We start from the raw sequence: 113,727 nt of genomic DNA, 5'->3' as shown, positions 1-113,727 counted from the left end.
GGAGCTTGTCTTGCCGCGCCAGAACCTTCGCGCGCCCAAGCCATTCGGCGATCTTGGTCTCGTCGAAATGGATGAAGAGCCCCTCACCGAACTGTTCGATCGCTGGCAGCCAATCGGCACTCTGACTGATGGGAGCGCCACGCACTGCCAATTGGATGTCCTCGAAGTCGCCGTCCACGCTCGCAGGCGCGGCCTCGAACCGGGTGAATCCATACAGGCACGAGACCTCGCGTAGCCGATGCACGGAGACGAGGTTGGTGATCGGGGACAGGTCGACGCCGACATCCTCATCGCGCCACTGCTCTGGCGGCACGGTTTGCGCATAGAGCTTCGCGTCTGGCGCGTTGTGGCCGATTTCGCCCCGGCCGCTGGCGAAGACATCGAATTCGGCGACCTGTGGGGGGCGTCCAAGATCGGACTGTGCATTCTCCCGCAAGCGCACCAGGCGCTCCAGGATGTCGCCGTTTGAATAGGGGCCCAGCGTCGCCTCGACCTTTGAATTGAACATCTTCGCCGCGGCGATGTGCTCGACCGTCGCAGCCTTGGAGAGCTCGCCGGCGAGGTTCTCCACGAGACGCGAGAGTTCGTCCTCCTCTGTCGGCAACGAGATGACGGTGTAAACTTGCGGGAAGTAGGTGTTGGTCGCAGTGCGGGTGAGCAGTTTCAGGTTCTGATCGCAGCCGTCCGGATCCCGATCAACCAACCATGGACGCTGACCCTGGCACTTCCCTAGTCTTCCAGGCTGGAAGAGATCTTGCAACGAAAGCCGGCGACCGCACCCACACACGACGCTGGTGTCCGCAGGGTCCGCGCTCGTGCCCTTTTCCTCAATGTACATTGCCTCGGCGCAGGCGTCGGGACCATGCACCGCATAGCGCCAATTGATATCGTCCAGATGGCCGTTGTCACAGGCGCATACGAAGCGAATGGGCGTGACATGACTTTTCCGCCCATCGTCGAACTCGAACTTTCGCCGCCCCTTGCTGTCGAGATCGTTCCAGCGGACGAGCCGGCGACGGCGTGAGGCCTTGGCTCCCTCGCCACTTCCCACGTCCTCCACCGTTTCGCAGATGAACCACTTGGGGAACACCGGTGCATCGACACCGGCAGAGCCACCCCTTTGGACGTCAAGCTCCTTTGGAGGCGTGCGCAGAGTGAGGCTGATGCCTGCCCCGAGCCGCCCCTGATCCTGCAATAATTTCTCAAGGCGACTCGAAAGCCGAGGCTCTGAGATCACCGAGAAACTGCCCCCGCTCATGTCCCATCGCTCTAGGCCGCCAACCACGACGGAACGCGTGGGAAGGTCGATCATGGCTCCGGGACCGAAGGTAGAAACGAGCTGGCTGAGACGTTGAGCGTTCTTGGCCATTAGACGTCATCCGCGTTGGCTATGGGAGTACCGTAGGGATCTTTGACCTTCATGCGCACCGAGGGCTCGACATCGCGCATGGACCGGCCAGCGACGAAGCGAGCGTGTGCGGGCGTCAGGTTATCGATCTCCGGCTCGAGCGGCTGGTGTAGCAGCCGATGCGGGCTCTTCTTCCGGGCAAAAGCGAAAGTGCTCCCGCCCGCCGCCTGAACATGCGCCGTCGAGGTCCAATCGGCGAAGACTTGGTCGATCATCGCGCCCAAGGCGGCGCTGCCGCCGGCCACCGCCGATTGTGGCGCACGGCTCACGATGAAGTTACGAACAGCGGCCATGACATCCGGGTTCGCGGCCAAGTCGGCGACGGACGTCTCATAGGTGAGGCCGGCGTCGAGGTGCCGGGCCGCAGAGACGACCACGGCTGGCAGCGCCCGATCCAGCGCCCTGGCGGCCCAGGGCGTGACACTGGTCGCCTCGACCGCCCGGTAGAACGTACGGTGATACTGGCCGAAATGCTCGAAATGCATTCGGTCCCGTGGCTTATGGAGATTGAGCACCGCGACGACCAGCCCCGGCCGGTTGTGATCGCGTCCGACGCGGCTTGTCGCCTGGATGTACTCCGCAGCGGTCTTCGGCTGGCCTTGCACCACCATCAGGCCGAGGCGCGTGATGTCGAGGCCGACCGAGATCATGTTGGTGGCGAGAGCGACGTCAACCGTCTCGCCCTGACCCAAGAACTCGGCCTCCAGACGCTGCTTGGCGAGGGCGACCTGGTCGGTTGACACCCGCGACGTGAGTTCCAACGGCTCACGGACGGGCCGATCGCCAAACGGCTGATCGTGCGGCACGACCCGTCGGCGCTCGTCGCCATAGCGTCGCGCCCGGTCGCGGACCTCGTCCTCGACAATCCGGCGCGCACCGCCCAGCTCCCGCAGCGCGTTGAAGTAACAGAGCGCGGTCATGTACGGGTCGGCGGGGCTGGCCTTGCCGTCCTTCGGAGGATTCGCCTCATAGGCCGCTTGAGCCGCGGCGAGCAGGGTCGTCAGCGCCCGCAGGAAGACGAGCTTCGGACCCCGGCCCTGCGCGGCGATGCCCATGTAGAGACGTGCCGAATCCTTCGAGGACGGCACGGTAACGGCGAAGAAGCTGTCCGAGCGGTTGGGTCCAGGAGGCGGAAAGATACTGGTCGTCTGCCGGTCGAAGAGGGCGGCGATCTGGTCGGACGCGCGCCGCACCGTGGCGGTGGAAGCCACGATCTTCATCCGGATGCGCTTGCCGTCGCGGGCCCGCTCCGCGAGCTGATCGATAGCACACTCGTAGAGGCCCGCGACCGTTCCCAGAGGTCCGGCGATCAGGTGCAGTTCGTCCTGGATGATCAGATCGGGCGGATCGAGCTTCCAGCCGTTGTCGAGCGGTCGCCCGTGGTTGGGTTCGGCCGCGCCATAGAACCCCACATTCGGATCGAAGCGATCGACGTGGCCAAAAAAGGCGCCAGTTTCGCCAACCCAAGGCAAGGCCGCGAACTTATCGATGGTCGCGATCAGGAAGGCCGGCAGACGCCGGTAGATCGGCTCGTCGACTGTGAGGATCGGCAGAGGGCGGTTGCGGGTGAAGTCGCACCGGTCGTTGACGCAACGGATTTCCAGGTTGGTGGGCGCCGCATTGCTGGGCGTGCAGGAGAACGACTCCGGCGTGAACGCCGTACCGCACCAGGGACAGGCCTTGATCGGCGCCGGCGCCCGCTTGTCCTGACCGAGCCGATAGCGCCGCACGCGACCCACTGCCGTGGTCTGGTCGGCCTCGCCTGTGCGTCCAAGCTTGTTCGGAGAGGCGTCCGACCCGACCCACAGGCCAATCTCGATCGGCCAGTCGCCGAGGACCTTCTGTCCGCGTGCGTTCACATTCGCGGGGTCCGTGCGCATCAATTCGAGCGCGCAGACGACGCCGGCGGCGCGCGCCAGCTGGTCCAGCGTCAAGAGGCGCAGCGTATAGCGCATGATCACTGCGACGCCCGCGCCCAGGACGCCGGGCGCTTTGAGCCGCCGCATGGCGATGGTAAAGGCTGCGAGGCCCAGATAGGCTTCGGTCTTGCCACCCCCCGTCGGGAAGAAGAGCAGGTCCGCCGTCTCCCGGTCGGGGTGGCGACTGTCCGCCAATCCCGAAAGATTCAGCAGGATGAAGGCCAGCTGGAACGGCCGCCATGCGGGGGAGCGTTGCGCTGCCGGATCGCCCTGCGGCCCTGCATTGCGGCGACGGGCCGCGCGCGCCACGGCGAGGTTCATGAAGCCGAAGGCCTGGCGCGCAAGGGATTCGGTTGCCAGGACTTCCAGACCGGCGGCGATCCGAGCCTTCGCCGTCTCCATGTCCCGAATAAGATCGTCCGCGGTCTGGCGACGGCGGAGCGACGTCAACGAGGTGGCCCGTTGGGCAGTAATCCAGTCGCCATATAGCCTGGGCAGCGCCTCGAGCGCTGACCTAAGCGCTGACCCATCGCCGTTGGCCAACTCAGCCAGCGCCTCCATGCCGAACGTCACGGCGGACTTTAGCGGCTCACCTTCGTTCGGCGCCACGCGCTCCACTTCGGCCAGGGGCAAGGGGTCGGTCCAGACCCGCTTCACATCGCCTGCCGTTTCCTGGTCGCGCGGCCAAGCAGCGGCGGCGTTGCGCCCAACGGCCCATTCACAGACGTCGCGATAGTGTAGATCGGCGATCTGCAGGTCCGCGTCGTTCGACGTCATACCCGAGAGGTCGCGGCGCGGACGGAAACCCGCCTTGCTCTGCAGCTCCAGTCGAGCCTGGAAGGCGTAGCCGACGTCCGCATAGAAGCGGTGAGCACGCGAGCGGCGATTGACCAGGAATACGGTCAGCGCCCGCACCTGCTCGACCTGCCCATCGGGCGTCGGGTAGGTGAAGACTCGCGAGTGTGTTTCCAGGCACAGGCCGCCGCCGGGCAGCTGTTCCGCGGCGCTCTCCGGCACGACGAACGGTCCGGCGCGCCCGTCCTGCACGGCCAGCGTGAACCTGCGCTCCTTGGGCGCGCGGACCCACTCGACCTGAGGGCGACGGGGCTTCTTTTCGGCGTCCTGCTCACCCTCCGGATCGGGCAGCAGCAGCGCCTCGTCCATCGGCGGCTCGGTGCGGTAGTCCCCCCACGACACGACGGCTTCGATCTCGCGGATATCGGGATCGAGCAGGACCGTCAGACCGACCGAAGATGGCAGGAAACGCCGCCTGGCGTTGGGCGCCTCGGGCTCCTCGTTGTCGCCCGCCGAGCCGCCGGCGCCGTCCGTTTGGGCTTCGCCGCCCTCGATCTCCAGCTCTTCGGCCTCGGCGGTGGCATCGCCGTTTTCGGCACCGCCGAGCGCCAGTTCGTCGTCGGCTGGGGCAAGGAAGCCGGTGAGATACCAGCGCGAAGGATTTTCGTTCAGCCGCTCGCTGGCGAGGTCGAGATCTTCGAGCTCCGGACCGGGGCCGACCAGGTCACGGCGGAAGGCGCCGGCGATGCGGGTACGGACGTCAAGCGAGCTGGTCATGAGCGTCCGAGGCCTTCTGAAAAGAGGAGTTGTCCCACGGCGTTCTCGAGCCACTTGGCCGTATAGGCCTGTTTCAAGGCTTCCTTGGGCCGATGCCCGGCATCGACGAACAGCGATTCCAGGGCGATGAGGCGGTCCCGAAGGCCCAGCCGAACGCCGAAGCGCATGCTGGCCTTGTCCGGTCCGCAGAGAAGCCATGCGTCGTCTCGCGTCAGGGCGTTAGCCCAAAGGGAACGCTCACCAACGTCCAGGGCGATGTCCGGCGCGCGGATCGCCACGACCGCACGCTGCGCGTCGGTCACGGGATGCACCGCGTGCAAACCGCCCACGAGTTCAACGGGATCGATCAGCGCTTCCGGGCGCCGACGCTGAAATCCGGTCTGGGTCTCGGTCACGCAATCCTCAACCGTCTCGACCTGATAGCCGCCGGACAGCGCGCGCCATGACCCTACCCGGAAACACTCCAGGATGATGTTGGTATCGATCAGGAGGGGACCCTTGTGGCGCGGCATCGATCATCAAAGCTCAATCGGGGATGGAGCCCCGTAGACTTCGAAGAGGTCGCCCAGATCATCGACCGTCAGGTCCAGCAACCCACTGGCCCGCCGGGCAGACACGTGGCCGGCCTCGATCGCCAGGCCAATCACCTCGACGAACGGCTTGGAAAACGGCGGCGGCGGGACAGCCGCCGCCTCGCCGCGTCCATTGTTGCGCAAGGCCGCGTCGGGGATCGCCCGCGCCGCGGCCAGCTTCAGCCTGTTCAGGGCGACAAGCCGCCACTTGAGGGCAGACGCCGTCACCTTTAGCTGATCGGCGACGCCATTGAGATGCTTGATCAGCGCCCCGTCGTCCAGTGCCGCCCAATCCACTAGACCATCGAGAACCTTCGCAGGCATCAGCACGGCCGAGGCGAAGTTGTTGGCGAGTTGCTCGACCCGATTGCCGCCCGTTTCTATCGCCGCTTCGGAGTGTTCCGGCGGCATGGTGTCCCAAGTGAGGATGTGGAACAGCTCATGCGACAGGTCGAAGTTGCGGCGGCCCTCCACCTCATTGCGGTTGATGAGCACTACGTCGAGTTCAGGCAGACGGCAGGCCGCGCCGGAAATCCCGTCGAAGGCGTCCACGCGCAGCACCAGGATCCCGAGCGCCCGCTCCATCACCTCGGCCAGGCGGCCCGCCGGAACATCACCGAGCTCAAACTCCACGACGAAGCGCTCGCCCGCCTCCATGGCGTCCTCGAAGCTGTGGCGCGGCGTCAGACCCAGGGACCTGCGCAGAAGGGGCGCCGCGCGCCCGACCTGGGGCGACAGGGCGCGATAGGCAGCGATCCATCGGCCCGCGCTGCGCTCATAGCCATTGAGAGCCTGCGCGCCGACATTGGTCTGGCGCCACGAGAACCGTCCCTCGCCGACCAGCAAGAAGGGGTTGGTGAAATAGTCAAGGGAAGCGCCGAGTTTCTCGACGGCGATGACCAGCTCCTCGGCACTGACCTTCCGCTCACCGGTCTCGATCGCCGAGACGGTCTGACGATCCTTGAAGCCGAACACGCGCGCAAGGTCGTCCTGCGAGAGTTTTCGCTCCTCGCGCAACGCCTTGATTCTCGCTCCGATGAAGTTCGCCATAACCGCCTCCCGGGATCATGTAATCTTGCATATCGAAGAATGCAAGATTTTCTTGCGTCATGACGTGGGCTTCAATTCGGTGATCGGCGCAGCTCCGGCTTGCTCTTCGAAGTATAGGTCGCCGCCACTGAGGGACTGGCAGAACTGGTCCGCCAGAATGGCGCCCAGACGCTTCATGTCCCGGTGATGGAGTTCGAGCCTGAGCTCTCGGTCAGCTCCACGGTGTTCGGCGAAGTTGATTGCAAAGCCGGCTAGCAGTGTCCGGTTGCCCTGCGCCGACGGCTTGTGAACGGGCCGGATCGTGCGGCCATCTCCGTGGGCAAGCGCATCGCGGAGCCACTTGAAGAAGTCTTCCGCGCTCATCTCCGCAAAGTCGAAGTTGATCGGATGCGGTCCCGCACCTAGCTCATCAACCGCAACGATCCGCGGGGAAACCCGCGATAGGCTCCAAGGCGCATCACAGATGCGCGCGTGCCTCAACGCCTCCCGCGCGTCTCGCGCCGCATGATCCGCCGCGCTGAACCACGCCGGGCGATCCTCACCGTTGCCGCCCACCCACGTGCGGTTCTTGGTCCACAGGAGAATGGCGGTGAAGAGCGCGAAGGACTGGGTGACGTTGAAGGTCGTCTTGGGCGGCTCTTCGAGCATTGCCTTTAAGCGGCTGACGACGGCCCACTCCACATGCTCATCATGAATGCCGCCCATCGGCCCCTCCCTCAGTCGGCGTCGTCACCCTCGTCTACGTCCTCGTCGTCGTCCTCCGCGACTGCCGTCAGTCCTGCGGCACGCTCGTCGGCAGCGCGGGCGGCGTTGAGGGCGAGGAGGCGGGCCAGGACTTCGTCCTTGAACTCGGCCGGCCAGTCGAAGCGGGTTTTCGGCGTCTTACCTTCGTCTGCATTCTGCTCGATGAACTCGGGCGCGGCGCGCTCGGCCAAGTCGTTCCAGCCGTAAGCGCGCAACACTGCGACATCCATTTCGTGATGGAGCGCGCGCAGGCGAGCGACATCGGCGCCCTTCTCGCCACGCGCATGGAAGCGGTTGTAGGTCTTGGTCAGGCCCGCCGTGCGATCAACCATCACCTGCGCACGATATGAGTGATAGCGCTCGCCAGCGGCTTCAATGGATTGGAGGGTTTCAAACCCATGAGGGAACGGAAACGTTCGAAAGCAATCTGAGGGAGAATATCGAAGGTCATCCTTCATCGATGACGAAAAGAAGCGTGCCCAAAGTTCATGGACACGAGACTGCAGAATCGAGAAGCCATGAAAGGTCGAGAACGCGAATACGACCAGGCTGTCCGCCGGCACTATGCCTGTCGGAACTCGCGCGACCGAAAGCATTGGAGACACCCGAGAGACCGCGAGCATGTGTGGCAGCGGGCGAACTGCCGCATAGAGGGAGTTCTTCCTGTACGCGAATTGCCACCAGCGATCGCGAAGATCCTCACGCTTTTGAGACGCTCTCTCGTCCTTGGCCAACGTCTCAAGAATGAAGATTAAGTCAGGCCAGCGGGTCCTTGCCTCAGCTTCTGCCTTGTCTTCAAAATCTATAACGAACCTATGATGAAGCTGCCCAGGATCATTGTTAAGTTCCTCTCCGCCCAAGTAAGGAAATATTATTTCAGCATTCGTCCTGTCGGATTCAATAAGCTCTTCCATCCGCTGTAGGGACGAGGCGATGCCTTTGGCAGCCGCCTGATCGTCAAACGTGAACCCCATCCCCAGTACGTAGGAACCTACGAAAGCCTTCCTTGAATTTTCCGAAAGGGGAGAAGGCGAGAGATCGAAATCGCCTTCAACCAAGTAGGCCGAGATACGAGCTACTGGTCTGTCATCTAGGCACGGTTTTGCTACGAGCCCTTTCACCACATTGACGACTGACACTACGACAGCGGCTTCGCCTGGCCACCGTATGCGCTTCTGGGCCCGAGCGATAACTCCGCCGTCGGCAAGCACGAGGGCCAAAGAGCCTTCTCGCGTGTCACCTTGCGCGACGGTATTTGTACAGATCAGGCCGAACGCACCATCCTTTCTTAAGAGGCCAAACGCCCTCAGGAAGAAGTGCCCTACCAGATCGACGTTCTGGTTGCTCCGCTCATGCAGCGCCGCGAGCCAGTCGCGGTACCTTCTTCCATATTGCTCCGAAATTCGCTTTCCACCGAGAAATGGCGGGTTGCCAACGATCGCGTCGAACCCGCCATTCTCACGCGCGAATACCTCCGGAAACTCCAGCTGCCAGTGGAACGGGGGAATCCCGTGCTCGCCCGACCGAAGCCGGTTCGCCGCCGCCTCCAGCTGATCCCATCGCGGCGGCAATCCGGATATCTGGCTCTCGACCTCCGCCAGCGCCTTTTCCCGCGCCTTCGCCTTGTCTGCGGCGAAGAAGGCTGAGAGCACCGCATCGCCCATCGCGCGGATCGGCGACAACCGGGTTTCCAGATGACGATGCCGCTGTTCCTGGATTAAGCGGGCGGTATCGTCAGGCGCGGACTGAATTTCCGCCCGCGCCGTTTCCGCCTCGGTGACTCGCTCGCGAACCAACTGACGGAAGAGCGGCAGGCCGGGCCTGGCCTCGTCCCAGGTGGCGGCGGCGATTTGGGCCGGCGTGAGGCCTACAAGGCTGTCGCCGCTCTTCAACGCATGGTCCAGGAAGCTGAATTCGTGGTCCCGCGCCAGTGTCGCAAGCCAGAGTGACAACCGCGCCAGGTCGACCGCTCGTGGGTTCTTGTCGACGCCGTAGAGGCAACGCTGGGCGACGAGCCGCCGGGCATGCAGCTCCTCGTCCTCATCGGCCGGGATTGTCGGCCGGCTCTCCGGCCAGCGGGCCCACGCCTGAATCAAGCGCTCGCCAAGCGCCCGGCAGGCCTCGACCAAGAAGGCTCCCGACCCCATGGCTGGATCGCAGATCTTGAGGTCCAGAACCTGATCCGCCGTGGCGTCCGGCCCCAGGCGGGCAAAGGCCGGTTCCAGTGCATGCATGACAATGGGTGCGGTGAGCGACCGGGGAGTGTAGTGACTGCCCGTCTTGCGCCGTTCGTCGGTCGGTTGCAGGATCGGCGTGCTCGGCGCCGCCATCGTCTTCTTTGGCGAGCCCCGCTCATCGACCAGGCTATCTAGAGCGATGACCAGATTTTCAACGCTATTGGCGTCCTCAATCGGCTTGGCTTGCGCAGTCGTGAGCGCTCGGCCGGCGTCTTGCTTCAGCGATTTGATTCGCGCCTTGCCCTTGAGTGCCGCCAGCGCGTCGAGGTCCACGAAGACCGGCGTCTTATTGTTCTTGCCCGCTTTGATGGCCAGCGAGCGGCCGGACGTCAGGCCAGCCTCAAAGCCCATCACCGTCTCGTAGACCGAGCCGATCTGTTCGACGTCCAACGCGCGATAGGAAAGCCGTTCGCGCGTTCCGCCCCGGAGCTTCAGCGTCATCAGGCCTTCGAGGATGCGAAGCAGGCAACCGTCCGAGACGCCCGGCACGCGCGGCGCGTCCGCTGGAAGTGCACGTCCCTCCAGAAAAGGGAATGCCTCCGGGTCGAACAGCTTCCCGCCGCGCGCTTGTACGAAATGAGTGCGATGACCCCCGTAGATCAGCCGAAACAGCGCCAGTAGCTGGCCCCAGCCGCCCTGGCGCTCGTCCATCGTGTCCGGGTGGAGGGCTGCGTCCTCGCTCAGCCGTGCATAGAGGCCGCGCACGGCGTAGCTGGTTTCATAGACACGCCTGGCGTCGGCGTCGGTCCGCGACGGCAGAAGGTCCCGATCCTCTGCATAGAGCACGAAGACCAGCCGCATCAGCACCGTCAACAGCCCCTCATAGAGGTGGCCGGGCTGGGTATTTGCGAGATGGCGGATGAGGTCGGGTTCGGCCGCGTCGAAGCCGCGCAGGAGTTCGTGCAAGGCGCCGAGAACCTGACCCGCGAGGGCGGTGGAGACGGCGGCCTGGGCGTCCCGGCTTTTGGCCAGCAGGGCAGGTAAGCGACGGTCGTTGCCCTCGATGAATAGGCGGACGGAGCCCAGCAGCAGCTTTAAGCCGCCGAGCATCGGCCGGCCGGCGACGGTCGCCAGCGGACGGATCGGGAAGGTCAGATGCCCGGAGGTCTCGCCGCGCGGGGCGTAGGTCAGTCGCAGGACGTTATCAGTGATCATCAGGCCGGCAAAGATGCCCGTCTCGCGCAGTAGGCGCTCGAACCGCTGCTGCGGCGTCGCCTCCCACCCGTCGAGGCTCGCCCGCTGATCCGGGTCGATGCCGGCGTCCTCGACGCGAACGAGCAGTTGCCACTCGCCGGCGCCATCGCTCAGCTCGCGCACTGCCCAGGTCGGCTGCAGCGACGTGTTATGCTCGGGAAGCGGCACGACGAGTGACGCTGGGATTTCCGATCCCTCCGGCGCGCCTGCGACGTGCCGCGCTTCCCAACCGAGGATGGCCTGCGCGAAGGCCCACGGATCGCGCAACGCAGGGCCTGAACCCTCGACATCGATCTGCTCGGCGGCCTCTCCAGTGTCCACGGCCGTCTGGCGGGTGGGGGCGAGGCCGAGTTCCTTGATCAGGCTGGCGGCGATGACGAGGCCGACGGGCCGCACATGGTCGAGCCATTCGATGTCGGGATCGCGATTGATGTCTTCGCTCATGGCCTCACCCCGACGTTGGCCAGAGATAGACAATCCCGACCGGCTCCAAGCGGTGGGCACGAACCTCGTAGGCGTCCCTCAGCCGCTGCGGCTCGGTTTGAAGCTCGCTTTCCAAGCGGTCGAGCCGGGTCTGCCAATGGCGCCTGTCTGCTTCACGCTCGCGGCGCTCCTCGGGCACTAGGTCGAGGCTCAGCTGGTTCGGGTTGAAGTCCTTGGACGCGGCGAGGATGCGATTGCGTTGTTGCTCCAACAGGGTCGTCAGTGACCGCGCCTCTTCCTCACCCCGCTTCGCCAACTGGACCTTTACGGCTGCCAAGCGCTCGTTGGCGATGGCGGCCAAGCCGGGTGTCAGGTCGGTGATGTCCTTCGTCAACAGCGGCTGGATGCGCGCGGTGACTGACGCGGATGCCTGGTGGCCGTCGCGCAGGGCCTCCTCGAGCTGGTTCAAGGTCTTCTCTTCGCCGCTTTCGCCGAGTGGCCGCAGCGACTTTGTGGCGCGTTCCGCTTCCGTCCAGATCGCCGTGATGGGGATGATTTCTTCATGCAGCCTGGCCGCGTTAGGACCGTACACTGCTAGGCGCCCCATCATGACGATGCGCGGCTGCGCGCCGGGCCCCAGGATCACGGACAGTCGCGAGAGGCGCGACTGGAACCCTTGGCTGAGGAACCGTGAGAGGAGCCGGCGGACCAGCCTGTGCTCGAGATGGACCTGCACGACGTCATCGGCGTTGCGCCCATCCGCCAGCACGGGCGGCTCGAAGGAAATCTTGCGGACAGGCGCGTCACGCCGCCAGTCTCCGATCCGTTCACCGCGCTTCCGCGGGCGGGTGCGTAGGTCGTCGAAGGCGTCGTCCCAACCCGCGTCCTTCGCGAAGCCGGGGCTGGCCGGATCGAGCTGGAAGGTCGCGACCCTACCGACGTGCTCGGCTTCGGCCTCGTTCAGCGACACGCCGGCTCGGGCCATGGCCGTCGCCGCGACACGTTGAAGGTCATTTGCATCGACGCCCACCCGCTCGCGGGAGCGCTCCAGCGCCCGGCGAAGGTCGTCCTGTTCCTTGAGCAGAACCTCGTGCCGGGCGGCCTCCTCGCCGTCCATCTCGGCCTGGGCGCGAGCGCGGGCCTCCTTGTCATCCTCTTCGGCCACTTGACGGGCGATGGCCGAAGCCTGACCCTTGCCGATCCCGGCCTCGGCCAGCTTGGCGGTGACCCGATCTTCAATGACGCGGCCGGCGGAGCCGAGCTCCTCGCGGATGGTCTCGGTCTTACGAACCAGGGCTTCGAGGACGATGTCCGCCTCGCGCTGCTCATAGCGGAAGTAGCGGCAGTGGATGCGCTTGGCCGGCTGCAGCTTGCGATCGATGCGGCCGTTGCGCTGTTCGAGCCGCGCCGGGTTCCAGGGCAGGTCGAAGTGGATGAGATCGGCGCAGCGGGTCTGCAGATTGATCCCTTCGCGTGCCGCGTCGGTGCAGATGAGGATGCGCAGGGGCTCGACCGCGGGATCGGCGTTGAAGGCCCGCTTCACCGCCTCCCGGCGATCCGAATTGGTCGCGCCGGAGAAGACGCCGATCCGCTCGTCCTCGCGATCCGTGTCTGAGAACGCCTCCCGCAACCGGCGCTCCAGCCAGCGGCGGGTGTCCTCGTACTCGGTGAAGAGGATCAGGCGGCGCTTGTTCCAGACGCCCTCGGTGAAGAGGTTGGCCTTGATCCAATCGACCAGGTGACGGACGCGGGCGTCGGGGCGGGTGGCGGCGTGCTCGGCGATGGCCAGCATCTCGTCGACCGCGGCGAGCTCAGCCAAGAGGTCGCCCTTTTCAGCGCCGACCGAGCCGATGACCGTCGCCGCATCGGCGAGGCTGTCTTCCTCGGCGTCGGCCGTCGCCTCAGCCTCGGCGTCTTCCAGATCGAGTTCCGCGATGTCGTCTCCGGCGCGCGCCGCGACAAACCCCTGCGCGGCTCCCGCCGATTGCAATGGGGTCTCCCCGTCGATGATCCGCTGCAGCCCCTTGCGATGCACATTCAGGGTGCGCGCGAACGCGGCGATAGAGGAGAGCAGCCGTTGCTGAAGCCCCACGAACGCCAGCTTGGCTAGGGCGGCCTTCTGGGCCGGCAACGTCGCGATGCGCAGCATGCGCAGGTCGCCATAGGCGGCGAGCCGGCGTGCGAGGTCCAACTCCGGGGCGTTGTCAGCTAGGCCGTCGATGACGATGGGCTCGATGATCCGTTCGGGGAAATCTTCGCCCAAACGGCGCAAGTCGGACTTCAGCCGTCGAACCATGACTGGCTCGAGGTCCTTCGGCCGCACGATGACGCCGCGGGTGAACCGCTGCGGGTCCAACATCTCCAGCAGCGCCGAGAAGCTATTCGAGTGTCCGTTGTGCGGGGTGGCCGACAGGAACAGCCGGTGCTCGAAGCGATCCGCGAGTTCCCGCACAGCCCGGGTGAGCTGGCTGGACACTGCGTAACGCATGCCCGCCGAGGGGGCGGCATGGTGGGCCTCGTCGAGGATGAAAAGGGCGCGGGCGCGGAACTCGCCAAGCACGTCCCGCAGCCCACCGGCGTAGGTCTCGTCTGTCAGGAGCCGGTGGGAAATGATGAAGCGCGAGCCGGTATTCCAGGGGTTCACGGCGAACCCGCGCTGGCGCCGCAGGTCGGAAACCCGCTCCCGGTCGATGATGTCGAACGACAGGCCGAACTTGGCTTCGAGTTCGTCCTTCCACTGGATCGTCATCGAAGGCGGGGCCGCGATGACGATAAAGTCGACCCGCTTGCGCAGCAGCAGCTCTCGCGTGACGAGGCCGGCCTCGATGGTCTTGCCCAGGCCCACGTCGTCAGCGATGAGAAGGTTCACGCGCGGAAGGCGGAGCGCCTTTCGAAGTGGCAGCAACTGATAGGCATCCAGACGGATGCCGGCGCGAAACGGGGCTTGCAGCAATTCACGGTCAGCAGCCGTGGCGGACTTCCAACGTAAGGCCCTAACATGCGCGGCCAGAACCTCGGGGCTGTCTGGTCCGCCTAGTCCGACTGATTGCCAGCCCGTGTCATCGATCACCGACGCCCCGACTTCGGCATCCCATATCACTTCCAGCGCTTCCCCGCTGGCGTCGTCGGCGATGCATGAGAGCGAGAGGGTGTGGAGGCCTTCGCCAGCCTCTATTACACCGTCAACGAGCCATGAACGCCCCCGGACATTAACAAATTCGCCTTCGCTCGGTGGCGTCAAGCCGCCTCTACCGAGCATGCCGCCATCCCTTCCTGGTCTCGATATCGACGCGGTTGAGCAAATTCAGCATCGGCAAATATAAGATCCACAAATATAAGATCCATATGCGGTTGACAGGAGCGCTTATCGCTCGCGGTCATAACCAGCGCTCGCTGACGACGCTAGCCGAATGAACGAGCGTTTTGGAGCTGAGAAGCGGTGGAAGGCGCGCCGAATGTCGCTTTGTCGATCACCAGCCAGCTAATGAATGGCGCTTTTGACCCTAGTCCTTGAAAGCCGCCACACCGCTATCGGCCCAGTTTCTGTATGTTTGGAATACCGACGGGCGAACGTTTCAATGTCGGCTTCTGGCATGAGCTACCGTTCGACACATCGCAAGCGAACGTCCAGACTATCTCAAAAGCAGTCAATCGCTCTCGCCTGATGGACAAGTTGAACGAACGACGGCTTTTGGGCAAGACAATTTCGACCTTGAACGGCTTGGGATAGCGCGTGTTGGCCGAAATCTTTGCGGCCCGGCGCGGCTGCGGGGGCGTAACAAGCACGCCCGTCAGGCTTACATCTCTCTGTCCGCTTCACATTCGACATGTTGAATATCGTGGCGATCCGTCCGCAATTTTACATCGGTACGAGTTCCGCGAACCACGTTCGCTGCAGCGATCACGGCAGTTCCTCGCAGTGCGGGATGATCGATCAGCTTTGTCGCAGGCTCTCCGATCAGCGCGGAGACGACCGTTTCCGGGATCGCCTGATCCAGCACCAATTCGGTTCCATAAAGGCGGCCGACACTTGGCATACTGACCGAGGCGAGAATCCGGCCATCTCGCAGGCACACTGCCGCACCGTCGGCCTGCCCGCTTCCGAGAGTGACGAAGCCACCCTGACCCGTATCCTCGTCGCAGTTTGCGACCAACGCCACGGCCACCTCGTTCACATCGCGCTGGGCCGTCACGATGGCTCCTTTCGCGATACCATCGATTTCGAGCACGGCACCACGTTCCCGAAGGCGTTCCAGTGCCCGAAGCCGGCGCTTCTGCTCCGGTACGTAGCCGTTGATCTGGCCCTGGAATTTGCGGCCGCTCCATGCGTGGAGACGTCGTGTGTATGGACGCAGCGCGTCGTCCAGCATGATGATGTCGGCTTCCATTTCCGCGTCGGCATCGATCAGGGAATCGTTCACGCGCTTCGACATCGGCCACAGCCCGCGAACCTCCATGCCCAGACCGTCGCGGGCGACCTTGGCCTCCAATACTTCCCTGGTCGCCGCGAACCTGCGCGCCCAGCGATCCTTCATCCGGGCCAGTTCGGCCGCACGCTGCACGATTTCGTCGGCCGCGGCGTCCAACTCGGCATCTTGGCAGTTCCTGAACCGCGATCCGCCAACGGCAAGGGGGAGCACGAAATCGCCCACGTCGATGGAAACGATGAGGCCGGGCGCGCGGTTGAAGCGATCTCGTTCAACACAGAAGGAGGATGTGTTCGGCACCTTGATATCCGGGTGCCCGATGGCCCGAATCCCGTCGGCAACACGGTCTATCATTCGCTGCATCTGGGCAGCCGTGAGCAACTCGCTCGTATTCGTCATCCGCTGATCCCTTTGGACTCAAGGCTTTTTCCGCCCACTGCGTCAGCCTGCTTCCCCTTCCTCAAGACGAGGTTGCTTGCTGCATGGATGTGGCGAAGTCGGGATGAGCCGCCGACGGCGACGACCAGGATCGTGGCCCAGTCTGTCAGGTTCAGCGGCGGCGATATCGTTGCCGCTTTGTACAGACAGAAATGGAAATCATGTCTGTATAGCCCCCCATGCGGGCACCGAGCCTGCATAGCCTTCGAGGGCGTAAGCGTTCAGGAACTGGCGTCCGCGCATCAGATCGCGGTCAACGACCGACTGGCTGCCTTCCGCACATACGGCGTCGTAGCGTGCCGTGATCACCTGAATCTGGTGATCGACGATCGCATTCGCGCTCTGCGCATCGAGCAGGAATATCGGCGCCGCCGCGATGCAAACGGCAATGCGGCTGTCCCGACTCTCCCCGCGGATCAGCATCGCCTGGCTCGCCTCGCCGCCGGCGCGCGCCTGGGGGCAGATGTCATAGGCCGGCGTGAGCGTAAGCGACCGGCCATCCCAGAAGGCGGCGTGGTTGCGCGCATGATCGTCCGTGTTGCCGCACAGGATGTTGAACACCAGCCGGCCGAACAGCTCCCGCAACATCGCCTTCGGCTCGGCGAAGCGATGGCGGATGATCTCGGCCAGCGTCTCATAGCTGGCATAGCGCGCCATCATCTCGTCGAGTTCGAGCATGGTCAGCGCGGAGATCATCGCCCGGCGCGCCCAGCCTCCCGGAATCGCCTCCCGATCGAAGCGCTCGACGAGCAGTACGTCTTTGCCGTGCGCCCGCACGAGGGTCACGGGAGCGACGTCGAGCCCGACTTCCGCCGCAAGTCGCATGGCGACGAACTCCGCCTTCACGACATTCTGGACGTCGCCGGAGGCCGGGAATTTGGCGACATATTTCCTGGCGCCATCGGTGATCAGCGCCTTGGGACGCGCGCCGCCCAGCGAGCTCCCGTGATGGAGCGCGCGGTCGAGCTCAGGTGTCAGCGGCACACCCGCCTCGACCCGCTCGGCGGACTGGATCAGCTCATCCAGCGTGGCTCCGTCGGCGGCGCGGGCCACATAGTCGGTGGCGGACGCCTGGAAATCGAGGGCGCCGGTGCGATCCGAACCCGATTCCAGCAGATAGGTGATCTCGTCGATGCGATCGACGTCGCCATCGCGCGCCTGCCGTCCGAGGAGACGGTTGAGAATGACCCGCCGCCCCCACGCATCGGGAGCAGCGTCGCGCAGCGCACTGGGGATCGAAAGACCCGGCAGTGGCGCGATCGCTCCCGCTTCCAGCGGCAATTCCGGCAGATAGAGCGCGATCGCGTCGGGGCGCTCCAGATAGCTGCGGCCATAGTTGAAGGACAGGCGGGGACCGTCCCGAAAGACGCGGCCCGCCACCACCGGCCCAGCCTGACCCGGCAGCCAGACCCAGACGTAGGCCTGATCCGCCATCAGAAATCGTCGTCCACGGGCGTCCGGCGCTGGCGCACCGCCGACGGCAACAGCGCAAGCCGATCCGCGACCCGATCAGCCTCGCGCGCGAGATCGCGCTCCTCAAGACCGAACAGCGGAATCCGAAGGATCGCCGCTACCTCGAATACGGATCCTATCGCACAGCCCGGATCGCCGCGCTCGATCCTGGCGAGTAGCGAGCGGGATATGCCGGCTCGCTCGGCAAGGTCGATCTGCGCGATACGCTGCTCGGTACGAGCACTACGGATCGTGTCGGCCATGAGGCGGAGCGCATCGGCAGCGTATCGTGACGGTTGTGCCATAGGTAGCCGTATAGCATCAAATATCGATCATTAAAATCTATATGCCTTATATTTGATGCACAAAACGCAATTACCGGCGCCGGAGGTTTGGTGCGAGCAGCCGTCCTAGATAGAGCTGGAGGTGGACCGCGACGTCGGGCAATTCCATCAGTACGGCCACGGTGCCCGAGATGGCGCTCGTGAACACGCTCTGTCTTCTTCGCGAGCATGAGAGTGACAGGTTCTAACGTCCACGCGTGCGGATGTCCTTTCACCGAAGAAAGGGAGTTCGGACTTGAGCTACTGGGACATCGGAATGCGCCACATCGTCGACATCGACGGACAGCCTCTCGCGATCGACGTGGAGGTGATTGAAACGACGGCACTGCTGGCCAGGGAAAATCGGCCGCTAGATCGTCGGCTGTGGCAAATTCGTGCCGGAGAATACCATCCGGTGTTGCCGAACCAGCTTATCCGCCTGGAGGAGGATCAGGTCACGTTTTTCGAGACCACGCCTTTGCCGATCGTCAATGCTGACCAAAGATTGGCCGCGTAGCCGATGCGGTCGATACGTTCGCGACCGACCGATCCGTGAGGGGCGGCGGCGCGGGGTGGTGAACGCGGACGGCGGCCTGGCTGTTCGTCGATCCGTATGATCCCGCACGAACTCGGATCGGACTTCGACGCTACGTCCGCGACAGCACAATTGTGCTTGCGATTGTGCTGTCCGCTGTGTCATCGCCCCTAATGCAGCCGTGGCAAGCGCGGCGCAGGCTCAGATTTCTGCCGTTTTTGGCGGATGGTGTTGGTGGTCTCGGGAATTGGTTGCGAATCCTCTCTCCCCGACCATACGCTGCTAAGTGTCTGATTTCACGTCACCACCGACGCGGTCGGGAACGGTTGTACCCACGACTGTTCCCATCGCTGTGCAACGGGGCGGCGAATGGGGTCACGGAACCTTAAGCTTAGAGGCGGCACTTACTACTGGCGCAGGAAGATCACGGTCGCACGGACAGTCGTGCCCATGTCCTTCCCGCTGGCGACTGGAAGCTACAGCCGGGCTCGCAGCATCGCCGATCGCTTGGGTGCGGCTGCCGAGACGTTACGCATGAGCTACGGTGAACGGACCGGTATGTCGCCGGACAAGCTCAAACAGGTCTTCAGCGACGCGATGCGGTGGCAGCTGGGCCGTATCCTTGAGGATCAAGTGGGCAGCGCCGCGCCATCATCCGATCACGCGACCACCAACTCCCTCCATGCCGTAGCCTGGGAATTCCTGGCGAGTAACGGCCCCGACGCGCGCTGGACACCCGATGACCATGAACGACTCGTCGAGCTGGGATGGTCACCCGACAAGGCGATGTCCGTCGCGCAATTCCTCTTCGACAACCAGAACGGCAGCCATGTGTCGCGCAAGCAGATCGACACCTACCTGCAGGCGTTCGGGATCGCCGATACGCATGACAACGTGGCACGCATCAAGCGCACCGTCTTCGAGGCGCGGGCTGCCGCCTGTCGCGAGGCGACAAAACGCCTCCCGCTCGACAACAGGGAAGAAATCGCTCGATGGGTCGAAGAGGCCACGATCGACAATACGCCCTTCGCCTTCGAACAAATCGAGCCACAGCGTGCGAGCACGAAGTCAGAGCCGATGGTCGAGGCTGCATCGGCACCCATGCCAACACCGACTGCGCCGCCCGAGCACGAGCTACCACAACAGGCCGTGCCGGCTGCGACCAAGAAGCTGCTTCTCGATGCCTGCGAGGAATGCGTTGTCGCCTACGAACAGGCAGGCGCCTGGTCGGCCGAATCGATCAAGCAGACCAGGACGGCGCTCATGCTCTTCGATTATGCATGCGGTGAAAAAGCCTTCATCGAAGACCTCGTGCAGGATCACGTGACGAGCTTCGTCACGCTTTGCCGGAAACTACCCAATCGCTGGGGACGCACGACGGAGGAGCAAGCGGGCGGCATCGCCGCCAGCCTGAGGCGGGCAGAAACCATGCCTGTCGGCGATGTCGGGATTTCGCAGCAGACGATCAACAAGCACCTCACTTGGATCAGCGCCGTGCTCAAGCACGCTGCCGGGGAGGAAGGAGCTACGAACGGACATCGACCAGCGAGGCAACTCTTGTTCGATCGGGCTCGCGCGGGCCTTGGGAAGAAGGCCGCACGCGAGCGCAAGCGAGATCGCGACAAACGAGCCAACTGGAACAAGCAGGAGGTCGCGCACCTTCTCTCCGCCCCGATCTGGTCGGGGGCAGCGGGCATCGACGAACGCCTGTCAGCTGGAAACTTCCTCGTCCACGATGCCTGGTATTGGATGACGCTGATGCTACCGCTCTATGGCGGTCGCAGCGCGGAACTGGCCGGGCTGCCCCTGTCTGATGTGCATGAAGAACATGACATACCGTATTTCCTGATCGACTATACCGAGGATCGGGCGCTCAAAAACGTCCAATCGATCAGGAAACTGCCGTTCCATCCGGAACTCGTGCGGCTCGGCTTCCTCGATTACGTCGCACAGCTTCGCGCGGCGGGTTGCACGATGCTGTTCCCCGAATTGGATTCGCCGAAGGCGGGGAGCTTCGCCAGCACGTTCTACAAAACGGTCTTCAGGAAATGGAGAGACTGGGCCTTTCCGCAGGGCACTTCGTGGCGACATCGCGTCGGTGGCGCCTGGAAGGACAAGGACACGCACAGCTTCCGTGGCTTCGCCACCTCGATGCTGAAAGGAAAGGTGACCGACAGCGTCCGCTGCGACCTGTTCGGGCATGAAGGCGAAACCGAAACCGAGCGCACCTATGACGAGGAAGCCGATCTGTCGGTCAAGCTCGACGCGCTGCGGCTACTTTCCCCGGTGACCGAGCACATCCTTCCCACGTTCCCCGTTACCATCCGCCCGCCCGAACGGCTGCGGCATGGAACTCCCCGTGGCCGACGCAGGTGAAACCCACCTCCACCGATCGATCTCATCCCGAATGCTCGCTCTCGCCAAACGGCCATTCATAGATTGCCTGTCCCGCGACCGGCCACAAATCCAGAGCCTGCCAAGCGGCGGCGGTCCCGTCTCGCCCGAGAGACGTACACACCGACCACATCAATAGGATACTGAGAGTCCGGAAGGCGGCCTCTCAGGCGCAACAGCGCTAATGTGCAAGCCCATTAGCCGGTGCGGCCCTTCTCCCCTCTTCGGGGAACGCGGGCGGTCCTTCGGCTGACGCCTGCGGAAGCGATATTTTTCCCCCTCCTTGCCTGCTCATGGTTCGTGCCGGACAATCGTCGCATGGCCGAGAGCGAAACCCACCGGCAGCCGGAATACGCGCACCAGTGGCGCGCCCTGCTCGCTCGGGTGGCGCAGGAGGATCGCGACTTCCTCGGCCGAGTCGTCCGCATCAGGGCCCTCGAACACCAAGGCAGCGCGCCTCCGCAGGCAGGTCGTCGGGGTCGTCGTGGAAGCGGTGGTCCTCGGCAGATCGGTTACGACCGATCGCTGCTACCTCGAGGCTTCGACCTATCGCGCCCCAGTCCGCTGTCGGCAAGGCCCAGACAGACCGGCGACGTGCGCTTGCCGCACTTCGACATGGTGCGGGTAACCCGCGCCGTCGTCCCGCGATCACGGGACGGCGCCACCCACCCCCGCTATCCGGATCGCCGTCGTGCCGGCGCGCATTCGGTTTATGCCATGGACGGTGCCGCAGTTTCGATGGCGGCGCACGTCGACTATCTCGTCCGCTCAGACGCATTGGGCACGTGCGACCTCATCGACGCTGAGGCCGAGCGGCAGGAGGAGAACGCAACCGCCATCTACACGAACATCGAGGGCGGCCGCGACCGCATCCGCTCGCTGTTCGAGGCTGCCGAAGATCATGAGCGCGTGCCGCGCGAGAATTGGCTAATCACCTCGTCGAGAGATGCGGACGAATGGGCGACGCTCGCAGCACAGCCCGATGCGCTCGCCTGGGTCGTCGAAGCGAACCTCCGCCTCCAGACCGAGATCGCGCGCGTCGCGGACGAAGCGAAAAGGAGGGGAAAGGCCGAGGTCCGCCCCTTCGATGTCCGCGTCGCGACAGTCGATTGCGAACAGGCGTTCGATCGGCTTGCCGAGTGGGATGCCAAGGGCCTGCCGCCCAATCAGCTTCGGTTCGAGCTGGGCCGAACGGGCCGCGTCCAGACCCGATTCGTTGCCGAGTTGCCTGCGGATATTACGCCACACCAGCGACGCCAGGTTCTTGAACGCTTCTGCAAGCATTACGAAGAGCTTGGCTGCATGGTCCTTGGCGCGATCCACCGTCCCGATCCGCACAACCAGAACCGCAACTGGCATATGCATGCCGACGTCTATGACCGCCCCGCCAGATGGCTGGAAGAGCATGGATGCTGGGACTTCGCCTATGCCACCAAGGACCGTTGGGGTCGAACGCACTTCCCGTTGCGGCAGAACAAGGTCGCGTTGTTGACCCGCAGCGCAGATGGCCAGCACCATCGCGGCTATGGCAAGGCGCTGATGAAGGCCGAACGTGCTCGGCTCGTCGCCATCCTCAATGAAGTAAGCGCTCCGGAATCTCCGCGCTACGTAGTCGGCACCTATAAGGAAAATGGCATCGCGCTGACACCGACGAAAAAACTCGGCACCCGAGCGTCTGCGCTCGAGGAGAAGGGCATCGTCACCGCAGCTGGCATCGCCAATGCCCATACTGTCTTCTACGACCTGTTCAGGGCAGTCGAGAAGCGGCGGCGCGACGACGACAGGGCGCTCGATCGTCGGTTAAAGAAGCTCGCCCTCGAATCCTTATCGGATCGACCGCTCGACCTCGACGCCATCAGGGTTGCAATCGACGGCCTAAAGATCCTTCACCGCCGCCGCCAGGAACTGGAGGAGTTCGAAATCGGCGTCCTCATGGCTCGGTCTCGCGCAGATACCGTGCTGCGTTCGCTGGATGCGAAAGGGTATCAGGCCCGGATTACGAAGAGGGCTTCGGCTGAGCGCATCGCCATGCGCCAAGCCGCCGAAGATCGCCTCGCCGACATCGCAAGAGCGATCCCCTCGCCCGTTGAGCGCAAGCGCCGCACTGTGGCGCTCGAACGAGCGATCCGCGTTTGTGAGACCGAGATCGAACGGCTGATCGATCGCCCTTCAGTGCGTGCCGCTCATCGCTATCGCATGAGCGACCCCACCCGCTCGGCAGGAATGTCGCATTCAGCGGTCGATGCGAGCAAATGGACACCTGTGCGCGAAGCGCGCCTACGCGCCTGGCTCGACTTACACGGCGCCGACCCCAACATGTTCGTCTTTGGGCACGACGGTATTGTGCTCGGCAACGCCGTGCCACGAGCCGTGCGAACGCTGTTTCAGGATCTGATTCATCGACCTCTTGTTCAGGAACGTCTAGCCGAATGTCACCGGGCCCAGACCCGCCCGACGGGCGCGGTCGATCGATCGGTCGCCAACATAATCACGCCCCCACCCTCCCATGGCGCACAATCGTTCGATCGCAAGATAGAGGAAACATTCAGGCCGAATCCCAAGCGTTCCGGCACGAACGCCGAAGCAGCAGCGCGCAAAGGATTGGCCTCGCATCCCGACTTGGCCGAAGTGGACGCCCAACCCAACCTTACCGGCACGCAGGCGGCTGACGCCAGCGGCGAAGCCAGCCCGACCACTCGAAAAGAAAATCTACGGGATCGCAGCGTGTCGAATGACGCAACCATGCCATCGCCGCCTCGCAAAGCGGATCGTCACCGTGGACCCGGAATCCGTGGGCAAGCGCAAAACCTGCCACCAACTGCCGACAGGCAGATGCCGAAGGGATCCAAGGCAACATCGGAGCCCAGCCACCGTCCGACAGGACGAGGGCGGTAGCCATAGCTACCCTTCGGAACACCGTTGCACACGGCGACGATCGCATACCTACGCCTACCTTAGGCCCATTCGGTCTAGCTTCTTAAGCAGACCCACGCGCGACAGACCCAATTCGCGCGCGGCATGAGTGTGATTGTGGCCGGTTCTCGCAAGAGCCTGTTCGATCCTCAAGCGTTCAAGTGCGGACAATTCCTGTTCGAGGGTCATCAGGCCCGGTGCGTCCTTATCCGCCATCGCCGGGATCTCGCTCGGGTCCCCGATCGCGAAGGCGAGATCCGGCTGGTCAACGACCAAGCCGGTTGCGCCTCGCGTGGCGAGCGCCGCAGCGGATTCCACGACCGAGCGCAGTTCGCGGACATTGCCCGGCCAATCCCTGGCGACAAGCCAGCGAAGCCCTTCGGGCGAGAAGCGCGCGTTCGCATCGGCCGCCCGGCGCAGGAATAGGGCGGCGAGTGGGGCGACATCGCTCGGCCGCTCGTCGAGTGACGGCGTCCGCAGGACGATACCCTTAAGGCGATAATAGAGGTCCTCGCGGAAACTGCCGTCAGCCACTTTCGCCGCAAGATCGCGATGGGTCGCGGCAACGATGCGAACATCGGCTTGCTTCGGCGCGCGGGCACCGATTGGCTGGTAGCTACCGTCGTTCAGGAAGCGCAGCAGCTTCACCTGCATCGCGGCCGGCATCTCTCCGATCTCGTCAAGGAACAAGGTTCCGCCCGATGCGACCTCGACCAAGCCAGGCCGATCCACGCCAGCGCCGGTGAAGCTGCCCTTCAGATGGCCGAACAGCTCGCTTTCCAGAAGATCGGCCGGGATCGCGCCGCAATGCACTGGCACCATGGCCTTGCCGGCGCGCGGCGACAAATCGTGTAGAGCGCGGGCGACAAGCTCCTTGCCGGTGCCGCTCGGCCCCAGCACCAGCACCGTCAGGCGGGTGGGCGCAACCTTGCGGATCAGGTCTCGCAGCGCCGCCATTGGGACTGAGGCGCCAGCTAGCCCCATGTCCTCCGACGCACCGCCCTGTGCCCGTGCCGCGGCCAGTTCGCGAGCCAGCCGCGCCCGCTCCATCGCGCGCGCCACCACGACCCGCAGTAGGTCCGGATCGACCGGCTTGGCGAGGAAATCCCAGGCGCCCGCTTCGATCGCCTTGAGGGCGAGGGCGTGGTCGGCATGACCCGTCATTACCACGACCGGCGCCGGGGCAAATGCAGGGATCAGCGCAAGCCCGGCCTCGGGATCGTGATGCGGCGGCATGGCGAGATCAAGCAGCACACAGTCCGCCGGTGCTTCGGCGAAGGCTGCGCGCGCGGCATTGCCGTCGCCGACGAGGCGCACTTCATGGCCCAACCCGCGCAGCCACGCACCCGTCAGCCGCTGGAAGGCCGGCTCATCGTCGGCCAGCAGGATGCCGCTCATGACGCGTCTCCAAAGGTGAGGCGGAAACAGGTGGGCCAGCCTTCACGTCTCGCCAGAGCGACCGATCCGCCGTGCGCCTCCATGATCCGCTGGACGATAGCGAGACCGAGGCCGGTGCCGCCAGGCCGGCGCGACACGAAGGGGCGGAACAGGCTGTCGGCGATCTCGGCCGGCACGCCGGGACCGTCGTCGCAGATGTCGAGCGTCGGGCGCGCGCCCGGCGTGCCGATGACGGCGACACGCGAGCCCATGGCGCGAGCATTTTCGATCAGGTTGGCCAGCACGCGCGCGATTGCGCGGCGATCGGCAATGATGATCATGTCCTCCGGCACTTCCACTTCGACCCCCGCTTGCGCGGCAAGTTCGACCGGGCGCATGGGCTCCGGTTTCACCGCCCAGGCGCGCGAATAATCGAGGATGTCGGTGACGAGATGGTCCATCCGCGCGACCTGTTCGCCGATCTCGGCGCGGACCTCGGGCGGCGCGCCGGTTGCGGCCATCTTCACGATGCCGAGCGGGTTGCGTAGATCATGCGCTACTGTGGCGGCGAGTTGGCCGAGCTCGGCGAGGCGGGCCTGTTGCTGGCGTTCGCGCTCGGCTTCGACCAGCCGGGCGGCGGCGGCGAGGCGGCGCGCGGCCTCCACTACCAGCGCCGCGAAGCGATCGGCGAGGTGGCGCGTCGCTGGCGGGGCATCTTCCCAACCGACCAGCAGGGCGGTGTCGCCCGAGACGGCGATCGACGGCCGCTCGTCACCGTCGGGTATAGCGAGGCGGCTTGCGAGGAGGTCGTTGGCGATCTTCTCCAGCATCGGCAGGTCGGTGGCCTCGGCGAGCCTGTCTCGCCAGGTGGCAACGTCCTCGTCGCTTATCCGGCTGCCCGGGAAGACGGCGCGATCGGCAAGTCGCTTGAGCGGCGCCAGCACAAGAATGCCGATCGCCAGCGCCGCAGCCATCGCAATCCAAGTGCCGAGCAATCCGGCGGGGCGCCCAGCCAGTGCCAGCGGCAATGCAGCGATTGCTGCGCTCGCGCCTCCGGCCAGCGCCACTAGCATAAGCCATACCAGCCCGCGCCGCGCCCAGAGGTTCACCGCCATGAAGCGATGCCTCAGAATGCCATAGACTAAGGCCACCGAATAGAAGGGCAACAGCAGGACCGGCCAAGGATAGGCATCGATACCGATCGCCGGGAAGGCGAAGCCGGTCAGCGCGACGAGGCCGATGAAGCTGGAGACGAACACCGCACCCGCCTGCCGCTGGTGCTGGCCCTGCTGCTCGCGCCATGTCTGGGCAAGGCGCAGGTGACCGACCACCGAAAGCAGGCCCGCGGTCCCCAGCACGCCCCAGCCGACCGCCGATGGCACGAAGAAGCCGGGAAAGCCGTGCCACGGCACCACCGCGCCGACGCCGAAGATCAGCCCGGTCAGCGTCGCGAAGGCCGCCACCGCATAGCTCGCCGCTGCCACCTGCCGCAGCGTGCCGCACAGCGCGAAGGCGAAGACGAGATGGACGAACGCCGCCGCCGGCAGCGGCGAGAGCGCGATCAGGGTAGCGCTAAACGATGTCGCCGCCGGCCCGATAAGCGCGGGGACGGCCTGCGACACGCTCCACGCCGCGACGCCGACGAGGAATACGGCCAGCAGCGTGCCGCCCGGCAGGCCCCGTGCCCGCGTCGCTACGAACAGGCCGAGCAGCAGGCTCGCAAGCGCCGTGATCCCGAGCGCGCCGATATAGGCTTCCACGCCGATCGCTATATCCATCGTTGACATTATCTCCGGCGTTCCTGTTCACGACGTTAACAGCAAGCCCTTGCGAAATCCTAGCGAAAGCCCGCGTTTTCCAGGTTTCCCGCAATTGGCATGCCATTCGCAATGCTCCCGGCAGACCGCCACGACCCGGCGGCCACCGAAGGAGATTTGCCATGCTGACCCCGATAGCAGCCCTGCTGCTAACCTATGCGCTGACCGCGTTGCTCGCGACGCTGGCGGCAGTTTCGCTCTGGCGGCCCTTGTCCCTGCTGCTCGGCGAGATCTGCGGAACCGAGCAGCGCTCTCGCTTCTGGACGGTCTGGTCGACGGTCATGATGGTCGTCGCGCCGATGCTGATCGTGTCGATGGGCAACATCGCCACCGATCCGACCTGGCTGGTCAAGAGCACCGTCGCGGGCGCGCTCACCGGCATCCTATTCGCGTTGATCGGCATGGGTTTCGCGGTGTGGAGCCGCAGCCCCCGCCGCGCCGACGCTTGAGGTGGCAGGTGATGCACGTCCTCATCGTGGGCGCGAGCGGGTTCGTCGGCCGGCACCTCGCCGGCCGGCTGGCGACAGACGGAACCCGCGTCACCGTTGCCGGGCGCGATACCGGCAAGCTCGCTCGGCTCCTCCCGGGCCTTGCTGCGATCGGCTGCGACTTGGCGCGGGACACTATGGCGGACTGGCTCCCTCGGCTGACGGGCGTGGACGTCGTGGTCAATTGCGCCGGGCTGATCCGCGACGCCGGCGGGCGCTATGCGCTGGTCCACGATGCCGGCGCGCGCATCCTGTTCGACGCCTGCCTCGCCGCGGGCGTGACGCGCGTCGTTCAGGTTTCGGCGCTAGGTGCCGATGATCAGGCGACGACGCGCTACCATCTCTCCAAGCGCGCCGCCGACGATCATCTCGCCGCACTCGATCCAACGGGAGAGCGGATGGACTGGGTGGTGCTGCGCCCCTCGCTGATCGTCGGCCGGGGCGGCCAGAGCACCGCGCTGTTCACCTGCCTCGCCGCCGCGCCTCTTCCGATTCGGCTCGGCCCGGGCAACTGGCTGCTCCAGCCGATCCATGTCGACGATCTGGTAAAGGCGATCGTGCGGTTGCTGCATTGTGCCGGCCCGATCGCCGCGCGGATCGACGCGGCCGGGCCGGAGGCGATGACGACCGATGAGATCACGCTCGGTTTCCGCCGCTGGTTGGGGCTCGCACCGGCTCGGTTCCTGATCGTTCCCCGGGGGCTAGTCGCCGCTTCGGCGTGGATCGGTCAGCGCCTCGGCCTCGGCGCCGCGACGCCGGAGAGCCTCGCGATGCTCGAAGCCGGCAACACGGGAGACCCCGTGCCGTTCGAGGCGGCGTGCGGTTTCCGCGCTGCCCCGCTGGACGCGGCGCTGGCCCGCACCCCGGCCACGCCGATGGATTTGGCCGAAGCCCGGATCGCGCCACTTAGGTCGGTGCTGAGGATCGCGCTTGCTTTGATCTGGCTGGCGGGCGGGATCGTCCCACTTACCCTGACCCCGCGCGCCGCCAGCATGGCGCTGCTCGCCCGCACCGGAATCACCGGCGGTTTTGCCCCGATTGCGTTGTTTGGGGCATCCGCGATCGACTTCGCGATTGGCATGGCGCTGCTGTTCGGCTTCCGGGTGCGCTCCGTCTCCGCGGCCTCGATCGGGATGATGGCAGCCTACAGCGCGATCCTCGCCGCCTGCTTCCCTGCGCTCTGGGCCGATCCATTCGGCCCGCTCGTCAAGAATATCGCCGTGCTGGGCCTCGCCCTCGCGGTGCGCGCTCTGGAGACCGATCGTGGCTGACTATCTGCTGCTCAAGACCGTGCATGTGCTGAGCTCTACCCTGCTGTTCGGCACCGGACTCGGCACCGCCTTCCACGGATGGATGGCCAATCGATCGGGCGATCTCGCCGCGCGTCGGGTGGTCAACCGCAACGTCGTCCTAGCGGACTGGCTTTTCACCACACCCGCCGTGATCGTCCAGCCGGTGACGGGCGTGTGGCTCGCGCGGATCGCCGGCATCCCGTTCGAAACGAGCTGGCTACTCGCCGCAATCCTGCTCTACTTCTTCGTCGGCGCCTGCTGGCTGCCAGTGGTCTGGATCCAAATCCGGATGCGCCGGATGGTGGAGGCCGCGCAGAACGAGGCAGCGCTGCCAGCCGCCTACTTCCGCCTATCGCGAATCTGGTTCTGGCTCGGCTGGCCGGCCTTCATTGGCGTGATCGTCATTTATTGGCTGATGATCACCAAGCCGGAGCTGTGGTGATGGCGCCGCTGTTCCGCCGCCTGCTCGAATCGGAGATGGACGCGTTGCCGCCCGTCGTTCGCGCCGTGCACGACACCGACAGCGACGTGCTGCTCGCCGGCACGGCGGATATCGTGGGGAGCCGCAATCCGCTCGCCCGCCTGCTTTGCCGATCGATGGGTTTGCCGGCGCCGGGGACGGATGTGCCCGCGACGGTGCATTTCGTCCGGCAGGGCGCGCGGGAGACATGGCGACGCAGCTTCGGCCGCCGCCGCTATGCCAGCCGGCTATATGCGAGGGACGGTCTGCTGATCGAGCGTATGGGGCTCGTCACCAACATCTTCAGCATCGTCGCTACGCAGGACGCGCTGCACCTCGACCTCGTCGGCTTTCGCATCCTCGGCCTGCCCATGCCGCGCGCGCTCCGGCCGCAATGCGCAGCGCAGGAGAGCGAGGCCGATGGCGCCTTCACCTTCGACATTCCGATCAGCCTGCCCTGGCTCGGCCCGGTCCTGCGTTATTCCGGCCGACTGGTGCCCGTCGAAAGGCCTCTCTCATGAGTTACGACCGCACCGATCTCGTCGCAGCGCTACGGGCGGAGGCGACCCGCCTGGCCGGTCGTCCGAGCGACCTCGTCCAGCGCGCTAGCGTCTATCATCATCTCTTCCAGCATTCGGGCGGCAACCACGCCTTCCCGCTGCTGGCTGCACATGGCGCTCTGTGGGCGAGCGGATATTTCCGTTCTGGCATTCGCCTCGGCATCTGGCTGGCGCGAGCGGAAGGGTTGGTCCGAGATGGAATGGACGATCGCATCGCGATGCTGCACCGGCTCGCCGAGGCCTTTCGCGAGATCAACCGGCAGGTCTGCGTGGAAACATCGGTCATCTATCATTTGACCGGGCGAAATACCTTTGCCCAGAAGGCGGAGCAGATAGTGCCCCCCGCCTTGCTCGATGCGATGGCGCGTTGTCACCACGCGCGCCGCGCCGGGCGCAGTCTGGACGATCGCGACCGAAAGCGATTGTTCCATGCCTTCTTCTTGTGGGAGCAGGCGCAGATCGTCGGCCCGGCCGTGGATCGGGCCTTCGCGGCCTTCGGCTGGCGCATCGTCAAGGCCGCGGCGCTGCGGCCGCGGATCGACTTCGCCTATTTTGGACTTTCCGGGCCGCTACGCTTCCGCGATTTCTCCGACACTAACGAGCGTATCGACAAGGGGCTGGCGGCGTTCGACCGGGGAGCCTCCACCGGCTGGGGCGAGGTCGCCCGCTCGCTGGGCGATTATGGTATCATGCCCGCCGGCATCCTCGCCGATCCGGCGCGCCACGTTCGCTCGATCGCGCGCGGGGCCAGCGCCGTGGCGATGATGGCGTAACGCGATGTCAGCCTTTCAGAGCGAAGGAAGTGGCATGGAACATCCCGTCATCCTGTTCGACGCCCAGTGCGTGCTGTGCTCGGCCAATGCGCAGTTCGTGCTGCGTCACGACAAGGCGCGGCGGTTCCGATTGGCCGCGATGCAGGGCGAGGTGGGCGCGGCACTGTTTCGCCGGCACGGGATCGATCCGGACAATCCGGACACGATCATAGTAGTCGAGGGCGTAACCGCGCTACGAGACAGCGATGCGGTGCTCGCCATCTATACCGGTCTCGGCTGGCCTTGGCGGATTGCCGGCGCACTGCGCCTGATCCCGCGCTGGCTCCGCGACCCGCCCTATCGTTGGATTGCGCGCAATCGCTACCGACTGTTTGGCCGGCGCGATATCTGCTGGATGCCGACGGCCGATTTCGCCGATCGCCTACTCTAAGGGGTCTATCAATCCGCGCGTTAGAAATGGCCGATAGCGCAACTTTTATCGGTCGAAGGGGAGTTTCTATTGGGTTCCGCTCCACGGGCTTCCCTTGATGACGAAGAGACACACTGTGATCGAGACGCCACCGAGAGCAAGCAGATAAGGTCCGGCCCACTTGTGCGTCAGCGTTAGCGCCCAGGTCAATCTTCCAACTCTCCGAACTGCGTCGCGGGAGCGATCCAATCGAGACGGAGATACATCGTTCTTCTCCGTTTGATTCACGCTTTGAAATAGTCGCGGCTCTCGAGCTCTCAGTAACAGATAGTCAACATGATCATGATTGATGGGGCAGTCATCAAGCGCTTTGAGATACTGGCGGCGCAGATCGTCGACCCGCGATATCAAGTTAGATTCAGCGCCTAGGTCGATCTGTCGTGCCTCAAGATAGACTTTCTCAACCACGCGTGCGCATTCCCGAAGAAGTTCGGCCTGATGGATGAAATTCTGCGCCCCATCAATAATACTAGTAAAAATAATAAATACGGATAGGACAATAGAGCATGAGAGGAGGATTTGATTCTGATATCCATGAAGAGAAAGTATGTTTGGCAAAAGTGATAATGCTATCACAAATAAAGACAGGCAAGAAATGCCGTAGGTTGACCCCTGTTGGCGAGTGGTGAGACGGAGAGCCGCCTGAAATCTAATGTCCGAGGTTATCTTAGTTCGCCGTATCAAGTCATGCAATGACGAGTCAACCGGTCCGTTATGACTATTTTCCATCGACACCCCCATTTATGAAAGATACTATCTTCGATTATCTAAGAGAGATAGCGGTGTTGTGAGTGTCTAATGACACGCGCACATCAAGCTAAATCTCAATCCGTTATTCTGCTTTCCGCTAGGCCTTGACGCTCCGCACCATAAGACGGCCTCGGCAGTTCCATGAACTATATTAGCAGGTTCTGGATGAGCCGGTAGTCGGACAGCTCGGAAGCAGGATCACAGGTCGATATATATCTATGACTTAGCAGCAGCTTTTATGGCTTTAACCGTTGCCCTCTGCTCTTTCACCGTTCTTCTCCGATCCTTCTTTGCGATAGAGATTGCCGCTTTTTCGCGTAAATTATCGATTTCTTTTTCGAATTTATCGACGGCACCATCCAATAACTCATGACAATACATCCATCTTTCTTTTGGCTTCCTCTTCGCCATAATTTTATACTCTATTGTGAAATCAGGAAATCTTTTGTGAATATATTCTAAAGAATACCGAGCATTCTTCGTATAGTAATTGAATGTCCATTCGCGTGAACTTTTGTCTTGAGAATATGCAATTGCGTTGTCTTCAACTATACGCTCTAAAAAACTGACGCCGTGCGCGAAAACTTGCTCGCGTTTCCCAGTCTTATCCGCGAGGAAGGCGGCCCTCCAAAGGGAGAAAGCGACCGAAATTAGTTCCTGCGCCGCAGCCGATCGATCCTGCGTGCGCCAGAATACAGGGTTGTCCTGCAATAAGCGCAAAAGTCTAAGGCAGCATTGTAGGTTTTTGAACCGCGCTTGGATTGCCCATTCCAAATGCCGGTGTTTTTCCGCATTATTTTTCGGTTCCATCTTCCACCCTTCGGTAAACGTGATTTTGGCGCTGCTCCGTCGCGACTGGGCGGTTCCATACACCATGCGTCAGGCAGTAGGACTGCAAAAGCCGTCCGCCCGAGCGAGTCTGAGTTGTCAACAAGCCGAAGTTTAAGGTCGTTCTCACGAATGGCAGCCAAGACAGGCAGTTTGTGGACCAGCATCTAACAATCTACGAGGCGACGGTAGGAGCATTGTAAAAGGGTGAATGCGCGGCCGGTGAAGCCGGCAGCGAGATGAAAGTCACGCACGGCCTGACCCGGGCAATCGCCCGGCGATCCTCATGGCCGAAGGCTCCCTCCATGCCCGAATACGCAATCGAGCTCGTCTCGCCGACGTCGCTCGTCCTGCTCCGACCGCTGCTCGCGGCGCTCGGCGCGACCGACACCGCCCTCCTCAAACCGACTTGGTCGCTGCCCGCTCCTTGCTTCGCCATGCCCGGCATTCGGACGCTAGTCTGCGCGACGCCGATCAATACGCTGCCCGTGTTCAGGGCCGCCATGATCTCGGTCGCGACGATCGAGAAGATGGATGTCGTCATCATCCGACATGGTTTCGCCCCGGAACTGCTCGACGAGGTGACAATCGACGTCGTGGCTGGGCGCACGCGCTCGGTGCGGATGCTCTGGTCGCTGTGCGGCTACCGCCATGGGGACGGCAGCCTCTGGCTGGTGCCGCCTGCGGATGGCGCAGGGCCGTCCGTGTTGCTAGACGCCTGCGGGCTGACGATCACGCCAGAATCGCCTTACCTTGATGAGGACGATCGCAGCGACGGCGTCACGCGTGCCGCCCGTGAAACGATCCGGGCGATGCGCCGCCTGCGGGGCGGACGATGACCGTGCCGCACGCTCCACTCGGCGAGCCGCCATGCGGCTGCTCGCGAGGAACGGCCTCTCCTTCGACATGTTGGAGCAGATCGTTGGCCTCTCGCCGGAGACCGTCGCTGGCTTGGAAGCCGGGCAGGCCGCGTCGCTGGATGCCTTACCGCTCGACGATGCCAAGCGGGAGCGGCTCGCCCTATTCTGCGCAACCCTCCTCCGGTTCGAGATTCGGCTCGGGCACGAGCCCGCGCCGTCCGCGAGATGATCGAGACGCCTCAGGTCGCGCTTAATGGCCGGAAGCCGGGCACGGTCATGGTCGACGGGCTTGATGGCGCATCGTCCACCGCCTCGCACGTGGGATGGTGCTGCCGGAAACACGCTGATGCCGCGTCGGCCACAACCGCTGACGGCCGCAGAACAGAAGGAACAGAGGGGAAGGGCGGAAACGGGGTCGGCTTCGCCGGGACGATGAAAATCGAAGGGGAGCCTGACTCCAGCAAGGACCAACCACTTATGACCACCAACACCAGGATCAATTCCGATACCGCGCGCGTCGTGCTCGCGCGCATGATCACGGCCGCCAACGGCGGCACTATGCCCGACGGATTCGACATCGCCGTCACGGACATTGGCGAAGCGCCGCCGTCATCCGGTGACTATGCCGATATCGAACGGCGCAGCACGCTCTTCATCGAAATCGAGGCGGACGGCCGCCTGACGGTCGACGTCGGCATCGCCACCTCGTGGATGATGCTGCCGCACCCCGGCTTCCGCTTCGCGCGCACGCCCGGCGGTGAGCTCGTGCTGTTCGGCCGCTATCGTGGCAAGCCCATGTGGTTCTGGATCGAGGATGGCATGCTGTGGTGCGACCTCGGCTCGCCCCTGCTCTCCGCGTATCAGGAGAATGAGGCGCTCGCGGCCTTCGATGCCGAGTTCGCCATGCTCGTGGCGGAGGCGCTGTGATGGCCAAGCGCAAGACCGTGCCGGCAGCCACTGCCGCATTGCCCGCGCTCCCGGATAGGGCCGTGCTGCTGAACGCGACGCTGAAGCCCGATCCGACCAATCCGCACAGCCAGCTCCCGCTGATCGGCGATCCGCCCGGCGCCGTCGGCCTCCGTGTGATGTGGGGCGTGTTGCGCTCCCGCTATCGCGAATACGACAACAGCGCCTCGGCCTTCGTCGCCGCCAAGCTGCGGCCGTCCTGGAGCCCCGACCTCCAGGCCGTCACGGCAGCCTGGGCCGAGACGCTGGCACCCGTCGGTGTGGACGACAGCTTCGCCGATGCGGTGCTGCTCGCCGCGCGCATCGATCGCGAGATCGCGCGGGACGCGGCGGGTGCCACGCCGCTGCTGGGCTATGCGACGATCACCGATCCGGATGCCAGCCGCCTCCATGTCTTCCGCGAGGAATTGCGCGGCGTCGCGCGCGAACTGGTCGAGGCGCATGGCGGCGCGGTGGTCGCGGTCGTCCATGCGCCGGCACGGGCCGGGAGTGGCAATCCTCTGCACGGCCATCTCTGCCTCAGCACGCTTGCGATCGACGGGCGGCTCGGCTTCTCGACGCGGATCACACCCTTCTGCAGCGATCGTGGCCGCGAGGTGATCCGCACGGCGTGGCAGCGGCGCAGGCGCCTCGTCTGATCGAAACAGGCTCAAGGGCGGGACGGTGCGGCTGTCCCGCTCATCGCTGCGGCAGAGCCGGACACAGGAAGGAGGATGGTGGTGAAGGGCTCGGTCGAGGACCGGGAGCCGGAGGAAAAGGCCTTTGGCGGTCTGAACGGAGACGACGAGATGGACTTCGACATCAACCCCACCCAGGCGAGCATGCGCGCATTGATCATATTGTTGGAAGGCCGCAAAGAGGCGATGACCAACCCCGCTATCTACCATAGCTTCATCGGCTTCGATCCAGCGCCGGTGCAGGCATGCTGTCAGGCGACCGCCGCACTCGGCCGCGACGCGGTGGTAGCGGTGTTCGATCCTGCTGATGTCGAGAGCGGCCCCAAGCGGATCGGAATCTCGATGGACCTCGGTCACCTGATCCGGCTCCAGTTCGGGCAACTCTGGATGGCCAAGGGCGACGAGCGCGCTGTGATCGTGCCGCGGGGCGTCGGCCGACGCCACGGTCACTATGCCTGCGAAAGCGGGCGCTTCGTCCGGCGTGCCGGCTGGCCCAGCGACAACCTCGCCCGCGGCACCGAGCGCGCCGAGGCGAGGCTCGCCGAACTCACCATCGAGTTTGCGTTGTCGGATGCGTGATCTCGTGCGCGGCAACCTTGTATTGTGATGTCGATTTCACCATCAACAGTCCGTCACGTAACGACCTTGCGTCGTTACGTGACGCCCCAATAGAGCGAGGCAGCGATATGGTCAGTTCGGGAGCTGAGCGGCAAGCGCGCTTCCGCGAAAAGGCCAGTAAGGCACGCGCCGATATGGAGCGGCGATTGGCCATCGCCGACCGTTCGGCAATGCAGAGCGAGCCGATCCTGCTGCTCGAAGGTATTCTCGATGGACTTCTCGAGATCGCATGGCGGGCGAACCAGCGCCTAAATGCGTCAGATGATTGTGCCGATAGGACCGCCTTCCGCTCAAAATTGTTGGCAGCGCGCAACCTTCCGGATGTCATCGAGGCGTTCCGGCCGCATATCGAGCCTGACAAGCAGGCTGATTTCGATCGAGCAGTCGTATGTATTCGGCTGGTCTATAATACCTCCAGAGCCTGCACTTCCTTCGAGAGCGAGTAGCTCCATGTGGGTGGCGCCGTCAGCAGGGATCCTCGACCAAGAGAAGGGCCTATGACCAGAGCTGCATGATCGCGTCGATCGTGCTGGCCTTCCATCGCCCGGACGCATCAGGCGCCGGAGCGAGAGGTTTCCTGGGTGTTCGGCGGAAGTCCCAGATCAGATAGAAGGGTTTCGAGGCGATCACCTCGCGCCTCGCATTCCCAGATCGTGATGACCTTCCAGCCAGCCTTCTCCAGCAAGGCTTCGTTGCGCGCGTCGCGTTCCTTGTTGGTGGCGAATTTCGTTCGCCAGAACTCCGATCGAGACGCGGGAACCTTCGCAACGCGGCATCCCTCGTGATGATGCCAGAAACAGCCGTGCACGAAGATCGCGATCCGATGCCGGGGCAGGATGATATCTGGCGTCCCGGGAAGATCTCGGCGATGCAACCTGAAACGATAGCCTGATCGATTAAGGAGCTGGCGGACGAGGATTTCCGGTCGAGTGTTCTTGCCCTTGAACCGAGCCATCAGGCTCCGCTTCGCTTCCGGCTCCATGCTCGACTCGCGCATCGCGACTGCTACTATCGGGCCATGGAGAACAAGGCGGGACCGCAACACTTTCGAATCAGCTCGTCACTGAAGGATATCATCGGACGCGACCTCATCACCAACGACTTCGTTGCGGTCTTTGAGCTCGTCAAGAACTCCTTCGACGCGCATGCGAAACGGGTAGATATCGTATTCGACGACGGAGGGCTTTGGATCGTTGACGACGGAAAGGGAATGTCCAGGAACGACATCCTTTCCAAGTGGCTGTTCGTAGCCTTTTCCGCAAAGCGCACTGGTGAAGAGGACGACGATCTTCCGGAGGGGTTTAGGGACCGGATCTCGCTGAGGCGTGGCTATGCCGGCAACAAGGGGATCGGCCGCTTCTCCTGCGATCGGCTAGGCAGCGCACTCGACCTCTTCTCGCGCCAGTCGGGCACCAAGGTGGTCCACAAGCTCGAAATTGACTGGAGCGACTTCGAGATCGATCCGAAGCAGGAGTTCGCGGAGATCGGCATCCGGATGACCGCTCCTCGATCGCTCCCGGACGTCCCTCACATCCGCGCGTTGTCGGATGGAGGCACGATACTGGCGATAGGCGACCTACGCGAACATTGGTCGCGCAAGAAGCTGCTCCAGCTTCGCGACTATCTGGCCAAGCTGGTCGATCCGTTTGCGCCACCGGAGGACATGGAGATCCATCTCCATGCGCGAAGCGAGGAGGCGGCCGACGAGGTCGATCGCGCCAAGGGCAATCCAACCGTCAATGGTATCATCTCGAATTCAATCATGGAGGTGTTGGAAGGGAAGACGACACGCCTGACCGTGGACTTGGTCAACGGCAAGATCGCTACGACCCTGCACGATCGAGACAGGCTCATCTACAAGATCGAGGAGGATAATCCCTACGAACTGCTCGATGACGCCCATATCTCGGCGGACCTCTTCTATCTCAATCGCAGCGCGAAGAGCACCTTCACCAGACGGATGGGAATCGAGCCGGTGAAGTTCGGATCGGTATTCCTTTTCCTCAACGGTTTCCGGGTTTTTCCGATTGGCGAGGAGGAGAACGACGAGTTCGGAATCGATCGGCGGAAGCAGCAGGGCTACGCCCGCTATCTCGGGACGCGCGATTTACTTGGTAGGATAGACATCGTGGCGCCTGTCGCGGTCTTCAGGGAGGCGTCGAGCCGGGACACGGGACTGGTCGAGAGTCCACGAACCAAGGAGCTCGACGAGTTCGTCCTTCGCCACCTCCTTACACGGCTCGAGAAATACGTGGTGGACGTGACCTGGGCGGACACCTTGGATGCCGATCGCTCAGACACCAGCGGCCTTTCGTCCGAACAAGCGCGTTCACGGATCATCGAGGTCGTTCGGCTCCTGGCAGGCAGGAAGGGCGTGCGCCTCCTCGATTACGATCGAGAGTTGATCGATACCATTAGCGACAGAGCCTCGGAGTTCGAGAGGGCGATGGAAGGGCTTGCCGTCGTCGCGGAACAGACCGGGGATCAGGGTCTATTAGAAAGAATCGAGCGGTCGCGCCGACGCTTCGAACAATTGCGAGAGGCGGCCGCCGAAGCGGAGAAGAAGGCTGAGGCCGAGAGCCGGAAACGGACTGCCGCCGAGGCAGCCGCTCGCGCGGCCGTCCAGCGCGCGGAGGTCTTCGAACGGAAATACGAGCAGGAACGGGAACGTGCCCTCCTACTGACGAGCCTTGAAGCACGGGACAGCGAGACGCTCACGCTCCTCCATCATCAAGTAATCATCTACGCCACTGCAATACAGGATGCCGTCGCGAATAATTTGCGCGCAATTGCCGATGGCGATCCTATCGATCCCGTCGATTTGGCTGCGGATCTGGAGCAGATCAGTTTCCAGAACAGCCGGATCCTCGCCGTGACGAGGTTCGCGACCCAAGCCAACTTCAAGATGGATGCCGACTGGATCGAGGCGGACCTGATCCAGTTCATGGACGAATACGTATCGAACGTGGCATCGTTGTTCGAGGGTGGCCAGTTTGCGACGTTCGACCGGGGCGAGAGCAAGCTCGTCACGCGATTCAAGCCAATCGACGTCTCGATCGTGCTCGACAATCTCTTGAGCAACGCGCGCAAGGCGCAGGCCACGCATATCTCGTTCACGGTGCGACGCGTCAAGCAAGCCCTCGGCCTGGAGATGCTAGTCGAGGACAATGGCAGAGGCGTCGATGCCGCAAAGGTCGACCGTGCACGGATATTCGAGAAGGGTTACAGTGGAACTGCTTCGGGATCCGGGCTCGGGCTATACCATGCCACTCAGGTCATAACCGCGATGGGGGGATCGATTGGACTCGATCCCACCTACGAGGCTGGAGGGGCGCGTTTCCTAATCCGCCTGCCTCGTCCGTCGAAGGCGAAGGGGGCAGAGGTTGAGGCTTGAATTCAGGGTCCTCTGGTTCGAGAACCAGATGGCAGACGTGCGTGCGGGCATCACCGCAATGGAGCGCGAGCTCGCGAAACACGGCTTAGGGCTCGTTGTAGACGAGGAGGCGGACGCCTCGCGTCTCGATCATCTGGCAGATCAACAGGAGAAATTCCACGAGTATGACCTTGTGGTCGTGGACTACGACCTCGGCGAGGGCCAACCGAAGGGAGACGAAGTCGCCCGGCGAGTGCGGAACAGCTTCGGCTTCACGGATATCATATTCTACAGCGGCACGCCGACCGATGTCCTTCGGGAAAGGGTCAAGCAGCAGGCTATCGACGGCGTATACTGCGCCGGCCGGCGGGAGTTACGCGGCAAGCTGATCGAACATGTAGGATTTGTGGTGGAGCGTCTTTCGAGGCTCGAAGCCATGCGCGGTCTTGCGGTCGTTTCGGCTGGGCGCGGCGACGATCACATGCGTGACGTCATCCGACATGCCTATGCACTTATGAGTCAAGAGGAGCAGGTCGCACTACTCAAGGCGATCGACGATCAGGTGTATGGCTTCGCCAGTTCGTCGCGGAAGCGATATGAGAAGCTGACCGATCTCGAGGGAAGGCTGTCGAGCCGGTCCGTGACGAGCATGGTTCTATATGGCGCCGCCAGCGACGCCGTCAGCAATCTACTCGCCACCCATCCCCATTGCGAACCGGAGCTATTGATCCTCCGCAACTATTTGAAGGAGGTCATCGAGCCTCGCAACAGCCTCGGCCACAACGTCGAGCAGCGCGAAGATGCAGGCTGGGTTATCCGCTCGAAGGGGGGTGTGGAAATCAACAAGGCGGCGCTCGTGAAGATCAGAAAGGATTTAGCAAACCACCTTGGGAATTTCGTCGCGCTGATCGAAAAGCTCAGACCGACGATCGATCAGGCCCCGTAGCATTTCACCGATCGCCTCGCCGAGCAGCGGCGGCACCGCATTTCCGACCTGCGTGTATCTAGGGCATGCGGAAGCCCGGCCAAGGCCACCCGTCGTGTAGGGTCCACGAAACTCAAAGGTGTCAGGAAAGGATTGCAACCGCGCGCACTCGCGAACGGTGAGGATGCGGGGTTCCGAATAGTGCAGCATGTCGTCGGGTAGGGTTGTAACCGTGCACGACGGCTGATCGGCCGCGAGCGGGGTAAACGAGCGTTTCAGCATGCCGAGACGCTCGCGGTCACCAACATCGAGTGGTCGTCCAGGCTTGCATGTCGCGAGGACCGTCTGGAAACGCGCTTGCGTAGATTCGGAATGCCGAGGAAGTCGAAGACCATTCGGAGGTCCGTCGGCAGTGGCACGCATGAGCGCCTGATAGGCCGTCGGCCTTGCCGAAGGCTCGTAGGCAATCTGCTGGAATCCGCCCACGCCTCCGTCATCGCAAGCAACCAGTCGTTTTCCCGCGGTTACTAGATCTCCAATGGCCTCCTCGGTCGTCACTTCCCTGTCTACGGGCAGCCCCCGGGTCTCAAGAAACGTTCGGCGGGCCACTCTTAGTCGAAGGAAGGGGTCAATGCCACGTAGCCTCGGGCCCCGGGCTGCAATGACGAAATAGCGGGGACGACGTTGGGGCACGCCCCATTCGGAGGCCATAAGCAGTTCGGACCACACGCGGTAGCCGAGGCTTTCCAACTCGGCCCTAACGAACTGCGCGTAGCTTCCGCCCGTCTCATGCGTCATAGTCGTGAAGCCGCGGACGTTCTCGAGAAGGACGAGTTCCGGTTCAACTAGTTTCAAGAAGTCTAGGTAATGCCGGACCATCGCGTTGCGCGGATCGTTGGCGCGGCGCCTCCCTGCCGTAGAGAAGCCTTGGCATGGCGGGCCGCCTGTCACGAGGGAAACCGAGCCGGCGAGTCCTCGCAGTTCTCGGCGATGATCCGAGATCAGGTTCTCGATCCTACTTGGCGCGATCGGGAGCCAAGCAGGCCATTCTTCAGGCGATCGGAGATGATTTTCCTTGTAGGTCTCGAATGCGTGGGCATGCGCCTCGACAGCGAAGAGTGAAGTCCAGCCTGCCTTGCGCAGGCCTAGGGACAATCCTCCACAGCCGCTGAAGAGATCGATGTAGTATCGCTTTTCCACTCCGCCCTCCGCTAGGGTCGGGAAATTGCGATTCTGCTCGTTCGCGTCCAGGACAAATTGATCCTGAGAGATTATGTCGAGCGCATGTGTCCGTTTTGCCACATTTTCGACGTCACGGTTTTGAGCGCGCGAACTTTTTCGTGCTCAGGGATCTCCTCCTTAATTTGAACTTGGAGTCGCCTGACACATCGGAGGGCGGCTGTCAGTTTGACTGGAGCCACGAGGAAATCGAGATCGTCGACAAGCTGATGCGGGTGTCAGCGCCCTGTCGAGGCGCATGTCTCAAACAGGCGCAAGATCACTTGCGTCGTGAGTCCCACGCTTGTACCCATTGTTGGTCCCATGCCTATGCAGTATTGGGATTTCTGATGTAAAATCAGATACTTAATGAGTGCGCGAGTAAGGTCGGGTATCCTCTCTCCCCGACCACACTCACCAAGCCGGTGAAAACACGTCCATTCCCCTAAGGGGTGCACTTTGCACCCATGAGTGAACGCCTCGTTGTACGCGGTCGTGCGAGCGATGAAGTATCCCAATCTTTCCCAGACGGGCACCTGTTCTGATGGCACCGAAAGATCACTCTCCGGGACATTGCGATCCCCTCGACCTCCCTCTTCGCAAAGCAGATTTTACGAGGGCCCTGCCATGGCCGGTCACCTGAGCGCAGCTTTGGGAAGCTCGAAAACGACCTGCAGCGCGAGGGACAGTGCAATCGGCGGCGCCGCCCTGATTGGCGCGATGCGCGCGCGGTCAGCATCCTGCTCATGCGCCGTTCTCCGACCACCCTGCCCGGCACCATGAGCATCGAGCATCGCGCCGGTCGTCCTGCGGTGGCCAAAACAGCGCGGCGTCGTAACCATCCCGAAGTCGTTCGCAAGGAGCGCCGATCTTCGATTTCGAACTTGATCACAACGATCTCGCCTCGATCGCGAAGCGATCAGAAGATCAGCAATTCCTTCACCACCGCGACCTCGAGAAGGTTAGGTGGCTGGGGACGAGAAAGCTACAATGGGCTTCTGTCTGTTGACGGCTCGGCGGCTTGCGACGACCTTCGTTCGCTCGAATCAAGTCCGGCCACCGTCCGCTCATGCCAAAAGCGACCTATCGGCGCGTCGAAGCGAATGATCGACGAGGCGCCAAGGCCGGTTTGGGATCACGTTCCGAACCCTTCCCATTTGCCAACCGTAAGCTTCCGCGCTCCCCGGCGTCGCAAAACAGCCTCAGTTCCCACTGAATGCCGGAGGGCGCCTCTGGATGAATGCAGATACTGCCTCCTCATGATCTGCGGTTGCATGGGCGAGCGCCTGCATCGCGGCGGATAGCTCGAGCAAGCCGTTGAGGGACGCGGTTTGCCCTTCCCGCAGCAGCCGCTTCGTCATCTGAACGGCGTGCGGCGGATTGACTGCGATGCGTCGGGCGAGCGCGTCTGCGGCCGCCAACAATTCGCCATCCCGCACGACCTTCGAGACGAGCCCGCAATTCAACGCCTCACGGGCGTCGATGACATCGCCCGTCAGCGCCATTTCGGTCGCCTTGGAGATGCCGACGATGCGCGGCAGCAGCCAGGCACCGCCGTCACCGGCGATCAATCCCACCTTGACGAAGCTTTCGGCGAACGTCGCGCTTTCGCCGGCGATCCGCAAATCACACATGCAGGCGAGATCGCAGCCCGCTCCTATCGCCGGGCCGTTGACCGCCGCGATCACCGGTACGTCCAGCGATTGGAAGAGGATCGGCAGCCGCTGAATGCCTTCGCGATAGTTGGCTCGAGTTCGCACCGGAAGCGCGTCGCGCAAGCCACCGCCCGGTGCCATCTTCGTGATGTCGCCGCCGGACGAGAAGGCGCTGCCCGCCCCGGTGATCACCACCGCGCGGACCGAGGGATCGACGTCGGCCGCCGTCACCGCCGCCACCAGCGCATCGATCATCGGCCGATCCGAGATCGGGTTGCGGCGCTCGGGCGCGTTGAGCGTCAACGTGCGAACCGCATCTTGCTGCTCGACGAGAATGAGATCGGACATGACTTGCCTTTCCGTAGTGATCAGGCCGTGGGCGGAATGGCGCGAGCGAACGCGGCGCTGGAGGAAGCGTCGTGCGCCAGCCGAATGTCTCCCAACTGGCGCTGCCAATAACCTTCGGACCCGTTCGCGACCCGCCATTCCTGGAGCCTGCGGGTGTAAAGTTGCAGATCATGCTCCTCGCTGATGCCGATCGCCCCATGGACGGCATGGGCGATCGCGGCGACATCCACGGCCGCGGCGCTCGTCACGCTCTTGGCCGTCGCCGCAGCGGCGAGACTCGGCCATTCGGCGCAACCGGTTCCGATCCGGGCAGCCATGCGCATCATCACCGTCTTTTCGGCCATGATGGCAAGTTGTTGCTGGATCGCCTGCTGCTTGCCGATCGGCTTGCCGAACTGGACGCGTTCGTTGGCATAAGCCACCGTCATCTCGAGCAGCCGGGCGGCGACGCCGGCCATCTTGGCTGCATCCAGCACGGCCTGCATCGCGCGCAGTCCCTGCAACGGTCTCGGCAACGTGAGGATTGGATCAGCCAAGCGAATATCGGCGGCAAGACCGCCGTGAACGCTCGGACGAGGGAGGGCATCGCGATCGATCTCCTGAAGAACGATGGCGGATCCCGTATCGATCAGGGCGTGACGGGCGACCAGCGCGAGCGGAACGTTCCGGGCGACATCGCCGGACATCGCGGCAAGCAGGATTGCGCCGTCCGGCATGGCCATCCCTTCCTGTGCGAGGAGTGCGCGCGCGACCATCGTTTCCGCGACAGGAAAAGGCGTGAGATACCGGCCCAGCGCTTCGACGAGCAAGCCGACATCGCGCAGCGCGAGCCCCGCACCGCCGCTCGCTTCGGGCATCAGCGCGTCGAGAAATCCACTTTCGGCAATGCCGGACCACAGCGCATGGCCATCTTCGCCAGCCTCGATCGCGCGCACCTGCCGCGGCGATGACAGATCTTTCAGCAGGCGTTCGAACGGTTCGAGAAAGGTGATATCGTCCATGTCAGCGAAGCCCCAGGCCACGGGCGATGATGCCCCTCAAAATCTCGCGCGTGCCACCCCGCAGCGAATAGCTCGGTGCGATTTGCGTCACGAATGCGAGCGTGCGGGCCAGTTCAGGCGAAACCGTCTCGTCGGGGTGGCTCCCCAGATCGTCGGCGATCAGGGCCGGGATCGACTGTTCGAAGCCAGTGCCGAGATCCTTTACCAGCGACGCCTCGATCACCGGGGATTCGCCTTCGACCAATTGTGCGGTGACCGCCAGTGACATGGCACGCAGCGTCGCGAGCTCCGCGCAGAGCCGGCCGATCAGGGCGGTGGCCGCCACATCCTTCGCACGGACTTCGCGGACATGGGCGATCCACGTGTCCAGCAGCACGATGCTGGAGAAGATGCGCTCCGGGCCGCTGCGCTCGAACGCCAACTCGGCGGTCACCTGCGCCCAGCCAGCGCCTTCCTGGCCGATCAGCGCTTCGGCCGGAAGCGCCACGTCCTCGAAGAAGACTTCGGCGAAATGCGCATCGCCGGTCAGATCGACGATCGGCCGGACAGTGACGCCGGGCGCCTTGAGGTCGATGATGAACTGGGACAAGCCCTGCTGCCGGTCGGCGGCGCCGCCCGAGGTGCGGACCAGCGCGATCATGTAATCGTCGTGCTGTGCGAAGGTGGTCCAGATCTTCTGCCCGTTCAGCCGCCAGCCGTCGCCCGAGCGTTCTGCACGTGTGCGCACGCTCGCCAGGTCCGATCCCGAGCCCGGCTCGCTCATCCCGATGCAGAAATATATCTCGCCGCGGCAGATGCCCGGAAGATAGGCCTCCCGTTGCGCCTCGGTGCCGAAATGGAGGATGAGCTGAGCGGATTGGCGGTCGGCAATCCAGTGGGCGGCTACGGGTGCACCGACGCTCAGCAGCTCCTCTGCGACGACGAAGCGAGCATAAGCGCTTTTTTCCTGGCCGCCATAGCGGCGCGGCAGCGTCAGCCCGAGATAGCCGGCGCGGCCCAGCGCCAGGCTGAGGTCCCGATCGAAGCCGAGCCACGATCGGGCTCGCCGATCCGCCGGTAAATTCGCGATGCGCGCCGCGATCAGCGCCCGCAGCGGCCCGCGCATGGCTTCATCCTCGTCGGGCAAAGCCCGCAGCGTGAACTTGTCAAACATTCCCGGCTCCCTGTGCCGCCCGTCTTTCTCCGTCCCACGCTTCCGCGAGCATCTCGCGATGGGCGGGTGCGGCGATCGCGATCAGCGCACGGGCACGCTCGTCCATCGAAGCGAGACGCAGATCGGCGACGCCGAATTCGGTGATCACCACATCGACATCGAGGCGTCCGAGCGAGACCGGGGTCGTCAGCCGTGGGCGGATGCGCGAATAGGCACCCCCGCGGGCCGTTGCCTGAAGCACCAGGATGGATCGCCCTCCCTCGCTCGCCATGGCGGCGCGCGCGAAATCGGGGGAGCCGCCCACGCCGCTGACCTGGCGGCCGTTCAGCCATTCGAGGTTCGCCTGGCCGAAGAGATCGATCTCCAGCGCCGAATTGATCGCGACGAAGCGGTCGAGTGCGGCCAGCCTCGCCGTGTCGTGCGTGATGCGGACATCGGCGAACGCGACGAGATCCGACTCCGCCAGCGTTGCGGCGAAATCGCCGTCTCCAACCAAGATGCCGGCGACATGCCCGGTCTCCGCCATGGCTCCCCGACGATGGAGATCGAGAAAGTCCGGAGTCACCATGCCGGACCGGAGCGTGAGGCCGCGATGTCCCCCGAGCGCCTGCCAGACCGCCGCCGGGGCCGAGCCGATCCCGGTCTGAATATGAGCGCGATCGGGGATGAGCTCCGCGGCCAGTTTCCCGATCTTCGCGAGTTCGGACGCGACGGTGCCGGCTTCCGGGGGGGCGAGCGGTTCGTGAATCTCCACGACGGCATCGAACATGTCGGCGGAAAGTCGATGGCTGCGCGGCGGGCAGGGGATTGCGGTATTGACGACACCGATCACCTGCTTCGCACCCGAGACGGCCAACGCCCCGAAATCGGCGCAGGCGCCCAATGAGAAGCCGCCTCCGGGGGCGCGCGCCACCGATACGATCGCCAGATCGAACGGAGTCGAGCCGATGTGCCGGCCAACCTGGCTGTAGGAAAGCGGCAGGAGATCGGTGCGGCCCTCGGCGATCGAGCGTTGCAGATGCGGAGCCGACATGAAGCACTCGACGCGCGTTTCGGGGTGGATCGCGCTATAATCGAAATTGTTCATTCCCGGGACGAGGCCGCTGACCAGGCGAACCCCGGCCAACCGGTCAGGGGACATCGAAAAGGCGGCCTGCAGACCTCGGATTTCGCCGGTGGCTCCCTGAAGATAGACGCGGTGCCCGCGCTGCATCCGGCGCGATACGTCATCCAGCGCCATGAGGGTCGGTCGCATCTCAATCTGTCGCGGCCATGATCACAAGCGGCGGCGCGAGGCGGTGCGGAGAGCCTCCCCCCGGCTGGAAGATCCTTCCGGCGGTGCCGACGCGTGGCGATCGGCACGCCGGAAGGAGACGGTCATTCGTTTGATCCTCATGCTCGGGGTCAGAATTTGTAACCCAGTTCCATACCGAAGGTCCGGGGCTCGCCGGGAAGCGCGACGTTCAGGCCAAGCGCCGCGCCGAGCGGCGTGCCGCCGATGTAATAGGGCTTGTTGAACGCGTTCTTGACGAAGCCGGCCAGGCTCAGGCCCGTTCCACCGATGTTGTGGATGTCGGCCCGGAAATCGACGAGCTTGTAGTGCGGCAACTTGGCATCGGGGTTGGTAGTGTCGGCGAAGTTGGAGAAATACTGCCCATCTTGCGCATAGACGCTGCCCCGCAGGGTGAAGTCGCCGAGATTGTTGGGCAACGGCGCACTGAACTGCCCATAGAGGCTTCCCGAAACCTTCGGCGTATCGGCGTAGGTTCCGGCGGTAAACGTCTGGCCGAACAGGGCGACGCTGGGCGAAGTATATCTCGCATCCGTCACGGCGAGCGTGACGCCCACCTGGAACCACCGGGCGAGATTCGTCTCGGCATCCATTTCGATGCCGCGCACCTCCGCCTCGGGAATGTTCGTGGTGATGGCCGAGAGGCCGCTCGGCAGGACCAGATAGATCGAGCGCTGAACATTGCTGATCCACTGGTTGTAGAGCGCGAGCGTCACGCGGCTCTGGAGGCCGAGGAGACGGCCGTTGAACTTCGCGCCGACCTCGACGTCGTGGGTCTTTTCCGAAAGGAAAAGATTGCCGCCGCTGGCAGCGGTGACCGGCACCGGCGGGGAGGATCCATTGAACCCGCCGGCGCGCCAGCTTCCCCGGCTCTCGACGTAGAGCAGCAGATTGGGATTGGCCTGATATTCGAGGCCGACCTGCCAGCTCGGCGCGGCGAAATGCGCTCCCTCCGGTGCACCCGACGCATAGCGGGACAGCGGGAAGGGTCTGATATGCTCCTGATCCCAGCTGTAGCGGAAGCCGCCGGTGAAGCTCAGCCCCTGCACCCCGGTCAGCGAAGCGAGATTGTAGGTGCCCTGCGCGTAGATCGCCTGGGTCCAGGAACCGGTCCGGTAGTCGGTATCGCCTACCGCCGGCGCGGGCCGTACCGGGACCAGATCGAACGATTCCGAGTCCTGATAATTGTCGTCCCTTTCGTAGCCGTAATAGGCTCCGATCACGAAATCCAATTTGCGATCGAACGCCTTGCCCAGCAACTGCAACTCGTCCGAAAGCTGATCGGTGAAGATCTTGTTGCCGATCGATCCGCGGCCGTTGCTCTGCTCCTGGATTCCGTAGGGAGATCCGTCCTTATCCTGCGCGTCGTGGCTATGGGACTTTGCCGCACCAAAAATGTTCTTGATCTGCAGGTCACCGGTCAGATCGTAGCTCGTCGTATTCGTGACGAAATAGGAGCTGCCGATGTGGAAGTTCGGCGCGTCGATGCTGATGTGCCAGGGATCGTGCGAGCGCTGCTGCTCGATGAAGGCGATGAGACCGCCCGCCGGCGCATTGGGATGGGTCGCCAGATAGCGATCCCAGGCGCCGGGCTGCTTGATGGTGGCATCGAGGCTCGGGCCGAAGAAGCATGCCGCCGACGTCTTGAGCACTACGCCGTTGCGGGGCGGCGAACCGCACGCATAAGCCGACCAGGCGATCGGGTTGACGTTGGTGCCCCGACTGCGGTCATATTCAAAGACAGTCAGGTTCTTGAGGCCGTCGACCGGCTGGAGCGTCAGACTCACCCGTCCGGACTGGCGACGTTGCGACCCATAGTCGAGGCCATCCACGCTGTTGTGCTGGAAGCCGTCACGAGAAACGATATCGCCGGCCACGCGCAGCAGGACCTTGTCCTGCACGATTGGGACATTGACCGACCCCAGAAACTCGCGAAGGCTGTAATCTCCCAGCTTGAAGGTCAGCGATCCACCGAAATCGTTGGTTGGCTTCGCCGTATTGTAGAGCACGGCGCCGCCGGTGACGTTGCGGCCGAACAGCGTGCCCTGCGGTCCCTTCAGCACCTGCACGGATTCCAAGTCGTACAACGAGCTGGCGGTCTGGTCCGTGATCTGGACGTCGTTCGTATAGGTCAGCACCGCGGCATGCGAGCCGGAAAAGGCATCGATGCTTTGCGCGCGCAACGAATAGCTCAGCTGGTTGGCGTTCTGGGTACCGCGCAGAACCAGGCCGGGAACGGCCTTCTGAAGGTCCTGTTGCTGCGTCACGCCGCGCACCGCCAGCTCCGACGAGCCGAAGGCCGATACCGATACCGGCACGCGTTCGAGGCGCTCGCTCTTGCGGCGGGCCGTCACGACGATGCTGTCACCATTGCCTGCGGTTCCGGCCGATGGCGCCGCTTGATCGGCAGCAGGCGGAGCCGCCGCGGCATCGACGCTCTGGGCATGCGCAGGCTGGCCTAGGGCCAACAATGCGAGGCCTGCAGCCCCGCTCTCCAGCGTGATCCGCCTCTGCCGCCGAACGACATCAAGCATCCGAACCGTCTTCATTCGCGCCTCCCCATCAACATCGTTATATTTATTATTATAGATATACTGATTCTGTCGGCTCTGTCCATATGATTTGAAGCCCTCGCTTCGGAAACCTTCACCGATCGAGAAATGTGCGCGGTTATGGCGCGTTCGCGGAAACCGAATGGCGAACTACGATGGCCAGGGGCAGTGCATCATTGTCCGAGCGGAACGATCCGGCGCCTCGCTATGCGCCAGCGATCCTGCTCGAATACGAACACGTCGTCATATCGCCCGTATTTAGTGACAGCCATCGACTGCCCGGGGCGATGAACGCCGAATGAGAAATAGGACGTCGCCAGCAGTTCGCCCGACTGCTGCTCCCTCCGCACGAAAATGTTGGTGATGATATGCCAGGGTGTCTCCTCGCGGGGACGATAGCCCGATCGGCGTCGGCACAGTTCCGCCAGCACCGCGTCCCGGCCGGTTAGCTGTCCCGTCGAGAACCAGACCTCGGCATTCTCGGCAAAGCAGGCTTCGAGCAAATGAAGCTGGTCCATGTCGTAGGCGAAAGCATAGCGCGCGAGGGCGTCGTGGACCGCGATCTGGATCTCCGCGCCGACCGGGGCCGGATCAGCTGGCTCGCTCATCGATCGAACTCGATGTGCAATTCCTTGGGCACGCGCTTCTGGAAATTGTCGATATTTTCCCGGTCGGCTTCATGTCCGGATGCGAAACGCGGATTCTTCAACCGGTCCAGCAGCACCGAAAGCGCGATCCGCCCTTCGGCGAGCGCGATCGGGAAGCCGAGACAGCGATGGATACCGCCGCCGAAGGCCATGAGATCCGGCCCGCGCTTCCGATCGACCCTGAACACGTCCGGATCACCCCAGCTCTCGTCGCGATTCGCCGAACCGAAGAGCATGAGCACATAGGATCCCTTGGGGATCGGCATGCCATCGATCTCGGTATCCTCCAAAGCCAACCGCGAGGTCCATTGCGTCGGGGATTCGAAACGAAGCGCCTCGTCCACGGCCCCCGGAATCAGCGCGCGGTCCGCCAGCAGCAGAGCAAGCTGATCCGGATGCTCGATGAGAAGCCGCATGACATTCGCGATCAGGCGCGACGTCGTCTCGTTGCCGGCGGTGAGGATGAGCCCGATCTCGGCGGTCAGATAGGGCAGATTGAGCGCGCCGTCGCGCGCCACCTGCGCATGGACGACTTCGGTGAGGAAGTCGTCCCTCGGATTGTCCAGCCGATCCTTGATGATCGCCTCGCAATAGGCGTCGCGGGCGGGAATATCCTTGTCCTGAGCCTGCAATTGCTCCTCGGTGAGGAAGCGTCGGCCGTGACCGGTGCCGATCCGATTCCAACTCAGGAACGTCGCCCGATCCTCGGGCGGGAAGCCCGCCAGTTCGCAGATCGTCAGCAGGGCCAGGGGATCGGCAAACTCCTTGCGCAGTTCGACCTCTCCGCGATCGATGAACACATCGATCAGTTCGTTGGCGATGCGCTCCAGCGTTTCCTCGCAGTTCCGAACATAGCGGGGATTCACCAGGCTCCGCAGCGCCCGGCGCTTGATGCCATGTTCCGGGGGGTCGGACATGGTAAGGCTGAACACGGTCTGGATCGCATCGCCGGGAATGGGCGGCGGCGTATCGAGATAGCGCCGGCTCTCGCCGGCCATCCGCGGATCGGCCAGGTAGTTCCGGTTCGAGAATATCTCGGGATTCTTCAGGACGAAATCGATGTCCTTGCGGCGGGAGACCAGAAAGTCTCCCGTTTCCGGGTTGCGGAAGACCGGACTTTGGGATCGCAACGCCTTGTAGAAGGGGAAGGGATCCTTCGTCACCTCGGGAGACGGGAAGGAAAAATCTTCGACCCTAAACGGGCATTCGCCGGACTGGGATTCCATCTGGGAGACCTTTCTTTCAGTGCGCTTGGGCCGTTTTAGCGCTGCATTGCGGGAATATGGACGCGCAAACCGCCCCGCGTGTCCGCGATGCGGATCTGGCAGCACGGCCTGCCGCTGGGCGTTGATTCTTCCGACATGTCGTCTTCGTCCGGCGTCTCGGCAGGCAGGAGCTCGATCCACGCGTCATCAGCATGAGCATGGCAAGCCACGCACGAGAGGTCCCGGAACGTTCGCGATGATATCGGGAACCAGATTCCCGAACGCGGCCGGGAGGACGGTCTCCGAGAAGCATATCCTGACCATTACCTCACTCACATATTTGATATTTCAGATCATTCATCGCCAGCAGGCCGATGGGCGGCGCCGCGTCGATGATCGACCGACCTCGGTTGACAACCTCATATTCAGTATTATGGTTATAACGAAATAGGGGGGTGCGCAAGGGTCGATCGGGAGCCCCGCACTGCTCGAGAAAACGATGGTATGAGGAGTGAGCAGGGTGATAGCGCCGCTGGATGGAGTAAGGATTCTCGATTTCACCCGCCACATGTCCGGGCCCTACGCGACGGTCTTCATGGCGGATTACGGCGCCGACGTGATCAAGATCGAAGGGCTTCCGGATGGCGATGCGAGCAGGACGACCGGGGAATTGGTCCAGGGCAAGGTCAGCGCGCCGTATCTGATGTGGAATCGCGGCAAGCGCAGCCTGGCGATCGACATGCGCAGCCCGCGCGGTATCGAGATCATCCGCAAGCTGGTCGAAACCGCCGATGTGCTCGTCGAGAACTACAAGCCCGGCGTCGCCGACAAGATCGGCATCGGCTACGAAGCCATGAGACAGATCAACCCCGGCTTGATCTACGTATCGATCTCCGCGTTCGGGCGCGGGCCGCTGGAGCCATTCCCCGGTACCGATCCGGTGGTGCAGGCGATGTCCGGCATCATGTCGGTGACGGGCGAAGAGGATGGCGGACCCGTGCTCGTCGGCGTTCCGATGGCGGATTTCACGGCCGCCATGATCGGGGTGCAGGCGGTCACGCTCGGCCTGCTCGCGCGCGCCAAGACGGGAGAGGGCCAGCTCATCGAGATATCGATGCTGCACGCGATGCTCACCTCGCTGACCACCCGCCTCGCGACCCATTGGGCGACGGGACAGGAGCCCCGGCGCAACGGCGGCGCGCACTCGGTGGTGATGCCCTACCAGGTGTGGCGGACATCGGACGGCTTCGTCGTCGCCGGCGTGTGGAACGGCGGCAACGTCATGTGGCCGCGCTTCTGCGAGGCGGTCGAGATGCCGGAGCTCGGCGAACGGCCGGAATTCGCCACCAATTCCGATCGGCTTGAGGCGCATCGCGAACTGTCGGAAATCCTGCAGGCCCGTTTCATCCAGCATCCCACCGCTTATTGGGAGCGGCGTTTCCGCGAGAGGCAGGTGCTGTTCAGCCCCGTCTATACGTTCAGCGAGATCCTCGATCACCCGCATATCCAGCAGGCCGGCGTGATCCAGCAGCTCGACCATCCCTTGCTGGGTGCGACCCCCCAGATCACCCCCCCCGCCGTACTGCACGGGACGCCGGGTCGGCTCGATCGGCATGCGCCCCTGCTCGGCGAGCATAGCAGGGAAATCCTGACGGAGGCGGCGTTCGGCAACGACGAGATCGATCGGCTGCTGTCCGATTCCGTCATACTCCAGGCGGAGGTCGCCCGATGAACGCGGGCGCCCTCGCCGGGCTGAAGGTTGTCGATATCTCGACAATCGTGGCGGGCGGTATGGCCAGTTCGATGCTGGCCGATCACGGGGCCGATGTGCTCAAGATCGAGGATCCTCGCGCCGGAGATCCTGCGCGCACGCTCAATCCCCTGAAGGACGGGATCTCGCTCTGGCATCGGGTGTCTGGGCGCAACAAGACGGCCCTCTCGCTCAACCTCGGCAAACCGGAAGGAGCGGAGATCCTGCTGCGTCTGGTGAAAGACGCCGATATCCTGATCGAGAATTTCCGGCCCGGCACTTTGGAGAAATGGGGACTGGGCTGGGACAAGCTGAAAGCCGCCAACCCCAAGCTGGTTCTCCTGCGGATCAGCGGCTTCGGCCAGGACGGCCCGTATTCCAACAGGCCCGGCTTCGGCACGGTCGCGGAGGGCTTGTCGGGCCTGGCGATGCGCACCGGCCCCGCCAATGGTGCGCCGGCGCTCGCCTCGTTGCCGCTGGCGGACAACATCACCGGCCTGTTCGGAGCCTTCGCGGTGATGTTCGCGATCTACAATCGCGATCACGGGAACGGCCGGGGGCAGATGATCGACATCAGCCTGTACGAGCCGCTGTTCCGCATTCTGGAGGATCAGGTTCTCAGCTTCGATCAGTTGGGCCGCATTCCCCAACGCATGGGCAACCGCCTGCCGGGCGCCGCGCCGCGCGGAGCGTTCGAGACCAGCGACGGACGATGGATCGCCATCGCCGTCTCCTCGGAAAAAACGGCGCAGCGGCTTCTCATCGCGGTCGGGGGCGAGGGGCTTGCCAACGATCCTCGCTTCAACACGAATGCGGAGCGTTTCCGCAATGCCGACGCGCTGGAAGCGATCATCGCGGATTGGATCGGCGCGCGCGAGGCGGACGACGTACTGGGCATCTTCGAGCGGGGCGACGTCGTTGCCATCGAGCTGTTCGATATCGCCCAGATCTTCCAGGATCCGCACGTCCTCGCGCGCGGCAACATCATCGATGTGGAGGATCCGACGCTGGGCAACGCTCGCGTGCCGGGCGTGGTACCCAAATTCTCCGAGACGCCGGGTGAAGTGCGTCATCTGAGCCGTCCGCTCGGATCGGACAATGACGAAGTCTATCGTGCGACACTCGGCTTCACCGCCGAACAGATTTCCGCGCTCAGGGCCAATGGCGTCATCTAATCCATCGGCCGGTTCAAACATCCGTCTTTGAGGAACGTCCATGGATTTCGAATTCAATGAATCGCAACTCGCCGTGCGCGACGCGGTGCAGCGCATCTGCGATCGGTTTCCTGACGAATATTGGCTCGAGAAGGATAACAAGCACGAATTCCCACACGATTTCGCGCGCGCCTTCGCCGATGCGGGATTCCTGGGCATCGTGGTGCCCGAGGAATATGGCGGCTCCGGCCTTGGCATGACCGAAGCGGCGATCATGATGCAGACCATCGCGGAATCGGGCGCCTGCCTCGCCGGCTGCACCTCCATCCACGTCAACGTCTTCGTGCCCGGCTCGATCCTCAAATACGGTACGCCCGAACAGCGGCAGCGCTGGATTCCCCGGCTGATGACGCTCGAGGACCGGTCGGCCTTCGGCGTGACCGAGCCCGATGCGGGGGTGGACACCACGCACAACAAGGTGCGCGCGGAATGGGACCCGCAGCGCGGCAAATATATCGTTTCCGGCCAGAAGATCTGGATGTCGACGGCGCAGATCGCGAACAAGGTGATGCTGCTCGTCCGCACCACCCCGATCGAGCAGTGCAAGCGCCCCATCGACGGGCTGAGCCTGTTCTACACCGACCTGAACCGTGACTTCGCGGAGATCCGGCCCATCGCGAAGATGGGCCGCCATGCGGTCGATTCAAACTCGGTCTTTTTTGACGGCATGCCCGTTCCCAAGGAAGACCTGATCGGCGAGGAGGGCAAGGGTCTCTATCATCTCTTCGACAGCCTCAATCCAGAGCGGCTGCTGGTCGCGGTCGAATGCGTGGGAATGGGTCGCGCCGCCCTGCGCCGGGCTTCCGCCTATGCCCAGGAGCGAATCGTCTTCAATCGGCCGATCGGCATGAACCAGGCGGTGCAACACCCGCTCGCCGCCAACTGGTGCAAGCTCGAGGCGGCCAATCTGATGGCCTACAAGGCCGCATCGCTCTACGATTCGGGCAAGCCCGCGGGCATCGAGGCCAACGCTGCCAAATGGCTGGCTGCGGAAGCCGGTTTCGAGGCGTGCGAGCAGGCGATCCTCACCCATGGCGGCATGGGTTACGCCCAGGAATATCACGTCGAGCGCTATTTGCGCGAGGTCCAGGTCCTGCGGATCACGCCGATCACGGGCCCACTTATCCTTTCGCACATTGCAGAGCGGGTGCTGGGGCTCCCCAAGTCCTATTAGGCCACGGGCAACGGAGATTGCGATATGGCAGGGCTGTATTTCGAGGATTTCGAGGAGGGCGCGGTCTATCCGCACGAGGCCGAGCGGACGGTGACGCTCGCGGATTCGATCCAATATGCCTGCATGTGCATGGATACCGAACCGCGCTATCTGAGCGAGGCCTGGGCGGCGAAGAATTCCCCTCACGGCCGTGTGCAGATACACCCGCTCTACGTATTGTCGCTGATCATGGGAGTGCAGGTCACCGAATTGACGCTCGGCACGACGCTGGGCAATCTCAGCATGGGAGGCGTGTCCTTTCCCCATCCCGTGTTCCCCGGCGACACGCTGCGCGGCGTCACGACGATCCTCGGCAAGCGGGCCAGCTCGACCAAACCGGATCGCGGCATCGTCGATTTCCTGCACGATGGCCTCAACCAGCGCGACGAGATCGTGGCGCGATGCACCCGGCGGGGCATGATGGTGACCCGCGCCTACAAGTCGGTGAAGGCCTGAACGATGCCGCGAACCGCTAGAGCATATCGGGAGGACAGACGATGCCGGGCTTGATGTTCGAGGATTTCGAGGTCGGCAGGCGTTACGACCATGACGGCGGGCGCTCCGTCACCCAATTCGACAATATCTGGTATTCGTGCATGACGCTGAACACGCAGCCGTTGCACAGCAATATCGATTTCGCGGAGCGCAATGGCCTCTATGGAAAGCCGCTGTTCAACAGCATGTACACGCTGAGCATCGTGATCGGCCAGTCCAGCGCCGCCCTGACCCACGGCACGCTGCTCGACGTGCTGGGATTGGACGAGATCGACTTTCCGAAGCCGACCTTCGCCCAGGACACGCTCTATTCGAGAACGACGGTGAACGCCGCCCGCCCCCGCCCTCAAGACGAGAGCGTGGGCGAGATTGAATTCTTTCACGAAGGCATCAATCAGCGCGGAGAAACGATCGCGTCGGCCCGCCGTACGGTGCTGGTCCGCAGGCGGTCATCCTTGGGGCGATCGGAATGAAAAGCGTAGCGATCATCGGTCTGGGCGAAATCGGTTCCGGCGTTGCGGGCGCGCTTGGACGCCATGGGGGCTTCGCCCTGGCGGGGTTCGACGTGAACGGGGAAGCGCTGCGAGCGGTGGAAGGCGTGGTGCAGGGCCGGCCGTCACCCGCGCAGGCTGCGGACGGCGTGGACGTCGCCCTGATCGCGGTGATGAACGATGGCCAGACGCGTGACGTGCTGACCGGGCCGGGAGGCGTGCTGACCAGTGCGAACCCGCCCAAGGCGATCGCGATCCTGAGCACGGTTTCGGTGGAAACGATCCTCTGGGCGGCCGACGCGGCGGCGGCGAAGGGGACCGCCCTGGTCGATTGCGGTGTCAGCGGGGGACGGCAGGCACTTCGCGAAGCGTCGATCACATCCATGGTCGGCGGCTCGGACGAGGCTTTCGAGCGCGTGCGCGACGTGATCGCGGGCTTTTCGGACCCCGTGGTCCATTGCGGCGGCCTCGGCAACGGGATGCGGGCGAAGCTCGCACGCAATCTGATCATCTACACCGACTGGATGGTCGCCTGGGAAGGCACCCGGCTCGCGCTCGCCGCCGGAGTGCCGCTCGACAAGTTCGTCCAGGTGGTGACGGCCAGTGATCGATGGGTGCGCCCTCATATGGCTCTGGTTGAAAAGGGCACGGGGTTGACCGACGGAGACGCCGGGCGCGATGCGCGCACCGCCGCCTATGCCGACAAGGATCTTCAGGCGGCGCTCGCCCTGGGCGCCGAACTCGGGATGGCGTTGCCGGCGGCCGAATTGGCGCGAAAACGCTTCGGAAGCGTGGCGGGATGCGAATGATGCCGAAGGAAAACGCGTTGGAGCACGAGCCCGTTACATCTCCGGCCGCAGCAATGCCGGAATCCAGCCCGTGGCGGGTCCGCTACACCGTGCTGATGCTGATGCTGGTCGCGTTCATCAGCTACGTCGACCGGCAGGTCCTCGCCATCCTCGTCGTGCCGATCGAGAAGGATCTGCGGATCAGCGACACCCAGATGGGCATCCTGACCGGAATCTTCTTTTCCGGTTTCTACGCCTTGGCGGGCATCCCTCTTGCCCGGCTTTCCGACAACGGCAACCGGCGCAACATGATCGGCGCCTGCATCGCCTTTTGGAGCCTGGCGACCGCGCTCTGCGGCTTCGTGCAGTCGTTCGCCCAATTGGCTGTCGCGCGCGCGCTCGTGTCGGTCGGCGAGTCCGGGAGCGCGCCGGCATCCTCCTCTATCGTGGCGGATATCATCTCGCCTCGCCGCCGCACGCGAGTCTACGGACTGATCAGCGCCGGCAACGCGGCCGGGCTCGCCTTCGGCGTCTTCCTCGGCGGCATCCTGACGCGAGCGCTTGGCTGGCGCCAGGTGTTTCTGGTCGTGAGCCTGCCCGGCCTGCTCATCTCGCTGCTGATCCTCCTGACCATCCGCGAGCCTCTGCGCACCGGCGGCGTGGCCCGTGAGGCGGGTCACGGGCTGCTGCGGACGTTCAAGGCCTTGTGGGCGTTGCCGAGCTATCGTGCCCTGCTCGCGTTGACGGTACTCGCCTCCATCGGCGTATTCTCGGTGCTCGGCTGGATGCCGACCTTCCTGATCCGCGTCCACCAGATGTCCCATGCCGAGGTGGGGCTGAAAATGGGCGTGGCGATCATGGCCGGGCTGCTGTGCGGCAACATCAGTTCGGGCTTCGTGACCGACTGGCTCAGCGCGCGCGATGTCCGGTGGCTGAGCTGGGTCTCCGCGCTGGGCCTCCTCGCGGCCTTTCCGTTCGGCATGGCGAGCCTCTTCTGGGGCACCGCTTCCGGTTCCGTCCTGTTCTTGGGCTTCTTCATGTTCTTCCAGGGCTTTTGGGCACCGCCGACGGTGACGCTGGTGGTGGGACTCGTCGACAGCCGCGCGCGCGCGCTCGCAGCCTCGACGCTGACCCTCGTCCAAGCCGTTGGCGGGGCGGTCGGACCGTTCCTCGTGGGCGTCCTCAATGACCGCCTGAGCGCAGGCTACGGTTCACAGGCGATCCGCTATTCGCTAGCCGTGGCGCTGCTCGGCTGCCTGCTCGGCTCGGCGTCCGCCTTTGTCGGCGCGACCTTCGTCCGGCGCGATTACCGGGCCGGCTAGGAATGGATCCGGCGTCAGGTCGGATCGGGTTGCCTGGCCCAGAAGCGCATCGCCTGGTTGCAGAATTCCTCGGGCCATTCCCGCGGAATGTAATGGCCGCACTCCAACGGCACGTCTTCGAGCGACGGCATATATGCCCGATATTTGGCGATCAGCTCGTCGTTGAGGAAGCCCGCCGGTTTCGACCATAGCAGCTTCACGGGCGCCTTGATCTGCCCGCTCAGCGCCCAGAGCATCGCATTGTCGCGACGGCCCGCCGACCGTGTGATCCAGGCGAGCTCCGGGTCCGCACGCTCGACCAGCTTGCCCACCCAATTTGGCCGGAGCTGATGGCGGACATGCAGGGCCCGGAATATCGGCCGCCATTCGGGGTGCATGTCCTCGTAGAGCGCAAGGGCCTCGCCGGGGTCATTGAAGCCCGTCCGCTCGGCACGTTCCCTTGCCAGCCTGACGCTCTGCGCGACCCCGCCGTTCGCGAGCTCCGGGCCGCCGTCCGAGAGCAGTAAGCTGCGCGCCAGATCAGGCCGGAGCCCGGCCAGCGCGATCGCGACCCGGACGCCCAGCGAGTGACCCACGATATGGCACTCCCGAATGCCCTCCGCCTGGAGAATGCCGGCGCAATCGGTGGCGAACTGCGCGCTCCAATAGCCATCGCGACTCCAGCCGCTCCGCCCGTGACCTCTGAGATCGGGGCAGATGACCCGCATCGTGCGCGACAACGCGGATGCGACCGGATCCCACGTGTGCGATTGGACGTTGAAGCCGTGGAGCAGGATCGCAACGTTGGCGGCGCCCGGATTCCAGTCCGTATAATAGAGATCGATCCCGCTCACCGAACAACGCTTCGCGGTGTAGGCACCGTCGAAACAGGCGTCGTCGGCCCACGCCGGATCGTCCTTCGCAAACTCGGCCATCTCGTTCTGCGCTCCTGATGTTTCGCCCGTCGCTTGTTCAGCCCGGCAATCCAATTTCGCGAAGAAACTCGGCAGTGTGCTCTCCCAGCCGTGGAGCTGCCCCGATCTCGTCCCGGCCCCGTGGATCCTGCCCGGCCAGATCGCCGATATGGATCGGAACGTTGGGCACGCTGATCGTGCGATCGCCCAGACGCATCCGTGCCATCACCGACAGCATCCCGGCCTGCGGCGTTCGCGCCGCCTCCTCCACCGCGTAGAGCGGCGAGAAGGGAATACCGGCGCCGTCGAACGCGGCGATCCATTCCGACATCGGCTTGCTGCGCATGCGTTCGGCGATGAGCCGCCGTTCGTCGATGCGGCCCTTGCCCCAGTCCATGCCGCTCGCGCTCCAGTCGCCCGCCACCTTCCAGTCCGTCGGCAGGTCCAGCAGATCGCAGAAGGGCTCCCAGAATTTCCGTTCGATCGGACAGACGAGGATGACCCGATCGTCCGCCGTCTGGTACATCGCATAGCGCGAGCCGAGATCGGCATAAGCGGGCGCCGAGACGCCGTCGTTCAGGCGCGTCGTCACGTCCCGCCACTGCCAGAACATCGAGGATTCCCAAACGGAAGCGGATACGCGCTGCGCACCGCCGCCCTGGTCCCTCCGGCGCACCGCCTCGAGAATGCCCAGTGCGGCATGGAGGCCGGCAAGGCTGGTGCCGACGGATCGGTAGGTCTCGGCAGCCTGGGGCAAGCCATCGGCGATCGCGACATCGACCAGGCCGGCGGCGGCGTCGCCGTTCAATCCGTGGAGAGGATAATCCGCCCACGGCCCAAGCTCGCCATATCCCGATATGTTGCAGTAAACGATACGGGGATTCAGTGCAGCGATCGCCTCGAAGTCGAGCGACCGTCTCTTCGCGATGCCGGGCTGCGACCCCACGATGAAGATATCGGCCCATTCCACCGCGCGCCGCAGCACATCATCCCATTGATCGGATCGGCGATCGATCGCGACGCTGCGCTTCCCCGCATTGAGAACGAGGTGCGACATGCCTTCGTTCGCGATCAACGGCGCCAGCGCGCGGTTGCCGTCGCCTATCTTCGGATTTTCCAGTTTCACCACATCCGCACCCAGATGCGCGAGATGCCGGCTTGCCATCGACCCCGACCAGTGGGTGGAAACGTCCAGCACCTTCAACTGGGTGGGCGCACCTTTTGCAGACTGCGGTCGATCGGACATGAACCCCTCAAGCAAGACGGCACGCGGATGTTCGTGCCGCCCGTCCGACTATATATATATGATGATGATTGCAAGGAATTGCCGGCGGTGGGTTCGCGTCTACGGATCAGTTCCAGTTGATCTGCATGTCCAGGGTGTCGACGTTCACATCGCCGGTCCGTTTGCCAAAATAGGACATGTGCTCGCTCATGAGCCGGCCCGCCTCCGCTCCGTCGCCCCGGAATATTGCGTCCGCAATCTCGCGATGCACTTTCAGAACGTTCGCCCGCATTTTCCGCGGCGTGATCGTCCTCGTCGCCCAGTCGCGATAGAGGAGCTTCAAAGAGGCGCCGAGCAGATTGAGCAGCGTGTTGCCGGACATGCTGGCGACTGCATGGTGAAACTGATCCGATGTCGTGAACCACTCCTGTTCGTTGTCCAAATCGGAATCTTCACACGCCTTGATCACCGCGCGCAAATTCTCGATCCCGACCGGATCCTGGGCCTCCGCGGCCAGCCGCGCCATCATCGGTTCGATTGCCAATCGGGCTTCAAGGATTTCGCGATAGGTCGTGTTGCGGACGCACAGGTGAAACTTAAGCATATTCGCAAAATCGGCCGGCTCCATTTCGGCTATCATCGGCCCCCCTTTCGGGCCGGGCTTCACTTCGATCAGTCCCTGGGCTTCCAGAAGGCGCAACGCTTCGCGCAGAGTGCCACGGCTCACGTCATATTGTGCAAGCATCTCCGATTCCGCCGGAAGCATCGCACCGGGGGGCAGGCTACGCGACATGATGTCATTCACAATATGACGGGCAAGGCGCTCCGCCATCTTGTCATTTCGTCGTCTGGGAGACCAGGTCGCGGTCGTTGCCGTGGAGTCGTTCGTCACGCTGCTGGTCCCCTATACGATGTTCGATTACTGATAGCAGTGGCAGTCGGCCAATCGCTACGAAAAAGCCATCCGGTCAATCCCCGCAGCGTTGGCCCGAACGCCCTATGCGCAGGCAGCCTCTTGATCTCACAAGGTTCAGCACGGCATGCGCCGTTCTCGCTGATGCTGCCGGCCCTAGGCGCGACCGCCGAGCAGAAATTCCGATCGGCTTCGGTCGATCCGCATACCCTCTCGTGAGTTCCGGTCCAGCCGGCCAGATCAGATTTTCCGGAGCGGAGCGCGTAGCAATCAGCCCGCAATATGGCGTCGCGACCCAGATGGAAGGACGCGATCAACGCCGATCAAGCTGTTGGCACACGAAGCGATCTTGAGGGTCAACCTTTCCCGGTCAATTTAACAGCCGGTTGCCGCGCAGGCGCGCGACGGCGAGATCGAAGGCCCGGACATTGGCAGGCGCGCGGCTTCCTTCCGGATGGAGCATGGGGATCGGCAGCGCCTCCTCCTCATAATCGCCCAGCGCGATCTGGGGAGCGCCTGACGGCAGCGCCAGACCGATCTGATAATGCAGCACCCTCGTCAGGCCCCGGCCAGCGATCGCGGCTTCGATCACGGCCTCGTTGGTGTTGGCCTGGAGCGCGGGATGGATCGTCACGCGCTGATCCTGCCCAAAGCGCCAATCGGACGACGCCCAGGCTCCGGTCGAGCCGGCGATACGGTGGTCCTTGAGCTCCGCCGGCGTAGTCGGCACGTCATGCTTCGCGAAATGGAACGGCGCGCCGCACATCACCCGCCGCACCGAACCGATCTTGATCGCGGTGAGACCGGAATCGGGCTGATGGCCGATGCGCACGGCGACGTCGATGCCCTCGTCGATCATGTTTACCGGCCGATCGATGAAGAACGTCCGCGCCGACATCGCAGGATAGGCATCGAGAGATCACCTGATCCTCCTCGATACGAATCCGGAGATTCAGAAGCCGAAATGACTCAGCCCCGGATGATCGTCCGGACGCCGACCGAGCGGCCAGTGGAACCGGCGATCCTCCTGCCGGATCGGATGCTCGTTGATGCTGCTGTGGCGCACGCGCATCAGCCCGCCGTCGTCAAACTCCCAATTCTCGTTGCCGTAGGCGCGGAACCACTGGCCGCTGTCGTCGTGATATTCGTAGGCGTAGCGCACCGCGATGCGATTGCCGGCGAACGCCCACAGTTCCTTGATCAGCCGGTAGTCGATTTCCCGGTTCCACTTGCGGGTCAGGAAGGCTTCGATCTGATCGCGGCCGGTGAAGAACTCCACCCGATTCCGCCAGCGGCTGTCGGGGCTGTAAGCCATAGCGACCCCGGCGGGATCGCGGCTGTTCCAGCCGTCTTCGGCAAGGCGCACCTTCTCCATGGCCGATTCATGCGTGAAGGGCGGCAGGGCGGGCGGGTCATCGTCATTCTCCTTTTCGCGCGTGCCGATCAATGCCGCCCCTGTTTCCGGTCGAGGAAGTCGTGGATCTAGGGCTCCATTACGTCGAACTGTTCTTCCAGAGCGAAATGGCCGGTGATCCAGCGCGTCCGCCGGCCCGGCCTCGCGATAGGACATATTCACGCCGTCGATCGTCGTCATGCGATAGTGGACGGTCGGCGGGACGGGTACGCCGATGACGCGCTGCGCGGGAGCGACGTTCAACTGCGCAGGACGGACAATGCCCGCGGTGGCCGGCAGGAGCGGGAGGATCAGTCGCTTCATATCGTGTCTCGATCCGATCGAGGAACGGAGGAGTGCCTCGGGGATGAATGCAGTGATCACGTAAAGCTGACCAATCGCCGCATGTGGACGGCATATTTCTCCATGCGAAATAATCGAGCAGGCGTGACGAGGCTCAGTTGCCCCTCACCCGCGCCAGCAGCCGATCGATCGCGCCAACCGCTTCCGGTTCCTCAAGTGACGGCGCGTGGCCGACCTCCGGCACGATGGTCAGTTCCAGGCTGGTCAGGCGGTGCGCCATTTCATCGGCCGCCGCCTGACTGAGCAGGTCGCTGCGGCTCCCTCGGAGCAGCGCGATCGGGCGGCCGCGCAGCGCCGAGAAGGCCGGCCAGAGATCGGGCGCGGGCGCATCCTCGGGCGCCTCGCGGATCGGCTCGCCGATGCGCATGTCGTAGTCGAACACGACACGCCCCGCCGAGGTCAGCCGGCAACGGCGCTTCGCGACCCGCAGCCAGTCCTCGATCTGGTAGCGGGGGAAGACGTCCCGCTCCGCCTCGGCGATCCCGCGCGCGGCGTGGAGCCAGGTCGGCCAGCTCGCGCTCTTGCCGACATAGCCCTTGATGCGCGCCAGCCCATCTGCCGCAATCACCGGGCCGATATCGTTGAGCAGCACGCCGGCCAGCCGCTCGGGCGTTGTCAGCGCCATCGCCATCGCGATCAGCCCACCGAGCGAGGTGCCGAGCAGCACCGTCCTGGAAAGGCCCAGCGCGACATAGAGTGCACCGATGTCCAACACATAAGCGGGCGGCGAATAGCTCGCCGAGTCGGGCGATTGCGGGCTCTCGCCACGCCCGCGCAGATCGACGCAGATCACCCGCCATTCGGGTGACAGCCGCTCGGCCACGCCCTCGAAATCGCGCGCGTTGCGGGTGAGGCCGGGGATACAGAGGATCGGCGGGCGGCCATCGGCACCGCCCGTATAGTCGCGATAATGCAGCTTCAGGCCGTCGGTGGTCAGCCACCAGCCGTCTTCGTAGCGCTGTATCGACACCTTAGCTTGTCTCCCGGCGGTAGCGCGCCCCATATCGCGGCATGGACTTCTCCCCGCAAGCGCGCATCCTCACTCTCGGCGACGGCTTCTACGATCGCGTGACGCCCGCCGACTTCCCGCAGACGGTCATCCGCTTCCGCAACGATCGCGCTGCGACCGAGGTAGGGCTGGAGGGGTTGACCGACGCGGAATGGAGCGAGCGCTTCGGCCGTTTCCGTCCCTTCGACAGATCGCTCCCCGAGCCGCTGGCGCTACGCTATCACGGCCATCAGTTCCGCGTGTACAATCCGGATATCGGCGACGGGCGCGGCTTCACCTACGCGCAGCTGCGAGATACGCGCGGCCGGCTGATGGACCTCGGCACCAAGGGATCGGGCCAGACACCGTGGAGCCGCTTCGGCGACGGCCGCCTGACGCTCAAGGGCGGCGTGCGCGAGGTGCTGGCGACCGAGATGCTGGAAGCGCTGGGCGCCGACACCTCGCGCAGCTTCTCGCTGATCGAGACGGGCGAGAGCCTTCATCGCGGCGACGAGCCCTCTCCAACCCGCTCCTCGGTGCTGGTGCGCCTCTCGCACGGCCACATCCGCATCGGCAGCTTCCAGCGCCTCGCCACGCTGCAGGACGATGCCGGGCTTGAGGCGCTGGCTCGCTATGCGTTGACCGAATTGTACGGCGAGGAACCCGCCGCGAACCCGGCGCTCCAGCTCTTCGGCCGCGTCGTCGAACGCACGGCGAAGCTGGCCGCCTCCTATATGGTCGCGGGCTTCGTCCACGGCGTGCTCAACAGCGACAACATCAACGTCACGGGCGAGAGCTTCGATTACGGGCCATGGCGCTTCACGCCGATGTGGGACAACGCTTTCACCGCTGCCTATTTCGACCAACAGGGCCTCTACGCCTTCGGCCGGCAGGCACAGGCGATCCACTGGGACGTGGCGCAGCTCGCCATCGCCCTGTCCCGGATCACCGGGGTCGATCCGCTGGCCGTGGCGCTCGATCGCTTCCCCGCCATTTACGAGGAAGCGCTGGTATCCGGGCTGCTGAAACGTCTCGGCGTGAAGCCGCGCGGAGAGGGCGAGGATATCGCGCTGGCCGACGCGCTGGTCCGTGTGCTCCAACAGGGCACCGTCACGATCGACCGCGTCTTCTTCGACTGGCGCGGAGGTCGGTTGCGCGCGTCGCAGGCCGCGTATGACAATGCTGCCTTCCAGGCATTTGCCGAGGCGGTCCGATCCTACGAGCAGGCGACCGCACTCGATCATCCCTATTGGTCCGACGCCGAGCCCTGCTCGATGCATATCGAGGAGGTCGAGGCGATCTGGGCGCCGATCGCGGAGGCCGACGACTGGTCTTTGTTTACCACGAAAGTGGCCTCGATCAGGCGGATGGGCGCAGCCTTGGCTTGACCGCGCCCCGCAAACCTTGTTGGTGACACCAGCGGCAAGCCATGTACGGGCGATCATGTTGATTTCGACGGAACCGGCCACCGGCGCGGTGATCTGGGAGGGACCCGAAGGCGACGTCGACGAGGAGGTCGCGGCTGCGCGCACCTCTTGGGCGGAATGGGCGGCGCGTCCGCTCACCGTCCGTATCGAGACGCTGCGCCGCGTCGTCAACACCATCCGTACCCGCGCCGACGCCTTCGCCGACCTGATCGCGCGCGAGACGGGCAAGCCGCTCTGGGAGGCCCGCGCCGAGATCGAGGCGGTGAACGCCCGCGTCGATATCGCGGTGAACGGCTATTCGGAGCGCACCGCCTCGCGCAAGCTCGAAGGCCAGATGAGCAGCCGCACCGCGCTGCGCCACAAGCCGCACGGCGTACTGGGCGTGATCACGCCGCACGATTTTCCGGCACAGATCGCCAACGACCTGATCGTGCCCGCGCTGATCGCCGGCAATGCGGTGGTGCTCAAGCCCTCCGAGAAGACGCCCGCGACCGCGCGGATGCTCGCCGAATGCTTCCACGGCGGCGGGGTGCCGCAGGGCGTGCTGCGCGTGATCGTGGGCGGCGCGGAGACGGGCAAGGCGCTGGCGAAGCATCCCGGCATCGACGGGCTGCTGTTCACCGGCTCGTCTCGCGTCGGGCTGGCGCTACACCGACAATTTGCCGAGACGCCGACAAAGCTGCTGTCGCTCGCCATGGGCGGCAACAACCCGATCGTGGTGTGGGACTCGCCGACGATCCATGCCGCCGCGATCATCGTGATCCAGTCCGCCTTCATGTCGGCCGGCCAGCGCTGCACGGCGGCGCGCCGCCTGATCGTGCGGGACGGCGAGCATGAGGCGCTGCTCGACGAGATCGCCCGGTTGATCGGGCGGCTGGTCATCGCCGAGCCGCATTCGAGCCCCGCCCCTTTCATGGGTCCCGTCATCGACAACGAGGCGGCCGAACAGTTGCAGGAGCAGTGGCTGGACCTGATCCTGAAGGGTGGGCGCGCCATCACCCACCTGCAGCGCCCGATCCCCGGCCGCCCGTTCCTCACCCCCGGCGTGATCGATGTCACGACGGTCGACAAACGCGCCGACGAAGAGCTGTTCGGCCCGATCTTGCAGGTGATCCGCGTGCCCGATTTCGATGCGGCGATCGCGGAGGCCAACGCCACCCGCTATGGCCTGTCGGCGGCGCTGATCTCCGACAAGCCGGCGCTGTACGAGCGTTTCTGGGCGAACATCCGCGCCGGCATGGTCAACTGGAACCGCCCGACCAACGGCGTGCCCGCCAACGCCCCGCTGACCGGGCTGGGCCTGAGCGGCAACCATCGGCCGGGCGCCTATTATGCCGCCGATCTCTGCGCCTATCCGGTCGTCTCGGGCGAGGCGGAGCAGGCACGCGCCTCGATCGGGATCGGCCTACGCGACGCCTGATCCATCTTTCCGCGGTCGCGCTCCTGCTGCTCGCGACCTGCGCGAAGCCGAGCTTCTATCACGGCCCCAGGAGCGACCATTTCGACGGCCGCCGCTTCTTCAATCCGGACGGCGAGCAGGGCACCGGCGGCGACGAGAACAAGTCGCTGACCCAATTGCTCGAAGGCAAGGTGATCGAGCGGCACCGGGCCTGGCCGGCGTCCGTGCCGATCACGCCGAGCATCCCGCCGCGCACGGTGGGGGGCGAAACGATGCTCGTCACCTGGATCGGCCATTCGACCGTGCTGATCCAGACGCAGAGCCTCAACGTCCTGACAGATCCGGTATGGGCGGATCGGGATTCACCCGTGAAGGGAATCGGCCCGCTTCGCGTCCGCGCACCGGGCGTGCGCTATGCCGATCTGCCGCATATCGATCTCGTGCTGCTCAGCCACGATCATTACGATCATATGGACGAGCATCTGCTCCGCCATCTGTGGGCGCGCGATCATCCGCTGATCGTGACGGGTCTCGGCAACGACATCCGCCTGGCGAGCTGGGGCATCGCGTCGCAGGCACGCGACTGGGGCGGCGTGGTGCATGTCCGCCCCGGCATCGACGTACTGTTCGATCGCGCCCATCACTGGAGCGCGCGTTCCACCGACGACAAGAACAAGACGCTGTGGACCGGCTTCACTATCACCCTGCCCGGCGGCAACCTCTATTATGCCGGGGATACCGGGCCGGGGGACATGCGCTGGGGAACGGAGGCGGCACGGCACGGACCGGTGCGCTTCGCGATCCTGCCGATCGGCGCGATCCATGCGGACGGCAAGGTCACCGGCAATCACATCGGTCCGACCGAGGCGGTCACGGCGTTCGATCAGCTCCACGCCGGCACCGCGCTCGGCGTTCATTGGGGGACGTTCGAGCTGACCGACGAGCCGATCGACCTGCCGCCCACCCTGCTCGCGCAATCGCTGGCCAGGGCGCAGATCGCGCCCGACCGCTTTCGCGTGCTGGAAGCCGGCGGCCAATGGAGCATTCCGCCGCTCGCCCCAAGCTCTTCTAGCCCCGCCCCAAGATAGGTTCGGTTGCGATGCGGGACGGGTGCGCCCATCTCCGCTGCCATCATGGCAAGCTTGCTCGATCCCTCCGCGCGCGGGCGCGTCATCCTGGTCGGCGCCGGCCCCGGCGATCCCGGCCTGCTGACGCTCAAGGCGGTCGAGGCGCTGCGCTCCGCCGACGTGGTAGTGCACGACGGGCTGATCGATCCGGCCGTGCTGGATCATGCCCCACCCCATGCCCATCGCATCTCGGTCGCCAAGCAGCGCGCGCGGCACACGCTGCCGCAGGAGGCGATCAACGCGCTGATCATCGCGCATGTCCGCGCCGGATCTATCGTCGTGCGTCTCAAGGGCGGCGATCCGTTCGTGTTCGGGCGCGGCGGCGAGGAGGTCGAGGCGGTGCGCGCGGCCGGCCTGCCCGTCGAGGTGATTCCCGGCGTGTCGGCGGCGCTGGGCGGCGCGGCCGAGGCGATGCTGCCGCTCACCCATCGCGACTGGTCGAGCGCGGTCAGCTTCGTCGCAGGCCAGTGCAAGGGCCTCTCCGAGCAGGATTGGTCCGGCCTCGCCGGCAAGAGCCGCACGCTCGTCATCTACATGGGCGTCGCCAATGCCGGCGCGATCGCCGACAAGCTGATGGCCGATGGCGTCGATCCGGGCCTGCCTGTCGCGGTGATCGAGAAGGCGACGCTGCCGGGCCATCGCGCGATCCGCACGCTGCTGGCGGACCTCGGCGACATGGTGGCGCGCGAGAATGTCGAGAGCCCGGCGATCATCGTCGCGGGCGAGGTGGTGCTGTTGTCCGATGCCGAGAACCGGCTGCGGACGCTCGCGAAACAGGCGGAGAGTTTGGCGTGAAGATCGCTACGGGGAACGACCTCGCGACCGGCGATGTGGTCTGGTGGGACGGCGAAGGCTGGAGCCGCCATGTCGAGGAAGCCGTCGACGTCGGCGACCATGGCGCCGCGCTGATCGCGCGCGAGGATGCCGCCCGCCGCGTCAACGCCGCCTATGTGATCGACGCGGAGGCGACCCCGCAAGGCCCCCGCCCCGCCCACATCAAGGACCGCATCCGCGCACGCGGCCCGACGGTCCGCGCCGACCTCAACATCGCGCCGGCCGACACTGCCGCCGGAAGCTGGGTGATCTGACATGTACAAGTACGACACCTACGACCAGTCGATCGTCGATGCCCGCGTCGAGGAGTTCCGCGATCAGGTCGCGCGCCGCATGGCCGGCGAGCTGACCGAGGACCAGTTCAAGCCGCTCCGGCTGATGAACGGCCTCTACCTCCAGCTCCACGCCTACATGCTGCGCGTCGCGGTGCCCTACGGCACGCTGGACTCACGCCAGATGCACATGCTCGCCCATATCGCGCGCAAGTATGACAAGGGCTACGGCCACTTCACCACGCGCCAGAACATCCAGTACAACTGGATCGAGCTGAAGGATGCGGGCGACATCCTCGCCGATCTCGCGACGGTCGAGATGCATGCCATCCAGACCAGTGGCAACTGCATCCGCAACACCACGTCGGACCAGTACGCCGGCGCCGCGGCGGACGAGGTGGCGGACCCGCGCCCCTGGGCCGAGCTGCTGCGCCAGTGGAGCACCTTCCACCCGGAGTTCACCTACCTGCCGCGCAAGTTCAAGGTGGCGATCATCGCGTCCGACGAGGATCGCGCGGCGATGCGGCTGCACGATATCGGCCTGCAGCTGACGCAGAACGAGGCAGGCGAGACCGGATTCAAGGTGTATGTCGGCGGCGGCATGGGCCGCACCCCGATGGTCGCCCCGCTGATCCGCGACTTCCTGCCGGCGGCGGATTACCTCAGCTATCTCGAGGCCTGCCTGCGCGTCTACAATCGCTACGGCCGGCGCGACAACATCTACAAGGCGCGGATCAAGATCCTCGTCCATGAAATCGGCGCCGACGAATATCGCCGCCAGGTCGAGGAGGAGTTCCTCCACGTCAAGACACTGGGCATCGATCCGCCGGCCGAGGAGTTCGAACGGATCAACGCCTTCTTCGCCCAGCCCGCGTGGGAACAGGGCCTGTCGGACGAGCTCGACCTCTCCGATCCCGATTTCAAGCTGTGGGTCGACCAGAACGTGTTCGCGCACAAGGCGCCGGGCTACGCGATCGCGACGATCAGCCTGAAGCCGATCGGCGGCATCCCCGGCGATGCCTCGGCCGACCAGATCGACCTGATGGCCGATCTCGCCGAGACCTACAGCTTCGACGAGCTGCGCGTCACGCACTCGCAGAACATCGTCCTGCCGCATGTCCGCAAGGCCGATCTCTACACGCTCTGGCAGAAGCTGGATGCGGCGGGTCTCGCGACCGCCAACCTCGACCTGATCAGCGACATGATCGCCTGCCCCGGCCTCGATTACTGCAGCCTCGCCAACGCCCGTTCGATCCCGGTCGCGCAGAAGATCTCGCAGCGCTTCGCCGACCGCGAGGCCGATCTGGGCGAGCTCAAACTCAAGATCAGCGGCTGCATCAATGCCTGCGGCCACCATCACGCCGGCCACATCGGCATCCTCGGCGTCGACCGGAAGGGCACCGAGAACTACCAGCTGCTGCTCGGCGGATCGGGCGCGGAAGATGCCAGCCTCGGCCGCATCACCGGCCCCGGTTTCGACGAGGACGGTATCGTCGACGCGATCGAGCGTACGCTGGACCGCTACGTCGCCACGCGCGAGCCGGGCGAGCGCTTCCTCGACACCTATCGCCGCGTCGGCTTCGAGACCTTCAAGGAGGCGATCTATGGTTGAGGGCCTCCGTTACCGCGACGATGCCGCGCACGAGGAGCCGGCGGTCACGCTCGACGCTTTCCTCGATCAGTCCAACGCCACCGCCGTGCGGCTGGAGTCGGACGAGGATGCGCGCAAGCTGCTGCCCTTCCTCGACCGCCTCGCGCTGATCGAGGTGGCGTTCCCCGCCTTCCGCGACGGGCGGGGCTACAGCGCCGGCCGCATCCTGCGCGAGGCCGGCTATACGGGCGAATTGCGCGCGGCGGGCGACGTGCTGGTCGATCAGATCCTGCCTATGCGCCGCTGCGGCTTCGATGCCTTCGCGCCCGACAAGCCGCTCGACCCGGCCGCGGTGGAGCGCGCGCTGGGCCGTTATTCCAACGTCTATCAGAAAGCCGCCGACGGGAGGGCGCCGGCATGGAAACTTCGCCATGGCTAGTGCACCCGTTCGTAAAGTCGACATGATCGACACCACCCCGCTCTTTACGCAGGCCGATGTGGACGCGCTCAACGCGCGCTTCGCGGGCGTGCCGACGCAGGACATGCTGCGCGAGCTGCTGACCGGCGAGCTCGCCGGTCGCATCGCCGCTGTCTCCTCCTTCGGCGCCGAATCCGCCGTGCTGCTGCACATGATCGCCGAGATCGATCGCGAAGTGCCGGTGATCTTTACCAATACGCAGAAGATGTTCGGCGAGACTTTGGCCTATCGGGACGAGCTTTCCGAGCGGCTGGGCTTCACCGATCTGCGCGTCTATCGCCCCGATCCGCGAATCCTCGCCGCCAAGGACGCGACCGGCCTGCGCTGGTCCTACGACCCGGACGGTTGCTGCGAGATCCGCAAGATCGAGCCGCTGCAGCGCGCGCTGGCGCCCTTCGATGCGTGGATTTCGGGCCGCAAGGGCTTCCAGGCCTCGACCCGCGTGGCGATCCCGCTGTTCGAGCTCGACACCAAGCACCCGGGCGGCGCGAAGCTGAAGCTCAACCCGTTGGCCGGCTGGTCGAAGGACGATCTCAACGCCTATTTCGACGCTCACAAGCTGCCGCACCACCCGCTGGAGGCGCAGGGCTACCTGTCGATCGGCTGCTCGCCCTGCACCAGCGTCGTGCAGCCGGGAGAGGATCCTCGCGCCGGCCGCTGGCGCGGCTGGGACAAGGTGGAATGCGGCATCCACACTCCGGCCGACGACGCGGATCAGCCGAGTTTCTGAACGCCGGCGAAGGGTAACGGCAACATCAACGGAATCTTTAGGGCTCTGGCGTAGAAAAACCGCCATGAGCATCGGAAGCATTCTCTCGAGCCTGACCGGCACCAGCAGCCATGCTGCTTTCTCGACGCAGTCCGTGACGAGCAGCGCATCGGAAGAGCTGCAGAAGCTCTTCGCCAAATTGCACATGGACGCGATCGCCTCCACGGCGACGTCTTCCACGTCGACCAGCAGCGCCACCTCGGGCACCAGCTCTACCAGCACATCCTCCTCGGGCGGCGCGGTGACGGACATCGTCCACGGCCTGCGGCACCTTCTCGACGGCGGCATCAGCGTCGCCAAGGAAGCGCGCACCGCCGCCAAGACCGCCGCCAGCATCTACGCGCATGGCGGCATCGGCGGCATCGCCGCCCAGGTGGTCGACAAGGTCGCCTGACCCATCCGGTTTATTCGTAATCCGGCACCGCATAGCTCGAATCCGCGAGATCCGAGAAGCGCGTAATCTTGGCGTCGAACTTCAAAGGCACCGTACCCGTCGAGCCATGACGGGACTTGGCGACCACCACCTCGGCGATGCCGAACGCCTTGGCCATCAGGCGCTGCCATTCCTGGTAGGCGATGTTCACTGGGTCCATTTCGCTGGTGTCGGGCCCCGGCTCCGTCGGCTTCTGGAAATTGATGTAATATTCCTCGCGAAACACGAACAGCACGAGATCGGCGTCCTGCTCGATCGATCCCGATTCGCGAAGATCGGACAGGATCGGCCGCTTGTTCTCGCGGGCTTCCACCTGACGCGATAGCTGCGAGAGCGCGATCACCGGCACGCTCAACTCCTTCGCGAGCTGCTTGAGACCTCGCGAAATCTCCGAGATTTCCTGCACGCGGTTGGCCTCGCCGCCCCTGCCACCGCCGGAAAGCAGCTGGAGATAGTCGACGATGATCAGGTCGATGCCGCGCTGGCGCTTGAGCCGGCGGGCACGCGTTCGCAAAGCCGCGATCGTCAGGCCCGGCGTGTCGTCGATATAGAGCGGCAATTGCTCAAGCTCGGCGGCGGCGCGGGCGAGATTGCGGAAATCGTTCTGGCTGATCTTGCCCATGCGCAGCGATTCGCCGCTGATCCCCGAGCTTTCCGCAAGGATACGCGTCGCCAGCTGGTCCGCCGACATTTCGAGGCTGAAGAAGGCGCAGCCGGCGCCGAGCCGCTTGTTCTCGGGGATGCCGTCCTCCTTCTCGCGCATCATCCGCTGCGCGGCGTTGAAGGCGATGTTGGTGGCGAGCGAGGTCTTGCCCATGCCGGGGCGCCCGGCGAGAATGATGAGGTCGGAACGATGCAAGCCGCCCATCTTGGCGTTGAGGCTGTCGAGGCCGGTGGTGATGCCGGAGACATGACCGCCGGAGTTCAGCGCGCGCTCGGCGTTCTTCACGGCCTCCGTGGCCGCCTGCAGGAAGGACTTGGTCGATCCCTGCTCGCCGCCCTCCTCCGCCACCTTGTAGAGCGCGACCTCGGCCTGCTCGATCTGCGTCTTGGGATCGACCTCGTCGGAGGTGTCCATCGCACTCTCGACCATGCCGCGCCCGACGCCGACGAGCGCCCGCAGCAGCGCGAGATCGTAGATCTGCGTCGCGAAGTCCCGCGCGCCAATCAGCGCCGCGCCGGAGCCGGTCAACTGCGCCAGATAGGCCGGGCCGCCCAGCTCCCTCATCGCCTCATCGCCCTCGAACAGCGGGCGGAGCGTGACGGGGTTGGCAATCATGTTGCGATCGACCAGCCGCAGGATCTGCGCGTAGATCCGGCCGTGTAGCGGCTCGAAGAAATGTTCCTCGCGCAGCTTGATCTGAACGTCCTCGCACAAGCGATTGTCGATCATCATCGCGCCCAGCAGCGCGGCCTCCGCCTCGATATTCTGGGGGAGCGCGGGGGCGTCCGCCGTCGGGACGGCGGGCATGATGCGGATCGGTTCGGCCATGGGTGCCATTGTCCACCTTTGTGGACTCCGGCTCAAGACGGGTACGCATAAACTTTGGTGGAGCGACCTGTGGAAAAGACGAGGCTCGCCAAGCGGCTTTCGACCCGATAGGTGCGGGTCTCTATGTCCGATCCGCGCATCATCGACGTCTCGCTCGACGAGCGCACCGTGCTCAAGCGCAACGCCGATATCGAGCAGGAGCGCAAGGTCGCGCTGTTCGACCTGCTGCACGAAAACCACTTCAGGCCGCTGCGCCCGGCGTCGGATGGTTATGAAGGCCCCTACAAGGTCGGCCTGCGCGTGGAAGAAGGGCGGCTGGCGATCGATATCAACCGCGCCGACGACAGCCATATCGAGACGATCGGCCTCGGCATGATGCGCTTCCGCCGGTCGATCAAAGACTATTTCGCGATCTGCGACAGTTATTACCAGGCGGTCCGCCAGCACTCGCCGCAGCAGATCGAGACGATCGACATGGCCCGGCGCGGCCTCCACAACGAGGCGGCCGAGCTGCTGCGGGAGCGGCTGGACGGCAAGATCGAGCTCGATTTCGACACCGCCCGGCGGTTGTTCACGCTGATCTGCGTCCTTCACATCCGTGGCTGAGGTGTCGTTCGAAGATGCCGGCGCGAGCGTGCTGGTCGAGGCGGCGCGCGAGGCGGCTCGGCACGCCCACGCGCCCTATTCGAAGTTCGCGGTGGGCGCGGCGCTGCTGTTGAACGATGGCACGATCGTCACCGGCACCAATTTCGAGAATGCCAGCTACGGCCTGTCGCTCTGCGCCGAGACGGTGGCACTGGCGATCGCCAATGCGCAGGGGCGGTTGGCGGACATCGTCGCGGTCGCGGTGATCGGCGGGGCGATGGGGCCGGACGGTCTGCCGACCGGCGCCGATGTGGTCGGCCCGTGCGGGCGCTGCCGGCAGGTGATGAACGAGGCGGCCGAGATGGGGGGGCGGGACCTGCCGGTGTTCTGCGCGTCGGCGGACGGACGCAAGATCGAGCGGCATATGTTGTCGGCGCTGCTGCCGCATGCCTTCGGCCCGAAGGATCTGGGGCTGGCGTAATCGCCACGCAAAGCAGAACTCCGTTCGTCCTGAGCGAAGTCGAAGGACGTGGGGCAAGCGTTGCGCTTGCAGCACGCACTTAGACAGGCTCAGTGCGAACGGTTTCTATTCGGTAGTACGGTTATCCCCGCTCGACCTGGCTCACGTCCCTCACCGCGCCCCTGGCCGCGTTGGTCGTCATCGCCGCATAGGCCCTCAGCGCCGGCGATACCTCACGCTTGCGGCCGAGCGGCTTCCACGCCTTGACGCCCTTCGCCTCCATCTTTGCATGGCGCTCGGCGATCGTCGCATCGTCCAGATCGAGGCGGATCAACCGGTTCGGAATGTCGATCAGGATCGGATCGCCCGTCTCGACCAAAGCGATCAGCCCGCCCTCGGCCGCTTCCGGCGAGACGTGGCCGATCGACAGGCCCGACGTGCCACCCGAGAAGCGTCCGTCGGTGATCAGCGCGCACGCCTTCCCCAACCCTTTCGATTTCAGATAGCTGGTCGGGTAGAGCATCTCCTGCATACCCGGCCCGCCCTTCGGCCCTTCGTAGCGGATAACCACCACGTCGCCATCCTTCACCTCGCCCCCGAGGATGCCGGCCACCGAGGCGTCCTGGCTCTCGTAAACGCGCGCGGTGCCCCGGAAGGTGAGAATCGAATCGTCCACCCCCGCCGTCTTCACGATGCATCCCTCGGGCGCGAGATTGCCGAATAGGACCGCGAGACCGCCGTCCTTCGAGAAGGCATGCTCGACATCGCGGATCACGCCGCCGGCACGATCGATATCCAGTTCCTCCCACCGCGCCGACTGGCTGAACGCCACCTGCGTCGGCACGCCGCCGGGCGCGGCACGATAGAAGTTGCGGACATCCTCGCTGTCGGTCCGGCCGATATCCCAGCGATCGAGCGCGTGGCCGAGCGTCTCGGCGTGAACGGTCGGCTGCGAGGCGTCGATCAGGCCACCCTTCTCCAGCTCGCCGAGGATCGCCATGATGCCGCCGGCCCGGTGGACGTCCTCCATGTGCACGTCGCTCTTGGCCGGCGCGACCTTGCTCAGGCACGGCACGCGACGCGAAAGCCGATCGATATCGCCCATGGTGAAATCCACCCCCGCCTCCTGCGCCGCGGCAAGCAAGTGGAGCACGGTGTTGGTCGATCCGCCCATCGCGATGTCGAGGCTCATCGCATTCTCGAACGCCGCGAAGGTGGCGATGCCGCGCGGCGTGGCGGTGGCGTCGTCCTGCTCATACCAGCGCTTGGCGAGATCGACGATCAGGTGCCCCGCCTCGCGGAACAGCTTCTCGCGATCGGCGTGGGTAGCGAGCGTCGATCCGTTGCCCGGCAGCGAGAGGCCCAGCGCCTCGGTGAGGCAGTTCATCGAGTTGGCCGTGAACATGCCCGAGCACGATCCGCAGGTCGGGCAGGCCGAACGCTCGATCGTCTTCACTTCCTCATCGGTGTAAGCCTCGTCTGCGGCGGCGACCATCGCGTCGACCAGATCGAGCGCGACCGTCTTGCCCTTCAGCACGACCTTGCCAGCCTCCATCGGTCCGCCCGAGACGAACACGGCCGGCACGTTGAGCCGCAGCGCCGCCATCAGCATGCCGGGCGTGATCTTGTCGCAGTTGGAGATGCACACCATCGCGTCGGCGCAATGTGCGTTGACCATATATTCAACGCTGTCGGCGATCAGCTCGCGGCTGGGCAGCGAATAGAGCATGCCGCCATGGCCCATGGCGATGCCGTCATCCACCGCGATGGTGTTGAATTCCTTGGCGACCCCGCCCGCCGCCTCGATCTCGCGCGCCACCAGCTGGCCGAGATCCTTGAGGTGGACGTGACCCGGCACGAACTGGGTGAAGCTGTTCACCACCGCGATGATCGGCTTTCCGAAATCGCCGTCCTTCATCCCCGTCGCGCGCCACAGGCCTCGCGCGCCGGCCATGTTGCGGCCGTGGGTGGTGGTGCGGGAACGATAGACAGGCATGGCGGAACCTCTTGAATGAGGCGCCGCCATAGCCTCCGCGTTGCGCAATTAAAAGCGAGATTATCGCCGCAATCGTGAAATGAAATTACGCTTTCCGGAACACCGGCGCCCGCTTCTCGAAGAAGGCGGTGAACGCCTCGCGCGCTTCAGCCGACTGCATGCTTTCCTGGAACAGCCGCGCCTCCTCCTCGATCCGTGCCTCGAGCGCGGTGAGGTCACCCTTCATCAGCTTGCGTGTATAGGCGAGCGCCTGCGGGGGCTTGGCGGCCAGCGCCGCAGCCTTGGCGCGGGCGTGATCGAGCAGCCTGTCGGCCGGGACGATCGCGCTGACGAGGCCCGCCTTGTCGGCGCCCTCGGCGTCGAGCGGATCGCCGAGCAGCAGCATCTGCGCCGCCTTGGCATAGCCCATGATCGCCGGTGCCAGCAGGCTGGACCCCGCCTCCGGCACGATGCCCAGATTGACGAACGGCATCACGAAGCGCGCGTCCGGCGCTGCATAGACCAGGTCGCAGTGAAACAGCATCGTTGTGCCGACGCCCACCGCCAGCCCCTGCACCGCCGCCACGATCGGCTTGTCGAACCGGGCGATCGCACGGATGAAATCGAACGCCGCCTGCCCGCCCTCCGGGCCGGAGAGGAAATCCTTGAGGTCGTTGCCGGCACAGAACGCATCGCCCTTGCCGGCGATGAGCACGGCATCGACATCGGCACGGGTCGACGCTTCGGCCAGCGCGGCGGTCATCGCGCGGTACATGGCGGCGGTGAGGGCGTTCTTCTTGTCCGGGCGATCGATGTGGATCTCGATCACGCCCTTGGTTTCGATCAGCTCCACACCTTCGGTCATGCCCATCTCCTTTACGTATACGTCAGCCCATAGCGCCGTCGGACCCCCAAGGAAACCGACGCACGAATATTCCCGCTTTCGGTGCCCAAAGGACATAAAAGGCGACAAGCCATGCGGCGCGCGCTAGAGGCTCGGCCATTATGGCAACCACGACCTCCCCCCGCACCCTGTACGAGAAGATCTGGGACGCGCACGTCGTCCAGCAGCGCGACGACGGTACCGCGCTCCTCTATATCGACCGTCACCTCGTTCACGAGGTGACGTCGCCGCAGGCCTTCGACGGCCTCCGCGCGAACGGCCGCAAGGTGCGCCGGGCAGATCTCACGCTCGCGGTGGCGGATCACAATATCCAGACGACCGCGCGCGTCGATGCGGCGGGCAATCGCCTTCCCGTGGAAGATCCGGAGTCCGCGCAGCAGCTCGCCGCACTGGTGAAGAACACGGCGGAGTTCGGCGTCGAATATATCGAGGATCTGGCGCCCGAGCAGGGCATCGTCCACGTCGTCGGGCCGGAGCAGGGCTTCACGCTGCCGGGCACCACGGTGGTGTGCGGCGACAGCCACACCGCCAGCCATGGCGCGCTGGGTGCGCTGGCCTTCGGCATCGGCACGTCCGAGGTCGAGCATGTGCTCGCCACCCAGACCCTGCTGCTCAAGCGTTCCAAGTCGCTGGAGGTGCGCGTCGATGGCCCGCTCGGCCCGGGCGTGACCCCTAAGGACGTGGCGCTCGCCATCGTCGCCGCGCTCGGCGCGGGCGGCGGCGCGGGCTACGTCGCCGAATATACCGGCTCGGTCTTCCGTGAGATGTCGATCGAGGGGCGGCTGACCGTGTGCAACATGTCGATCGAGGCGGGCGCACGCGCCGGTCTGGTTGCGCCGGACGAGGCGACTTTCTCCTATCTGAGGGATAGGCCCCGCGCGCCGAAGGGTGCCGACTGGGACAAGGCCGTCTCCTACTGGCGCAGCCTCGCCACCGATGCGGGCGCGCTCTACGACAAGGTCGTCACCATCGATGCGTCCACGATCGTGCCGCTCGTCACCTGGGGCACCAGTCCGGACGACAGCGTGCCGATCACCGGCACCGTCCCCGATCCGTCGAGCTTCGCCGATCCGTCGCGCCGCGCGGCGGCCGAGAAGAGCCTCGCGTACATGGGCCTCACCCCGGGCCAGCGGATGCAGGACGTGAGCGTCGACCGCATCTTCATCGGCAGCTGCACCAACAGCCGCATCGAGGACCTGCGCGCCGCCGCCGCCGTCGCCAAGGGCCGCCACGTCGCCGGTAACGTGAAGCAGGCGCTGGTCGTCCCCGGCTCGGGCCTCGTCAAGAAGCAGGCGGAGGCGGAAGGCCTCGATCGCATCTTCATCGAGGCGGGCTTCGAGTGGCGCGAGCCCGGCTGCTCGATGTGTCTTGCGATGAACCCTGACAAGGTGCCGGCCGGCGAGCGCTGCGCCTCCACGTCCAACCGCAACTTCGTCGGCCGCCAGGGGCCGGGCGCGCGCACCCATCTGCTCTCGCCCGCGATGGCGGCCGCTGCCGCCGTCACCGGCAGGCTCACCGACGTAAGAGATATCGCCGCGAGGGAGATCGCCTGATGCGCGCCATCGGCACCATCGAGGGCAAGGCCTATCCGCTCGGCCGCGCCAACATCGACACCGACATCATCATCCCCGCCCACTGGCTCAAGACGGTCACGCGCGAAGGACTCGGCAGGGGCGCCTTCGAGACGATACGCGCCGAGCCCGGCAACGTGTTCGACGACGAGCGCTGGCAAGGCGCCCCAATCCTGATCGCGGGCGAGAATTACGGCTGCGGTTCCTCGCGCGAGCATGCGGCATGGGCGATGGCCGATCTCGGCATCCGCGCGGTGATCGCGCCGAGTTTCTCGGACATCCATTCTGGCAATGCCTTCAAGAACGGCATCCTGACGGTGGTGCTGCCGCAGGAGCAGGTCGATCGCCTGCTCGAGGTGGCGCAGGAGCATCCGATCACCATCGACCTCGAATCGCAGACGGTGACGACGCCCTATCAGGATCGCTTCCGCTTCGAGATCGATGCGTTCCGTAAAGATTGCCTGCTGAAGGGCCTCGACGAGATCGGCATCACCATGGAGCTCGACGACGCCATCGCCGCGCACGAGGTGAAGGCGCATGCCGACACGCCCTGGGTGGAAGGCGCCGCGAAAGCGGCCTGAGGATCAGGCGGCGAGCGCCCCCAGCCCGAGCGCGATAGACCCAAGCGGGCCGGCCTGATCGCCAAGAGCGGGCGATGCCACATAGGCCTCGATCTCGCCTGCGATCCGCCCGCCCTGCGCGTAGCCGGCGAGGCTTTCGACCAGCCGTTTGCGGATCATGCCCATCACCTGAGGCTGGTGGTTCGCGACGCTGCCGCCGATCAGGATGCGCTGCGGCAGAGCGGTCAGCACGAGGTTGTGGCACAGGCCAGCCAGCGCATGCGCCACCAGCGACCAGACCGGATCGTCCGCGCCGATCATCTCGCCCCGGCGGCCGGTGCGCTTCTCCACCGCGAAGCCCGAGGCCAGGCCCTCGACGCAGTCACCGTGATAGACGCAGGCACCCGGCCAGTCGTCCCCGGCCACGCGGCCGACACGCAGATGCCCGGCCTCGACATGGCCGAGACCACGCGAAGGCTGGCCCGACGAGATCACCCCGACGCCAACCCCGGTGCCCACAGTGATGTAGCAGAAGCTGTCCAGCCCCTGCGCCCCGCCCCAGCGTCCCTCGGCCAGCGCCGCGCCGGCGACGTCCGTGTCGAAGGCGGTCGGCACGCCGAAGCGCCGTTCCAGCCGCTGCGCGACGTCGACGTTGCTCCAGCCCGGCTTGGGCGTGGTAATGATCGCGCCATAGCTCGGCGATGCGCGATCGACGTCGATCGGCCCGAAGCTGCCGATGCCGAGCGCGGCGAAGCCGTGATCGCGCGCCCAACCGTCCAGCACCGCTTCGATCGCCGGCAGCGTCTCGTCGGGCCTGGTCGTGGGTATGCGCGCCTCGTCGACCACCCCGTCCGGTCCGCTCGCCAGCACGCAGACGCATTTGGTGCCGCCCAGCTCGATCCCGGCAACCAGCGGCGTTTGGCTCACGCGGCCGGCCCGGTCGATCCGCGCACGACCAGCTGGAAGGGCAGCACCTGATGCGGCACCGTTTCCTCGTGCTCGATCAGCGCCAGCAGCGCGCCGGTGGCTTCGCGCGCCATGTCGCGGATCGGCTGGTGGATCGTGGTGAGGCGCGGCCATACCACCGAGGCGATGTTGCTGTCGTCGAACCCCGCGACGGAGATGTCGCCGGGGACCTTGAGACCGGCCTCGTGGATCGCGTTCATCACGCCGGCCGCCATGTCGTCGTTGCTCGCGAAGATTGCCGTCGGGCGTTGGCCCAGCGCCAGCAGTGTCTTGCCCGCCTCGTAGCCGGACGCGAAAGTATAGGCGCCCGGCACTTCCAGCTCCGGCGCGATGGCGAGACCGTGGGCCTCGAGCCCCGCGCAATAGCCGTCGTAGCGCGCCGCCGCCGAGGCGTGGGTCGGGTCCCCGCGCACGATCGCGATGCGCTTATGACCCAGGCCCACAAGATGATCGATCAGCGCGCGGGTCGCGGCGCGGTCGTCCATCGCGACGTCGGGCGCGTGGCTGCCGCCGCTGGTCGGCGCGATGCGCGCATAGGGCAGGCCGCAAGCCTCCATCTCCGCGACGGTCGCGGCATCGTCGCACAGCGGCGGTGCGAGGACGACGCCGTCGAGGCCGGAAGCGCGGGCGATCGCCTGCATCTTGCCGGACGCCGCCGCCGCGTCATCGAACGGCAGCACCAGCAGACGGTAGCGCTCGCCCTGCAGGCGCTCCAGCGCGCCGGTCTGGAGATCGACGACGTAGTTGGGGCTGGGATTTTCGTAGGCGAGCCCGATCAGGAAGGATCGCCGCCCGGCGAGGCTGCGCGCGGCGACGTTGGGATGATAATCGAGGTCGGTAGCCGCCTTGAGCACGCGCTCGCGCGTCAGCGGGCGGACGTTGGGCTCGTCGTTGAACACGCGCGAGACGGTCTTGATCGAGACGCCCGCCGCATCCGCGACGTCGGTGATGGTCGAATGGCGTGTCGTCTGTCGTCTGGCCAATGCGGGTCCCCGCTCCTGCTCTCCCCGTCGATCCTTAGCCATGTCCAGCGTTATCAGGCAAGCGCGGAGGCGGAAGCGGCGCTCCTCGATGTGCGGCATCGATCAGCGCCACGACGTTGCGCGCATCAATCGGATCGACCGGAGGAGGCCCCTCGCCCCGGATCGCGGCGGAGAGCAGGCGATAGAAGGCGAAGGGATCGCCTCCGAGCACGGGCGCTGCGATGCGCTCGCCGTCCGTATGCGCGCGGAACGCCGGTATCGCGGGCAGATCACGCACGAAGCCCGGATCGGCCGGCGACTGCCCCGCCCGCAACGCCGCCTCGACCGGATCGAGACCTTCCGTCCACCAGCTTCCCTTCGTGCCGTGCAGCGCCATGCGCGGCCGTGTCGCGGCGACCAGCGTGGAGGCGGATATCGTGGTGCGCATGGCACCGTGCCGGAGCGTCAACGCGAAATAATCGTCGGCCCCGGCTCCCGCGCGCTGGGTGGCGATGTCGGTGGTCATTGCGTCCGGCCAGCCGAACAGCTGGATCGCCTGATCGATCATGTGCGGGCCGAGATCCCAGAGCAGCCCCGCGCCGGGCCGCGGCTCGTTGCGCCATACGGCGGCCGTTTCCGGGCGGAATCGATCCCAGCATGCCGCGAACAAGGCGGGCGCGCCAATCGCTTCCACTTCGCGGCGCAGCGCCAGGAAATCGCCGTCCCAGCGACGATTGTGATAGACGCTCAGCACGCGGCCCCGCCGGCTCGCCAGATCGATCAGCCGGTCGCATGCCGCGACATCCGGCGCCATCGGCTTGTCGATCACGACATGCTTGCCCGCCCGCAAGGCCACCTCCGCATGGGCGGCGTGCAGTTCGTTCGGCGTCACCACCACGACAAGATCGATACCCTCGACCGCAAGCAGGGCATCGATGTCCGGCACGACCGCCGGCCCATCGCGCCGATCGCCCGCCTCGGCGCGTGAGGTCATCACGGCGGCGATGCGATAGTCGGGCAGCGCCTCGATGATCGGGGCATGGAGGATCGCGCCCGCCAAGCCGTAGCCGACCAGACCGACGCGGATGGGAGGAGGTCCATTCATGCCGCGCTGCTGGGCGTCGGCCGGCGGATCGTCAAGGGCACGCGGACGTCACCGCTTCGAACCAGCCGAGGCGGCGGCGGGGCGAATCGCGGGCTTCACGGCCTTGAAACGCGCGGCTGCGCCGCAGCAGCCCATCAGCCCATCCGGTCGGCATGCGCGTCGGTGGCGCGCAGCAGCCGATCGAGAATGCCCGGCTCGCTATAGGCGTGGCCCGCGTCGGGGATGAGATGGAATTCCGCCTCCGGCCAGGCGCGGTGCAGGTCCCAGGCACTGCGTACCGGCGTCGCGGCGTCATAGCGCCCCTGGACGATGGTGCCCGGAATCCCACGGAGCCTGTCGACATCGCGCAGGAGCTGGCCTTCGTCCAGCCAGCCCTTGTGGGTGAAATAATGGTTCTCGATCCGCGCGAAGGCCAGCGCGAAGCGGTCCTCGGTGAAGCCGCCGGTCATCGCCGGATCGGAAAGCAGCGTGATCGTGCCGCCCTCCCATTCGCTCCACGCCCGCGCGCAGGCGATGCGCGCCGCCTCGTCGCCACCGGTGAGGCGCTTGCGGTAGGCGGCGACCAGATCGCCGCGCTCCGCCTCCGGTATCGGCGCCAGGAACCTCTCCCATTTGTCCGGAAACAGCCAGGCGGCGCCACCCTGATAATACCAGTCCACCTCCGCCTGCCGCAGCAGGAAGACGCCGCGCAGAATCAGTTCGGAAACGTGCTCGGGATGGGTCTCGGCATAAGCGAGCGCCAGCGTCGATCCCCAGCTGCCGCCGAACACCAGCCATCGTTCGTGCCCGCACATCGCGCGCAGCCGATCGATGTCGGCGACGAGGTGCCAGGTGGTGTTGGCCTCCAGCCCGGCGTGGGGCTTCGATCGCCCGCAGCCGCGCTGATCGAACAGCAGCACGTCGTAGCGTGCCGGATCGAACAAACGTCGGTGCGCCGGTCCGCAGCCTCCACCGGGGCCGCCATGGAGAAATACGGCGGGGATGCCGCCACGCGTCCCGCAACGCTCCCAATAGATCTGGTGCCCGTCGCCGACGTGGAGCAAACCTGAGTCGAACGGTTCGATGGGCGGATAGGGCTGGCGCGGCGTCTCGGTCATGCGCGGGACACTCGCAGAGCCCGCCCCGCTCGCCAAGCCTCGGCTTGCGGCGACCGTTGCGACGGGCCTAGCATGCGCCGCAGATCGAGGGAGGAATCGCCATGTCCGACGAGCTGGTCTTCTACACCAACCCGATGTCGCGCGCCCGGCTGGTGCGCTGGATGCTGGAGGAGGTGGGCCAGCCCTACCGCACCGAGACACTCGATTACGGCACGACCATGAAGGCGCCGGACTATCTCGCCATCAACCCGATGGGGAAGGTCCCGGCGATCACCCACAAGGGCAAGGTCGTGACGGAATGCGCGGCGATCTGTGCCTATCTCGCCGATGCCTTCCCCGACGCCGGGCTGGCCCCGCCAACCGCCGGGCGCGCCGATTATTATCGCTGGCTGTTCTTCGCCGCCGGGCCGCTCGACGCGGCGATCGTCGACAAGGCACTGGGCCGATCGATCCCGCCCGACCGCGCGGCGATGGTGGGCTATTCAGGGCTCGACGCCGTGGTCGGCGCGATCGCGGATGCGCTGGCGGGCAAGGCCTTCATCGCCGCCGGTCACTTCACGGCGGCGGACTGCTTCGTTGGTGCCTCCCTGTCCTTCCACATGCGCTTCGGCACGATCGAGCGCAGGCCTGCGTTCCTCGATTATGTCGAGCGGCTGGAGGCGCGGCCCGCCTTCCTCCGCTCGATCGAGATCGACGGCGCGATGCCGCCGCCCAAGGTCGCGGCCTGATCCCATGAAAAGGCCCGGCGGATCGCTCCATCGGGCCTTCCCAACCAGACTCTCTTGCCCCGATCAGTTGCGCTGGTTGCCCATGATGCGCAGCAGGAACAGGAACATGTTCACGAAATCGAGGTACAACTGCAACGCGCCCATCACGGCCGACTTGCCGTAGAAAGCGGTCCCGCGCACCGCGAAATAGGTGCTCTTGATCCGCTGTGTGTCGAAGGCCGTCAGACCGGCGAAAAGCAGCACCCCGGCATATGGAATGATCATCGCGATGCCCTGGCTATGCACGAACGCGTTGATCAGCATCGTCGCGAGCAGACCGAACAGCGCCATGATCAGGAAGATGCCGAACGGCGCCAAATCCCGCTTGGTGGTGTAGCCGTAGAGGCTGAGACCGCCGAAGCCGATGGCGGTCGCGAAGAACGTCTGCGCGATCGAGGCGCCGGTGTAGCGCAGGAACACGGTCGACAGCGACAGGCCCATCGCCACCGTCAGCACCCAATAAAGCGCTTTCACGGTGCTTTCCTGCATGCGCTGGATGCCGAAGCTCATGGCCAGCACGATGCCGAGCGGCGCGAACATCACCACCAGGCCGAGCAGATTGGGTCGGCCGAGCGGATCGAACAGCACGCCCATATAGGGGCTGTTGGCGAACGCCATCGCGACGATGCCGGTGAGCAGCACGCCGGATGCCATATAATTATAGACGGACAGCATATAGGACCGCAGCCCCGCGTCGAAGGCCGCCTCGCGCGCACCTGTCGCGGCGCGGGGGACCGCGGTCGTCCGGGGATCAGACCAGTTCGCCATCGAAAGAACTCTCCTTGCCGTCGACGAAGCCCGCCGACACGCGCAATATCGGACCTTCGCAACCGGGATTCAAGCGAAACCGGGATGAGCGAAATGTAACGGAAGACGCCCGATGCCACTTCACCGCCTGTTCGTAGCCCTGCGCCCGCCGGCCGTGACACGCGCGCTCCTGGCCGGCTTGATGGGCGGCGTGACTGGCGCGCGCTGGCAGGACGACGCGCAGCTCCATTGCACGCTGCGATTTGTGGGTGAGGTCGATCGCCATCAGGCGGAGGATATCGCGGCGGCGCTTGGTGCCGTCAGGAGCGAAGCGCTCGCTTTATCGCTCGGCCCGGCCGGCACGTTCGATCGCAAGGGACGCGTCGACACGCTGTGGATCGGCGTACAGCCCCGCGCGGCCGTCGCTGCGCTCCACGATCGCGTGGATCTGGCTCTGCGCCGCGTCGGCGTGGCGCCCGATGATCGCGCCTTCGTGCCGCATATCACCATCGCACGCTTTTCGCGCAGCGATGCGCCCGGCCCGGAGGTGGCGAGCGCCATCGCGCCGCCCGTTGCCCATCATTTCGAGGTGCGGCACTTCGAGCTGTTCGAGAGCCATCTCGGCGCCGAAGGGGCGATCTACGAAACCGTCGCACGCTATCCTCTCGGCTGAGGCCGGCACTTCAAAGCTCTGAATTCCGACAAAGAAAAAGGGAGCCGGCCGAAGCCGACTCCCCTCGTCTCCAAAGCCTCCGAAGAGGCCCCGGTGGAGTGCCTTACTGGCCCGAACCCGGACCGAAGGTGATCTCCACGCGGCGGTTCTGCGGCTCGCGCACACCGTCGGCGGTCTGCACCAGGAGGTGCGTTTCGCCGAAGGCCTGGGTCTGCATGGCCGTGTCCGGCACGCCCTTGCCCGCGAGGTAGGACTTCACGGCGTCGGCACGACGCTGCGAGAGGCCCATGTTGTACTTCGCCGTACCCGAGGTGTCGGTGTAGCCCGCGAGCATCACCGAAGCCGAACCGGTCTGCGTGTAGGCCGCGGCGGCGTTGTCGAGGATCGACGCGGCTTCCGGGGTGATGTCCGACTTGTTCCAGTCGAAGAACACGATGAACGGACCCGGGTTGACCGGCGCCGGCGGCGGCGGCGGCGGCGGGGGAGGCGGCGGCGGCGGCGGCGGCGGCGGGGGCGGGGGCGGCGGGGCCGCCGGCTCGCCGAAGTTGAAGATCAGGCTGCCCAGGATGCTGTGCGACCGGAACTTGCCCTTGTAGTTGACCGCCGTGGTCGCATCGTCGGGATCGACGCCGACCATCTTGATGTTGCGGACGTTGAAGAAGCGATACTTCAGGCCCACGTCGATGTTGTCGGTGATCGGGGCGCGAACGCCGGCGATCGCCTGCCACGCGAAGCGGGTGTCGCTGTCGTCGAGGACCGTGAACGTGTCCTTGAAGTCGCGCCAGTTGTCGGCCTTCACGCGGGCGACACCGGCACCACCGCCGACATAGCCGCTGATGCCCGACTCGTCACCGAAGTCGAGCAGGGCGTTGACCATGAAGCTGAGCGCGCTGGTCGAGCCGGCAGCACCGTTATAGGTGTTGTTGGCCGTGCTGAGATCGTCGATCTTCGAGCGCTTGTAACCAGCCTCGCCCTCGATCCGGACCGGACCGAAGTCATAGCCCACGATGCCGTCGACATCGTAGCCGTAATGCTGATTGACCTTGAGGGCGTCCTTCACGCCGTCGATGCTGTAGTGCGAATCCTCGACGAGCATCGCGCCGCCTTCAACGCCTACGTACCACGCATTGTCCTTCGCATGGGCGGCGGCACCGGCCAATGCGGTGGAGGCAAGCGCCATAACTACGGCGAGCTTCCGCATAATAATCCCCTTTCAATCAATTCCCGTCTGGGAACGGATAAAAGCCTAACCAAAGAGGAATATCCGCGCAAGCGCGCATATTCCCGCACTGTTGCCAGATTGCCACAACCCCGCAATTGCTTGTTGTGTTTACCTCCCCGGCAAGCGGCTGCACAACACACGATAAGCGTTACGGTTTCGCCGTGCTGCAAAAAAATTTAGACGGCGATCAACCCGTGTGCCCGAAGCGCCGCCAGAATGGCCGATATTGCGGCGCGCGCCTGCGGATCCGGGGCGGTTCCGCCGCTCGGATCGACGATCGCGGACTGTTGCGCGCCGACCACGGGAACCCCGCCGACGATCAGGTTCCGCGCGTGGAGAGCGCCGAGCGTCCAGGCGGCACCATCGAAAGTCGCCCCGAGACTATCGGAGAGTGACCAGACGCGCATTCCCGCACGAGGCGCGACGAACCGCCAGCCATCTTCCGTCCAAGCCGCTAGCGATAGGCCCTGCCCTGCCCACCCTCCTGATGGTGCGTCCCCGATAACCCAGCACTGGCCCGGCGACGGAGCGGCAGGCGGCGTGTCCAGCAACACCGATTCGACCACGGGCAGCAGCAGCGCGTCGATCCGCGCCAGCGCCTCGTTGTGGAAAAGCTCTTTCTGCGCCTGCCCCGTGGCGATGAGGGGCAAAGCGAAGCGGGCGGTGGCGTCGGTCATGTCAGACTCCCGGGGAGAAAGTGAAGGTGGCAGGCGGCAGCGAGGCCGCGGTCGTGCCGATCTGCGCGATCTGGATCGTCAGCGCGCCGGAGCCGCCAATGCCGGCGAACTGCGCCGGCGAGATCGTCGCGGAAGGGCCGGTGGTCGCGATCGCAAGCGTTGTGCCGCCCGATCGCAAGACGGTGACCTGATAGCGTTCCGCCTCCTCGGCCAGCGGCACGTCGGTGTCGTCGAGCCAGTCCCAGCCCGCGCGGCTGCGGCGTGTCCATGCGATCGCGATCGAGCCGTCCGGCATGGCGGTGGCGTTCGCGGCGACCGGCGCCGGCGGCCGGAGCGCGCGCGCCTGGAAAGTGATCGCGATCTCGGCCGGTTCGGTATCCCCGACCCCGCTCGCCGAGACGCGCACATCGTGCCCGATCACCGAGAGTGGCAGCGACCAGGGGAGCAGGGTATCGGCATCGACCAGCACGAAGCGCTCGCCGATCGCATGTCCCGCCATCGCCCACTCGCTGCCCCGCCGGCCACGCAGCAGCCCACCGAGCCGGAACAGGCGCGGACCGATCTGCTCCGCGGTGGCGAACTGGATCAGCTCGTCGCCCAGCAAGGCGAGGTTGGCGGTCGCGGAGGTTCCGATGGCGTCGCTGCCCGCCAGCATCATCTCGTCGTTGAGCAGGGCGATGTCGACGCTGTTCGCCTCGTCGCGCAGGGCACTCCCCGAAGACGCCAGCAGCGTCGCCGCCTGCCCGATGACGGCCGGCGGCGCGGTGCCGCCGAGCGCCTGCCAGCTCGCGCCATCGTCCAGACTGAGCGTGAGCGCGGCCTTGCGCCATCCGGCCGAGGAGCCGGCCGCCGCGATCAGCAGGGTCGGGCTGGTCGGCGGATCGTCGCCGAGCGACGGCAGGTCGAGCAGCGCCAGTGTCGTCGGCCCCTGCACGAGATCGGGCTGGGACAGACCGGACCCGCCACTCGCCGGCAGCACATCCGTGCTCGATGCGGGCAGGCGCTGGGCTGTCACGGTGAGCGCCATGGATTCGAAGGCACGCTCGGTCACCCGCCAGCGCCCGCTCTGCCCGGGCACGGAGACGATCGCGCCGGTCTCGATATCGAGGTGCCGCCACGGCAGCGCCATCTGCGCGCTCGTCCGGCCAGCCCATTCTCGCGCCAGCCGCGCCTCGACGATGCTGCGCGCCGAGGATGCGCTGACGACGGCAGGGAGGTCGATCGAGCCCGCACGACGAGCCGACACCTCGCGCCGCGCGGACTGCGAGCCGACCTGATAGTCGAGCGCGGGATCATAATAGCCGATGGTCAGCGCCTCGTTGAGCGTGCCGGACGCCTGGCGATCGATCGCCAGTTTCGCACCGGCCTTGGCGTCGGCGGCGAAGGCGCCCAGTTCCGCCGCATCGATCGTCGCCGGATCGCCGGTCTCGTTGGCGAGGTGCAAGCCGTCCGGTCCGTCCGCGAAGGACACCGGAAGCGCGGTCGCCAATCCCTCGATCGCGCCGCGCAGGCTGTCGCCGGATGCCGCATAGCCGCCCAGCGTGGGTCCGCCCTCCCCGCCCACGTCGCCGTCCGAGAGGATCGCCGCGATCGTGGCGAGCGAAACAGAGCCGTCGTCCGCCTCCACCTCGAAGCTGAGCGACGGGATGCGATTGCCGTAATCGGCGAGTTGCATGTCCTCGAACACCGCATAAGCGAGGCCGCGATGGGCGGGTGTCGCGTCGATGCCCTCGGCGGCGGCGATCAGCGGGTCGACGGCCTGCGCCTCGTCGCCGAGATGAAGGCGGAAGGCGCCGAGATCGGTCTTCCAGTCGCCGGCGGCCCCCCGCAACAGAGCGCCGTCCGCCCAGATGCGATGGACCGCGCGCACCGGCCGCGCCGACAGCGCCACCGCGAAGGAGGCCGAATAGCTGTAGGTGGTGGTTTTCGGCTTACCCTTGCCGCCGAATTTGTGGGTCGATTCCTTGAGATCGGTCGCCCAGATCACCGATCCGGAGACCCGCATCGTGCCGAACAGCCTGGGCAGATCGGCGCCGTAGGACGATCCTTGCACCGCCAGGCTGTCGAGGCGCGGTCCCTTCGCCCCTTTCGGCGTGAAAACGGCGCGATCGATCTGGTTGCCGATCACCGCGCCGATGGCAGCGCCGATCGGCCCGCCGATGACGGTGCCGACGGCGGTGAGGACGAGAGTGGCCATGATCGTTCCTTCAGGCGGCCCGCCAGCGGCCGATCACCGGCCAGGGCGGCGGCCCCGGCACTTCGGTCACGCGGCGCAGGCGGGCATCGGCGTGGATGAAGCCGCGACCGGTCAGGATCGCGAGATGAAGCTGGTGCGGCCCGGCGTTGAACAGCAGCAGATCGGCGGGGCGGGCGTCGGTTGTGGGCCGAAAGCCAAAGCTTTCGATCGCCGACGCGACCCGATCCGGATCGCCGCCGCGCAACGCGTAGCCGGCGGGGATGCAATTCCTCCCGAAGGCCAGCGCGGCGAGGCCGATGCAATCGAGCCCCGTCTCGCGCGATCGCCCGTGCAGGCGAAACCGCACGCCGATGCAGGCGCGCGCGGCGGCGATCACCGCCACGTCGTCAGGAGTCATCAGTCGGTGCCGTATCGGGTCAGCAGATCGATGCCCGGAAGATACGGCTCGCCCCGGAAATTGGCTGCATTGGCGAAACGGGTGCGGCAGGTGGCGAGCAGCCGGTCGCAACCCTCCAGCAGCTCGACAAGGGTGCCCGGCGCGATCGCGAAGGGCGCGGGATCGCGCAGCGTCACCGTCGAACCGGCCGAGGAGAGCAACGCCGCCGACAGCCCGGCATTGTCCCTATCCAGCCAGCGCAGCCGGCCATAGGCGTAGGCGTTGGCGGAAGGCTCGACCGTATCGAGCGTCAGCACCTCCTCCGCCACCGATACGATGCGCGCGAACCGGGTGCGGGCCGCGAGATCGACCCGGCAGCGCCGGTCGCCAAGTTGCGCGCGGCAATCGGGCGAGGTCTGCTCCACCACCGGCCGTTCGAGCAGAGCAGTCGGCCCGCGCAGCTCGGCGGTGAAGGCGGCATCGCGGATCGAGACGTCACCGATCTCGCCGCGCGCGATGATCAAAGTCTCGGCAGGATCGGTCCAGTCGGTCGCGAACAGGGTGAGCGCGGCACCGTCCCAGCGACCGGTGGTCAGATCGTCCGCGGTGATCGCATCGTGGGTCAGCGCACCCTCGACGTCGAGCGTGTCGACATCGAAGCCGTCCGACTGACGAATGGCGGACGGCACCATGCCGGGGCTGGCGCGATAGACCACGCCGCCGATCGTCAGGTCGCGATCGTGCGCGGTGAAGCCGATGCTTACCCCATCCGCGCGATCGAGCCGCCAGCACAGCGCCATGGTGGTGAGCGCTCCGTCGAGCCAGGCGACGCTCATGCCTCGCGCACCTCGATCAGCGGCACGGTCGGCGCCTCGCCTGCCAGGAAGGTCGAGCGGCCGACCTCCAGGCTGTCTTCGGCGAAGCGCACCGGGACGTCGAAGAGATAGCCGGCCGATATCTCCGCGCCGGGGGCCGGGGCGGTGACGAACGACACGATGCCGCCGTCGAGCAGGGACCAGCCCGTGACCGCCTCCGCGCCGCCGACCGCCACGCGCAGGCTGCCGGCGACCGGGCGAGTGATGCGGCGGACCTGCGCGTCGTTCCCCTCACCGTAGCGCTTGACCAGCGGGAAACTCGCCGTCGTGCCGTCGCCGATACCGAGCGGCTGGTCGAGCGGTGTCGGCACCGCGCCACCAGAGCTCGCGTCGAACGGATCGCGGAAGCGAAAGGCGCGCGCCGCCCCGCGCCGGGCGCGGAAGAAGGCGATCAGCGTCGCGATATCCTCTTCCGATCGTACGCCCGGCCCGGCATCGAAGCGCAACCGCGCATCGGCCCAGTCGGCGTTGCGCTGCTCGACCCCAGCCGCTGTCGTCACGATCGCGGTCGAGAAGGCCGGCGCCACGCTGGCTTCCGCGCCGAGGCTCAAGGGAAAATCCACATCGTCGAAGGCCTGCACCGCACTCTCCTCGCCGGAATCGAACACCGTGAAGCCGTCCCGCGCCACCTGCGGCAGTGCCCAGATGAAGGCGCGTGAGGTACCTCTCGCCTGCGCCGCCCGCGCCGCCGCTTCGATGCGCGGCCAGAAGGTCGCGGCGTCGGAGGCGTTCAGCACGAAGCCCGAGAAATAATCCTGCTGGCCCGGCGGGTAGCCCAGCCGCTCGGTCGCGAAGGCGGCGCCGCGCGCGCTGACGCCGGTGTCGCCGGCCTGCACCCAGTCGTAATCCTCGAGCTGGAGGCGATCGAAGGCCGGACTTGCCCAGCCTACCGGCATGTTGGCGCGCACCGCCTCGGGCATGCGCGGATCGAGCACGGTCGGCAGGTAGGCGAGCAGCGCCAGATCGGCATCGGGCGCCACCGCTCTCACCGCGGCGCCGATCGTCGCCGTTGAGGCGGAGAGCAAGGCGCCCGCCGCGTCCAGCACCGCCTTCTGCGCGTCGGTCTGCGGGCCGATCAGGCTGGCCACACCATCGGCATCGGTGCCGAGCGCGGCACGCGCAGCATCGTCGTGCAGACAGATCGTGCCGTCCGCGCGTGTCCACCACCAGGGCTCGCCGATCTGAAAATGGACTGACCCGACACCGGCGGCCAGCGTCGCGAAAGCGGTGGCGACCGTGCACAGATAGTTCATCGCCGGATCGCTTGCGGGGGAGAGAAGCGTGGACGGCGGGTCCCAGCCGGTCAGCGCGGGCGATCCATCCGCCGCACGCTGCTTCCAGTCGTTCCAGCAATGTTGGTCGAGCAGCTCGTAGGACATCGAGAGGATCACCTCGAAGCCGAGTGCTGCCGCGCGCGCCAGGAAATCCTTGTGCCACGCCTCGGCCGCGACGTTGAGCGTGCCGCCGGTCAGGCTGACGAGATGCAGCCCCGCCCCCGCATTCCATTCGAGCCGGAAATAATGGCTCATGCCGACATAGTGATCGATCGCGCCCCGATAGCCGAGCGCGAGTATCTGGCGCAGCACGCGCGCCGGCGTCTGGTTGTAGGCATCGTCGTATCCGGTGGCGATCATCAGGCCGTGGGGCGGCACCAGCCCGTCGCCGATCGCCAGCGTCGATCCGGCGCCGTCGCTGACCATACCGGTCAGCTCGACCCAGGCTTCCGCCGGTGCCGCAAGCTCGGCCGAGATTCCGGTATAGCCAGGCGGTACCAGCGAGACGAACATCCGGTCGATGTCCCCCGCCCACACCGGATCGGCATCGGCGGGCAGTGTGAAGCCGCCGTCCATCGCCCCGAAATCGAGGCGGATCATGGCATCCTCCGGCGTTCCCTCGGCATAGTTCCACAAGCGGACGTACCAGCTCTTCGCCCCCCCCGAGGCGTCGCGCCCCTCGATCGTCAGCGTCGGTCCGTTGATCGCGTCGAGCGGCATCAACCCGGACGAGCGCCAGCGGAACGCCAGCGTACACTGGCGGAAATCCCGCGCCGTCTCGTAGCGCAGCAGCGGATGATCGATCGTGTCGGCCGCCTCCCAGATCAGGCCGGCGAGATCGTCCGTCCGGTAGAAGACCGCGTCGACGCGCAACGCATCGGGCGCGGTGGTCGTCACGCCGGCCATCATCGGGCGCGGGAAGTTGACCGTCCAGAAACGCGGATCGAAGCGCTTGATCCAGCCGCCCGCCTGCCTGCGCGCGCGATCGGCATCGGCGTCGGTCGCCAGCCACCAGCCCATGGTCAGCGATCCGCCATGGCGAGCGCGCGCGAGACGGCGCGTGCCACCTGCCGGCTCGATTGCGCGAGCGCGCGCGGCTCGGTGCCGGTCGGCGCGTTGATGCTGATCGCGACGCGCACGTCGCGCGCCGGGGCGGAACCGGCGGTGGCGATACTACCGGCGGAGGTGGGCACGAACAGCTCCGGCCCCTGCTCGCCGACGACATAGGGGCGACCGGGCGAGACCGGCCCGCCCGTCGCGCGGCCCGGCAGACCGAGCACCGATGTCAGCAGGCCGGTGCCGAGTGACAGCAGTCCGCCGTCGCCGGAGCCACCCGAGCCGCCACCCAGCAGCGCCGCGATCCCGCTCTTCACCGCCTGCGCGGCGATCTCGGACAGAACCGACAGCGCGGTCTGCTCCAGATCCGCGAAGCTGAGCTTGCCCGATCGCACGGCCCGCGCCAGGCCATTCTCGATCAAGGTCGCCGCCCGGTCCGCGCCGGTGCCGAGCGAGGTCTGCAGCGACGCCTGCATCGCCGCCGTGTCCTGCGCGAAGGTCTGCGTGTCGGCGCGCACGCCGATCAGCAGCGTCTCTACCGTCTCATCCATCGGGGAATTGCTCCTTCAGGGCCGCGATCGTCAGGGCATCGGGCGGGGCCTCGCCCGCCGCTTGCGGCCCGGCGAGCGCGCTCAGTACCGTTTCCAGCTCCGCCGGGGTGGCGCGCCAGAACTCGTCCGGCCGCCACCCGGCGAGCGCGCCCGCGATGCCGGCGAGGCGCGCAGCCTGTTCGGCGAAGAGGCTCACAGCCCCTTCACGATCTGCCCGAGCAGCGTGCGCAGCACCGGGGTCAGCACCGCGATGCCGGCCTCGACCACCTGATCCCCGAAGCTCTCGCTGGTCAGATCGTCGGGCCTGCCGACGAGGCAGTGGAAGATCAAAGTCACCGTATCGGCGAGCGTGAGCTTGCCGGCGGCGGCCTGCTCGACCAGCGCGAAGAGCGGCCCCACCTGCTGCTCGGCGGCGACCAGGGCCGCGAAGCTGGGGCGGACGGTGAGTGTCTGGTCGCCGACGGTGAGCGCGGTTTCGCCCCGCGCGGGGTTTGCGGCATCGCTCATGCCGACACCACGGGACCAGAAGATTCGAGCGCCAGCGTATAGGCGCGCTCGCCGTTGAAATCGCCCGAATAATCGAGCTTGGTCAGCAGGAAGCGACCGGTGATCGTGTCGCCGCTCTCGAAGCTCAGTCGATAATCGTCGATCGTGCCGGCGAGCGCATTGGCCTTCAGCCGCGCCTCCGCCGCCGATCCGGTGAACACGCCGCTGCCCGCCACCGAGACGCTGCGCGTACCGGCGCCGGAGAGCAGTTCGCGCCACCCGCCGCTGTCCTTGTTGGTGATCGCCACCAGCTCGCCGGCGATCGAAAGCTGCGTCGTACGCAGCCCGGCGACGGTGGAGTAAACGGGCGTGGCGGTGCCGTCGCCGACCTTGAGCAGGAAGGCGCTGCCGCTTTCTGCGGGCATATCGATGTCTCCTCAGTTTTCGAGAGTGCGGACGCGGTAATCGAGCCGGCCTGCCCACGGCCCATCGGGATCGCGGACGATGCGGGCGCGCAGGAAGACGAGACTGGCGATGCGGTGCCCGTCGAGATCGTGCGACATCGCCTCGATCATGTCCTGCGTCTGGCCGAGCAGGGCGTGGAGCCGGGCAGGCGTCGCGCCGTCATCCCAGATCGCGATCGACAGGCGATGTTCGCGGCCGCGCCCCGTCTTGTGGCTCCAGTCGGTCGTCGAGCCGTCCGAGACGGCGATGTACGGGCAAACCGCATCGGCGGGCGGGCCATCGTAGATGCCGGTGACGTCGAACGACGCCGCACGGAGCGTCGCGACCAGTGCGCATTGCAACGCCTCGGCGGCCGTGCTCATCGCACCAGCCCGGCGAAGTCGCGCAACCGCGCGTCGGTGAGCGAGCGGGTCGCCAGATCGCGGCCGGTCAGTGCGATACCGCCCCCAACGAGCGAGACACGCACATCGGCGGGGACTTCGGCCGCGACGACGGCGGCGACGCGCGCCTCGGCGCCGGCAAGCGCGGCGGCGACGGCGGGGGACAGACGGATATCGGTCATCGATCCTCCTCCAGGGTCAGGGCGATGCGATCGGGCCAGGCGGGATCGGTCCCGACCGTGCGGACGGTGAGCAGCAGCAGGCGCCATTGCAGCCGGTCCCCCGGCGCGACGTCGGCCCCGACCCGCAGCACGGCCCGCCAGCGCGGCGTCGCGGTCGGCAGGTCGCCTTCGCCCCAGGCAGCGGCCGTGATCGGCTCGAGCGCCGCCCAGGCGCCCGCGACGACCGACCAGTCGCCAGCAGCACCGCCCAGATCGTCGCGATCGGCGGAGCGGCGCAGGATGGCGACGCGCTGGGTCAGCGCACCGGCGAATTCGGCGCTCATGCCAGCCGCATCCGGCGATAGGGGCGCCACAGCGCCGCGACGGCGGCGGGCGGCCCGGCATCGTCCGCCGCGTCGCGATGTGCATAGAGGTGGGCGACGAGGCGAAGCACACCCTGCCGCAGCGGCTCGGCCAGCGAGGGCCAGTCCGCGGCGAGGCCGGCGGTGTAGCCGACCAGCAGACGGCTCGCGACGGACGGCGCGGTCAGCCGCACCCAGCCGTCTCCGGAGGCATCGATGTCGATCGCATATGCTTCGACCGGCAGCGCCGTCGCCACGCCTGCCGGATCGAGCGTCGCCACCGAGGCGATCACGCTCACCGGGGTCGCGGGAAGCCGCTGCCATTCGGGGCTGCACGCCGGAATAGTGTCGGACCGTTCGCCGGAGATCAGGGCGAGGCCGGTGAAGCGCTCGCACAGACCGATCGCAACACCGGCGAGCGTCGCCAGCAGCGCGTCCTCGTCGCTGCCGTCGATGCGCAGATAGGCCTTGGCATCGGCCACAGCCTGCTCGGGCGCGGCCATCACGCCGCCTCCAGATCGAGCGAGCGCGTCAGCGTGCGATCGTCGGCCAGCGTCACGCGGTTGACGAGGCAATAGACGACGCCCCGCTCCCCGCCGCCGATCCGCACGGCGGTGATGCCCGGCGCGGACTCGACCGGATCGATCGTCAGGCCTTCGGGGCGGCAGGTCCAGGCGCTCTCCTCGATCGCGACGCCGAGCAGCCGCGCACGCGGCCACTCCACGCGATAATCGAGTGTCGCGTGCGGCGACTTCATCAGCATAAGGCGCACTCCGGCAGGACAGGAAAGAAAAGGCCCGCGCGATACGGATCGCGCGGGCCAGGCAGTCTCGGCGGAAAGGGGAGATCAGCTCGCCGAGAACCTGATCAGCTTGATCGCCTCCGAATTGGCCACGGCGCCGCCGATCCGGCGGGTCGCGTAGAAGTGGACGAAGGGCTTGTGGCTGAACGGATCGCGCAGGATCGCCGTCTCGCCCCGCTCGGCGATGAGGTAGCCGGCGTTGAAGTTGCCGAAGGCGATCGGCGTGGTGCCCGGTCCGATGTCCGGCATGTCGCCCGCCTCCACCACGGGATAGCCGAGCAGCGTATCGGGCTGGCCGGTGACGAGGCCGGGCGACCAGAGGAACTGGCCCTCCGTGGTCTTCATCTTGCGGATGACGGCGAGCGTCGCGGCGTTCATCACGAACACCGCCCCTTGGCGGTAGGGCGCGCGCAGCGACTGGACGAGATCGATCAGCAGGTCCTCGGGCTCGTCCGCCGGGAAGGCGCCGTCGACGCCGGTATAGAGATACTGGATCGTGCCGAACGGACGCACTCCGTCCACCTGCGATGTGTGCGGCACCTGCAGGAAGCCCTTGGGCTTGTTGACGCCGTCACCGTTGACGAAGGCGGCGCCCTCGGCGCGGGCGAACTCCTGCGCGATCTCGCCGGCCAGCCAGCCCTCGAGATCGAAGGCCGCATCGTCGAGCATCGCCTGCGTCGCCGCCGGATTGGCGAAGAGATCGCCCATCGGTGGCGCGATTTCGTTGAACACCGGCGTCGCGGTCTCGGCCCGCGCGGCGTCCTCGGCCGCCCAACCCGAGGTGATGCCGCCCGACGTCACCAGCTTGCGATAGCCCGCCGAGCCCACCGTCACGACATTGGCGATGCCGCGGATCGGCGAGATGTTGGACAGCGTGGAGGCGATCGCCGCGTCGATCTCCTGCGGCACGGCATAGCCGCCCGTGGAATCGGCGGTGCCGTCGATCGCCTTCACCTCGATGCCGGCGGCATTGCCGTGGCGAAGGTAGCGGTCGACGAACTGCTTGGCCTCGGGCGCGGCCGCCCCGGAAAGCGGCGCGCGGGCGGCGACGATGGTGCCGGCGTCGAGCTTGGCCTTCAGCGCCGCCATGCCGGCACGCAGCTCGGCGATGTCGTCGGCGCCGGCGAAGCTCGCCTCGAGCGGATCGTTCTTGGTCTCGTACATGAAGTTCTCCTCAGACATTCGTGTCCTCCTCGTGGACGGCATGGACCCGCGCACCGGGCTGCATCGGGAAAGTCACCAGCGAGACCTCGACCAGATCGAGATCGGTGAGCGTGCGACCGCGCGGGTGCGGCTCCTTGGCGCGCACGCGGTAGCCGAAGCTCAGGCCGCCGACGGCACCGTCGCGGAGCAAGGCGGCTGCCTCTGCGGCGTGGCCGGCATCGGGGGTTAAGCGCCCGATCACGCGCAGGCCGCGCGCATCTTCGGACAGGCTCTCGATCCGGCCGATCGGGCGCTCGGGGCGGTGCTGCCAGAGCAAGGGCACGCTCCTCCCGCCCTCCAGAGCGCGGGCGAAGGCACCCCGACGGATAACGTCGCCGCCGCGATCGACCTTGTCGAACAAGGCGGCATAGCCGGCGAAGCGCAGCGTCATCCGCGCACCAGCGGCACGAGGCCGAGCTTCACCGCCATGCCAAGCATGACGAGCGCGCAAAGGATCCGCACCACCCAGGCCGCCACGGCATTGCGCGCCGTGCGCTTGGCATCGCGCCAGGCGGAGAGCAGCTCGCGCAATTCGTCGAGATCGGCGCGGGCGGAAGGGTCGGCGAGGCCGAGCCGCTCCAGCGCCCGCGCCGCGCCGAGCTCGCTCGCTTCCTCGGCGACGGCGCGCAGCGTCAGCAGGTCGGCGCCTTCGCTGCGTCCCTGCTCGACGAGACGGGCGAGCAGCGCGCTTTCGGTTTCCGGGATCATGGCTGCGCCTCCTTCGGAGCGAAGCCGAGCATCTGGCGCTTCTCGTCGTCGCTCAGGAAATCGGCGTCGGCGAGCTGCGCCCAGAGCGCCGCCCGGTCGCTCGCCAGCGCCGGGATCGCGTCGAGATCGATCGCCAGCTTCAGATCCGGCCACCAGGCCGCGAGGCCGACGGCGAGCGCCGCAACGATCTTGTTCGCCAGCGGCAAGATGGTGAGCCGCCAGAGCGCCCGGTTCGCCTCGCTGTAATTGGCATAGGTGTTGTCGCCCGGCAGGCCGAGCATCATCGGCGGCACCCCGAAGGCCAGCGCGATCTCGCGCGCGGCCGCGGCCTTGAGGTTGATGAAATCCATGTCGGCGGGCGTGAGGCTCAGCGCTTGCCACTTGAGCCCGCCTTCCAGCAGCATCGGGCGCCCTGCGTTGCCGGCACCGGCGAAGCTCGCCTCCATCTCGGCGCGCAGGCGTTCGAGCTGGTCGGCGGTGAGCGTCGCGCCCGGTTCTCCGGGTTCGTAGACCAGGGCACCGGAAGGCCGCGCGGCGTTGTCGAGCAGCGCCTTGTTCCAGCGGGTCGCGGCGTTGTGGATCGCCACCGGGCCGGACGCGGCACCGAGACTGCCGAGGCCATAATGATCGTCGAGCGGATGCGTGGCGCGGATATGGATCAGCCCCGGCCTGCCGTCCGGCGCGGTGGCCGGGATGCGGATCGCATTGCCCGCCGCGCGGTAGCAATAGGCCACCGGCCAGCCGATCGCATCGGGCTCCACCGTCACCCGCTCCGGACGGAGCGGGAAGAGCATCGCCGGCATTCCATCGGCATCGCCGACGATCTGGATATAGGCGTTGCCGTGGAGCAGCAGGTGGGTAGCGACCGTCTCGATCAGCCCGCCGGAAATCAGCGCGGCGGCCGGATTCTCCTCCGGCGTGACATCGACAGTGACGCTACCCGCCCCCTCCGCGACGATCCGCACAGCACGCTGCGCGACGGCATTGCCGAGATAGGCGGCCCGTGCCTGCGCCTCGTAGCCCGACGGCCAGTCGCCATGCGGCGCCGGTATCGATCCGAAGGCACGCGTCAGCGCCGGCCGCGCGGTCGCCCGCGTGGTCTTCCAGTTGAACAAGCGCATGAAAGTCTCCCGAAAGAAATCCGGATGTCAGAGCAGTTTCAGGCCCGGCGTGCCGCGCCGCTCGAGCAGCAGCGCGGTCAGCGCCCAGACCAGCGCATCGGCGCGATCGGGCGAGCGGCCGGGACCTTGATAGCCGCCGTCCAGCGTGAAGCCGGCGAGTTCGTCCTCCATTGCCGGGAAGGCGCCGACATGCCGCACCTGCCCTCGCTCGTAGAGCACCGACACCGGCTCGGCCCGCGCCGCCTTGCCCCGCGAGGCGTGGACCAGCCGCACGGGCAGCGCGGCATCCCCGGCGCGCAACACGCTTTCCACCATCGCGCCGCCGTTATTGGCTTCTGCGATCACGCGATCCGCATGATGCCGCCGCGCCGCCGAGACGACCGCTGCCGCCCACCCCTCCGGCGCGCGGCCCTGCACGCTGGCATCCTCGATCACATAGCCGATGCCGTCGCGCCCCAGCGCCGCGACGACGATCCCACACGCATCCGATCCCGCCCCGGCGCCGGCCGGCGGATCGACCCCGATCACGATACGCACCGGATCGGGCATCTCCCGCACCCGGCACCGCTCGATCAGCGCGCGGGGCCAGAGCGCCCCCTCGATCTCCTCGACCAGCTCGCCGTCCAGCTCCTGCCGGCCGAGCCGGGTGCCGGCATAATCGGTCGTTACAGCGGCAATGAAGTCGGCAGAGAGATGATCCTTGTTGTCGCTCGTCCGCCCGCCGGTCCTCACCACGTCGCCGCGCTCCATCAGAGCGCGGAGCAGGGGCACCGGCCGTGGCGTGGTGGTCGCGACGATCCGCGGACGCTCGCCGATGCGCAGACCGAGCGCGAGATTGTCCCACGCCAATTGGGCGAACGGCCATTTGGCGATCTCATCGCACCATGCATGGCTATGCTGCGGCCCTCGCAATGCCTCCGGTTCGCTCGCTCCGTACAGACGCGCGACCGCCCCGTTCGGCCAGCGCAACCGGCGCAGCGACGGCTCCCAGACCGGGCGGCGCATCGGGCTGGCGACCGCCAGCAGCCCGCTGGCACCCTCCACCATCACCTGTCGCGCCTCGGACAGCGTGGCGGCCACCAGCGCGATCCGGGCGGTGCCGTCCGCCTCGGCGATGCCCCGCACCCACTCCGCACCCGCGCGCGTCTTGCCGAAACCGCGTCCCGCCATCAACAGCCACACCCGCCAATCGCCCGACGGGGGCAGCTGGCCGGGCATCGCCCAGAACGGCCAATGCCGCCTGAGCAACTCGCGTTCGGAATCCGTCGTCCCTTCGAAAGCGGCATGGCGGCGCACTTCGCCCATGCGTGCCAGCTGACCCGCCGTGAGCGTGCGCAGCGACCGCTTACCCGTCATGGCCGATGCGCCGGGCCATGCCGTCGATCACCGCCAGCACGTCGGCGTCGATCGCATCGGCGGCCTGCCCTGCGGCGATCGCCGTAACCGAGGATCGATGCGCCTTGAGCAGCGTCATCGCCATGCCTTCGGAATATTCGATCTTCTTCGTGGTGACGCCGCTCCTGGTGACCTCGACAGTGACGCCGTTGATCGCGCGTTCGAGCATCGCGAGTTCGAGCCGCGCATAGCCCTCGGTCAGAGCGACCTCCCAGTTGCGGCGAAAATCGGCCGACCGGATCCGGTGCTTGTAGGCCGCGCCCGGCGGCACCAGCGCCACCCGCTCCGACGCCGCGACATTCGAGCTGAGCGCGAGATGCTCGAGAAAGGTGCGCTCGCGCGTCTTGGTCCACTTGACCGGCCCCGCGGGGACCACCGTCCGCTTCGTCGCCATCGCCCCCTCCAGACATGCCGAGGGCCGGTCACGGTGTCACCACCGCCCGGCCCTCGACGCAATTCCTCAGCGTGCTCACCTTGTGCCAGATGAGCGTGACGATGTCAAGATAAAAGTGCGTATATGGTTATTAAGCGGATGCCTCCAGCGCCTCGCTGGCTTCCATCCATTCAGCCTCGACCGCTTCCTGCAGCCGCTCGACATCGCCGCGCCGCTTCATCAGCTGGCCCATCGTCATCAGCTTGAGCGATGGCGGCGGCGAACCCGCGAGCGCCGCGTCGATATCCGCCAGCGCCTTGGCGAGCCGCTGGATTTCGGCCTCGGCCTCCTTCACCTTCTTGCGCAGGCCGGCGGTCGCCTCGCGCCGCTCGGCCGCCGCCTTGCGATCTTCCTTCTTCGATCCCGCAGGCGAATCGGCTTTGGATGCCTCGCCGCCGCCCGAGACGATCAGCTTCGCATAATCCTCGATCGTTCCGTCGAACTCGGTGGCGGTGCCGTTGTCGACCAGGAACAACCGGTCGGCCACCATTTCCAGCATGTGCCGGTCGTGACTCACCACCACCACCGCGCCGCGATACTCGGCCAGCGCCTGCACCAGCGCCTCGCGGGTATCGACGTCGAGGTGGTTGGTCGGCTCGTCGAGGATCAGCAGGTGCGGCGCCGCATGCGTCACCAGCGCGAGCGCCAGGCGCGCGCGCTCGCCGCCCGAAAGCTTGCCGGTCTTGGTGACCGCCTTGTCCCCCGAAAAACCGAAGCGGCCGAGATGGTTGCGCACCGCGCCCGGCGTCGCCCCCTTCATCATCCGGCCCATATGATCGACCGGCGTGTCGTCGGGATCGAGCTCCTCGACCTGATACTGGGTGAAATAGCCGACCGACATCTTGGAGGCGGTGTTCATCGCGCCCTCCATCGTGGGCAACTGCCCGGCGATCAGCTTGGCGAGCGTGGTCTTGCCGTTGCCGTTGCGACCGAGCAGCGCCACCCGGTCATCGGGATCGAGCCGCAGCCCGAGATTGCGCAGGATCGGCTTGCCCGGCTCGTAGCCGACCGCCGCCTTGTCCAGCGTCAGCAGCGGCGGCCGCAGCCCCTCCGGATTGGGGAAGCCGAAGCTGAGCGACGGATCCTCCGCCACCGCCGCGATCGGCTGCATCCTCGCCAGCGCCTTGACGCGGCTCTGCGCCTGCTTGGCCTTGGAGGCCTTGGCCTTCCAGCGATCGACGAAGGCCTGCAGCTTCTCGCGCTCGGCGAGCTGCTTCTCACGCGCCGAGGCCTGCTGCGCCAGCCGCTCGGCGCGCTGCCGCTCGAAGCTGTCATAGCCGCCGACGTAGAGCGTGGTCTGCCCGCGATCGAGGTGGAGGATGTGATCCGCCACATTGTTGAGCAGGTCGCGCTCGTGGCTGATCAGCAGGATGGTGCCGCGATAGGCGCGCAGGAATCCCTCCAGCCACATCACCGCCTCGAGATCGAGGTGGTTGCTCGGCTCGTCGAGCAGCAGGAGGTCCGGATTGGTGAAGAGCAGGCTCGCCAGCGCCACGCGCATCCGCCAGCCGCCCGAGAAGCTCTCCATCGGTCGCGCCTGGGCCGCGTCGTCGAAGCCGAGGCCCTTGAGGATCACGCCCGCCCGCGCCGGCGCGGTATAGGCGTCGATCTGATCGAGCCGCTCGTAGATATGACCGAGCCGATCGGGATCGGTTTCGGTCTCCGCTTCCGTAAGGAGCGCCGCCCGCTCGGTATCCGCCTCCAGCACCGTGTCGAACGCCGAGACCGGCCCCCCCGGCGCATCCTGCCGGAGATAGCCGAACCTTGCCCCCTTCGGCATGTCGATCGCGCCGGTGTCGCTCTCGATCATGCCCGCGATCGCCTTCATCAGCGTCGACTTGCCGGCGCCGTTGCGGCCGATGAAGCCGACGCGCGCCCGGGGCGGGATCGCGGCCGAGGCATTCTCGATGATGGCGCGGCCGCCGAGGCGGATGGTGATGTCGCGATAGGAGAGCATGGCCGGGCCGGTACGCACGAATGCCCATCGGCACAAGCGCCGCCTCAGGCGGGAGAGGCGGCTCCCACCGGCTTCAACAGCCGCACCAGCCGCGCGACCTCGCCCTCCAGCACGCCGATGCGCCCGGTCAGCCGTATCTCGCGCGCGTCGCGCTGGCGGACGATGTGAATGGCGCGCGCCACCGGATCGGCGACGCCGGCCAGCGCCTCGCGCTCGTCCTTGCCGAAGAAGCTGCCGTCGGGGCGCGGGCCGAGCAGCACCCAGCCAATCGTCGCCGCCCCCGTCGCATGGAGCCTCAGGCGCAGCGGGAACATCGCATCCTCGCGCTCGCACTGGAGATTGTCGTTGTGCGAAGGCGCCCAGCCCTGCAACCACGTCTCCATCTCGCCGGTCTGCATATGGCGGGTGAGCGCGATACGCAGCGGCTCGTCCCCCTCGCCCAGCAGGATCGCCGCCCGCGACGCGCGCACCCCCTGCTCGAGCTGCGAGGCGACCGTCGCAAGCAACTGATCGAGCGAGGCGAACTCGCGCATGTCGTTCACCGTCTCGGGCAGGTCGCGCCGGAACTTGGCGAGCGCGCGCTGGAAGCGTTGCTCGGTCCAGCGGTGGACGCGGTTGTGCGCCGGCGCGATCAGCACCGCGGCCGCCGCCGCCGCGAGGCCGGCGGCGGTCGCCTGGCCGCCATCGCCGAAATATCGCTCGCCGAACACCTCGATCACCTGCTCGCACGCGGCGAAGGCGGCGCCCAGCATCAGCGTCAGCGCCGCATAGGCGGCCGATCGGCTGATCAGGGCGTCGGCGTCGTAGAGCCGGTAGCGCAGCAGCGAGACGAGGAGGCCACCGGCGAAGCAGCATCCGGCGAAGTTGCCGAAGATATCGGATGACAACGAGAGCCAAGGTCGCAACGGCGCATCCATGTAGAACGAGGCCAGGTCGTCCAGCAGCGCGCCCAGCAGGGTGAACAGGCACGCCCCGATGAAGCCGAGCAGCGCGAACTTCATCTGCTGGCGCTGCAGCCCTGCCGCGAGCGCGCGGAAGTTCAGGATGACGGCAATTCCGAGCAGCAGGATCGTGGACGCCGTCGTCACCTCGAACAGCACCGAGACGATCGCGCCGCCCGGCCAGTATTTCAACATCTCGCAACCGCCCGACAGCAAGGCGGCGGCGATCACCATGCGAGTCAGGCGAGAGCGGATATTGCCCGCCGGGAAGGCCGCCATCGCCGCAGTCAGCGCGATGTTGATGACCGCCTGAGGCAGATAGAAGAGGATCAGCGGAGGATCGGCCGAGAGCGTTCCCGGATCGACGCAGATCAGCAGGCCGCTGATCGCGACCAGAGCCGCGACGGGATCGCGCGGGCGCCGCAGGAACAGTAGCAGACTGGTCGCCAGCGTCAGTAAGTTGGCAGCTGTCGATGTTCCCCAGGCTAGCCAGACCCGGGCCGAATAGCTCATGCCACTGCGCGCATAGACGCGATCGATCAGATGGCTGTCACGTCGCAGCGTGATCGCCGAGCGCGATCCGTCGACATGCCGGATCAAAAGATCGAGCGGAGCCCCGTCAAGGCCGGCGAGCATGTCGGCCCATTGCATCTCGTTGCTCGGCACGGGTTTGCCGGCGACGGCGATCAGGACATCGCCCTTGCGCACCTTGGCATGCGCTTCGTCGCTGATCGGCGTGATCGGCGCACCGCCGGCGGTGCTTCGGTCCAGCCAGATACCTGCAGCATAATCGGCGCGGGACGCGGCCTCGTATCGGACCTGCGCCCGATAGCTCAGCATCACCGACGCGATCGCCGGGATCAGCAGCACGACCCACAGCACCCGATAGACCTGGAACGACCAGCCGCTGAGCGGCGGCAGATGATCCGGCAGCTTCATCCCCATGCGCCCCCAAGCCGCTGTTCGGCCAGCGAAACTCTAGATCGCGCGACCGCGCCGTCAAGCGGAAGGCCCAAGCGCAGGTTAATCGCCTGATACGACAATGCACTGGCATTTTGCAGCGCAACACGGCATGAGCCGACCTATGCTCGCGCCTTGTTGCGAACAATCCGCAATAACGATACAGGCGCCTTGGAATCGTTTACGGAGAAGTATCAGTGAGTGATCGCCACGCCTTCGAACCGACCGGAGCGCTCAGCGTCGAGACGGTCACGCGGGTCCATCACTGGAACGAGCATCTGTTCAGCTTCTCGATCACGCGCCCGGCGAGCTTCCGCTTCCGCTCGGGCGAGTTCGTGATGCTGGGCCTGCCCGACGGCCAGCGCCCGCTGCTGCGCGCCTTCTCCATCGCCAGCCCCTCTTATGACGAGACGCTGGAGTTCCTTTCGATCAAGGTGCCGAACGGCCCGCTGACCTCGCGCCTGCAAGGGATCAACGAGGGCGACGCGGTGTTCCTCGGCCGCAAGCCGACCGGCACGCTCGTCACCGACGCGCTGCTGCCCGGCCGCCGGCTGTTCCTGCTCGCGACCGGCACCGGCCTCGCGCCCTTCATGTCGCTGATCCGCGATCCGGACCTGTACGAGCAGTTCGCGCAGATCGTCGTGGTTCATTCGGTGCGCCGGGTCAGCGACCTCGCCTATCGCGACGTGCTGGAGGGCCAGCTCGCGGGCGATCCGCTGGTGCAGGACCAGGCGCTGCTCCAACTTCACTATGTCCCGACCGTGACGCGTGAGTCGTTCCACACGAACGTGCGCATCGGCACGCTGTTCGAGAACGGCACCTTGTTCGCCCCGCCGGTGACCGGCCCGCTTGAGCTCGATCCCTCGCAGGACCGCATCATGCTGTGCGGATCGATGGCGATGATCAAGGAGCAGGCGGCGATGCTCGACGCGCTCGGCTTCAAGGAAGGCTCCAACGCCGCGCCCGGCGACTACGTGATCGAACGCGCGTTCGTGGGGTGACCTGAAATTCCTCCTCAAGCTTGTCTTGGGGAGGGGGACCGCCGGCCGCAGGCCGGTGGTGGAGGGGCAGGCGCCGCGCATTTCCCCTCCACCACGCTTCGCGTGGTCCCCCTCCCGGAGCGAGCTCGGAGGAATTCACCTCACCTGAACGGCGGCTCGTCGAAGCTGCGAAGCTTGCGCGAGTGGAGCTTGCCGCCCTCCGCCCTCAACAATTCGATCGTCTCCAGCCCGATCCTGAGATGCTGCGAGATCGCGCGCTCGTAGAAGCGGTTGGCCTGGCCCGGCAGCTTGATCTCGCCGTGGATCGGCTTGTCCGACACGCACAGCAACGTTCCGTAGGGCACGCGGAAGCGATAGCCCTGCGCCGCGATCGTCGCGGATTCCATGTCGATCGCCACCGCGCGGCTCTGGTTGAAGCGCAGCGCCGACAAAGTGTAGCGCAGTTCCCAGTTGCGATCGTCGGTGGTCACCACCGTGCCGGTGCGCAGCCGGGTCTTGAGCTCCTCGCCGCTCTCGCCCGAGACGCGCTCGGCGGCGTGGAACAGCGCCTGCTGCACCTCGGCGATCGGCGGGATCGGAATCTCGACCGGCAGCACGTCGTCCAGCACGTGATCGTCGCGCAGATACGCATGGGCCAGCACGTAGTCGCCGATCGTCTGGCTGGGGCGCAGCCCGCCGCAATGGCCGATCATCAGCCACGCCTCGGGCCGCAGCACCGCGAGATGGTCGCAGATCGTCTTGGCGTTGGACGGGCCGACGCCGATGTTGACCAAGGTCACTCCGGCGCCTTCCGGCCCGATCAGGTGATAGGCCGGCATCTGCACCTTGCGCCAATTGCCCTCGACGATGGCGCGCTCGGCATCGGGCGTCTCGCGCGTGATCAGCACACCGCCCGCCACCGACAGCGCCTCATACGGGCTGTCCGGCTTGCGCAGCTCGGCGAGCGCCCAGGCCACGAACTCGTCCACGTAGCGGATATAGTTGGTGAACAGGATGTAGGGCCGGAAATCCTCGGCGGGCGTGCCGCTGTAATGCTTGAGCCGCGCCAGGCTGAAATCGACGCGCGGCCCCTCGAACAGCGCGAGCGGGCGGGTCGGATCATGCTCGAAGGCGAACAGGCCGTCGGCGATCTCGTCGCCGATGTCGTGCAGGCGCACCGACGGGAAGAAGCGCGCCAGCTCGCTCGCCTGCACGCCATCGAGGCTGAGTTCCTCGCTGCCGTCCAGCACATAGGGATAAGGGATTTCCTGGTCGGAGACGCCGACCGAGATCTGCACCTTGTAGTCGCGCACGAGCAGGCCGAGCTGATCCTCCAGATAGCGGCGGAACATCCGCGGGCGGGTGATGGAGGTGGCGTAGCTGCCCGACTGGTTGAGCCGCGCATAGGCGCGGGTGAAGCGCGGGATCGGGCCGGCCGCCTCATAATCGACGCGCAACTCCGGATAGGCGAACTGTCCGGTGCCCCGGGCGACGCCCTCGGGCAGCTTGCCGTCGGCCATGAAGGCCGCGATCGCACGACGCAGGTTGGCTGCCGATGCTTCGTGGCGCTCGGTGAGCTCATCGAGGATCGCGGGGATATCTTCGATATGGGTGGTCAAACGGAAGGTCTCCTTCTCTTTTGTTGTTGGCGGGGGCGCATCGACGCGGCGCCCGCTCGCAGGCCCGGGACGACCGGGCCGTCGCCTTACGTAGCGCGGAATTGTGGCAATGGGGAGACGGCTGTCACACGTTGACCTTTCCCCCGCGTGCGCACACCATCGCCCGGCATCAGCGAAGGCGGCGGATGACCATCAAGGATTTCATCGAGCTTGCGAAAGCACTCGTCCCACTCGCATGGCCGCTCATTCTGGCGATCATGCTGTGGAAGCTCTTTCCAGCCATCAAGACCATCGTTGGATCGCCGACTTTCTCCATCAAGGTCGCGGGCATGGAGATCGGCGTCCAGGATGCGACCAGCCAGCTCAGCAAGCAGATCGAGGATCTGCAGACTCAGGTGATCGAGCTTCGGCGTGTCTCCATGCCGGGCGCCGTTATCTCTGCTGCTGCCCTGCCCATCCAGGCCCCGCTATCGCCGGCGAACGAGCCCGAGGGGTCGGAGGTTTCGCCGTCCGTGACCGGCGCCGGCGGGGCGGATCGGCCAGCGCGTTCGCTTGAATCTGGCGCACGGCGAAGCAAGACGATATTGTGGGTCGACGACAGGCCTACAAACAATGCTTTCGAAATCTCGCAGCTGGAAAATCAGGGTATCAGCGTTCGTCAGGCCCGATCAACCGAAGAAGCGATGTCTGTCCTGCGGCAACTCGCCGAAGTCGGCGCAGTCATTTCCGATATGGGCCGCCACGAAAATGGCATTTATGACAGGCATGCTGGCCTCACCTTGCTGACCGCGCTTCGTCAGGCGGGGCTGCATATGCCGTTTCTGGTCTATTCGTCCGCGTCGCATATCCGGCAGAACGATAAGCTTGTGCAAGCTGCAGGTGGAGACGGTGCAACGGCATCCGCCGTCGAATTGCTGGAGTGGATCGGATCGAGCTTCCACAAACCTCACCCCGAGCCCTAGCGAAAAGTCCCAGGATTACGCCTTTCCGGCCAACGGCCACCGGTCTTGGCGATTCCATGTGACGGGCTCACCCCAGCCCATAGAAATCCGCCAGCCGGTCGAGCGCCAGCGTCAGCACCACGCGGCCCGCGCGCGCCGGCCAGCCGAGCGCGCGTTCGGCCGTCTCCATGCTCTCGCCCGCGCAGACGATGCGCCAGAGCACGTCCTTCAGCCCTGGCCCGACCGCATCCAGCGCGGCCTCCATCCGCCGCTTCGCCGCGATCTGGGCGAGCGTGGGGTCGAGGCCGTCTCCGGTCGAGCGGGCACCCGCATCCCAGCGCATCGTGACGCGGGGACCGAGGCCCGCCACCGTCCAGTCGCCGCGCAGCCGCTCGCCCGCCTCATATTGCCGCGCGTCGACCAGCCCGCGCGCCTTCAGCCAGCCGAGCGGCGATTCGGCCAGGTTCACCGTCACGCTGCGGGCCGGGCGCCGCGCCTTGTCGCGGGGCCGGCCATCCTGCGGCAACGGGCGCTCGGCGAGCAGGCGGTTGCCGACTTCCGCCCGCCGCCGCGCCCAGGCCTGCCCCGCCGGAGCGAGTGCCAGCGCGTCGCCCACCGTCAGCAGGTCGCGCCGCTCCAGCTCGGCGACCAGCGCGTGCGGCGCGATCAGCGGCCCGGCCGCCCAGCCGCCCTCCCTTCGGCCAAAGCATCGCCCCTCGGCCAGCGCTGCCAGTACCCGATTCGCCTGCTCGCTCAGAGTCATGGCCATGAGAATGTTCCTGTTATGTTCCACGCTGGCCTCCACTTGCCACAAAGGATATGCTGTAGGAAAGGGAGTAACCGTTCGGGTTAGGAGATTCGGCATGATCACGCGTATCCGTGACGTGCGCAAAGCCAAGGGGCTGACGCTGGCGGAAGTGGCCGAGCGCTGCGATCCACCGACTACGGCGCAGACGATCGGCCGGCTGGAGACGGGCACGCGCACCGTCTCGGTCGGCTGGCTGAACCGCATCGCGAGGGCGCTCGGCGTCGAGGCGGCGGACCTCGTGCAACTGCCCGACACGGTGGACCTGCCCGTCGCCGCGATCCTCGGCGCGAACGGCGCGGTGGCGCCGCGCCAGAGCTCGGTCGCGACCCCGCCCCGGCCGGAAGCGGGCGCGCTGGCGCTGCTCGTCGAGGCCGGCGCCGGCGACTATCGCGCGGGCGACACGGTGTGGCTGGAACGGCTGGCGCCCGACGCCTTCGGCCAGGCGCTCAACCGCGACGTGCTGCTGCCGCGCCCGGCCGGCCGCTTCCTCTTCGGCCGGCTGATCGGCCGCGAGCCGGGCAAGCTGCAGGTGCTGCCGCTTACCAACGGCGGCCGCCAGCAGGTGATCGCCGATCCGCCCTGGCTCGGCCTCGCGACCCGGCTGGTGCGCCCGCTGGGCTGAGCGCTTGCGCACGGACGGAGGAGCGGGCATAGGCGCCCGCTCAGTGGGCGGTTAGCTCAGCGGTAGAGCGGCTCGTTTACACCGAGCGGGTCGGGAGTTCGATCCTCTCACCGCCCACCACATCTTGAATCTTCCGATCGCGACAGCCCTGCGGCAATCTCGTCTTCCGCCCGGATCATTTCTTCTGCCAAAGCGATGCTTCTGCAGCGCGCCGCTGAACGAGGCCCGACATCTCCTTCCCGCCGGCCTTGGTCCAGCGTTTCAATTCATCGGGCACTTTGTCGAACTGTCCCGAGTTGATCAGTGTCGGGATGTGGCTACGGGTGAAATTCGCTGCCCCGACATTCAGTACGAACGACGCGAGAGCATCGCGTTGGTCGGTCGTCAGATGCACTCTGATTGTCTTATCGACCACCTGATAATAGGGGGCCATATCCTGGATCAGCAATGCTTTGGATTGGTCGGGAGAAATACCATCCCGATAGTGAACGGGCTTCCCCGCAATCATGATGATACCGGAATTCAATTCCTTGTCGGTCAATTTGTGCTCGGCCCCTATCATTGTCCATCCAGCGGGATCCTTGTAGGGCGTCGCTTGAAAGCCTTCGAATTCGGATATCAGCTTCAGCCCGGCGGCGCCCGGAACGCTATTCGAGGAAGGCGCATTGGATGGTGTTTCGACGATTGGCGCAGACGGTATCTCGCCCGTCTTCAAGCCCGAATCTCGCTCCAGCTGCCGCGAAAAATCGTCAGGCAAATCAATGTAGCCAGCCTTGGAGAACCACAGCAGATTCTTCGCGCGTTGCGCCGCCTGTAGCTGCAGGCTGAGGCCCGCCGGTACGTCGCTCGCCTTCAAAATTACCGAGGTTTCCTGCTCGCGCTTCTTGATCACATAGTCGCCGTACTTGCCGGCGGCCGTGCCGAGAAGCCCGATGGCCGCGCCGATCAACACGACACCAGTCGACGAAAACAGCATGTGAAACCCGGACGCGTTTTGCTTTTCGGAAGCGACCTTGGCTTGGGCAAGGTCCAACTCTTCCCGTCTAATCGCCAGCTCCAATCGCTTGAGCCGGATATCGGCGGCAAGTTTGGCGCGTTCGAGACGCTCCGAAGTCGATGCCTTGAGATTGGCTGGCGCCGTCATGCCGAATCCGCCCCCGAGCAGGACATTTGCTCGAAAGAGCGTCTCACGCAAACCGGTATCGTTGCAAGTGGGACGGCACGCCCCTACCCCACCGGCACCACCACCCCCTTCGCCGCCGCCAGATACGCGTCCATCCCAGCGACCGCGCCGTCGCTCAGGCCGATGAACACGCGGCGGCCGTCGGTCGGGTCGGGCTTGCGCACCAGGATCGCCTGCTCGGTCATCTGGGTGATCCAGCGCAGCGCGGTGGTCGCCGGCACGGCGGCGGCGATGCAGAGGCTGGAAACGGCGACCATCCGCCCCTCCAGCCGCGCGGCGGTGAGATCGAGCAGGATGTCCCAGGCAGGATCGGCGAACAGCTCGGGAATGAAATGCTGGCCGCGCATCCGGCGCAGGCGGATGAAGGCACGGACGAGTGCGCTGTCGCCCGATGCCAACGCGCGCGGCTCCGGGATCACGCGTTCGGCCTCGTCGGCGGACATGCTCGCCAGCATTCGAGCGATGCGGCCGACCTCCTCGCTCAGCTCGGCAAGGCGGCGCTTGCCGGCGGCCCCGCCTTCCTCCACCCACGGCGAGGGCAGCTCGGCGAGCTCCGCGAACGCCGCGTCCAGTTCCTCATCGCGCGGCGCGATCAGAATGCGCACCGTGGTACCGGATATGCGCGCGGTGACGATGTCGATCAGCTCCGGAGGTACGACCAGCAACGCGAAGAGGCGCCCCGCCGCAACGCCCATCGCCTCGATCCGCGCAAGTAGCTGGTCGAGCGCGGCGCCCTCGTCGGCCATGATATCGAGAACGACGCCCGCCGCCGCCACCTGACGCTCGATCCGGGGCAGCGCATCGGCGACCGGTGCCGAGGCCACGACGCGCGCGCCGCTTCCCGCGATGCGATCGGCCAGCATCGCGCGTCGGGCCTGATCGTTGCCGAACAGCAGCACGGCCGGCGACAGCAGGCGATGATAGGGGATGTCGGCGGGAAGCGCGTTCATCGAGACCTCCGTTCCATTTCTGTTCCAGTATTGCACCGGAACGGATGGAGGTCATCCGCAAAATGAATCCTAAACGGAGGTAATTTCTCTCGGGTTTGGTCCTGGCCTCTTACCCGATCTGCGACCAAGCGCCGGAAATCTCGGCGATCATGGCGCGCGCCTGCTGGATCGGCTCGACGTCGTTGGAGTCGCTGCCGGTCACAATCAGGCGGCGCGCCTCCCGGTAGATGGAGGAAAGCCCGGCCGCGATCTCGCCGCCCTGCTTGCGATCGAGACTGCCTTCGAGACCGAGCAGGATGGCATTCGCGCGCGCGCGCCGCAGAATCACGCCCGAGCGGTTGAGCGTGCCGTTCGCGCCGAGGCCGACGATCAGCGTGTCGAGATTCTTGAGCAGCTCCTCGAACAGCACCACCACCAGCTGGTGCGGCGAAGAGGCTTCGACGCGCGCGCCGATGTCGACGTTCGCATAGCTCTTTTTGGCGCTGCTGGCATAACCGGTCGCATACATTGCGGTGAAATCCTGTGTTCAAAGCTGGAAGAGGGATCAGCTGGCGTTCGGGTTCGTCCAGAGCGCGACCTGCTGGGTGAGATAGGCCTGGGTCGACTTGTAGCCGCTCACCAGCGTGTTCATCTGGGTGAACTGGGTGACCAGGCGATCGTGATAGACCGTCACTTGCGCGTCCGCCTTGGTCAGCTGGTCGGCGAGTGTTGTCTTCTGCGTGTTGAGGCTGTCCGACAGCGTGGCGATCGCACCGACCGGCTTGCCGCCCGACGTCGCCGTCAGGCTGCCGATCAGCGACGAGAGGACGCCGCCCAGCCCCTGGTTGACGGTGATCGTCGCGGTGCTCGGCGTGCCCGAGAGGATCTGCAAGGTCA

108 protein-coding genes and 1 tRNA gene (2 of these 109 cut by a window edge) are annotated in these 113,727 nt (G+C 65.7%); 43 read left to right on the top strand and 66 right to left on the bottom strand.

Annotated elements, in window-relative coordinates; genetic code table 11:
- The 10 genes from drmB to HZF05_RS03010 all read right to left on the bottom strand — a co-directional run.
- Positions 1-1,369 carry the 5' portion of a DUF1998 domain-containing protein gene (gene drmB / locus HZF05_RS03055; RefSeq protein WP_160365129.1) on the bottom strand. It extends 518 nt beyond the left edge of the window, so the window shows 1,369 of its 1,887 coding nt (coding positions 1-1,369); the start codon lies at positions 1,367-1,369; its stop codon lies off the left edge, out of view.
- Positions 1,369-4,899 (bottom strand): DISARM system helicase DrmA, encoded by a 3,531-nt coding sequence (drmA, locus tag HZF05_RS03050; RefSeq protein WP_160365128.1) that lies wholly within the window; start codon positions 4,897-4,899, stop codon positions 1,369-1,371. Before drmA ends, drmB begins: the two co-directional genes overlap by 1 nt.
- Complete coding sequence (locus HZF05_RS03045) at positions 4,896-5,411, bottom strand: hypothetical protein (protein WP_160365127.1); 516 nt, start codon at positions 5,409-5,411, stop codon at positions 4,896-4,898. The genes drmA and HZF05_RS03045 overlap by 4 nt, the downstream gene beginning before the upstream one ends.
- Before the next feature lie 6 nt (positions 5,412-5,417).
- A complete protein-coding gene (locus HZF05_RS03040; RefSeq protein ID WP_160365126.1) occupies positions 5,418-6,521 on the bottom strand; it encodes an XRE family transcriptional regulator in 1,104 nt (367 codons plus the stop codon).
- A gap of 57 nt (positions 6,522-6,578) precedes the next feature.
- The gene (locus tag HZF05_RS03035; protein ID WP_160365125.1) at positions 6,579-7,226 is read right to left on the bottom strand and encodes a hypothetical protein; all 648 of its coding nucleotides are present in this window, start codon (positions 7,224-7,226) and stop codon (positions 6,579-6,581) included.
- Positions 7,227-7,237: 11 nt separating this feature from the next.
- Positions 7,238-11,140, bottom strand: coding sequence for an Eco57I restriction-modification methylase domain-containing protein (locus HZF05_RS03030; RefSeq protein WP_160365124.1), 3,903 nt, complete (start codon positions 11,138-11,140; stop codon positions 7,238-7,240).
- A 4-nt stretch (positions 11,141-11,144) separates the two neighbouring features.
- Positions 11,145-14,378, bottom strand: a complete 3,234-nt coding sequence (drmD, locus tag HZF05_RS03025) for a DISARM system SNF2-like helicase DrmD (RefSeq protein ID WP_160365123.1) — start codon at positions 14,376-14,378, stop codon at positions 11,145-11,147.
- A gap of 538 nt (positions 14,379-14,916) precedes the next feature.
- Positions 14,917-15,945: a hypothetical protein gene (locus HZF05_RS03020; RefSeq protein WP_160365122.1), complete on the bottom strand. Its 1,029-nt coding sequence runs from the start codon at positions 15,943-15,945 to the stop codon at positions 14,917-14,919.
- 198 nt (positions 15,946-16,143) lie between these two features.
- Positions 16,144-17,418 (bottom strand): type II toxin-antitoxin system HipA family toxin, encoded by a 1,275-nt coding sequence (locus HZF05_RS03015; protein ID WP_160365121.1) that lies wholly within the window; start codon positions 17,416-17,418, stop codon positions 16,144-16,146.
- Positions 17,418-17,699: a helix-turn-helix transcriptional regulator gene (locus HZF05_RS03010; protein ID WP_246331466.1), complete on the bottom strand. Its 282-nt coding sequence runs from the start codon at positions 17,697-17,699 to the stop codon at positions 17,418-17,420. The genes HZF05_RS03015 and HZF05_RS03010 overlap by 1 nt, the downstream gene beginning before the upstream one ends.
- A gap of 316 nt (positions 17,700-18,015) precedes the next feature.
- Between HZF05_RS03010 and HZF05_RS03005 the strand changes: the two genes are divergently transcribed.
- The 3 genes from HZF05_RS03005 (at position 18,016) to HZF05_RS02995 (ending at position 23,583) form a co-directional block, all read left to right on the top strand.
- Entirely contained in the window at positions 18,016-18,276 is a 261-nt protein-coding gene (locus HZF05_RS03005) for a hypothetical protein (RefSeq protein WP_160365119.1), read from the top strand.
- A 468-nt stretch (positions 18,277-18,744) separates the two neighbouring features.
- On the top strand, positions 18,745-20,670 hold the full coding sequence (locus tag HZF05_RS03000) for a site-specific integrase (RefSeq protein WP_160365118.1): 1,926 nt from the start codon (positions 18,745-18,747) through the stop codon (positions 20,668-20,670).
- Positions 20,671-21,006: 336 nt separating this feature from the next.
- Entirely contained in the window at positions 21,007-23,583 is a 2,577-nt protein-coding gene (locus tag HZF05_RS02995; protein WP_160365117.1) for a MobA/MobL family protein, read from the top strand.
- Positions 23,584-23,637: 54 nt separating this feature from the next.
- Here HZF05_RS02995 and HZF05_RS02990 read toward each other — a convergent pair whose 3' ends face one another.
- Entirely contained in the window at positions 23,638-24,999 is a 1,362-nt protein-coding gene (locus HZF05_RS02990; RefSeq protein WP_160365116.1) for a sigma-54-dependent transcriptional regulator, read from the bottom strand.
- Positions 24,996-26,756 (bottom strand): sensor histidine kinase, encoded by a 1,761-nt coding sequence (locus tag HZF05_RS02985; protein ID WP_160365115.1) that lies wholly within the window; start codon positions 26,754-26,756, stop codon positions 24,996-24,998. Before HZF05_RS02985 ends, HZF05_RS02990 begins: the two co-directional genes overlap by 4 nt.
- 161 nt (positions 26,757-26,917) lie before the next feature.
- Here HZF05_RS02985 and HZF05_RS02980 point away from each other — a divergent pair, with 161 nt between their 5' ends.
- From HZF05_RS02980 to HZF05_RS02955, 6 genes are read left to right on the top strand one after another with little or no spacing between them, the layout of a single operon-like run.
- Positions 26,918-27,244 (top strand): hypothetical protein, encoded by a 327-nt coding sequence (locus HZF05_RS02980; RefSeq protein WP_160365114.1) that lies wholly within the window; start codon positions 26,918-26,920, stop codon positions 27,242-27,244.
- A gap of 11 nt (positions 27,245-27,255) precedes the next feature.
- Positions 27,256-28,554, top strand: a complete 1,299-nt coding sequence (locus HZF05_RS02975; RefSeq protein ID WP_160365113.1) for an SDR family oxidoreductase — start codon at positions 27,256-27,258, stop codon at positions 28,552-28,554.
- Entirely contained in the window at positions 28,547-29,017 is a 471-nt protein-coding gene (locus tag HZF05_RS02970) for a DUF2269 family protein (protein WP_160365112.1), read from the top strand. The genes HZF05_RS02975 and HZF05_RS02970 overlap by 8 nt, the downstream gene beginning before the upstream one ends.
- The gene (locus HZF05_RS02965) at positions 29,017-29,556 is read left to right on the top strand and encodes a DUF4166 domain-containing protein (protein WP_160365111.1); all 540 of its coding nucleotides are present in this window, start codon (positions 29,017-29,019) and stop codon (positions 29,554-29,556) included. Before HZF05_RS02970 ends, HZF05_RS02965 begins: the two co-directional genes overlap by 1 nt.
- Positions 29,553-30,368 (top strand): hypothetical protein, encoded by an 816-nt coding sequence (locus HZF05_RS02960; protein ID WP_160365110.1) that lies wholly within the window; start codon positions 29,553-29,555, stop codon positions 30,366-30,368. The genes HZF05_RS02965 and HZF05_RS02960 overlap by 4 nt, the downstream gene beginning before the upstream one ends.
- 34 nt (positions 30,369-30,402) lie before the next feature.
- Positions 30,403-30,798, top strand: coding sequence for a thiol-disulfide oxidoreductase DCC family protein (locus tag HZF05_RS02955; protein WP_160365109.1), 396 nt, complete (start codon positions 30,403-30,405; stop codon positions 30,796-30,798).
- A 66-nt stretch (positions 30,799-30,864) separates the two neighbouring features.
- On the opposite strand, the gene HZF05_RS22365 is transcribed toward HZF05_RS02955, so the two are convergent.
- Complete coding sequence (locus HZF05_RS22365; RefSeq protein ID WP_160365108.1) at positions 30,865-31,566, bottom strand: SLATT domain-containing protein; 702 nt, start codon at positions 31,564-31,566, stop codon at positions 30,865-30,867.
- 237 nt (positions 31,567-31,803) lie between these two features.
- Positions 31,804-32,463, bottom strand: coding sequence for a hypothetical protein (locus tag HZF05_RS02945; protein ID WP_181638777.1), 660 nt, complete (start codon positions 32,461-32,463; stop codon positions 31,804-31,806).
- Positions 32,464-32,720: 257 nt separating this feature from the next.
- On the opposite strand from HZF05_RS02945, the gene HZF05_RS02940 reads away from it, so the two are divergent.
- From HZF05_RS02940 to HZF05_RS02915, 6 genes are all read left to right on the top strand, one after another.
- Positions 32,721-33,254, top strand: a complete 534-nt coding sequence (locus HZF05_RS02940) for an MBL fold metallo-hydrolase (protein ID WP_160365106.1) — start codon at positions 32,721-32,723, stop codon at positions 33,252-33,254.
- 31 nt (positions 33,255-33,285) lie between these two features.
- Positions 33,286-33,504: a hypothetical protein gene (locus HZF05_RS02935; RefSeq protein ID WP_160365105.1), complete on the top strand. Its 219-nt coding sequence runs from the start codon at positions 33,286-33,288 to the stop codon at positions 33,502-33,504.
- Positions 33,501-34,202, top strand: coding sequence for a hypothetical protein (locus HZF05_RS02930; RefSeq protein ID WP_160365104.1), 702 nt, complete (start codon positions 33,501-33,503; stop codon positions 34,200-34,202). Before HZF05_RS02935 ends, HZF05_RS02930 begins: the two co-directional genes overlap by 4 nt.
- Positions 34,202-34,879, top strand: a complete 678-nt coding sequence (locus HZF05_RS02925) for a hypothetical protein (protein ID WP_160365103.1) — start codon at positions 34,202-34,204, stop codon at positions 34,877-34,879. The genes HZF05_RS02930 and HZF05_RS02925 overlap by 1 nt, the downstream gene beginning before the upstream one ends.
- An 81-nt stretch (positions 34,880-34,960) precedes the next feature.
- Complete coding sequence (locus tag HZF05_RS02920) at positions 34,961-35,497, top strand: hypothetical protein (protein WP_160365102.1); 537 nt, start codon at positions 34,961-34,963, stop codon at positions 35,495-35,497.
- A 185-nt stretch (positions 35,498-35,682) separates the two neighbouring features.
- A complete protein-coding gene (locus tag HZF05_RS02915) occupies positions 35,683-35,982 on the top strand; it encodes a hypothetical protein (RefSeq protein ID WP_160365101.1) in 300 nt (99 codons plus the stop codon).
- Positions 35,983-36,089: 107 nt separating this feature from the next.
- On the opposite strand, the gene HZF05_RS02910 is transcribed toward HZF05_RS02915, so the two are convergent.
- The gene (locus tag HZF05_RS02910) at positions 36,090-36,518 is read right to left on the bottom strand and encodes a very short patch repair endonuclease (RefSeq protein ID WP_160365100.1); all 429 of its coding nucleotides are present in this window, start codon (positions 36,516-36,518) and stop codon (positions 36,090-36,092) included.
- A 36-nt stretch (positions 36,519-36,554) separates the two neighbouring features.
- Here HZF05_RS02910 and HZF05_RS02905 point away from each other — a divergent pair, with 36 nt between their 5' ends.
- Positions 36,555-38,930, top strand: coding sequence for an ATP-binding protein (locus HZF05_RS02905; RefSeq protein WP_160365099.1), 2,376 nt, complete (start codon positions 36,555-36,557; stop codon positions 38,928-38,930).
- A complete protein-coding gene (locus HZF05_RS02900; RefSeq protein WP_181638776.1) occupies positions 38,920-39,855 on the top strand; it encodes a response regulator in 936 nt (311 codons plus the stop codon). Before HZF05_RS02905 ends, HZF05_RS02900 begins: the two co-directional genes overlap by 11 nt.
- Here HZF05_RS02900 and HZF05_RS02895 read toward each other — a convergent pair.
- The 8 genes from HZF05_RS02895 to HZF05_RS02860 all read right to left on the bottom strand — a co-directional run bounded on the left by HZF05_RS02895 (position 39,784) and on the right by HZF05_RS02860 (position 50,925).
- Positions 39,784-41,034, bottom strand: a complete 1,251-nt coding sequence (locus tag HZF05_RS02895; RefSeq protein WP_160365097.1) for a DNA (cytosine-5-)-methyltransferase — start codon at positions 41,032-41,034, stop codon at positions 39,784-39,786. The genes HZF05_RS02900 and HZF05_RS02895 overlap by 72 nt on opposite strands.
- Positions 41,035-42,254: 1,220 nt before the next feature.
- Positions 42,255-43,055, bottom strand: a complete 801-nt coding sequence (locus HZF05_RS02890) for a crotonase/enoyl-CoA hydratase family protein (protein ID WP_160365096.1) — start codon at positions 43,053-43,055, stop codon at positions 42,255-42,257.
- Positions 43,056-43,075: 20 nt separating this feature from the next.
- Positions 43,076-44,056, bottom strand: coding sequence for an acyl-CoA dehydrogenase family protein (locus HZF05_RS02885; protein ID WP_160365095.1), 981 nt, complete (start codon positions 44,054-44,056; stop codon positions 43,076-43,078).
- A 1-nt stretch (position 44,057) separates the two neighbouring features.
- The gene (locus tag HZF05_RS02880) at positions 44,058-45,209 is read right to left on the bottom strand and encodes an acyl-CoA dehydrogenase family protein (protein WP_160365094.1); all 1,152 of its coding nucleotides are present in this window, start codon (positions 45,207-45,209) and stop codon (positions 44,058-44,060) included.
- Positions 45,202-46,464, bottom strand: coding sequence for an acetyl-CoA hydrolase/transferase C-terminal domain-containing protein (locus HZF05_RS02875; RefSeq protein WP_160365093.1), 1,263 nt, complete (start codon positions 46,462-46,464; stop codon positions 45,202-45,204). The genes HZF05_RS02880 and HZF05_RS02875 overlap by 8 nt, the downstream gene beginning before the upstream one ends.
- A gap of 149 nt (positions 46,465-46,613) precedes the next feature.
- Positions 46,614-49,049 carry a TonB-dependent receptor gene (locus tag HZF05_RS02870; RefSeq protein WP_160365092.1) on the bottom strand — a complete coding sequence of 812 codons (2,436 nt, stop codon included), beginning with the start codon at positions 49,047-49,049 and terminating at the stop codon, positions 46,614-46,616.
- A gap of 176 nt (positions 49,050-49,225) precedes the next feature.
- A complete protein-coding gene (locus HZF05_RS02865) occupies positions 49,226-49,660 on the bottom strand; it encodes a nuclear transport factor 2 family protein (protein WP_160365091.1) in 435 nt (144 codons plus the stop codon).
- On the bottom strand, positions 49,657-50,925 hold the full coding sequence (locus tag HZF05_RS02860; protein ID WP_160365090.1) for a cytochrome P450: 1,269 nt from the start codon (positions 50,923-50,925) through the stop codon (positions 49,657-49,659). The genes HZF05_RS02865 and HZF05_RS02860 overlap by 4 nt, the downstream gene beginning before the upstream one ends.
- A gap of 499 nt (positions 50,926-51,424) precedes the next feature.
- Here HZF05_RS02860 and HZF05_RS02855 point away from each other — a divergent pair, with 499 nt between their 5' ends.
- The 7 genes from HZF05_RS02855 to HZF05_RS02825 are packed head-to-tail and all read left to right on the top strand — an operon-like array spanning position 51,425 to position 58,177.
- On the top strand, positions 51,425-52,636 hold the full coding sequence (locus tag HZF05_RS02855; protein WP_160365089.1) for a CoA transferase: 1,212 nt from the start codon (positions 51,425-51,427) through the stop codon (positions 52,634-52,636).
- On the top strand, positions 52,633-53,829 hold the full coding sequence (locus HZF05_RS02850) for a CaiB/BaiF CoA transferase family protein (protein WP_160365088.1): 1,197 nt from the start codon (positions 52,633-52,635) through the stop codon (positions 53,827-53,829). Before HZF05_RS02855 ends, HZF05_RS02850 begins: the two co-directional genes overlap by 4 nt.
- 40 nt (positions 53,830-53,869) lie before the next feature.
- Positions 53,870-55,042 (top strand): acyl-CoA dehydrogenase family protein, encoded by a 1,173-nt coding sequence (locus tag HZF05_RS02845; RefSeq protein ID WP_160365087.1) that lies wholly within the window; start codon positions 53,870-53,872, stop codon positions 55,040-55,042.
- A gap of 24 nt (positions 55,043-55,066) precedes the next feature.
- A complete protein-coding gene (locus tag HZF05_RS02840; protein WP_160365086.1) occupies positions 55,067-55,537 on the top strand; it encodes a MaoC family dehydratase in 471 nt (156 codons plus the stop codon).
- A 41-nt stretch (positions 55,538-55,578) separates the two neighbouring features.
- A complete protein-coding gene (locus HZF05_RS02835; RefSeq protein ID WP_160365085.1) occupies positions 55,579-56,049 on the top strand; it encodes a MaoC family dehydratase in 471 nt (156 codons plus the stop codon).
- Positions 56,046-56,876 carry an NAD(P)-dependent oxidoreductase gene (locus HZF05_RS02830; protein WP_160365084.1) on the top strand — a complete coding sequence of 277 codons (831 nt, stop codon included), beginning with the start codon at positions 56,046-56,048 and terminating at the stop codon, positions 56,874-56,876. The genes HZF05_RS02835 and HZF05_RS02830 overlap by 4 nt, the downstream gene beginning before the upstream one ends.
- A complete protein-coding gene (locus HZF05_RS02825) occupies positions 56,876-58,177 on the top strand; it encodes a spinster family MFS transporter (protein ID WP_160365083.1) in 1,302 nt (433 codons plus the stop codon). Before HZF05_RS02830 ends, HZF05_RS02825 begins: the two co-directional genes overlap by 1 nt.
- A 14-nt stretch (positions 58,178-58,191) precedes the next feature.
- Here the strand turns inward: HZF05_RS02825 and HZF05_RS02820 are convergent, their stop codons facing one another.
- The 6 genes from HZF05_RS02820 to HZF05_RS02795 form a co-directional block, all read right to left on the bottom strand.
- Positions 58,192-59,091, bottom strand: coding sequence for an alpha/beta fold hydrolase (locus HZF05_RS02820; RefSeq protein WP_160365082.1), 900 nt, complete (start codon positions 59,089-59,091; stop codon positions 58,192-58,194).
- 37 nt (positions 59,092-59,128) lie between these two features.
- Positions 59,129-60,316: a CaiB/BaiF CoA transferase family protein gene (locus HZF05_RS02815; RefSeq protein ID WP_160365081.1), complete on the bottom strand. Its 1,188-nt coding sequence runs from the start codon at positions 60,314-60,316 to the stop codon at positions 59,129-59,131.
- A 106-nt stretch (positions 60,317-60,422) separates the two neighbouring features.
- Positions 60,423-61,187, bottom strand: a complete 765-nt coding sequence (locus HZF05_RS02810) for an FCD domain-containing protein (protein ID WP_160365080.1) — start codon at positions 61,185-61,187, stop codon at positions 60,423-60,425.
- A gap of 391 nt (positions 61,188-61,578) precedes the next feature.
- Positions 61,579-62,106: a LysR substrate-binding domain-containing protein gene (locus HZF05_RS02805; protein WP_160365079.1), complete on the bottom strand. Its 528-nt coding sequence runs from the start codon at positions 62,104-62,106 to the stop codon at positions 61,579-61,581.
- Positions 62,107-62,160: 54 nt separating this feature from the next.
- Positions 62,161-62,583 (bottom strand): nuclear transport factor 2 family protein, encoded by a 423-nt coding sequence (locus HZF05_RS02800; protein WP_246331514.1) that lies wholly within the window; start codon positions 62,581-62,583, stop codon positions 62,161-62,163.
- 475 nt (positions 62,584-63,058) lie between these two features.
- Complete coding sequence (locus tag HZF05_RS02795; RefSeq protein WP_160365254.1) at positions 63,059-63,928, bottom strand: alpha/beta fold hydrolase; 870 nt, start codon at positions 63,926-63,928, stop codon at positions 63,059-63,061.
- A gap of 47 nt (positions 63,929-63,975) precedes the next feature.
- On the opposite strand from HZF05_RS02795, the gene HZF05_RS02790 reads away from it, so the two are divergent.
- The 9 genes from HZF05_RS02790 (at position 63,976) to HZF05_RS02750 (ending at position 72,243) form a co-directional block, all read left to right on the top strand.
- Positions 63,976-65,340 carry a protein adenylyltransferase SelO family protein gene (locus HZF05_RS02790; RefSeq protein WP_160365078.1) on the top strand — a complete coding sequence of 455 codons (1,365 nt, stop codon included), beginning with the start codon at positions 63,976-63,978 and terminating at the stop codon, positions 65,338-65,340.
- Positions 65,341-65,395: 55 nt separating this feature from the next.
- Positions 65,396-66,799, top strand: coding sequence for a succinylglutamate-semialdehyde dehydrogenase (locus HZF05_RS02785; RefSeq protein ID WP_160365077.1), 1,404 nt, complete (start codon positions 65,396-65,398; stop codon positions 66,797-66,799).
- 155 nt (positions 66,800-66,954) lie between these two features.
- Positions 66,955-67,866: an MBL fold metallo-hydrolase gene (locus tag HZF05_RS02780; protein WP_246331464.1), complete on the top strand. Its 912-nt coding sequence runs from the start codon at positions 66,955-66,957 to the stop codon at positions 67,864-67,866.
- Between the two features lie 45 nt (positions 67,867-67,911).
- Positions 67,912-68,700, top strand: a complete 789-nt coding sequence (gene cobA, locus HZF05_RS02775) for a uroporphyrinogen-III C-methyltransferase (protein WP_160365076.1) — start codon at positions 67,912-67,914, stop codon at positions 68,698-68,700.
- Entirely contained in the window at positions 68,697-68,993 is a 297-nt protein-coding gene (locus HZF05_RS02770) for a DUF2849 domain-containing protein (RefSeq protein WP_160365075.1), read from the top strand. The genes cobA and HZF05_RS02770 overlap by 4 nt, the downstream gene beginning before the upstream one ends.
- 1 nt (position 68,994) lies before the next feature.
- Positions 68,995-70,623 (top strand): nitrite/sulfite reductase, encoded by a 1,629-nt coding sequence (locus HZF05_RS02765; RefSeq protein ID WP_160365074.1) that lies wholly within the window; start codon positions 68,995-68,997, stop codon positions 70,621-70,623.
- Positions 70,616-71,041, top strand: a complete 426-nt coding sequence (locus HZF05_RS02760) for a DUF934 domain-containing protein (protein WP_110155752.1) — start codon at positions 70,616-70,618, stop codon at positions 71,039-71,041. Before HZF05_RS02765 ends, HZF05_RS02760 begins: the two co-directional genes overlap by 8 nt.
- Positions 71,034-71,810 carry a phosphoadenylyl-sulfate reductase gene (locus HZF05_RS02755; protein WP_160365073.1) on the top strand — a complete coding sequence of 259 codons (777 nt, stop codon included), beginning with the start codon at positions 71,034-71,036 and terminating at the stop codon, positions 71,808-71,810. Before HZF05_RS02760 ends, HZF05_RS02755 begins: the two co-directional genes overlap by 8 nt.
- Before the next feature lie 64 nt (positions 71,811-71,874).
- Entirely contained in the window at positions 71,875-72,243 is a 369-nt protein-coding gene (locus tag HZF05_RS02750) for a hypothetical protein (RefSeq protein ID WP_160365072.1), read from the top strand.
- 10 nt (positions 72,244-72,253) lie between these two features.
- Here the strand turns inward: HZF05_RS02750 and HZF05_RS02745 are convergent, their stop codons facing one another.
- Positions 72,254-73,774 (bottom strand): replicative DNA helicase, encoded by a 1,521-nt coding sequence (locus tag HZF05_RS02745; RefSeq protein ID WP_160365071.1) that lies wholly within the window; start codon positions 73,772-73,774, stop codon positions 72,254-72,256.
- A 123-nt stretch (positions 73,775-73,897) separates the two neighbouring features.
- Between HZF05_RS02745 and HZF05_RS02740 the strand changes: the two genes are divergently transcribed.
- Both HZF05_RS02740 and HZF05_RS02735 read left to right on the top strand, forming a co-directional pair.
- A complete protein-coding gene (locus tag HZF05_RS02740) occupies positions 73,898-74,380 on the top strand; it encodes a UPF0262 family protein (protein ID WP_160365070.1) in 483 nt (160 codons plus the stop codon).
- Complete coding sequence (locus HZF05_RS02735; protein ID WP_343046816.1) at positions 74,373-74,840, top strand: cytidine deaminase; 468 nt, start codon at positions 74,373-74,375, stop codon at positions 74,838-74,840. The genes HZF05_RS02740 and HZF05_RS02735 overlap by 8 nt, the downstream gene beginning before the upstream one ends.
- A gap of 121 nt (positions 74,841-74,961) precedes the next feature.
- Here HZF05_RS02735 and ilvD read toward each other — a convergent pair whose 3' ends face one another.
- Together ilvD and HZF05_RS02725 are read right to left on the bottom strand one after the other, a co-directional pair.
- Positions 74,962-76,815 (bottom strand): dihydroxy-acid dehydratase, encoded by a 1,854-nt coding sequence (ilvD, locus tag HZF05_RS02730; protein ID WP_160365069.1) that lies wholly within the window; start codon positions 76,813-76,815, stop codon positions 74,962-74,964.
- Between the two features lie 85 nt (positions 76,816-76,900).
- On the bottom strand, positions 76,901-77,659 hold the full coding sequence (locus HZF05_RS02725) for an enoyl-CoA hydratase (protein WP_160365068.1): 759 nt from the start codon (positions 77,657-77,659) through the stop codon (positions 76,901-76,903).
- A gap of 140 nt (positions 77,660-77,799) precedes the next feature.
- Here HZF05_RS02725 and leuC point away from each other — a divergent pair, with 140 nt between their 5' ends.
- Together leuC and leuD are read left to right on the top strand one after the other, a co-directional pair.
- Complete coding sequence (gene leuC / locus HZF05_RS02720; RefSeq protein ID WP_160365067.1) at positions 77,800-79,251, top strand: 3-isopropylmalate dehydratase large subunit; 1,452 nt, start codon at positions 77,800-77,802, stop codon at positions 79,249-79,251.
- The gene (gene leuD / locus HZF05_RS02715) at positions 79,251-79,850 is read left to right on the top strand and encodes a 3-isopropylmalate dehydratase small subunit (protein ID WP_160365066.1); all 600 of its coding nucleotides are present in this window, start codon (positions 79,251-79,253) and stop codon (positions 79,848-79,850) included. Before leuC ends, leuD begins: the two co-directional genes overlap by 1 nt.
- A 3-nt stretch (positions 79,851-79,853) precedes the next feature.
- On the opposite strand, the gene HZF05_RS02710 is transcribed toward leuD, so the two are convergent.
- From HZF05_RS02710 to pip, 4 genes are all read right to left on the bottom strand, one after another.
- Positions 79,854-80,756 carry an ROK family protein gene (locus HZF05_RS02710; RefSeq protein ID WP_343046815.1) on the bottom strand — a complete coding sequence of 301 codons (903 nt, stop codon included), beginning with the start codon at positions 80,754-80,756 and terminating at the stop codon, positions 79,854-79,856.
- A complete protein-coding gene (locus HZF05_RS02705; protein ID WP_246331463.1) occupies positions 80,753-81,778 on the bottom strand; it encodes a LacI family DNA-binding transcriptional regulator in 1,026 nt (341 codons plus the stop codon). The genes HZF05_RS02710 and HZF05_RS02705 overlap by 4 nt, the downstream gene beginning before the upstream one ends.
- A 34-nt stretch (positions 81,779-81,812) precedes the next feature.
- Positions 81,813-82,862, bottom strand: a complete 1,050-nt coding sequence (locus HZF05_RS02700) for a Gfo/Idh/MocA family oxidoreductase (RefSeq protein WP_160365064.1) — start codon at positions 82,860-82,862, stop codon at positions 81,813-81,815.
- Positions 82,863-82,996: 134 nt separating this feature from the next.
- Entirely contained in the window at positions 82,997-83,959 is a 963-nt protein-coding gene (pip, locus tag HZF05_RS02695; RefSeq protein ID WP_160365063.1) for a prolyl aminopeptidase, read from the bottom strand.
- A 101-nt stretch (positions 83,960-84,060) separates the two neighbouring features.
- On the opposite strand from pip, the gene HZF05_RS02690 reads away from it, so the two are divergent.
- Complete coding sequence (locus HZF05_RS02690; protein ID WP_160365062.1) at positions 84,061-84,687, top strand: glutathione S-transferase family protein; 627 nt, start codon at positions 84,061-84,063, stop codon at positions 84,685-84,687.
- 63 nt (positions 84,688-84,750) lie between these two features.
- Here the strand turns inward: HZF05_RS02690 and HZF05_RS02685 are convergent, their stop codons facing one another.
- A complete protein-coding gene (locus tag HZF05_RS02685) occupies positions 84,751-85,494 on the bottom strand; it encodes a Bax inhibitor-1/YccA family protein (RefSeq protein WP_160365061.1) in 744 nt (247 codons plus the stop codon).
- A gap of 112 nt (positions 85,495-85,606) precedes the next feature.
- Between HZF05_RS02685 and thpR the strand changes: the two genes are divergently transcribed.
- Positions 85,607-86,146, top strand: coding sequence for an RNA 2',3'-cyclic phosphodiesterase (gene thpR / locus HZF05_RS02680; protein WP_160365060.1), 540 nt, complete (start codon positions 85,607-85,609; stop codon positions 86,144-86,146).
- Positions 86,147-86,249: 103 nt separating this feature from the next.
- On the opposite strand, the gene HZF05_RS02675 is transcribed toward thpR, so the two are convergent.
- The 23 genes from HZF05_RS02675 to HZF05_RS02565 all read right to left on the bottom strand — a co-directional run bounded on the left by HZF05_RS02675 (position 86,250) and on the right by HZF05_RS02565 (position 105,727).
- Entirely contained in the window at positions 86,250-87,347 is a 1,098-nt protein-coding gene (locus tag HZF05_RS02675) for an OmpA family protein (protein ID WP_160365059.1), read from the bottom strand.
- 197 nt (positions 87,348-87,544) lie between these two features.
- Positions 87,545-88,045, bottom strand: a complete 501-nt coding sequence (locus HZF05_RS02670) for a DUF2793 domain-containing protein (protein WP_160365058.1) — start codon at positions 88,043-88,045, stop codon at positions 87,545-87,547.
- A 1-nt stretch (position 88,046) separates the two neighbouring features.
- Positions 88,047-90,242, bottom strand: coding sequence for a phage tail protein (locus HZF05_RS02665; protein ID WP_160365057.1), 2,196 nt, complete (start codon positions 90,240-90,242; stop codon positions 88,047-88,049).
- Positions 90,243-90,252: 10 nt separating this feature from the next.
- Positions 90,253-90,639: a C40 family peptidase gene (locus HZF05_RS02660; RefSeq protein WP_160365056.1), complete on the bottom strand. Its 387-nt coding sequence runs from the start codon at positions 90,637-90,639 to the stop codon at positions 90,253-90,255.
- Positions 90,639-91,454, bottom strand: a complete 816-nt coding sequence (locus tag HZF05_RS02655; RefSeq protein ID WP_160365055.1) for a DUF2163 domain-containing protein — start codon at positions 91,452-91,454, stop codon at positions 90,639-90,641. The genes HZF05_RS02660 and HZF05_RS02655 overlap by 1 nt, the downstream gene beginning before the upstream one ends.
- On the bottom strand, positions 91,451-93,787 hold the full coding sequence (locus HZF05_RS02650) for a DUF2460 domain-containing protein (RefSeq protein ID WP_160365054.1): 2,337 nt from the start codon (positions 93,785-93,787) through the stop codon (positions 91,451-91,453). The genes HZF05_RS02655 and HZF05_RS02650 overlap by 4 nt, the downstream gene beginning before the upstream one ends.
- 2 nt (positions 93,788-93,789) lie before the next feature.
- Positions 93,790-94,374 carry a tail tape measure protein gene (locus HZF05_RS02645; protein WP_160365053.1) on the bottom strand — a complete coding sequence of 195 codons (585 nt, stop codon included), beginning with the start codon at positions 94,372-94,374 and terminating at the stop codon, positions 93,790-93,792.
- Positions 94,367-94,570, bottom strand: a complete 204-nt coding sequence (locus HZF05_RS21705) for a phage tail assembly chaperone (protein ID WP_160365052.1) — start codon at positions 94,568-94,570, stop codon at positions 94,367-94,369. The genes HZF05_RS02645 and HZF05_RS21705 overlap by 8 nt, the downstream gene beginning before the upstream one ends.
- Entirely contained in the window at positions 94,567-94,881 is a 315-nt protein-coding gene (locus HZF05_RS21700) for a gene transfer agent family protein (protein WP_160365051.1), read from the bottom strand. The genes HZF05_RS21705 and HZF05_RS21700 overlap by 4 nt, the downstream gene beginning before the upstream one ends.
- Positions 94,878-95,285 carry a phage major tail protein, TP901-1 family gene (locus HZF05_RS02630; protein WP_160365050.1) on the bottom strand — a complete coding sequence of 136 codons (408 nt, stop codon included), beginning with the start codon at positions 95,283-95,285 and terminating at the stop codon, positions 94,878-94,880. The genes HZF05_RS21700 and HZF05_RS02630 overlap by 4 nt, the downstream gene beginning before the upstream one ends.
- Positions 95,286-95,297: 12 nt before the next feature.
- The gene (locus tag HZF05_RS02625) at positions 95,298-95,687 is read right to left on the bottom strand and encodes a DUF3168 domain-containing protein (RefSeq protein ID WP_160365049.1); all 390 of its coding nucleotides are present in this window, start codon (positions 95,685-95,687) and stop codon (positions 95,298-95,300) included.
- Positions 95,684-95,887, bottom strand: coding sequence for a hypothetical protein (locus tag HZF05_RS02620; RefSeq protein WP_160365048.1), 204 nt, complete (start codon positions 95,885-95,887; stop codon positions 95,684-95,686). The genes HZF05_RS02625 and HZF05_RS02620 overlap by 4 nt, the downstream gene beginning before the upstream one ends.
- Positions 95,884-96,210, bottom strand: a complete 327-nt coding sequence (locus HZF05_RS02615; protein WP_160365047.1) for a phage head completion protein — start codon at positions 96,208-96,210, stop codon at positions 95,884-95,886. The genes HZF05_RS02620 and HZF05_RS02615 overlap by 4 nt, the downstream gene beginning before the upstream one ends.
- On the bottom strand, positions 96,207-96,731 hold the full coding sequence (locus tag HZF05_RS02610; RefSeq protein ID WP_160365046.1) for a head-tail connector protein: 525 nt from the start codon (positions 96,729-96,731) through the stop codon (positions 96,207-96,209). The genes HZF05_RS02615 and HZF05_RS02610 overlap by 4 nt, the downstream gene beginning before the upstream one ends.
- Positions 96,731-96,985: a phage fiber-tail adaptor protein gene (locus HZF05_RS02605; RefSeq protein WP_160365045.1), complete on the bottom strand. Its 255-nt coding sequence runs from the start codon at positions 96,983-96,985 to the stop codon at positions 96,731-96,733. The genes HZF05_RS02610 and HZF05_RS02605 overlap by 1 nt, the downstream gene beginning before the upstream one ends.
- A gap of 90 nt (positions 96,986-97,075) precedes the next feature.
- The gene (locus HZF05_RS02600) at positions 97,076-98,194 is read right to left on the bottom strand and encodes a phage major capsid protein (protein ID WP_160365250.1); all 1,119 of its coding nucleotides are present in this window, start codon (positions 98,192-98,194) and stop codon (positions 97,076-97,078) included.
- Between the two features lie 10 nt (positions 98,195-98,204).
- Complete coding sequence (locus tag HZF05_RS02595) at positions 98,205-98,624, bottom strand: HK97 family phage prohead protease (RefSeq protein ID WP_160365044.1); 420 nt, start codon at positions 98,622-98,624, stop codon at positions 98,205-98,207.
- Positions 98,621-98,941: a DUF6127 family protein gene (locus HZF05_RS02590; RefSeq protein WP_160365043.1), complete on the bottom strand. Its 321-nt coding sequence runs from the start codon at positions 98,939-98,941 to the stop codon at positions 98,621-98,623. Before HZF05_RS02590 ends, HZF05_RS02595 begins: the two co-directional genes overlap by 4 nt.
- Positions 98,938-100,062: a phage portal protein gene (locus tag HZF05_RS02585; RefSeq protein ID WP_160365042.1), complete on the bottom strand. Its 1,125-nt coding sequence runs from the start codon at positions 100,060-100,062 to the stop codon at positions 98,938-98,940. Before HZF05_RS02585 ends, HZF05_RS02590 begins: the two co-directional genes overlap by 4 nt.
- Before the next feature lie 27 nt (positions 100,063-100,089).
- Entirely contained in the window at positions 100,090-101,367 is a 1,278-nt protein-coding gene (locus tag HZF05_RS02580; RefSeq protein WP_160365249.1) for a DNA-packaging protein, read from the bottom strand.
- 40 nt (positions 101,368-101,407) lie between these two features.
- On the bottom strand, positions 101,408-101,851 hold the full coding sequence (locus tag HZF05_RS02575; RefSeq protein ID WP_160365041.1) for a hypothetical protein: 444 nt from the start codon (positions 101,849-101,851) through the stop codon (positions 101,408-101,410).
- Between the two features lie 130 nt (positions 101,852-101,981).
- A complete protein-coding gene (locus HZF05_RS02570) occupies positions 101,982-103,847 on the bottom strand; it encodes an ABC-F family ATP-binding cassette domain-containing protein (protein ID WP_160365248.1) in 1,866 nt (621 codons plus the stop codon).
- A 44-nt stretch (positions 103,848-103,891) separates the two neighbouring features.
- Positions 103,892-105,727: a hypothetical protein gene (locus HZF05_RS02565; protein ID WP_160365040.1), complete on the bottom strand. Its 1,836-nt coding sequence runs from the start codon at positions 105,725-105,727 to the stop codon at positions 103,892-103,894.
- A gap of 218 nt (positions 105,728-105,945) precedes the next feature.
- Here HZF05_RS02565 and HZF05_RS02560 point away from each other — a divergent pair, with 218 nt between their 5' ends.
- Positions 105,946-106,749 (top strand): ferredoxin reductase domain-containing protein, encoded by an 804-nt coding sequence (locus HZF05_RS02560; RefSeq protein WP_160365039.1) that lies wholly within the window; start codon positions 105,946-105,948, stop codon positions 106,747-106,749.
- A gap of 140 nt (positions 106,750-106,889) precedes the next feature.
- Here the strand turns inward: HZF05_RS02560 and HZF05_RS02555 are convergent, their stop codons facing one another.
- Entirely contained in the window at positions 106,890-108,347 is a 1,458-nt protein-coding gene (locus HZF05_RS02555; protein ID WP_160365038.1) for an AMP nucleosidase, read from the bottom strand.
- A 185-nt stretch (positions 108,348-108,532) separates the two neighbouring features.
- Between HZF05_RS02555 and HZF05_RS02550 the strand changes: the two genes are divergently transcribed.
- Positions 108,533-109,309 carry a response regulator gene (locus tag HZF05_RS02550; RefSeq protein ID WP_160365037.1) on the top strand — a complete coding sequence of 259 codons (777 nt, stop codon included), beginning with the start codon at positions 108,533-108,535 and terminating at the stop codon, positions 109,307-109,309.
- Between the two features lie 67 nt (positions 109,310-109,376).
- Here HZF05_RS02550 and HZF05_RS21695 read toward each other — a convergent pair whose 3' ends face one another.
- Entirely contained in the window at positions 109,377-109,814 is a 438-nt protein-coding gene (locus HZF05_RS21695) for a DUF6456 domain-containing protein (RefSeq protein WP_160365247.1), read from the bottom strand.
- Positions 109,815-110,151: 337 nt separating this feature from the next.
- On the opposite strand from HZF05_RS21695, the gene HZF05_RS02540 reads away from it, so the two are divergent.
- Together HZF05_RS02540 and HZF05_RS02535 are read left to right on the top strand one after the other, a co-directional pair.
- A complete protein-coding gene (locus HZF05_RS02540) occupies positions 110,152-110,718 on the top strand; it encodes a helix-turn-helix domain-containing protein (RefSeq protein WP_160365036.1) in 567 nt (188 codons plus the stop codon).
- 45 nt (positions 110,719-110,763) lie between these two features.
- Positions 110,764-110,838: transfer RNA gene (locus tag HZF05_RS02535), tRNA-Val, on the top strand.
- Positions 110,839-110,893: 55 nt separating this feature from the next.
- Here HZF05_RS02535 and HZF05_RS02530 read toward each other — a convergent pair.
- From HZF05_RS02530 to fliD, 4 genes are all read right to left on the bottom strand, one after another.
- The gene (locus HZF05_RS02530; RefSeq protein WP_160365035.1) at positions 110,894-111,913 is read right to left on the bottom strand and encodes a lysozyme; all 1,020 of its coding nucleotides are present in this window, start codon (positions 111,911-111,913) and stop codon (positions 110,894-110,896) included.
- A gap of 32 nt (positions 111,914-111,945) precedes the next feature.
- A complete protein-coding gene (locus HZF05_RS02525; protein WP_160365034.1) occupies positions 111,946-112,851 on the bottom strand; it encodes a helix-turn-helix domain-containing protein in 906 nt (301 codons plus the stop codon).
- Between the two features lie 109 nt (positions 112,852-112,960).
- Positions 112,961-113,359, bottom strand: coding sequence for a flagellar export chaperone FliS (locus HZF05_RS02520; protein WP_160365033.1), 399 nt, complete (start codon positions 113,357-113,359; stop codon positions 112,961-112,963).
- 36 nt (positions 113,360-113,395) lie between these two features.
- Positions 113,396-113,727: the 3' portion of a flagellar filament capping protein FliD gene (gene fliD / locus HZF05_RS02515; RefSeq protein WP_343046819.1), read on the bottom strand. The gene runs 1,225 nt beyond the window's last position; the window shows 332 of its 1,557 coding nt (coding positions 1,226-1,557); its start codon lies beyond the right edge, outside the window; the stop codon is at positions 113,396-113,398.

This window comes from Sphingomonas chungangi (assembly GCF_013778325.1).
GTDB lineage: Bacteria > Pseudomonadota > Alphaproteobacteria > Sphingomonadales > Sphingomonadaceae > Solisphingomonas > Solisphingomonas chungangi.
The sequence above is the reverse complement of the archived record's forward strand: the minus strand, read 5'-3'. Positions and strand labels throughout refer to the sequence as shown.

Excerpts from the sequence above, each read along its gene's own strand:
- drmA (WP_160365128.1), bottom strand. The coding sequence starts at position 4,899 with ATGACCAGCTCGCTTGACGTCCGTACCCGCATCGCCGGCGCCTTCCGC.
- HZF05_RS03045 (WP_160365127.1), bottom strand. The coding sequence starts at position 5,411 with ATGCCGCGCCACAAGGGTCCCCTCCTGATCGATACCAACATCATCCTG.
- HZF05_RS03040 (WP_160365126.1), bottom strand. The coding sequence starts at position 6,521 with ATGGCGAACTTCATCGGAGCGAGAATCAAGGCGTTGCGCGAGGAGCGA.
- HZF05_RS03035 (WP_160365125.1), bottom strand. The coding sequence starts at position 7,226 with ATGGGCGGCATTCATGATGAGCATGTGGAGTGGGCCGTCGTCAGCCGC.
- HZF05_RS03030 (WP_160365124.1), bottom strand. The coding sequence starts at position 11,140 with ATGAGCGAAGACATCAATCGCGATCCCGACATCGAATGGCTCGACCAT.
- drmD (WP_160365123.1), bottom strand. The coding sequence starts at position 14,378 with ATGCTCGGTAGAGGCGGCTTGACGCCACCGAGCGAAGGCGAATTTGTT.
- HZF05_RS03020 (WP_160365122.1), bottom strand. The coding sequence starts at position 15,945 with ATGACGAATACGAGCGAGTTGCTCACGGCTGCCCAGATGCAGCGAATG.
- HZF05_RS03015 (WP_160365121.1), bottom strand. The coding sequence starts at position 17,418 with ATGGCGGATCAGGCCTACGTCTGGGTCTGGCTGCCGGGTCAGGCTGGG.
- HZF05_RS03010 (WP_246331466.1), bottom strand. The coding sequence starts at position 17,699 with ATGGCCGACACGATCCGTAGTGCTCGTACCGAGCAGCGTATCGCGCAG.
- HZF05_RS03000 (WP_160365118.1), top strand. The coding sequence starts at position 18,745 with ATGTCCTTCCCGCTGGCGACTGGAAGCTACAGCCGGGCTCGCAGCATC.
- HZF05_RS02995 (WP_160365117.1), top strand. The coding sequence starts at position 21,007 with ATGGCCGAGAGCGAAACCCACCGGCAGCCGGAATACGCGCACCAGTGG.
- HZF05_RS02990 (WP_160365116.1), bottom strand. The coding sequence starts at position 24,999 with ATGAGCGGCATCCTGCTGGCCGACGATGAGCCGGCCTTCCAGCGGCTG.
- HZF05_RS02985 (WP_160365115.1), bottom strand. The coding sequence starts at position 26,756 with ATGGATATAGCGATCGGCGTGGAAGCCTATATCGGCGCGCTCGGGATC.
- HZF05_RS02980 (WP_160365114.1), top strand. The coding sequence starts at position 26,918 with ATGCTGACCCCGATAGCAGCCCTGCTGCTAACCTATGCGCTGACCGCG.
- HZF05_RS02975 (WP_160365113.1), top strand. The coding sequence starts at position 27,256 with ATGCACGTCCTCATCGTGGGCGCGAGCGGGTTCGTCGGCCGGCACCTC.
- HZF05_RS02965 (WP_160365111.1), top strand. The coding sequence starts at position 29,017 with ATGGCGCCGCTGTTCCGCCGCCTGCTCGAATCGGAGATGGACGCGTTG.
- HZF05_RS02960 (WP_160365110.1), top strand. The coding sequence starts at position 29,553 with ATGAGTTACGACCGCACCGATCTCGTCGCAGCGCTACGGGCGGAGGCG.
- HZF05_RS02955 (WP_160365109.1), top strand. The coding sequence starts at position 30,403 with ATGGAACATCCCGTCATCCTGTTCGACGCCCAGTGCGTGCTGTGCTCG.
- HZF05_RS22365 (WP_160365108.1), bottom strand. The coding sequence starts at position 31,566 with ATGGAAAATAGTCATAACGGACCGGTTGACTCGTCATTGCATGACTTG.
- HZF05_RS02945 (WP_181638777.1), bottom strand. The coding sequence starts at position 32,463 with ATGGTGTATGGAACCGCCCAGTCGCGACGGAGCAGCGCCAAAATCACG.
- HZF05_RS02940 (WP_160365106.1), top strand. The coding sequence starts at position 32,721 with ATGCCCGAATACGCAATCGAGCTCGTCTCGCCGACGTCGCTCGTCCTG.
- HZF05_RS02935 (WP_160365105.1), top strand. The coding sequence starts at position 33,286 with ATGCGGCTGCTCGCGAGGAACGGCCTCTCCTTCGACATGTTGGAGCAG.
- HZF05_RS02930 (WP_160365104.1), top strand. The coding sequence starts at position 33,501 with ATGATCGAGACGCCTCAGGTCGCGCTTAATGGCCGGAAGCCGGGCACG.
- HZF05_RS02925 (WP_160365103.1), top strand. The coding sequence starts at position 34,202 with ATGGCCAAGCGCAAGACCGTGCCGGCAGCCACTGCCGCATTGCCCGCG.
- HZF05_RS02910 (WP_160365100.1), bottom strand. The coding sequence starts at position 36,518 with ATGGAGCCGGAAGCGAAGCGGAGCCTGATGGCTCGGTTCAAGGGCAAG.
- HZF05_RS02905 (WP_160365099.1), top strand. The coding sequence starts at position 36,555 with ATGGAGAACAAGGCGGGACCGCAACACTTTCGAATCAGCTCGTCACTG.
- HZF05_RS02890 (WP_160365096.1), bottom strand. The coding sequence starts at position 43,055 with ATGTCCGATCTCATTCTCGTCGAGCAGCAAGATGCGGTTCGCACGTTG.
- HZF05_RS02885 (WP_160365095.1), bottom strand. The coding sequence starts at position 44,056 with ATGGACGATATCACCTTTCTCGAACCGTTCGAACGCCTGCTGAAAGAT.
- HZF05_RS02880 (WP_160365094.1), bottom strand. The coding sequence starts at position 45,209 with ATGTTTGACAAGTTCACGCTGCGGGCTTTGCCCGACGAGGATGAAGCC.
- HZF05_RS02875 (WP_160365093.1), bottom strand. The coding sequence starts at position 46,464 with ATGCGACCGACCCTCATGGCGCTGGATGACGTATCGCGCCGGATGCAG.
- HZF05_RS02870 (WP_160365092.1), bottom strand. The coding sequence starts at position 49,049 with ATGAAGACGGTTCGGATGCTTGATGTCGTTCGGCGGCAGAGGCGGATC.
- HZF05_RS02865 (WP_160365091.1), bottom strand. The coding sequence starts at position 49,660 with ATGAGCGAGCCAGCTGATCCGGCCCCGGTCGGCGCGGAGATCCAGATC.
- HZF05_RS02860 (WP_160365090.1), bottom strand. The coding sequence starts at position 50,925 with ATGGAATCCCAGTCCGGCGAATGCCCGTTTAGGGTCGAAGATTTTTCC.
- HZF05_RS02850 (WP_160365088.1), top strand. The coding sequence starts at position 52,633 with ATGAACGCGGGCGCCCTCGCCGGGCTGAAGGTTGTCGATATCTCGACA.
- HZF05_RS02845 (WP_160365087.1), top strand. The coding sequence starts at position 53,870 with ATGGATTTCGAATTCAATGAATCGCAACTCGCCGTGCGCGACGCGGTG.
- HZF05_RS02840 (WP_160365086.1), top strand. The coding sequence starts at position 55,067 with ATGGCAGGGCTGTATTTCGAGGATTTCGAGGAGGGCGCGGTCTATCCG.
- HZF05_RS02835 (WP_160365085.1), top strand. The coding sequence starts at position 55,579 with ATGCCGGGCTTGATGTTCGAGGATTTCGAGGTCGGCAGGCGTTACGAC.
- HZF05_RS02830 (WP_160365084.1), top strand. The coding sequence starts at position 56,046 with ATGAAAAGCGTAGCGATCATCGGTCTGGGCGAAATCGGTTCCGGCGTT.
- HZF05_RS02825 (WP_160365083.1), top strand. The coding sequence starts at position 56,876 with ATGCCGAAGGAAAACGCGTTGGAGCACGAGCCCGTTACATCTCCGGCC.
- HZF05_RS02820 (WP_160365082.1), bottom strand. The coding sequence starts at position 59,091 with ATGGCCGAGTTTGCGAAGGACGATCCGGCGTGGGCCGACGACGCCTGT.
- HZF05_RS02815 (WP_160365081.1), bottom strand. The coding sequence starts at position 60,316 with ATGTCCGATCGACCGCAGTCTGCAAAAGGTGCGCCCACCCAGTTGAAG.
- HZF05_RS02805 (WP_160365079.1), bottom strand. The coding sequence starts at position 62,106 with ATGTCGGCGCGGACGTTCTTCATCGATCGGCCGGTAAACATGATCGAC.
- HZF05_RS02800 (WP_246331514.1), bottom strand. The coding sequence starts at position 62,583 with ATGGAGAAGGTGCGCCTTGCCGAAGACGGCTGGAACAGCCGCGATCCC.
- HZF05_RS02790 (WP_160365078.1), top strand. The coding sequence starts at position 63,976 with ATGGACTTCTCCCCGCAAGCGCGCATCCTCACTCTCGGCGACGGCTTC.
- HZF05_RS02785 (WP_160365077.1), top strand. The coding sequence starts at position 65,396 with ATGTTGATTTCGACGGAACCGGCCACCGGCGCGGTGATCTGGGAGGGA.
- cobA (WP_160365076.1), top strand. The coding sequence starts at position 67,912 with ATGGCAAGCTTGCTCGATCCCTCCGCGCGCGGGCGCGTCATCCTGGTC.
- HZF05_RS02765 (WP_160365074.1), top strand. The coding sequence starts at position 68,995 with ATGTACAAGTACGACACCTACGACCAGTCGATCGTCGATGCCCGCGTC.
- HZF05_RS02760 (WP_110155752.1), top strand. The coding sequence starts at position 70,616 with ATGGTTGAGGGCCTCCGTTACCGCGACGATGCCGCGCACGAGGAGCCG.
- HZF05_RS02755 (WP_160365073.1), top strand. The coding sequence starts at position 71,034 with ATGGCTAGTGCACCCGTTCGTAAAGTCGACATGATCGACACCACCCCG.
- HZF05_RS02750 (WP_160365072.1), top strand. The coding sequence starts at position 71,875 with ATGAGCATCGGAAGCATTCTCTCGAGCCTGACCGGCACCAGCAGCCAT.
- HZF05_RS02745 (WP_160365071.1), bottom strand. The coding sequence starts at position 73,774 with ATGGCCGAACCGATCCGCATCATGCCCGCCGTCCCGACGGCGGACGCC.
- HZF05_RS02740 (WP_160365070.1), top strand. The coding sequence starts at position 73,898 with ATGTCCGATCCGCGCATCATCGACGTCTCGCTCGACGAGCGCACCGTG.
- ilvD (WP_160365069.1), bottom strand. The coding sequence starts at position 76,815 with ATGCCTGTCTATCGTTCCCGCACCACCACCCACGGCCGCAACATGGCC.
- HZF05_RS02725 (WP_160365068.1), bottom strand. The coding sequence starts at position 77,659 with ATGACCGAAGGTGTGGAGCTGATCGAAACCAAGGGCGTGATCGAGATC.
- leuC (WP_160365067.1), top strand. The coding sequence starts at position 77,800 with ATGGCAACCACGACCTCCCCCCGCACCCTGTACGAGAAGATCTGGGAC.
- leuD (WP_160365066.1), top strand. The coding sequence starts at position 79,251 with ATGCGCGCCATCGGCACCATCGAGGGCAAGGCCTATCCGCTCGGCCGC.
- HZF05_RS02700 (WP_160365064.1), bottom strand. The coding sequence starts at position 82,862 with ATGAATGGACCTCCTCCCATCCGCGTCGGTCTGGTCGGCTACGGCTTG.
- pip (WP_160365063.1), bottom strand. The coding sequence starts at position 83,959 with ATGACCGAGACGCCGCGCCAGCCCTATCCGCCCATCGAACCGTTCGAC.
- HZF05_RS02690 (WP_160365062.1), top strand. The coding sequence starts at position 84,061 with ATGTCCGACGAGCTGGTCTTCTACACCAACCCGATGTCGCGCGCCCGG.
- HZF05_RS02685 (WP_160365061.1), bottom strand. The coding sequence starts at position 85,494 with ATGGCGAACTGGTCTGATCCCCGGACGACCGCGGTCCCCCGCGCCGCG.
- thpR (WP_160365060.1), top strand. The coding sequence starts at position 85,607 with ATGCCACTTCACCGCCTGTTCGTAGCCCTGCGCCCGCCGGCCGTGACA.
- HZF05_RS02675 (WP_160365059.1), bottom strand. The coding sequence starts at position 87,347 with ATGCGGAAGCTCGCCGTAGTTATGGCGCTTGCCTCCACCGCATTGGCC.
- HZF05_RS02670 (WP_160365058.1), bottom strand. The coding sequence starts at position 88,045 with ATGACCGACGCCACCGCCCGCTTCGCTTTGCCCCTCATCGCCACGGGG.
- HZF05_RS02665 (WP_160365057.1), bottom strand. The coding sequence starts at position 90,242 with ATGGCCACTCTCGTCCTCACCGCCGTCGGCACCGTCATCGGCGGGCCG.
- HZF05_RS02660 (WP_160365056.1), bottom strand. The coding sequence starts at position 90,639 with ATGACTCCTGACGACGTGGCGGTGATCGCCGCCGCGCGCGCCTGCATC.
- HZF05_RS02655 (WP_160365055.1), bottom strand. The coding sequence starts at position 91,454 with ATGAGCGTCGCCTGGCTCGACGGAGCGCTCACCACCATGGCGCTGTGC.
- HZF05_RS02650 (WP_160365054.1), bottom strand. The coding sequence starts at position 93,787 with ATGGGCTGGTGGCTGGCGACCGACGCCGATGCCGATCGCGCGCGCAGG.
- HZF05_RS02645 (WP_160365053.1), bottom strand. The coding sequence starts at position 94,374 with ATGGATGAGACGGTAGAGACGCTGCTGATCGGCGTGCGCGCCGACACG.
- HZF05_RS21700 (WP_160365051.1), bottom strand. The coding sequence starts at position 94,881 with ATGAGCGATGCCGCAAACCCCGCGCGGGGCGAAACCGCGCTCACCGTC.
- HZF05_RS02630 (WP_160365050.1), bottom strand. The coding sequence starts at position 95,285 with ATGCCCGCAGAAAGCGGCAGCGCCTTCCTGCTCAAGGTCGGCGACGGC.
- HZF05_RS02625 (WP_160365049.1), bottom strand. The coding sequence starts at position 95,687 with ATGAGCACGGCCGCCGAGGCGTTGCAATGCGCACTGGTCGCGACGCTC.
- HZF05_RS02620 (WP_160365048.1), bottom strand. The coding sequence starts at position 95,887 with ATGACCGATATCCGTCTGTCCCCCGCCGTCGCCGCCGCGCTTGCCGGC.
- HZF05_RS02615 (WP_160365047.1), bottom strand. The coding sequence starts at position 96,210 with ATGAGCGCCGAATTCGCCGGTGCGCTGACCCAGCGCGTCGCCATCCTG.
- HZF05_RS02610 (WP_160365046.1), bottom strand. The coding sequence starts at position 96,731 with ATGGCCGCGCCCGAGCAGGCTGTGGCCGATGCCAAGGCCTATCTGCGC.
- HZF05_RS02605 (WP_160365045.1), bottom strand. The coding sequence starts at position 96,985 with ATGAAGTCGCCGCACGCGACACTCGATTATCGCGTGGAGTGGCCGCGT.
- HZF05_RS02600 (WP_160365250.1), bottom strand. The coding sequence starts at position 98,194 with ATGTACGAGACCAAGAACGATCCGCTCGAGGCGAGCTTCGCCGGCGCC.
- HZF05_RS02595 (WP_160365044.1), bottom strand. The coding sequence starts at position 98,624 with ATGACGCTGCGCTTCGCCGGCTATGCCGCCTTGTTCGACAAGGTCGAT.
- HZF05_RS02590 (WP_160365043.1), bottom strand. The coding sequence starts at position 98,941 with ATGATCCCGGAAACCGAAAGCGCGCTGCTCGCCCGTCTCGTCGAGCAG.
- HZF05_RS02585 (WP_160365042.1), bottom strand. The coding sequence starts at position 100,062 with ATGCGCTTGTTCAACTGGAAGACCACGCGGGCGACCGCGCGGCCGGCG.
- HZF05_RS02580 (WP_160365249.1), bottom strand. The coding sequence starts at position 101,367 with ATGGGCGAAGTGCGCCGCCATGCCGCTTTCGAAGGGACGACGGATTCC.
- HZF05_RS02575 (WP_160365041.1), bottom strand. The coding sequence starts at position 101,851 with ATGGCGACGAAGCGGACGGTGGTCCCCGCGGGGCCGGTCAAGTGGACC.
- HZF05_RS02570 (WP_160365248.1), bottom strand. The coding sequence starts at position 103,847 with ATGCTCTCCTATCGCGACATCACCATCCGCCTCGGCGGCCGCGCCATC.
- HZF05_RS02565 (WP_160365040.1), bottom strand. The coding sequence starts at position 105,727 with ATGAAGCTGCCGGATCATCTGCCGCCGCTCAGCGGCTGGTCGTTCCAG.
- HZF05_RS02550 (WP_160365037.1), top strand. The coding sequence starts at position 108,533 with ATGACCATCAAGGATTTCATCGAGCTTGCGAAAGCACTCGTCCCACTC.
- HZF05_RS02540 (WP_160365036.1), top strand. The coding sequence starts at position 110,152 with ATGATCACGCGTATCCGTGACGTGCGCAAAGCCAAGGGGCTGACGCTG.
- HZF05_RS02525 (WP_160365034.1), bottom strand. The coding sequence starts at position 112,851 with ATGAACGCGCTTCCCGCCGACATCCCCTATCATCGCCTGCTGTCGCCG.
- HZF05_RS02520 (WP_160365033.1), bottom strand. The coding sequence starts at position 113,359 with ATGTATGCGACCGGTTATGCCAGCAGCGCCAAAAAGAGCTATGCGAAC.